This window comes from Xanthobacter sp. ZOL 2024, from assembly GCF_052932325.1.
In genome coordinates, this window is sequence record NZ_CM128808.1 from 3,573,955 (window position 1) to 3,685,943 (window position 111,989).

The 111,989-nt window shown below is 66.0% G+C and carries 106 protein-coding genes, 1 tRNA gene, 2 pseudogenes, 1 riboswitch and 1 other annotated feature (1 of these 111 running past the window's edge); of the genes and pseudogenes, 61 read left to right on the forward strand and 48 right to left on the reverse strand.

What is annotated here, in order from left to right:
- Positions 1–5: 5 nt before the first annotated feature.
- The 11 genes from ACU4E7_RS16275 to ACU4E7_RS16325 form a co-directional block, all read right to left on the reverse strand.
- Complete coding sequence (locus ACU4E7_RS16275; RefSeq protein WP_447019464.1) at positions 6–1,250, reverse strand: ammonium transporter; 1,245 nt, start codon at positions 1,248–1,250, stop codon at positions 6–8.
- A 103-nt stretch (positions 1,251–1,353) separates the two neighbouring features.
- On the reverse strand, positions 1,354–2,373 hold the full coding sequence (yut, locus tag ACU4E7_RS16280; RefSeq protein WP_447019465.1) for an urea transporter: 1,020 nt from the start codon (positions 2,371–2,373) through the stop codon (positions 1,354–1,356).
- A 14-nt stretch (positions 2,374–2,387) separates the two neighbouring features.
- Positions 2,388–3,326 carry an urease accessory protein UreD gene (locus ACU4E7_RS16285; RefSeq protein WP_447019466.1) on the reverse strand — a complete coding sequence of 313 codons (939 nt, stop codon included), beginning with the start codon at positions 3,324–3,326 and terminating at the stop codon, positions 2,388–2,390.
- Positions 3,327–3,330: 4 nt separating this feature from the next.
- Positions 3,331–3,981: an urease accessory protein UreG gene (gene ureG / locus ACU4E7_RS16290; protein ID WP_447019467.1), complete on the reverse strand. Its 651-nt coding sequence runs from the start codon at positions 3,979–3,981 to the stop codon at positions 3,331–3,333.
- A 25-nt stretch (positions 3,982–4,006) separates the two neighbouring features.
- Positions 4,007–4,729 carry an urease accessory protein UreF gene (locus ACU4E7_RS16295; RefSeq protein ID WP_447019468.1) on the reverse strand — a complete coding sequence of 241 codons (723 nt, stop codon included), beginning with the start codon at positions 4,727–4,729 and terminating at the stop codon, positions 4,007–4,009.
- 11 nt (positions 4,730–4,740) lie between these two features.
- On the reverse strand, positions 4,741–5,445 hold the full coding sequence (gene ureE, locus ACU4E7_RS16300; protein ID WP_447019469.1) for an urease accessory protein UreE: 705 nt from the start codon (positions 5,443–5,445) through the stop codon (positions 4,741–4,743).
- A 26-nt stretch (positions 5,446–5,471) separates the two neighbouring features.
- Positions 5,472–5,855 carry a fluoride efflux transporter CrcB gene (gene crcB, locus ACU4E7_RS16305; protein WP_238121380.1) on the reverse strand — a complete coding sequence of 128 codons (384 nt, stop codon included), beginning with the start codon at positions 5,853–5,855 and terminating at the stop codon, positions 5,472–5,474.
- Positions 5,856–5,867: 12 nt separating this feature from the next.
- Positions 5,868–6,251: a fluoride efflux transporter FluC gene (locus ACU4E7_RS16310; RefSeq protein WP_238121381.1), complete on the reverse strand. Its 384-nt coding sequence runs from the start codon at positions 6,249–6,251 to the stop codon at positions 5,868–5,870.
- An 83-nt stretch (positions 6,252–6,334) separates the two neighbouring features.
- Positions 6,335–8,053, reverse strand: a complete 1,719-nt coding sequence (locus tag ACU4E7_RS16315) for an urease subunit alpha (RefSeq protein ID WP_447019470.1) — start codon at positions 8,051–8,053, stop codon at positions 6,335–6,337.
- 34 nt (positions 8,054–8,087) lie between these two features.
- Positions 8,088–8,498, reverse strand: a complete 411-nt coding sequence (locus ACU4E7_RS16320) for an urease subunit beta (RefSeq protein ID WP_238121383.1) — start codon at positions 8,496–8,498, stop codon at positions 8,088–8,090.
- A gap of 20 nt (positions 8,499–8,518) precedes the next feature.
- Positions 8,519–8,821 (reverse strand): urease subunit gamma, encoded by a 303-nt coding sequence (locus ACU4E7_RS16325; RefSeq protein WP_447021652.1) that lies wholly within the window; start codon positions 8,819–8,821, stop codon positions 8,519–8,521.
- 822 nt (positions 8,822–9,643) lie between these two features.
- Between ACU4E7_RS16325 and ACU4E7_RS16330 the strand changes: the two genes are divergently transcribed.
- Entirely contained in the window at positions 9,644–10,966 is a 1,323-nt protein-coding gene (locus ACU4E7_RS16330; RefSeq protein WP_447019471.1) for an RsmB/NOP family class I SAM-dependent RNA methyltransferase, read from the forward strand.
- A gap of 68 nt (positions 10,967–11,034) precedes the next feature.
- Here ACU4E7_RS16330 and ACU4E7_RS16335 read toward each other — a convergent pair whose 3' ends face one another.
- The 4 genes from ACU4E7_RS16335 to ACU4E7_RS16350 form a co-directional block, all read right to left on the reverse strand.
- A complete protein-coding gene (locus ACU4E7_RS16335) occupies positions 11,035–13,104 on the reverse strand; it encodes a YgiQ family radical SAM protein (protein ID WP_238121386.1) in 2,070 nt (689 codons plus the stop codon).
- A 140-nt stretch (positions 13,105–13,244) separates the two neighbouring features.
- Positions 13,245–16,724 (reverse strand): TonB-dependent receptor domain-containing protein, encoded by a 3,480-nt coding sequence (locus ACU4E7_RS16340; RefSeq protein WP_447019472.1) that lies wholly within the window; start codon positions 16,722–16,724, stop codon positions 13,245–13,247.
- Positions 16,725–16,908: 184 nt separating this feature from the next.
- Complete coding sequence (locus ACU4E7_RS16345) at positions 16,909–17,850, reverse strand: FecR family protein (RefSeq protein WP_238121388.1); 942 nt, start codon at positions 17,848–17,850, stop codon at positions 16,909–16,911.
- A gap of 100 nt (positions 17,851–17,950) precedes the next feature.
- Entirely contained in the window at positions 17,951–18,451 is a 501-nt protein-coding gene (locus ACU4E7_RS16350; RefSeq protein WP_238121389.1) for an RNA polymerase sigma factor, read from the reverse strand.
- A gap of 602 nt (positions 18,452–19,053) precedes the next feature.
- Between ACU4E7_RS16350 and ACU4E7_RS16355 the strand changes: the two genes are divergently transcribed.
- Both ACU4E7_RS16355 and ACU4E7_RS16360 read left to right on the forward strand, forming a co-directional pair.
- On the forward strand, positions 19,054–20,364 hold the full coding sequence (locus tag ACU4E7_RS16355; RefSeq protein WP_447019473.1) for a tyrosine-type recombinase/integrase: 1,311 nt from the start codon (positions 19,054–19,056) through the stop codon (positions 20,362–20,364).
- A 50-nt stretch (positions 20,365–20,414) separates the two neighbouring features.
- Positions 20,415–22,991 (forward strand): hypothetical protein, encoded by a 2,577-nt coding sequence (locus tag ACU4E7_RS16360; protein ID WP_447019474.1) that lies wholly within the window; start codon positions 20,415–20,417, stop codon positions 22,989–22,991.
- Positions 22,992–23,097: 106 nt separating this feature from the next.
- Here the strand turns inward: ACU4E7_RS16360 and ACU4E7_RS16365 are convergent, their stop codons facing one another.
- Together ACU4E7_RS16365 and ACU4E7_RS16370 are read right to left on the reverse strand one after the other, a co-directional pair.
- On the reverse strand, positions 23,098–23,655 hold the full coding sequence (locus ACU4E7_RS16365) for a GNAT family N-acetyltransferase (protein WP_447019475.1): 558 nt from the start codon (positions 23,653–23,655) through the stop codon (positions 23,098–23,100).
- Positions 23,655–23,966, reverse strand: a complete 312-nt coding sequence (locus ACU4E7_RS16370) for a type II toxin-antitoxin system TacA family antitoxin (protein ID WP_394040427.1) — start codon at positions 23,964–23,966, stop codon at positions 23,655–23,657. The genes ACU4E7_RS16365 and ACU4E7_RS16370 overlap by 1 nt, the downstream gene beginning before the upstream one ends.
- A 332-nt stretch (positions 23,967–24,298) precedes the next feature.
- Here ACU4E7_RS16370 and ACU4E7_RS16375 point away from each other — a divergent pair, with 332 nt between their 5' ends.
- Positions 24,299–26,491, forward strand: coding sequence for a ParB/RepB/Spo0J family partition protein (locus ACU4E7_RS16375; protein WP_447019476.1), 2,193 nt, complete (start codon positions 24,299–24,301; stop codon positions 26,489–26,491).
- 192 nt (positions 26,492–26,683) lie between these two features.
- On the opposite strand, the gene ACU4E7_RS16380 is transcribed toward ACU4E7_RS16375, so the two are convergent.
- A complete protein-coding gene (locus ACU4E7_RS16380) occupies positions 26,684–27,121 on the reverse strand; it encodes a hypothetical protein (RefSeq protein WP_447019477.1) in 438 nt (145 codons plus the stop codon).
- Between the two features lie 170 nt (positions 27,122–27,291).
- Between ACU4E7_RS16380 and ACU4E7_RS16385 the strand changes: the two genes are divergently transcribed.
- The gene (locus tag ACU4E7_RS16385) at positions 27,292–27,486 is read left to right on the forward strand and encodes a helix-turn-helix domain-containing protein (protein ID WP_394111400.1); all 195 of its coding nucleotides are present in this window, start codon (positions 27,292–27,294) and stop codon (positions 27,484–27,486) included.
- 851 nt (positions 27,487–28,337) lie between these two features.
- Positions 28,338–28,649, forward strand: coding sequence for a DUF736 domain-containing protein (locus tag ACU4E7_RS16390; RefSeq protein WP_447019478.1), 312 nt, complete (start codon positions 28,338–28,340; stop codon positions 28,647–28,649).
- A gap of 108 nt (positions 28,650–28,757) precedes the next feature.
- On the opposite strand, the gene ACU4E7_RS16395 is transcribed toward ACU4E7_RS16390, so the two are convergent.
- Positions 28,758–29,042, reverse strand: coding sequence for a type II toxin-antitoxin system RelE family toxin (locus tag ACU4E7_RS16395; RefSeq protein WP_447019479.1), 285 nt, complete (start codon positions 29,040–29,042; stop codon positions 28,758–28,760).
- The gene (locus ACU4E7_RS16400) at positions 29,032–29,277 is read right to left on the reverse strand and encodes a type II toxin-antitoxin system Phd/YefM family antitoxin (RefSeq protein ID WP_447019480.1); all 246 of its coding nucleotides are present in this window, start codon (positions 29,275–29,277) and stop codon (positions 29,032–29,034) included. The genes ACU4E7_RS16395 and ACU4E7_RS16400 overlap by 11 nt, the downstream gene beginning before the upstream one ends.
- Before the next feature lie 447 nt (positions 29,278–29,724).
- Here ACU4E7_RS16400 and ACU4E7_RS16405 point away from each other — a divergent pair, with 447 nt between their 5' ends.
- The 26 genes from ACU4E7_RS16405 (at position 29,725) to ACU4E7_RS16530 (ending at position 52,631) form a co-directional block, all read left to right on the forward strand.
- A complete protein-coding gene (locus tag ACU4E7_RS16405) occupies positions 29,725–30,921 on the forward strand; it encodes a DUF932 domain-containing protein (protein ID WP_447019481.1) in 1,197 nt (398 codons plus the stop codon).
- Between the two features lie 317 nt (positions 30,922–31,238).
- The gene (locus ACU4E7_RS16410; RefSeq protein WP_366522853.1) at positions 31,239–31,454 is read left to right on the forward strand and encodes a transcriptional regulator domain-containing protein; all 216 of its coding nucleotides are present in this window, start codon (positions 31,239–31,241) and stop codon (positions 31,452–31,454) included.
- A complete protein-coding gene (locus tag ACU4E7_RS16415; RefSeq protein ID WP_447019482.1) occupies positions 31,375–32,016 on the forward strand; it encodes a DUF2285 domain-containing protein in 642 nt (213 codons plus the stop codon). Before ACU4E7_RS16410 ends, ACU4E7_RS16415 begins: the two co-directional genes overlap by 80 nt.
- A gap of 115 nt (positions 32,017–32,131) precedes the next feature.
- A complete protein-coding gene (locus ACU4E7_RS16420) occupies positions 32,132–32,362 on the forward strand; it encodes a helix-turn-helix transcriptional regulator (RefSeq protein WP_183856692.1) in 231 nt (76 codons plus the stop codon).
- 9 nt (positions 32,363–32,371) lie between these two features.
- Entirely contained in the window at positions 32,372–33,235 is an 864-nt protein-coding gene (locus ACU4E7_RS16425) for a replication initiator protein A (protein WP_447019483.1), read from the forward strand.
- 337 nt (positions 33,236–33,572) lie between these two features.
- Positions 33,573–34,208, forward strand: coding sequence for a ParA family partition ATPase (gene parA / locus ACU4E7_RS16430; RefSeq protein WP_447019484.1), 636 nt, complete (start codon positions 33,573–33,575; stop codon positions 34,206–34,208).
- On the forward strand, positions 34,205–34,480 hold the full coding sequence (locus tag ACU4E7_RS16435; RefSeq protein WP_447019485.1) for a ribbon-helix-helix protein: 276 nt from the start codon (positions 34,205–34,207) through the stop codon (positions 34,478–34,480). Before parA ends, ACU4E7_RS16435 begins: the two co-directional genes overlap by 4 nt.
- Positions 34,477–34,947: a DUF2840 domain-containing protein gene (locus ACU4E7_RS16440; RefSeq protein WP_447019486.1), complete on the forward strand. Its 471-nt coding sequence runs from the start codon at positions 34,477–34,479 to the stop codon at positions 34,945–34,947. The genes ACU4E7_RS16435 and ACU4E7_RS16440 overlap by 4 nt, the downstream gene beginning before the upstream one ends.
- Positions 34,944–35,495, forward strand: a complete 552-nt coding sequence (locus ACU4E7_RS16445) for a S26 family signal peptidase (RefSeq protein ID WP_183856703.1) — start codon at positions 34,944–34,946, stop codon at positions 35,493–35,495. The genes ACU4E7_RS16440 and ACU4E7_RS16445 overlap by 4 nt, the downstream gene beginning before the upstream one ends.
- A gap of 33 nt (positions 35,496–35,528) precedes the next feature.
- Positions 35,529–35,858 (forward strand): DUF736 domain-containing protein, encoded by a 330-nt coding sequence (locus tag ACU4E7_RS16450; protein ID WP_110372405.1) that lies wholly within the window; start codon positions 35,529–35,531, stop codon positions 35,856–35,858.
- Positions 35,845–36,807, forward strand: a complete 963-nt coding sequence (locus ACU4E7_RS16455; protein WP_281810078.1) for a lytic transglycosylase domain-containing protein — start codon at positions 35,845–35,847, stop codon at positions 36,805–36,807. Before ACU4E7_RS16450 ends, ACU4E7_RS16455 begins: the two co-directional genes overlap by 14 nt.
- Before the next feature lie 221 nt (positions 36,808–37,028).
- Positions 37,029–38,993, forward strand: coding sequence for a DUF3363 domain-containing protein (locus ACU4E7_RS16460; RefSeq protein WP_447019487.1), 1,965 nt, complete (start codon positions 37,029–37,031; stop codon positions 38,991–38,993).
- Positions 38,994–39,169: 176 nt separating this feature from the next.
- Positions 39,170–39,844 carry a hypothetical protein gene (locus ACU4E7_RS16465; protein ID WP_447019488.1) on the forward strand — a complete coding sequence of 225 codons (675 nt, stop codon included), beginning with the start codon at positions 39,170–39,172 and terminating at the stop codon, positions 39,842–39,844.
- 515 nt (positions 39,845–40,359) lie between these two features.
- Positions 40,360–42,366 (forward strand): conjugal transfer protein TraG, encoded by a 2,007-nt coding sequence (locus ACU4E7_RS16470; protein ID WP_447019489.1) that lies wholly within the window; start codon positions 40,360–40,362, stop codon positions 42,364–42,366.
- Complete coding sequence (locus tag ACU4E7_RS16475; protein WP_447019490.1) at positions 42,363–42,866, forward strand: CopG family transcriptional regulator; 504 nt, start codon at positions 42,363–42,365, stop codon at positions 42,864–42,866. Before ACU4E7_RS16470 ends, ACU4E7_RS16475 begins: the two co-directional genes overlap by 4 nt.
- Positions 42,856–43,824, forward strand: coding sequence for a P-type conjugative transfer ATPase TrbB (trbB, locus tag ACU4E7_RS16480; RefSeq protein WP_447019491.1), 969 nt, complete (start codon positions 42,856–42,858; stop codon positions 43,822–43,824). The genes ACU4E7_RS16475 and trbB overlap by 11 nt, the downstream gene beginning before the upstream one ends.
- A 182-nt stretch (positions 43,825–44,006) precedes the next feature.
- Positions 44,007–44,279, forward strand: coding sequence for a TrbC/VirB2 family protein (locus ACU4E7_RS16485; RefSeq protein WP_447021653.1), 273 nt, complete (start codon positions 44,007–44,009; stop codon positions 44,277–44,279).
- Positions 44,279–44,542, forward strand: coding sequence for a VirB3 family type IV secretion system protein (locus ACU4E7_RS16490; RefSeq protein WP_447019492.1), 264 nt, complete (start codon positions 44,279–44,281; stop codon positions 44,540–44,542). Before ACU4E7_RS16485 ends, ACU4E7_RS16490 begins: the two co-directional genes overlap by 1 nt.
- A 4-nt stretch (positions 44,543–44,546) precedes the next feature.
- Complete coding sequence (gene trbE / locus ACU4E7_RS16495) at positions 44,547–46,979, forward strand: conjugal transfer protein TrbE (protein WP_447019493.1); 2,433 nt, start codon at positions 44,547–44,549, stop codon at positions 46,977–46,979.
- Complete coding sequence (trbJ, locus tag ACU4E7_RS16500) at positions 46,976–47,704, forward strand: P-type conjugative transfer protein TrbJ (protein WP_447019494.1); 729 nt, start codon at positions 46,976–46,978, stop codon at positions 47,702–47,704. The genes trbE and trbJ overlap by 4 nt, the downstream gene beginning before the upstream one ends.
- 10 nt (positions 47,705–47,714) lie before the next feature.
- Entirely contained in the window at positions 47,715–48,038 is a 324-nt protein-coding gene (locus tag ACU4E7_RS16505; protein WP_447019495.1) for a hypothetical protein, read from the forward strand.
- Between the two features lie 6 nt (positions 48,039–48,044).
- Complete coding sequence (trbL, locus tag ACU4E7_RS16510; protein ID WP_447019496.1) at positions 48,045–49,394, forward strand: P-type conjugative transfer protein TrbL; 1,350 nt, start codon at positions 48,045–48,047, stop codon at positions 49,392–49,394.
- A 3-nt stretch (positions 49,395–49,397) separates the two neighbouring features.
- Positions 49,398–50,093 carry a conjugal transfer protein TrbF gene (trbF, locus tag ACU4E7_RS16515; RefSeq protein WP_447019497.1) on the forward strand — a complete coding sequence of 232 codons (696 nt, stop codon included), beginning with the start codon at positions 49,398–49,400 and terminating at the stop codon, positions 50,091–50,093.
- Positions 50,094–50,107: 14 nt separating this feature from the next.
- The gene (gene trbG, locus ACU4E7_RS16520) at positions 50,108–51,100 is read left to right on the forward strand and encodes a P-type conjugative transfer protein TrbG (protein WP_447019498.1); all 993 of its coding nucleotides are present in this window, start codon (positions 50,108–50,110) and stop codon (positions 51,098–51,100) included.
- Positions 51,097–52,371: a TrbI/VirB10 family protein gene (locus ACU4E7_RS16525; RefSeq protein ID WP_447019499.1), complete on the forward strand. Its 1,275-nt coding sequence runs from the start codon at positions 51,097–51,099 to the stop codon at positions 52,369–52,371. The genes trbG and ACU4E7_RS16525 overlap by 4 nt, the downstream gene beginning before the upstream one ends.
- Complete coding sequence (locus ACU4E7_RS16530; protein WP_447019500.1) at positions 52,368–52,631, forward strand: DUF2274 domain-containing protein; 264 nt, start codon at positions 52,368–52,370, stop codon at positions 52,629–52,631. Before ACU4E7_RS16525 ends, ACU4E7_RS16530 begins: the two co-directional genes overlap by 4 nt.
- Here ACU4E7_RS16530 and ACU4E7_RS16535 read toward each other — a convergent pair.
- The 7 genes from ACU4E7_RS16535 to ACU4E7_RS16565 all read right to left on the reverse strand — a co-directional run bounded on the left by ACU4E7_RS16535 (position 52,593) and on the right by ACU4E7_RS16565 (position 58,215).
- A complete protein-coding gene (locus tag ACU4E7_RS16535; RefSeq protein ID WP_447019501.1) occupies positions 52,593–53,480 on the reverse strand; it encodes a LysR family transcriptional regulator in 888 nt (295 codons plus the stop codon). The genes ACU4E7_RS16530 and ACU4E7_RS16535 overlap by 39 nt on opposite strands.
- A 137-nt stretch (positions 53,481–53,617) precedes the next feature.
- Positions 53,618–54,382 (reverse strand): arsenical resistance protein ArsH, encoded by a 765-nt coding sequence (gene arsH, locus ACU4E7_RS16540; RefSeq protein WP_447021654.1) that lies wholly within the window; start codon positions 54,380–54,382, stop codon positions 53,618–53,620.
- A 550-nt stretch (positions 54,383–54,932) separates the two neighbouring features.
- On the reverse strand, positions 54,933–56,120 hold the full coding sequence (locus ACU4E7_RS16545; RefSeq protein ID WP_447019502.1) for a thiolase family protein: 1,188 nt from the start codon (positions 56,118–56,120) through the stop codon (positions 54,933–54,935).
- 66 nt (positions 56,121–56,186) lie between these two features.
- Positions 56,187–56,591 carry an OsmC family protein gene (locus ACU4E7_RS16550; RefSeq protein WP_447019503.1) on the reverse strand — a complete coding sequence of 135 codons (405 nt, stop codon included), beginning with the start codon at positions 56,589–56,591 and terminating at the stop codon, positions 56,187–56,189.
- Between the two features lie 7 nt (positions 56,592–56,598).
- Positions 56,599–56,835 (reverse strand): thioredoxin family protein, encoded by a 237-nt coding sequence (locus tag ACU4E7_RS16555; RefSeq protein ID WP_012115395.1) that lies wholly within the window; start codon positions 56,833–56,835, stop codon positions 56,599–56,601.
- 19 nt (positions 56,836–56,854) lie between these two features.
- Positions 56,855–57,919, reverse strand: a complete 1,065-nt coding sequence (locus ACU4E7_RS16560) for a permease (RefSeq protein ID WP_447019504.1) — start codon at positions 57,917–57,919, stop codon at positions 56,855–56,857.
- Positions 57,916–58,215, reverse strand: coding sequence for an ArsR/SmtB family transcription factor (locus ACU4E7_RS16565; RefSeq protein WP_447019505.1), 300 nt, complete (start codon positions 58,213–58,215; stop codon positions 57,916–57,918). Before ACU4E7_RS16565 ends, ACU4E7_RS16560 begins: the two co-directional genes overlap by 4 nt.
- A 776-nt stretch (positions 58,216–58,991) precedes the next feature.
- Here ACU4E7_RS16565 and ACU4E7_RS16570 point away from each other — a divergent pair.
- The 9 genes from ACU4E7_RS16570 (at position 58,992) to ACU4E7_RS16610 (ending at position 70,292) form a co-directional block, all read left to right on the forward strand.
- Complete coding sequence (locus ACU4E7_RS16570; RefSeq protein WP_447019506.1) at positions 58,992–61,694, forward strand: HAD-IC family P-type ATPase; 2,703 nt, start codon at positions 58,992–58,994, stop codon at positions 61,692–61,694.
- On the forward strand, positions 61,691–62,524 hold the full coding sequence (locus ACU4E7_RS16575; RefSeq protein WP_447019507.1) for a universal stress protein: 834 nt from the start codon (positions 61,691–61,693) through the stop codon (positions 62,522–62,524). Before ACU4E7_RS16570 ends, ACU4E7_RS16575 begins: the two co-directional genes overlap by 4 nt.
- A gap of 137 nt (positions 62,525–62,661) precedes the next feature.
- Positions 62,662–65,517 carry a monovalent cation/H+ antiporter subunit A gene (locus ACU4E7_RS16580; RefSeq protein WP_447019508.1) on the forward strand — a complete coding sequence of 952 codons (2,856 nt, stop codon included), beginning with the start codon at positions 62,662–62,664 and terminating at the stop codon, positions 65,515–65,517.
- A 4-nt stretch (positions 65,518–65,521) separates the two neighbouring features.
- Entirely contained in the window at positions 65,522–65,875 is a 354-nt protein-coding gene (locus ACU4E7_RS16585; protein ID WP_447019509.1) for a Na+/H+ antiporter subunit C, read from the forward strand.
- Positions 65,872–67,404 carry a monovalent cation/H+ antiporter subunit D gene (locus ACU4E7_RS16590; protein ID WP_447019510.1) on the forward strand — a complete coding sequence of 511 codons (1,533 nt, stop codon included), beginning with the start codon at positions 65,872–65,874 and terminating at the stop codon, positions 67,402–67,404. The genes ACU4E7_RS16585 and ACU4E7_RS16590 overlap by 4 nt, the downstream gene beginning before the upstream one ends.
- A 1-nt stretch (position 67,405) precedes the next feature.
- A complete protein-coding gene (locus tag ACU4E7_RS16595) occupies positions 67,406–67,897 on the forward strand; it encodes a Na+/H+ antiporter subunit E (RefSeq protein ID WP_447019511.1) in 492 nt (163 codons plus the stop codon).
- Positions 67,894–68,163: a K+/H+ antiporter subunit F gene (locus ACU4E7_RS16600; protein WP_393990304.1), complete on the forward strand. Its 270-nt coding sequence runs from the start codon at positions 67,894–67,896 to the stop codon at positions 68,161–68,163. The genes ACU4E7_RS16595 and ACU4E7_RS16600 overlap by 4 nt, the downstream gene beginning before the upstream one ends.
- Positions 68,164–68,172: 9 nt before the next feature.
- The gene (locus tag ACU4E7_RS16605; protein WP_447019512.1) at positions 68,173–68,541 is read left to right on the forward strand and encodes a Na+/H+ antiporter subunit G; all 369 of its coding nucleotides are present in this window, start codon (positions 68,173–68,175) and stop codon (positions 68,539–68,541) included.
- A 74-nt stretch (positions 68,542–68,615) separates the two neighbouring features.
- Positions 68,616–70,292: a Na/Pi cotransporter family protein gene (locus tag ACU4E7_RS16610; RefSeq protein ID WP_447019513.1), complete on the forward strand. Its 1,677-nt coding sequence runs from the start codon at positions 68,616–68,618 to the stop codon at positions 70,290–70,292.
- Here ACU4E7_RS16610 and ACU4E7_RS16615 read toward each other — a convergent pair.
- The 3 genes and pseudogenes from ACU4E7_RS16615 to ACU4E7_RS16625 all read right to left on the reverse strand — a co-directional run bounded on the left by ACU4E7_RS16615 (position 70,279) and on the right by ACU4E7_RS16625 (position 72,201).
- Positions 70,279–70,882: pseudogene (locus tag ACU4E7_RS16615) on the reverse strand (NADPH-dependent F420 reductase). The gene ACU4E7_RS16610 and the pseudogene ACU4E7_RS16615 sit on opposite strands and share 14 nt — an antisense overlap.
- Before the next feature lie 31 nt (positions 70,883–70,913).
- Positions 70,914–71,663, reverse strand: a complete 750-nt coding sequence (locus ACU4E7_RS16620) for a 3-oxoacyl-ACP reductase family protein (RefSeq protein WP_447019514.1) — start codon at positions 71,661–71,663, stop codon at positions 70,914–70,916.
- Positions 71,664–71,733: 70 nt separating this feature from the next.
- A complete protein-coding gene (locus ACU4E7_RS16625) occupies positions 71,734–72,201 on the reverse strand; it encodes an ester cyclase (RefSeq protein ID WP_447019515.1) in 468 nt (155 codons plus the stop codon).
- 168 nt (positions 72,202–72,369) lie between these two features.
- Between ACU4E7_RS16625 and ACU4E7_RS16630 the strand changes: the two genes are divergently transcribed.
- Complete coding sequence (locus ACU4E7_RS16630; protein ID WP_447019516.1) at positions 72,370–73,299, forward strand: LysR substrate-binding domain-containing protein; 930 nt, start codon at positions 72,370–72,372, stop codon at positions 73,297–73,299.
- 104 nt (positions 73,300–73,403) lie between these two features.
- Here the strand turns inward: ACU4E7_RS16630 and ACU4E7_RS16635 are convergent, their stop codons facing one another.
- Positions 73,404–74,885: a SulP family inorganic anion transporter gene (locus ACU4E7_RS16635; protein WP_447019517.1), complete on the reverse strand. Its 1,482-nt coding sequence runs from the start codon at positions 74,883–74,885 to the stop codon at positions 73,404–73,406.
- A gap of 62 nt (positions 74,886–74,947) precedes the next feature.
- Positions 74,948–75,003 (reverse strand) — a sequence feature (sul1 is cis-regulatory element that is thought to sense ions involved in sulfur or methionine metabolism; They are found in Alphaproteobacteria).
- Between the two features lie 134 nt (positions 75,004–75,137).
- Between ACU4E7_RS16635 and ACU4E7_RS16640 the strand changes: the two are divergent.
- From ACU4E7_RS16640 to ACU4E7_RS16650, 3 genes and pseudogenes are all read left to right on the forward strand, one after another.
- Positions 75,138–75,356, forward strand: a pseudogene (locus ACU4E7_RS16640) (efflux RND transporter permease subunit); the annotation flags it as partial.
- Positions 75,357–75,366: 10 nt separating this feature from the next.
- Positions 75,367–75,495 (forward strand): hypothetical protein, encoded by a 129-nt coding sequence (locus ACU4E7_RS16645; protein ID WP_447019518.1) that lies wholly within the window; start codon positions 75,367–75,369, stop codon positions 75,493–75,495.
- Positions 75,496–75,562: 67 nt separating this feature from the next.
- The gene (locus ACU4E7_RS16650; protein ID WP_447019519.1) at positions 75,563–76,039 is read left to right on the forward strand and encodes a DUF411 domain-containing protein; all 477 of its coding nucleotides are present in this window, start codon (positions 75,563–75,565) and stop codon (positions 76,037–76,039) included.
- A gap of 268 nt (positions 76,040–76,307) precedes the next feature.
- Here the strand turns inward: ACU4E7_RS16650 and ACU4E7_RS16655 are convergent.
- Positions 76,308–76,382 (reverse strand) — tRNA-Gly (locus ACU4E7_RS16655).
- 352 nt (positions 76,383–76,734) lie between these two features.
- Between ACU4E7_RS16655 and ettA the strand changes: the two genes are divergently transcribed.
- Positions 76,735–78,390, forward strand: coding sequence for an energy-dependent translational throttle protein EttA (gene ettA / locus ACU4E7_RS16660; RefSeq protein ID WP_447019520.1), 1,656 nt, complete (start codon positions 76,735–76,737; stop codon positions 78,388–78,390).
- A 91-nt stretch (positions 78,391–78,481) separates the two neighbouring features.
- Here the strand turns inward: ettA and ACU4E7_RS16665 are convergent, their stop codons facing one another.
- Positions 78,482–79,414 carry a homoserine O-succinyltransferase gene (locus ACU4E7_RS16665; RefSeq protein WP_447019521.1) on the reverse strand — a complete coding sequence of 311 codons (933 nt, stop codon included), beginning with the start codon at positions 79,412–79,414 and terminating at the stop codon, positions 78,482–78,484.
- 38 nt (positions 79,415–79,452) lie between these two features.
- Positions 79,453–79,569: riboswitch (SAM-I-IV-variant riboswitch) on the reverse strand.
- Positions 79,570–79,736: 167 nt separating this feature from the next.
- On the opposite strand from ACU4E7_RS16665, the gene tam reads away from it, so the two are divergent.
- Positions 79,737–80,513 carry a trans-aconitate 2-methyltransferase gene (gene tam / locus ACU4E7_RS16670; protein ID WP_447019522.1) on the forward strand — a complete coding sequence of 259 codons (777 nt, stop codon included), beginning with the start codon at positions 79,737–79,739 and terminating at the stop codon, positions 80,511–80,513.
- Positions 80,514–80,573: 60 nt separating this feature from the next.
- Here the strand turns inward: tam and ACU4E7_RS16675 are convergent, their stop codons facing one another.
- From ACU4E7_RS16675 to ACU4E7_RS16695, 5 genes are all read right to left on the reverse strand, one after another.
- Entirely contained in the window at positions 80,574–81,356 is a 783-nt protein-coding gene (locus ACU4E7_RS16675) for a MetQ/NlpA family ABC transporter substrate-binding protein (protein ID WP_447019523.1), read from the reverse strand.
- Positions 81,357–81,431: 75 nt separating this feature from the next.
- Positions 81,432–82,118 carry a methionine ABC transporter permease gene (locus tag ACU4E7_RS16680; protein ID WP_447019524.1) on the reverse strand — a complete coding sequence of 229 codons (687 nt, stop codon included), beginning with the start codon at positions 82,116–82,118 and terminating at the stop codon, positions 81,432–81,434.
- Entirely contained in the window at positions 82,111–83,199 is a 1,089-nt protein-coding gene (locus tag ACU4E7_RS16685; RefSeq protein WP_238122821.1) for a methionine ABC transporter ATP-binding protein, read from the reverse strand. The genes ACU4E7_RS16680 and ACU4E7_RS16685 overlap by 8 nt, the downstream gene beginning before the upstream one ends.
- Positions 83,200–83,543: 344 nt before the next feature.
- Entirely contained in the window at positions 83,544–84,515 is a 972-nt protein-coding gene (gene dmeF / locus ACU4E7_RS16690; protein ID WP_447019525.1) for a CDF family Co(II)/Ni(II) efflux transporter DmeF, read from the reverse strand.
- 53 nt (positions 84,516–84,568) lie between these two features.
- A complete protein-coding gene (locus ACU4E7_RS16695) occupies positions 84,569–84,850 on the reverse strand; it encodes a metal/formaldehyde-sensitive transcriptional repressor (protein WP_238122819.1) in 282 nt (93 codons plus the stop codon).
- A 250-nt stretch (positions 84,851–85,100) separates the two neighbouring features.
- Between ACU4E7_RS16695 and aliB the strand changes: the two genes are divergently transcribed.
- The 3 genes from aliB (at position 85,101) to badI (ending at position 88,829) form a co-directional block, all read left to right on the forward strand.
- Positions 85,101–86,276 carry a cyclohexanecarboxyl-CoA dehydrogenase gene (gene aliB, locus ACU4E7_RS16700; protein WP_447019526.1) on the forward strand — a complete coding sequence of 392 codons (1,176 nt, stop codon included), beginning with the start codon at positions 85,101–85,103 and terminating at the stop codon, positions 86,274–86,276.
- Between the two features lie 69 nt (positions 86,277–86,345).
- Positions 86,346–87,980 carry an AMP-binding protein gene (locus ACU4E7_RS16705; RefSeq protein ID WP_447019527.1) on the forward strand — a complete coding sequence of 545 codons (1,635 nt, stop codon included), beginning with the start codon at positions 86,346–86,348 and terminating at the stop codon, positions 87,978–87,980.
- Positions 87,981–88,031: 51 nt separating this feature from the next.
- Positions 88,032–88,829 carry a 2-ketocyclohexanecarboxyl-CoA hydrolase gene (gene badI, locus ACU4E7_RS16710; protein ID WP_447019528.1) on the forward strand — a complete coding sequence of 266 codons (798 nt, stop codon included), beginning with the start codon at positions 88,032–88,034 and terminating at the stop codon, positions 88,827–88,829.
- A gap of 58 nt (positions 88,830–88,887) precedes the next feature.
- Here the strand turns inward: badI and ACU4E7_RS16715 are convergent, their stop codons facing one another.
- Positions 88,888–89,391 (reverse strand): MarR family winged helix-turn-helix transcriptional regulator, encoded by a 504-nt coding sequence (locus ACU4E7_RS16715; protein ID WP_238122815.1) that lies wholly within the window; start codon positions 89,389–89,391, stop codon positions 88,888–88,890.
- A gap of 155 nt (positions 89,392–89,546) precedes the next feature.
- Between ACU4E7_RS16715 and ACU4E7_RS16720 the strand changes: the two genes are divergently transcribed.
- Complete coding sequence (locus tag ACU4E7_RS16720; RefSeq protein WP_447019529.1) at positions 89,547–90,314, forward strand: glucose 1-dehydrogenase; 768 nt, start codon at positions 89,547–89,549, stop codon at positions 90,312–90,314.
- 66 nt (positions 90,315–90,380) lie between these two features.
- On the opposite strand, the gene ACU4E7_RS16725 is transcribed toward ACU4E7_RS16720, so the two are convergent.
- Positions 90,381–90,623, reverse strand: coding sequence for a hypothetical protein (locus ACU4E7_RS16725; RefSeq protein ID WP_238122813.1), 243 nt, complete (start codon positions 90,621–90,623; stop codon positions 90,381–90,383).
- A 236-nt stretch (positions 90,624–90,859) separates the two neighbouring features.
- On the opposite strand from ACU4E7_RS16725, the gene ACU4E7_RS16730 reads away from it, so the two are divergent.
- The 5 genes from ACU4E7_RS16730 (at position 90,860) to ACU4E7_RS16750 (ending at position 96,817) form a co-directional block, all read left to right on the forward strand.
- Positions 90,860–91,366, forward strand: a complete 507-nt coding sequence (locus ACU4E7_RS16730; RefSeq protein WP_447019530.1) for a MarR family winged helix-turn-helix transcriptional regulator — start codon at positions 90,860–90,862, stop codon at positions 91,364–91,366.
- A gap of 40 nt (positions 91,367–91,406) precedes the next feature.
- Positions 91,407–92,513 carry an HlyD family secretion protein gene (locus tag ACU4E7_RS16735; protein ID WP_447019531.1) on the forward strand — a complete coding sequence of 369 codons (1,107 nt, stop codon included), beginning with the start codon at positions 91,407–91,409 and terminating at the stop codon, positions 92,511–92,513.
- A gap of 221 nt (positions 92,514–92,734) precedes the next feature.
- Positions 92,735–94,237 (forward strand): DHA2 family efflux MFS transporter permease subunit, encoded by a 1,503-nt coding sequence (locus ACU4E7_RS16740; protein ID WP_238122852.1) that lies wholly within the window; start codon positions 92,735–92,737, stop codon positions 94,235–94,237.
- A gap of 132 nt (positions 94,238–94,369) precedes the next feature.
- Entirely contained in the window at positions 94,370–95,077 is a 708-nt protein-coding gene (locus ACU4E7_RS16745) for an SIMPL domain-containing protein (protein ID WP_447019532.1), read from the forward strand.
- Positions 95,078–95,191: 114 nt separating this feature from the next.
- On the forward strand, positions 95,192–96,817 hold the full coding sequence (locus tag ACU4E7_RS16750; RefSeq protein ID WP_447019533.1) for an NUDIX hydrolase: 1,626 nt from the start codon (positions 95,192–95,194) through the stop codon (positions 96,815–96,817).
- Between the two features lie 36 nt (positions 96,818–96,853).
- On the opposite strand, the gene ACU4E7_RS16755 is transcribed toward ACU4E7_RS16750, so the two are convergent.
- Positions 96,854–97,651 (reverse strand): DUF2189 domain-containing protein, encoded by a 798-nt coding sequence (locus ACU4E7_RS16755; protein WP_447019534.1) that lies wholly within the window; start codon positions 97,649–97,651, stop codon positions 96,854–96,856.
- Positions 97,652–97,837: 186 nt separating this feature from the next.
- On the opposite strand from ACU4E7_RS16755, the gene ACU4E7_RS16760 reads away from it, so the two are divergent.
- A complete protein-coding gene (locus ACU4E7_RS16760) occupies positions 97,838–98,566 on the forward strand; it encodes a FecR domain-containing protein (RefSeq protein WP_447019535.1) in 729 nt (242 codons plus the stop codon).
- Positions 98,567–98,571: 5 nt separating this feature from the next.
- On the opposite strand, the gene glsA is transcribed toward ACU4E7_RS16760, so the two are convergent.
- The 5 genes from glsA to ACU4E7_RS16785 form a co-directional block, all read right to left on the reverse strand.
- Positions 98,572–100,404, reverse strand: a complete 1,833-nt coding sequence (glsA, locus tag ACU4E7_RS16765) for a glutaminase A (protein ID WP_447019536.1) — start codon at positions 100,402–100,404, stop codon at positions 98,572–98,574.
- 122 nt (positions 100,405–100,526) lie between these two features.
- Complete coding sequence (locus ACU4E7_RS16770) at positions 100,527–102,752, reverse strand: TonB-dependent receptor (protein WP_447019537.1); 2,226 nt, start codon at positions 102,750–102,752, stop codon at positions 100,527–100,529.
- A 153-nt stretch (positions 102,753–102,905) separates the two neighbouring features.
- A complete protein-coding gene (locus ACU4E7_RS16775; RefSeq protein WP_447019538.1) occupies positions 102,906–103,274 on the reverse strand; it encodes a DUF2946 family protein in 369 nt (122 codons plus the stop codon).
- A gap of 93 nt (positions 103,275–103,367) precedes the next feature.
- Positions 103,368–104,693: an ATP-binding protein gene (locus ACU4E7_RS16780; protein ID WP_238122804.1), complete on the reverse strand. Its 1,326-nt coding sequence runs from the start codon at positions 104,691–104,693 to the stop codon at positions 103,368–103,370.
- Entirely contained in the window at positions 104,690–105,352 is a 663-nt protein-coding gene (locus ACU4E7_RS16785) for a response regulator (RefSeq protein WP_447019539.1), read from the reverse strand. Before ACU4E7_RS16785 ends, ACU4E7_RS16780 begins: the two co-directional genes overlap by 4 nt.
- A 210-nt stretch (positions 105,353–105,562) precedes the next feature.
- Here ACU4E7_RS16785 and dsbD point away from each other — a divergent pair, with 210 nt between their 5' ends.
- From dsbD to ACU4E7_RS16805, 4 genes are read left to right on the forward strand one after another with little or no spacing between them, the layout of a single operon-like run.
- Positions 105,563–107,350 carry a protein-disulfide reductase DsbD gene (gene dsbD, locus ACU4E7_RS16790; RefSeq protein WP_447019540.1) on the forward strand — a complete coding sequence of 596 codons (1,788 nt, stop codon included), beginning with the start codon at positions 105,563–105,565 and terminating at the stop codon, positions 107,348–107,350.
- A 24-nt stretch (positions 107,351–107,374) separates the two neighbouring features.
- A complete protein-coding gene (locus tag ACU4E7_RS16795; protein ID WP_447019541.1) occupies positions 107,375–108,019 on the forward strand; it encodes a DsbA family protein in 645 nt (214 codons plus the stop codon).
- 6 nt (positions 108,020–108,025) lie between these two features.
- Complete coding sequence (locus ACU4E7_RS16800; protein WP_337927144.1) at positions 108,026–108,733, forward strand: L,D-transpeptidase; 708 nt, start codon at positions 108,026–108,028, stop codon at positions 108,731–108,733.
- Between the two features lie 56 nt (positions 108,734–108,789).
- Positions 108,790–110,343, forward strand: a complete 1,554-nt coding sequence (locus ACU4E7_RS16805) for an AMP-binding protein (protein ID WP_447019542.1) — start codon at positions 108,790–108,792, stop codon at positions 110,341–110,343.
- Positions 110,344–110,350: 7 nt separating this feature from the next.
- Here ACU4E7_RS16805 and ACU4E7_RS16810 read toward each other — a convergent pair whose 3' ends face one another.
- Both ACU4E7_RS16810 and ACU4E7_RS16815 read right to left on the reverse strand, forming a co-directional pair.
- Positions 110,351–111,175, reverse strand: a complete 825-nt coding sequence (locus tag ACU4E7_RS16810) for a triphosphoribosyl-dephospho-CoA synthase (RefSeq protein WP_447019543.1) — start codon at positions 111,173–111,175, stop codon at positions 110,351–110,353.
- A 34-nt stretch (positions 111,176–111,209) separates the two neighbouring features.
- A protein-coding gene (locus tag ACU4E7_RS16815; RefSeq protein ID WP_447019544.1) for an ATP-grasp domain-containing protein crosses the window boundary here: on the reverse strand, positions 111,210–111,989 show its 3' portion. It continues 357 nt past the right edge of the window; 780 of the gene's 1,137 nt are visible here — the last part of the coding sequence; its start codon lies beyond the right edge, outside the window; its stop codon occupies positions 111,210–111,212.

Here is a 111,989-nt window from a genome sequence, read left to right on the forward strand (position 1 = left end):
GGTGGTCATTCCGGCAGCTTGCGGTCCATATCCCACAGGCTGTAGGCGCTTTCGCCCACCAGGGTCTGGTCGAGCCCGGCTTCCTGCACCGCATCGGACACCCGCAGCTTGCCGGTGAGGTCGAGCAGCGTCAGCAGGATGGTGGTGACCACCCAGGCGTAGAAGGCGACGATGGCCACCGCCAGCACCTGCATCAGCAGCTGGTGGCCGCTGGCCTGGACGCCGTTGATATGGGAGCTGGCCGCCACGCCGATGAGGATGGCGCCGGTGATGCCGCCCACGCCATGGGCCCGCCACACCTCAAGGGTGTCGTCGATCTTGAGCCACTTCTGCACATACTTGGCGTAATAGCAGACGGTGGCACCAGCGGCGCCGATGCAGAGCGCCGCCATGGGCTCCACATAGCCCGACGCGGGGGTGATGGTGGCGAGACCGGCCACGGCGCCCACCAGCACGCCGGAGAACGAGGCCCGTCCGGTCTCACGCCATTCCCAGAACATCCACACCAGCATGGCGATGGAGCCGGCCAGCATGGTGTTGGTGAAGGCATAGGCGGCCAGCGCGTCGGCGGCATAGGCGCCGCCTGCGTTGAAGCCGAACCAGCCGAACCACAGCAGGCCGGCGCCCAGCGCCACCAGCGGCAAGGAGGCGGGTTCCGCTGCCCCTGAGCCCGGGGCGGTCTTGCGCTTGCCGAGATAGCGCGCGGTGGCCAGAGCCGAGAAGCCGGCCGAGGCGTGGATGACGATGCCGCCGGCGAAATCCACCACGCCGAGCTGCGCCAGGAAGCCGCCGCCCCACACCCAGTGGGCCGCCGGCAGATAGATCAGCACCGTCCACAGGGCGATGAAGATGAGATAGGCGCCGAACCGGAACCGACCCACGAAGGCGCCGGTCATGAGCGCCGGGGTGATGATGGCGAACATCATCTGATAGGCGAACACGGTGATGAACGGCACGCTGGGCCCATAGGTGGGGTTGGGCGTGACGCCCACGTGATACATGCCGAAATAGGGGCGGATGTCGCCGATGACACCGCCCAGGAGGCTCGGGCCGAACACCAGGCTGAAACCGCCAAAGACCCAGATCAAGCCGACCACGCCCATGCACACGAAGTTCTGGATCATGATCGACAGCATGTCGCGCTGCTTCACCAGGCCGCCGTAGAACAGCGCCAGCGCCGGCGTCATCATGCAGACCAGCGCCGTGCACACCAGCACGAACGCGGTATCACCCGCATTTATTCCCTGCATCTTCGTCCCCCTTCGATCTCACTTCAGCCCAGCTCGAAGATTAAACGCAGTTGGCGGCAGCGCCCGTTGAGGGAGCACCGCCGCCATCCCTGCCGTCCGCGGTTCAGTTGGCCGCGGCTTTCCCCGTCGCCGCGTCAGCCGCGGGTGCCACCAGATGGCCCTTCACTGCCGCATGCGGATGGGGCGCGAAGGCCTTCTTCGGCGCAATGAACAAGTACATGGTGAGCACATAGGGCGCCGTGAACGACGGCAGGCCCGCCGGCAGCATCATGACATCGAAGGCCCCCTGGATGAACACGGTGGTGATGGTCGCCAGGAGAGCATAAAGGGCGACCCGCAGCGAGGGCTTGAGGAAGATCACGCCCACCGCCATTGCCGTCAGCACCGGGCTGAAGCCATAGAGGCCGGCCTGCACCGTGGCCGTATCGGCGCCCATGAGAATGGACACCACCATTGCAACGGCGGAACCCGCAGCCGCGGCGATGCCGGCCGGGATCGAGGCGATGAAGATGCCGAGCAGAATGAGGGCTCCGCTATACTCACTGCCCAGCAGGTAGACCTGGCCGATATTGCGGAAGAAGATCTGCACCAGCTCCAGCGGGGCGGGAATGCTCACCAGGCCCTGCACATAGTCGGTGGCGAGTTTCGGCGCGTCGCCGGAAACGCTCAGGCCGCCGAAAGAGTAGGCTCCGGCCACCATCAGCCAGCCGGTCAGCACGAACGGGCCGGTCGATCCGGGAATGCCCCAGGCCTTGGTCAGGGTGGCGCTGAAGGCTGCGGTGATCACCGTGCTGGCGGCCGCACCCACCACAACATAGACCCACAGCTGCGGCGAGGCGGTGATGAAAGTGGGCAGGGCGGCGCCGACCAGGATGCCGTTGAAGCCATAGAGGCCCGAGCTCACCGAGGTGTCGTCGGCATCCAGCAGCATGGCGGTGAGGGTCGCCACCACGACGCCGACGGCAGCGCCGATGGTGGTCGCCCACACGCCCGATTGGTAGGAGGCGACGGCGATCGCCGCGAAGAAGAGCACTCCGGTAATGGAGTTTTCCATGAAGAAGACCTGGCTGGTGCCGCGGAGGCACAGGACCAGGAAATTCGGTTTACTCTCGGTCGTGGCCATGCTGTCCCCCCGTGTCAGCGCCAGATGAATTCAGTCGGCAACGTGCGGCCGCGCGCTTCCTCGCGGACGATCCGCCAGAAGCGTCGCACCTCGTGGCGCACGTCGTAGCTTTCCACGCCCACTGCTCGCAGCATCAGCCCCGCCTCGTTGGGCAGCCGCGAGACGCCGCTCATGACGCGGATCTCCCCCTCCACCGGCAGGTGCGGGGTGAAGCGCTCGCGGATCCGCGCGCACACCGGCGCGGGCGCCAGGCACATGATGTTGGCGAAGGCATCGAACCCGCGCATCACCGCGGTGAAGTCGATGGTGGGGTCGCCTTTCTCGATCAGCACCTTTTCCGTGAACAGCTGCCGCCCGTCGGGGCGGCGCACGCTGGCCATCACCGACAGCAGGTCCAGGCCGAACCGCTCATCCACGTGATGATGCTTGCGCCCGGTCATCATCATCTCGCCGTAGAGCACGGTGGCGTCGGGCGCGACCACCAGCTCGGTTTCGTTGATGAAGCGTGAGCCCCGGTAGGGAATGGTGAAGTCTGGCAGGTATTCGAGATAGGCGCCGGCCTCGACGTTCACCGTCTGGTGCTGGGACGCATAATTGGCATCCATGCGGTGGATGCGGTTGGCGCCCTGCGAGGTCACATAGGCGCAGGCCCCGGGCCCCACCGAGATGTCGATCTTGTAGCGATCGCCCTGGAGAATGCCGCCGCCCACCGAGATGATGGAGCAGATCGGCAGTTCCGGCATGGCCTCGTCCCAGTACAGCGCCTGCTGCACCAGCAGGGGGGCCACACGATAAAGATCGTGGAGCACCGACTTGCCATGGCGCATGGAAAAGCCGAGCCGCAGCTCGCCCACCTTGCCAGGCCCGGCCGCGCGCATCTGCGCGGGCTGGTCCTGATAGCCTTGCACTTCCCGCGCGAGGTCGAGGCGCCTCAGTTGCGCATCAAGGCCCATGGAGCTACTCGGCCGCCGAGCTGGTGGGGGTCGACGGCTTCACGTCGAACAGCGCCATGTCCATGATGAGCGCGATCAGCTCGTCGATGCCCTCGCCGGTCTTGCAATTGGTGAACACGAACGGCTTCTTGCCGCGCATCAGCTTGGAATCCCGGTCCATCACCTCCAGGCTCGCGCCCACATAGGGGGCGAGGTCCTTCTTGTTGATGACGAGGATGTCGGACTGGCACACGCCCGCCCCGTTCTTGCGCGGGATCTTGTCGCCTGCGGCCACGTCGATCACATAGATATAGAAGTCTGCGAGGGCCGGGCTGAAGGTCAAAGTGAGGTTGTCACCGCCGGACTCGATGAAGATCACATCGCTGTCGGGGTATTTTTCCTCGAGCTCCTCGACGGCGGCGATGTTCATGGACGGATCTTCACGCACCGCCGTATGCGGGCAGGCGCCAGTTTCCACGCCGACGATCTTTTCTTCCACCAGAATGCCATTGAGCGTGCGGCGCACCTGCTTGGCGTCCTCGGTGGTCACCACGTCATTGGTGATGATGAGCGGCTTGATGCCCATCTTGATGAGGCGCGGGGTGATGGTCTCGATGACTGCCGTCTTGCCGGAGCCGACGGGCCCGCCGATGCCGATACGGGTGATCTTCTTCATTGTTCGTTCCTTTCCGGGGCGGCCATTAGTTCATGAACAGGCGTACGTGAGCGCTGGTGTGGTGCGCCACCAGGATGTCGAAGACCGGTGCGAACACTGACATTTCCTCAAGGGCGAGGTCGCGGACGGCATTATAGTCCTCCTCCACCCGTCCCTGCACGGTGAAGAGGATGCGCTGGGTTTCCATATGGTCGATCCGCATCAGCCGCAGCGCCGCGCTCAAGACCATGGATGCCACCGCATATTGGTGCATCACAAAGCACTCGATCTCATCGGCCCCCATCTCCCTCAAGGCAATGGCCTGGCCGATGGGAAAGCACCCGGGAGCGCTTCCGCCCTTGATGTCGCCGAGCCAGCGGTCGAGCAGGGGCAAGGGGGCGAGCTTCAGCGCCAGTTCGGCGAACTTGCGGCCCATGCGGGAGAGCATCAGCTGCTGTTCTTCGCCCACCCGGCGGCACCATAGGGCCTGATCGGCTGCGCGGATGGCTTCATAGTCGCCGGTGCCGGCGGCCCGATGGGCATGCAGCAGCGCCACGCCGTCCATGCGCGCCGCCTGGTGCACCACCAGTTCAACGAACTGGAGCAGCTCGGCCGGGTTGTTCACCACCTGCATCTGCAGGGCCGACTCCAGGCCGTTGGAAAAGGCGAAGGAGCCGATGGGCAAGGTCGAGTCCGAGAACTGCAGCAGGCGCGCCAGATGCACCATGCTGCGATGAGGGTCGGGCGCGGCGCCGTCGTCGTTCGCCATGGCAGGACCGCTCAATGCTCGTGCCGGTGCGCTGAGCCGTGGCCATGGGAATGACCATGCTCATGCGGGTGATCATGGTCATGGTGGTGATCATGATCATGGCTATGCCCGTGCTCATGCCCGTGCTCATGCCCGTGCTCGTGCCCGTGGCCGCGGTCAGCGATGTCGTGATGATGGTGGGGGGTGGCATCGGCGCCGGCGAACAGCAGGCGGTTCTCGCGTGCGTCGAGCTTGGCGGCCACTTCGGCGCCCGGAGCGAAGCGGGTCGTCACATGGGCGAAGGCGTGGGTGCGCATCACGGAGGCCATCACCTTCTGGTCGACCGAGAGGGGCACATAGACCGTGGTGCCCTTGATGACCGCGGGCCAATGCTGGTTGCCAAGGCCGTGGCCCAGCTCGAAGCAGGTGCGCAGGATCTCCACCGGGGAGAGCTGCTCGATGCTCTCCAGTTCAATCACCAGCACATCCTTGAGGGCGACCCGCGCCACCACGATGGTGTTGCTGGCCTCGTCGGCATAGAGCACGTCGCCGTCGTGAAGATGTTCGTTGCGGGGCAAGGAGATAGCGAGCTCGATGCCGCCCTCGCTGGCCTTGCGCAGGCGGTTCTTGGGGGCTTCCCACTGCTCCAGGATCAGCGGGTCCACCTTGGCGCTGGCGGCGCGGGTGCTCCAGTGGGGATCGCTCAGGTTGCCGAGCATTTTTTCAACGAGGATCATGCGGGTCTCCCAATGGGCGTGTTCGGTCACGCGCGCCGCAGGCGCGTCGCGGCATGGATGCCGAGGAGGGTTGCGATGTAGCCGAAGACGAGGCTGAGGATGATGTAGAGGAGGCTGAGGCCGAGCCGAGCCGGCTCCACCATCTCGGAATAGGCACCGAAGACGAAGGTGGAGAAGGTGGACATGCCGCCGGTGAAGCCGGTGCCCAGCAGCAGGGTGAATTCGTTCGACACCCCGCCGATGCGGTGCAGCGAGAAGGTGAAGCCCAGGAGCAGGCAGGCGAGCACGTTGGCGCTGAAGATATCCATCGGGAAGCTGCCGCCGTGCTGGGGCAGCAGGAGCATGAAGAACTCGCGCGTGGCCGCGCCGAGTGCACCACCAACGAACACGAAAACCGCTTGCGCCCACATGATGCCGCCTCCTCACGCGCGCGCCAGGGCCACGCCGGCGGCGGCTGCCGCCAGGCCGAGGACCGTGGATGAGACAAGATAGAGCAACGCCAGGCCGTGCCGGTGCGCGGCCGACATCTGGGTGGTGTCGAGCAGCATGGTGCTGAAGGTGGTGTAGCCGCCGAGCAGGCCGGTGAGCACCAGCGACGACATCACGTCGCCGAAGCGATGTTCCCAGCTGACGCCGAGCGCCGTCGACAGATAGGCGATGACGAAGGCGCCGCTCACGTTGATGAAGAAGGTGCCAAACTTGAAGCGGGAGACGATCCATCCGTCGATGAGCCGCCCGATCTGCCAGCGCAAGAGCGAGCCGATGCCGCCTCCCAGACAGACCCACATGACATCGATCGCGCGCATTTCACCTTCCGCCCGAAGCGGGAACGCAGGAATGGGGCAGGGAAGGGCTGGGGGAGGCGGCGCCTCTCCCAGCCCGTGATGGCCTAGCTGAAGAAATAGAGCTGGCTGAGCGGGATGCTCGTGGCCGGCTCGATGGTGGCGTGCTCCCCATCGACGGTGACCGCGAAGGTCTCCGGGTTGACCTCGATGGCCGGCAGACAGCTGTTGCGCACCATGGAGGTCTTGCTGAGGGTCCGGGTTCCATACACCGGCACCACATTGGACTTCAGCTCGTAGCGCTGGACGATGCCGGCGTCGATGGCGGCATGGGAGGTGAAGGTGACACGCGTCTTCGGCAGCGCCGAACCCAGCGTGCCGAACATGGGCCGATAGCGCACCGGCTGCGGCGTGGGCAGCGAGGCGTTGGGATCACCCATCAGCGACCAGGAGATCATGCCGCCCTTGATCACCATCTTGGGCTTGGCGCCGAAGAAGGCGGGCTCCCACAGGACCAGGTCGGCCATCTTGCCGACTTCCACCGAGCCGATCACCTGGGCGACGCCCTGGGCGATGGCCGGGTTGATGGTCACCTTGGAGACGAACCGCAGCACGCGCGCGTTGTCGTTGCCGGAGGTGTCGCCGGTATAGGCGCCGCGCCGCTGCTTCATCAGGTGCGCGGTCTGGATGGTGCGCATCCAGTTCTCGCCCACCCGGCCCATGGCCTGGCTGTCGCTCGACAGGATGGAGATGGCGCCCATGTCGTGCAGCACGTTCTCCGCGGCGATGGTCTCGGCACGGACACGGCTTTCGGCGAAGGCCACATCGGTGGGGATCTTCGGGCTGAGATTGTGACAGATCATCGTCATGTCGAACAATTCAGCCTGCGAGTTCACCCCGTACGGCAGCGTCGGGTTGGTGGAGCTCGGCAGCACGTTGGAGACGCCGGCCACGCGGATGATGTCCGGGGCATGGCCGCCGCCGGCGCCTTCCGTGTGGTAGGTGTGGATGGTGCGGCCCTCGAAGGCGGCGATGGTGCTCTCGACGAAGCCGGCCTCGTTGAGCGTGTCGGTGTGGATGCACACCTGCACGTCATATTCGTCGGCTACGGTGAGCGCCGTGCGGATGGCCTGCGGGGTGCTGCCCCAGTCCTCGTGGATTTTCAGGCCCATGGCGCCGGCGCGGATCTGCTCCTCGATGGGCGCGATGCCCGAGCAGTTGCCCTTGCCGAGCACGCCGGCATTCACCGGCCAGGCATCGAACGAGCGGAGCATCATCTCCACGTTCCAGGTGCCGGGGGTGATGGTGGTGCCGTTGGTGCCGTCGGAGGGGCCGATGCCGCCGCCGAACAGGGTGGTCACGCCGTTGCTCAGCGCCGCTTCCGCCTGCTGGGGCGAGATGAAGTGCACGTGGGCGTCAATGCCGCCGGCGGTGAGAATGAGGTGCTCGCCGGAAATGGCGTCGGTGCCCGCGCCGATGGCGAGGCCGGGGGTGACGCCGGGCATGGTGGCCGGGTTGCCCGCCTTGCCGATGCCGCAGATGAGGCCGTTCTTGATGCCCACATCGGCCTTGATGATGCCGGTCACGCCGTCGACGATCGTCACGTTGGTGATGACGAGGTCGGGAGCGCCCGCGATGTTGGTGAGCTCGTTGTCGAAGCCCATGCCGTCGCGCAGCGTCTTGCCGCCGCCATAGACGGCTTCTTCGCCGTAGACGCGCAGGTCCTTCTCAATCTCGATGAAGAGATCGGTGTCACCCAGGCGGATCTTGTCGCCCGTGGTCGGACCGTAGAGGTCCGAATACTGCTGCCGTGAGATCTTGACCATCTCAGCACTTCCTTCCGTGTATCAGGGCGGCGGATCAGGCCTTGTTCTTGAAGCCGTAGCGGGTGACGCGCTCCATGGCGTCGGTCAGGCGGGGGCGGTAGTCCGCATAATTCTCGTCGCCCACCCAGCCGTTCACGAGGCCGTTGAAGCCCACCACGCGCTGCTTGCCCTGGAAGGGCACGAGGACGACCTCCTTCTCGTCGCCGGGCTCGAAGCGCAGCGCGGTGGTCGCCGGAATGTTCAGGCGCTTGCCGAAGGCCTGCTCGCGGTCGAACTCGAGCGCGGCATTGACCTCGAAGAAATGGAAATGCGAACCCACCTGGATCGGACGATCGCCGGTGTTGCGCACCTTCAAGGTCGTCGTCGGATATCCGGCGTTGAGCTCGATGTCGTCGGAAGCCAGGACCAGTCCCCCGACTGGAACCTTCTTGCTGTCGTCAGCCATGGCGGAACCTTTCCTCGGATTCACTTGATGGGATCGTGGACGGTGACCAGCCGGCTGCCATCGGTGAAGACGGCTTCGACCTGCACATAGGGGATCATCTCGATCACCCCGTCCATCACGTCGTCATGGGCCACGGCCTTGCGGGCGAGCTCCATGACTTCTTCCACCGTCTTGCCCGCGCGCGCGCCATCCAGTGCGGCAGCGGCGATGAGCGACACGGTCTCCGGGTGGTTCAGCTTCAGGCCCTGCTCGCGTCGACGCTGCGCGACCTGTGCCATCATGTAAATCATCAACTTGTCGATTTCGCGTGGGGTGAAATGCATCTGCATTCTCCTTTCGTGAAGAGGAAGTATTCTTTATTTCTACAGACCCGGCCGCCTCCCGCGACTGGCTTCTCTAGTTCGCCGATCGGAATGGCATGGCACCGCCCGGCCGCGCGATGGCGCCGCCCGTCGGCTGGATTCGATGGTCCGCGGTGATCCCGGGCGCCGTCGCCTCGGATCATAGACCTCTACAGCCCGACCGGTGACGTGGCGATGTCGCAGAAGGCGGATGGACCCGCCATGCGGTGCTGCCGTCCCCAACCTTTGTGCGTTAATACAATCTAAGATTGATAACGTGCCAAACCGCGTCTTGTAACGCGCAAGCGAGGCGCGCGCATGTCCGTGCCGCTGGAATGTGACAAACTGTTGTCGCAATGAGAGTTCCGCGAATGCCGATGTCCCACTCAAGGGGGCGAGAGGCGCGGGGCGGTACGTCGCGTGGCGGCGGCTCATATCACTGCAACTCCGTACAACGCCCCAACTGGGGAACCGCGGTGACACGCCGACGGCGAAGTCCGGCAGGCGCCGACTCTTCGCTCGCCTTATGAAGGTAGTTTAATGCGGCAGGGCTGGTCCGCAATATCCTAAATGAGAGAGTACCCTTGAAGTTGTAAGGGGTTCGGGCGGGATGGGGTCAGCGCTGCTGCCAGACGTGGGCGCGCGGTGCTGCGCCCGGAAGAGGTGGAGCCGGTGCGCGGCCTCCGCCGCCGGCGCGGCGATCGCGCCGAGGGCTGCGGCGGGTGCGCAGGCGCCGCTGCCGGCGCTAGGAATCCACAGGCAACGGATCTATGGTGCGGCGCCTTTCCAGCCGATCGTTGTTCCGTGACCCCAGCCGCCCTTCTGCAAGCGACCCTTGATCTGTTGCATGACGTCGAGAACGTCGCCCGCCCTGCCGATGCCGTCGTCTCGGCCTGGTTTCGGACCCATCGCGACCTGAGCGACGAGGACCGGGGCCGCATCTCCGATCTTCTCTATGCGCTGCTGCGCCATCGCGCGCGGCTGGGCTGGTGGTTGGCGCGCCACGGCCGCGCCGACACGCCGCGCCAGCGGCTGCTCGCCTGGCTGGTGCTGGATGGGCGCAAGACGGCCGATCAGTTGCGTGGCCTGTTCACCGGCGGGACCTTCGCCCCCAGCGTCCTCACCGATCACGAGCGGGCGCTGGCGATCAAGCTGCAGGGCGGCTCCATCAATCACCCGTCCATGGCGGACGAGGTGCGCTATGAGTGCCCGGCCTGGGCCGTCGCGCCCCTGTGCGAGCGTTTCGGCGAGGACTTCGCCGCGGAAATGGCGGCCCTGCTGACGCCGCCGCCGCTCGATCTGCGGGTCAATCCGGTCAAGGCCACCCGGGCCGAGATGCTGGAAGCGCTGCGGCATCTGGGCCTGCAGCCCGAGGCGTCTCACCTGGCGCCCTATGGCATCCGCCTCGATGCCCGCCTGTCGCTGGCTCGCCTGCCCATGCTGCATGCCGGAGCGGTGGAGATTCAGGACGAGGGCTCGCAGCTGGTCGCCATGCTGGTGGACGCGCGACCGGGAGAGCGGGTGGTGGACTTCTGCGCCGGCGCGGGGGGCAAGACCCTCGCCATTGCCGCGCAGATGGCCAACAAGGGCCACGTCATCGCCTGCGACGTGCTGGAGAGCCGGCTGAAACGCGCGGCCGAGCGGTTCCGGCGGGCCGGCCTCCACAATATCGAAACCCGGCTCCTCGCCAGCGAAACCGACCGCTGGGTGAAGCGCCACAAGGGCACGTTCGACCGGGTGCTGGTGGACGCCCCGTGCAGCGGCACCGGCACCTGGCGGCGCAATCCCGATGCCCGTTGGCGCGAGGAAGGACAGGGCCTCGACAATCTGCTGGCGCTGCAGGGCCGCATTCTGGCCAGCGCGGCGCGGCTGGTGAAGCCCGGCGGGCGGCTGGTCTACGCCACCTGCTCGCTGCTGCCTGCGGAGAACGAGGCGCAGGTGGCGGCCTTCCTTGCCGCGCATCCCGCCTTCCATGCGGTTCCGCTGGCCGATGCCGCGCCGCACCTGACCTGCTCGGCGCATCCGGACTATCTGTCCCTGACCCCGGCGCGCCACGGCACCGATGGCTTCTTCGCCGCCGTGCTGGAGCGCGCGGCGGCGCCGGCCGAGGCGCCGGCAACCCCCTAGACGCGGGTCGCCCGGGCCGCGCCTCACCCTTCACCTCCCGGTGCCCGACCGCTGGATGCGCCGTCGGATCAGGCCTTCGGCAGGCGCACGCCCTTGGTGGTGAAGCGTTGGGTGCCGGCAGGGCGACGCACGGGACGCGCCGGTCCGCTCCGCTTGGCGCCGGTCCCAGCGCCGGCACTTTTGCCGGTGCCCGGAGGCTGGTGGGCCGGCACCAGCTGGTCGGGCCGGGGGCCGATGAGATCGGCCCGGCCCATGGTCCGCAGCGCCTCGCGCAGCAGCGGCCAGTTTTCCGGATCGTGATAGCGCAGGAACGCCTTGTGCAGGCGCCGCTGCCGCAGGCCCTTCACCGTCACGACCTTGTCGCTGCCGCCATGCCGCACCGCCCGCAGCGGGTTGATGCCGGTGTGGTACATGGCCGTCGCCGTCGCCATGGGGGAGGGCAGGAAGGTCTGCACCTGATCGGCGCGATAGCGGTTCTTCTTGAGCCACAAGGCGAGGTTCATCATGTCCTCGTCGGTGGTGCCCGGATGCGCGGCGATGAAATAGGGAATGAGATAGTATTTCTTGCCGGCCTGCTTCACCGCCGCGTCGAACATCTCCTTGAAGCGGTCATAGGTGCCGATGCCCGGCTTCATCATCTTGTCGAGCGGCCCGCGCTCGGTATGTTCCGGCGCAATCTTCAGGTAGCCGCCCACATGGTGGGTGACCAGCTCCTTGATATATTCGGGACTCTTCACGGCGAGGTCATAGCGCACGCCGGAAGCCACCATCACCCGCTTCACCCCCTCCACCTCGCGCACCTTGCGATAGAGGCGGATCAGGTCATCATGGGAGGTGTTGAGGTTCTCGCAGACATCCGGGAAGACGCAGGAGGGCCGCCGGCAGGCCTTCTCGATCTTCGGATCCTTGCAGGCCATGCGGTACATGTTGGCGGTGGGGCCGCCGATGTCGGAGATGACGCCGGTGAAGCCCGGGGTCTTGTCGCGGATCAGCTCGATCTCGCGCAGGATCGAGGCTTCCGAACGGTTCTGGATGATGCGCCCCTCGTGCTCGGTGATGGAGCAGAAGGTGCAGCCGCCGAAGCAGCCACGCATGATGGTGACCGAGAACTTGATCATGTCCCAGGCCGGGATCTTCGCATCGCCATAGGCCGGATGCGGCGCGCGGGCATAGGGCAGATCGTAGACGCTATCCATCTCCTCCGAGGCGAGCGGGATGGGCGGCGGGTTCAGCCACAGGTCGCGGTCGCCATGGCGCTGCACCAGCGGGCGGGCGTTGCCGGGATTGCTCTCCCGGTGCAGCACGCGGGAGGCGCGGGCGTAGGCCTCCGGATCACTTTCCACCTGCTCGAAGGCCGGCAGGCGGATCACCGTATCACCGGGACGGCGGGCGGCGCCCTCGTCGGCATCGTCGAGGTCGTCGGCGTGCAGTTCCGTGTAGGTCTCTGGCACCCGGCGGAACAAGGCCACGCCGCGGATGGAATTAAGATCGCGCGGCGCCTCGCCAGCGGCGATCCGGTTCGCCACCTCGATGATGGCGCGCTCGGCGTTGCCGTAGACCAGGAGGTCCGCCTTGGAATCCGCCAGGATGGAGCGGCGGACCTTATCGGACCAGTAATCGTAATGGGCGATGCGGCGCAGGGAGGATTCGATGCCGCCCAGGATGATCGGCACATCCTTGAACGCCTCGCGGCAGCGCTGGGTGTAGACGATCACCGAGCGATCCGGCCGCCGCCCGCCTTCGCCGCCGGGGGTATAGGCATCGTCGTGGCGCAGCCGGCGGTCCGCCGTGTAGCGGTTGACCATGGAATCGAGATTGCCGCCGGTGACGCCGAAGAACAGCCGCGGCTTGCCCAGCACCTTGAACGGCTCCGCCGACTGCCAGTCGGGCTGGGCGATGATGCCCACCCGGAAGCCTTGGGCCTCCAGCAGCCGGCCGATGATGGCCATGCCGAAGCTGGGGTGATCCACATAAGCATCGCCGGTCACCACGATGATGTCGCAGGCGTCCCAGCCCAGCGCGTCCATTTCGGCGCGGCTCATGGGCAGGAACGGCGCCGCCTGGCCCGTGCGCGGCCGGAGGCAGGGCAGGGACGGGACGGTGTTTTCGGCGATTTGTGCTGTGGCTTGGGGCTGCATGGGCCCACGCATAAGGCCCCACTGTGGCGAATTCAACTCACGCTCTCGCGGGCGACGCGAGGAGCGATGCCCCCGGCCGGGCGGGTGACGCTCGGCCGGGGGGAAATGCAGGGCCCTGCGCCTCTGCGGGGGACGCGCCTCTAGAACCTGTAGTTCATCCCGAGCTTGAGGATCGAGAGGTCGAGCTCGCTCCGCAGGCGCCGGCCCACCACGTCGGGATAGGTGGCGGGCGCGGTGGCGGAGGTGTGCATCACACCGGCGCGGGCGCCGGGGAAGAGCATCTCGCTCTCGCCGAAGCCGGCGAACAGGTAGTCCGCCTTCAGCGACCAGCCGCCGCCCATGGCGTATTCGGCGCCGCCCCCCAGGGCGTAGCCCGTGCGGCTGGCGGAGGCGTGCTCGGTGAAGGCGGCCTCGGAGGTGGAGACGGCGGTGTAAAGGCTGGTCACGATGGCCCGGTACTGGGTGCGCTGCTGCTGCTGCTGCAGGAAGGCGGCACCGCCGGTGGCATAGACCATCAGCCGGTCGTTCACCGCATAGCCCAGGCGTGCGCGCAGGGTGGCGAGCCAGTCGATCTGGCCGGTCTGCACCGCCTCCACCGCCCGCATGCGATACATGTTGTTGGAGCAGCGGCAATCAATGCCCTCGGTGGCATAGGTGACCTCGGTGCCGGAAATCTCCGGCTTGGCGAGGTCCGCCTCGATGCCCACCACCACGCGGTTGGCGAACTGGTGGTTCCACCCCGCCTGCACGCCGAAGGAGAAGCCCCGGGCATCGGTGTTCGGCGCCTCGTCTGCCGGATAGCCGCTGGCGGTGCCGTCCAGCGTGGTCATGCTGCCGCCGAAGCCGACGAAGTCGTAGCCCATGTGCGCGCCGGCATAGAAGCCCGACCAGTCGGCCACCCGGGCGACGTGCCCGGTCTTGGTAAACAGGGGTGGCAGCAGCGGCTGGTTGAAGTCCGATCCGCCGAACTTGCCGGTGGCGCCGATCCGGAAGGTCCGCCCCGGCCCGGGCTGAACCACCAGGCTCAGCGGGTCCACGTAATAGGTGTCGGTGAGGTTCTCGATATTGGCCCATAGGGTGATGGTGTCGGAGACCTTCAGTTCGGCGAAGGTGTCCACCAGCCAGTAGGGATTCCAGTCCACCAGGGCGATCAGCGTCTGGGCGCCGCTCACCGGCGTGCCGTGGTCGGCGGCGCGGGGCCCCGTATAGGAGACGCGGCCGCCGATGGTGAGGGCATCGTTGAGGAACTTCTGGGAGGCGGTGAGCGACACCATGTATTGCGGGGGGATCTGGTTGGTGGCGTAATCCCCGGACAATGTGGCGTTGCCGCAGGTGTCGGCGGTGGGGCAGAACTCCACGTCGAGATAATAGTTCGCCGCCAGATCCAGGTTGAAGCCGTTGTTCTCATACCGCCCGGAAAACTCGAGGCCCGAGAATTTCGCGCGATCGATATTGAAGATCTGCAGGCCGGTATAGCTGTATCCGGCCGGGGCGGTGAAGCGGCTCATCTGGCGGGCGACGTAATTCTTGATGTCCCAGTTGAAATAGCCAAACTTGAACATGGCCTTGTCGCCGGCCGCCAGAACACCGTCCTTGATGACATTGATGCCGAGGTCCCAGTTGCTGGCTCGCTCGGGCTCCAGGGCGTCGTTGACGATGAGCGCGTAGGTCGCCAGCGTCTCGGTCAGGCTGGGCATGCGCAGGGCGTTGGAATAGTTCACATAGAGCTGCGTTCCGGTGAACGGCTCCACGGTCACACCCACGGAGGGGCTGAAGCCGCCGTCGCTGCGGGTGGGCTGCGGGTTGGCGTTCAATGCGTTGCTGGGGGCGCTCAGATCCTCGGACCAGTATTGGGAATAGCGTAGGCCCGCGTTCAGCGTCAGCCACGACAGCGGCTTATAGGATAGCTTGCCGAATGCCGCCGCCTCCTGGCGATTTCCGTCGCGGCCGGCGATGCCGTTGAGGAGGTCGGTGTAGGCCGTCGGCGCGGTCTCCTCGCTCAGGAACGAGCCGCCGAAGGTCAGGTGCAGCTTACCGTAGCCGCCCAGCGACAGGTCGGACTGGTTGTTCGCGTCCGCACCCCACATGCGGGTGCTGCTGCCGACCCGATAGTCGAAGGGCAGGCCGTAGTCTTCCGGCTTGGCGGAGACGCCGCCGCGGATCGGCGTGCGCTGCTCGAGGTTGGTGTACCAGAGATTGGCGCGCAGGTTGATCAGGTCGTTGTCATCGGGATTCCAGCCATAGCGCGCGGTTCCCGAATCCAGCCTGATGCCGGAGGTCTGCGCCTGCTGGGTGGCCTGGCTGGTCTCGGAGGCGAAGCGCGAGGCCAGCACGTCACCGGCTTCACTGCGATAACCGATATAGCCGAGCTGCAGGCTCTGGCCGTTGTCGTCGCGAATGGTGCCCTTGGCGATGAACGATTGGGTGTCGAGCTGGGTGTTGAGGACCTGCTCGCCGGCACGATAGCTGGTGAGCCCGTTGTTGACGAAATAGTTGGTATAGGTGCCGCTGAAGGTGGGCGGCAGACAGTATCCACTTGAATAGCAGAACAGCTTCGGGCCGGTGCCAACGGGTGCGGCGGAGGCGCCATTGGTGCCGGCGAAATAATTGCCCTGCTTGCGGTGGGCATAGCCCGCGAACAGGTCAAAATGCTCTTCTTTCCAGCCGGCCGCGACGCTGAATGATCCACTGGTGGGCTCAAGCGCGCCCGGCCGGTTCATGCCGTCCGCCGTGGCGATGGGCAGGAGATCCGGGTTGCCCACCGTGGGCTGCTGCCACAGATAGCCCCCGAGATTGCCGGCGATGGGCGCCGCCGTATTGGTGCCGAAGCCGCCTTTGACCACGATGCCGAATGTCTCGCCGGGCTTCACCACGTCGGCGGCTCCCAGCGTGCGCATGGAGACGGTGCCGGCGATGCCGCTGGAGGAGGCATCCGCCCCCTTCACGATGTCGATGCCGGCGAGCAGGTCGGGGTCCACATAGCTGCGGTTGGAAACACCCTGATAGCCCTGATAGATATTGAGCCCGTTCTCCGAGCCGTCCACGGTCACCGCCACGCGGCCCATGCCCTGCATGCCGCGAATGTTCACGTCGATGGCGCCCGCGCCATTGCGGGCTTCGGCGGACATGACGCCCGGGGTGCCGCGAAAGATGTCGGCCGGGCTCGAGCCGCGAAACCGTTCGATGCTCTGTCCGGAGATGTAATCCACTGGACCGGGGGTCTCGAACGGCACAAGCGTGCGGGACACGGCGCCCGCCGCCACTTCCAGGGTGTCGAGGGCGATGGCGCCGTCCGCCGCGGCGGCTGGGCCGCCCGCCGCGCTGCCGGGCGCGGAGATCTGCACCGTCGTGGCATTGGGGAAGGTGAAGGACAGTCCGGATCCGCGCAGCAGCCGCGCGATGGCCTGCTCACGGGACATGGTGCCCGAAAGGCCGGGTGACGTTTTTCCGGAGGTGACCGTCGCGAGATAGGTCACCTGCAGTCCCGCCTGCCGTCCGAACAGCGCCAGCGCCTGGTCCAGCGGCCCCGCGGGCACGGAAAAAGCCACCTGTGTGGCACCTTGGGCGAGCACCGGGCGCGGCTGCACCGCGGCGCCCAGCGCAAGCGTGGTTCCCATCATCCACATCGCAGCCAAAGTGCGGCCATTCCGATGGCGCGCCGCGCGCGTCCCGGCAAAAGTCTTCATGTTGAAACGGCTCCAAACTGCTCGTCTGGAGGGCCTGAAGCGCAGCTGTCTGTGCTTTCGGCCTCCTGAAGACTGTTACAGATCAGAGCATCTGTTTTTCTCTTTGGGTCAGCACTTTTTAGAAATACGAAACTACAGTGAGAAAGGATGCGATCTGCCGTACGCGGGCGCCGGTGGGCTGCACGGCTGCTTCCAGCGCCCGGACCGGATCATTGAGATCGAAGATGCCGCTGATGCGCTCCTGGCCGATGAACGGGTCGGCCACCAGCACGCGCCCGGGGATCCATCGGGCGATGCGGGCGATGAGCGCCGTCGCCACCTCGCGCTGGGCGATCACCAGGTTGTCGCGCCACGCCGCGATCTGGCTCACGTCGCGCGTGCCCCGTTCCGGCCCGCTGCCGTCCGGGCCGAACGACATCCATTCCCCGGCCGTCAACTGATCGGCCGGTGCGGCAGCCGTCGACACGGCGAGCGTGCCCCGATCCACCGCGACACTGAAAATGCTGGCTTCCAGGCCCGCCTCGAACGCCGTTTCGCGGGCGCTGGCCGTCACCGCTCCCGCCGCAACGCGGAACGGGCGTTCGGTGTCGCGCGCGACGTCGAAGAAGGCCATGCCGGAGAGGAGCTCCACGCCCCGGCGCTCCGGCGAGAAGGCGAAGGCGAGGGCGCTGTCGGGACCGAGGGTGGCGGTGGTGCCGTCGGGCAGCGCCACCTTGCGCGTCTCCGCTGTTCCGGTGGCGACATCCGCTCGGGCGCGCGCGATCATGCCGGGCACAATGAGGCTTCCGGTGGCTCCGGCGCCTGCGGCGAGCAGTCCGCCCACCACCAGGTTGCGGCGGGACAGGCCCGAGCGTGCGCGTTGCGCTGCCCGCCGCTGCTCCGCAAGGATCTTCCCGCTCGCCCCATGGATCCGCGCCACCCGCGTCCAGGCTTGCTCATGGGCGGCGCTGCGAGCACGCCAGAGGCGGATCACGTCGTCCACCACCGGGTTGTCGGGATCGTTCTGCAGCCGGATGACGAGCGCGATGGCCTCGTCGGTCAGCCGATCCGCCTCGCTCATAAGCTCTCCCCCGGCCACGGGCTGGCTGTCCGCCTGCATGCGGTTCCGGCCCCCGTTGTGTTTACAATCGGGCGGCCACTTTTTTCACAGCGCCGGCGCGTCATGGCGCGTCCACGCGGGTCAGCAGGTGACGGTAGGCCTCGTGCACCAGCCCCCAGGTTCGCGAGACGGAAAGGCCCAGCGCATCGGCCACCTCCGCCAGGGTGCGCCCGTCGAGCCGGTGCATCTCGAACGCCAGCCGCGTGCGCTCGGGCAGTTCGTCGAGGGCGCGCCGGGTCTGCAGCAGACATTGGCGGGAATAGACCACCCGCTCCGGTGAGGGGGCGGGATCGGCGATCCGCTGAACCTCCTCTCCGGAAAGGTCGGTGAAGGCCACCAGGCGTTCCCGCCGACGCTGGTTGATGCTGAGGTTGCGGGAGACCTGATAGAGATAGGCGCGCGGATTGTGGTTGGCCTCCGCCTCCCCCGGCGGGGTGGCGAGCACGCGCAGGAAGGTATCCTGGGTGATGTCGGCAGCCGTCTCTGCGCTGTGGCCGCGCCGCCGCAGGAAGCGTTCCAGCTCCCGGGCGTGGCGGACGAACAGCTTGTGCAGATCCCACATCGGCGGCTCCGTGCGGCCCGGCGCGCCGCCGTGGCGCGCCCATTCCGCTCCCGCGGTCCGAGCGATGGCGCCGGCGATCCGGATCGCGCTGCGATCCGGCCCGGCTGCCGTCGGGGCCACGTCTGACGGCATCGGCCTGGCGCAGTGCCGTTCACAGTGCGCGGCCGGCTTCACCGTCCGTCGCCACGTCCGATCCGTCAGTCGCCAGCCTATAGGGGGAATGGAAATCTGCTGCAACAGCAATGATTTATATGGATTCCAAGCTGCCCGGCCCATCGCCAGTGCCGCTTGCCCTCTCGCGCAAGCCGCGTCCACCGAACGACCGGTCCAGCGCGCCAGAACGCCATTGACGCCCGTTCGGGCGCCATTTCGATCTTCGATTGTCTTGAGAGAAACTGGAGCGGGCGAAGGGATTCGAACCCTCGACCCCAACCTTGGCAAGGTTGTGAGATGGCTTTGACCGAGTTTTCCCGAGTTGGCGCTCATCGTAAATAGTGATTGTAAATCAATCGATTGTTGATATTCGGATGTTCGCCGTGGTATGGCTTTCCCCATCACGGTGGACACCATGTGGACACCATTTCCGAACGATGTCCACATGGATGGCTGAGATGGATCGATCATCGAGCGTTCTATTGACCAAACGGGCGGTCGACGCCGCCCAGCCTCGTGGTGCGCGATATCACGTGTGCGACAGCAAGCTGGCGGGGTTCGCGCTTCGGGTAGAGGCAAGCGGGACGAAGACATTCGTCGTGCGTTATCGGGCCGATGATGGAGGGCGCTCCGCTCCTCGTCGCTTTGTGACCGTCGGACGTTATGGGACGCTGACCGTTGACGAAGCGAGAAAGCAGGCCAAGACGCTTCTTGGTGCCGCGGCGAAGGGAGACGACCCAGCAAGCGAGCGAGGCAAGAAACGGCGCGAAATCACGATGGCCAAGCTCATCGATCTCTATGAGGAAGAGGGCTGCTTTATCCAACGGGGCCAGCGCCAGGGCGAGCCGATGAAGGAGAGGACAAAGGCCTACACTCTCGCTCGACTTCGGCATCATGTAGTGCCCTTGCTCGGCCACAAGCGAGTGTCGGAAATTGGAACTGGCGAAATCGAGAGATTCGTCCGCGACGTGGGGGCGGGCAAGACTGCGCGGGACGAGAAAACTGGGCCTCGCAAGCGCATCATCGTTCGCGGCGGTGATGGCGCTGCCCGAAAGGTTGTGCGGGATCTGTCGGCCGTCTTCAGCTTTGCGAATCGCCGCGGCATCATGACCGTGAACCCGGTGGAGAAGGCCTCCGTCCGGAAGACCGACAACCGGCGGGAACGTTTCCTGACGCTGGACGAGGTAACTAAACTTGGGGCCGCTTTTGATGCCCTGGAGGCCGAGGGAGCAAATCCGAAGGCTATCGCGATTGCTCGCCTGTGGGCGCTCACCGGGTGCCGCCGGGATGAGATCGCTGGCCTGCGTTGGTCAGAGGTCGATTTCGAGCGGGGCTTGCTGATCCTTGCCGACAGTAAGACGGGCAAATCCATTCGCCCCCTTGGTGCTGCAGCCATCGCATTCCTTCACGCGGTCGATCGTGACCCAGAGGCCTCCTTCGTATTTCCAGCCGAACTCGGCGATAGTCACTACCAGGGTACAAAGCGGCTGTGGCCGAAGGTGATCCAGAAGGCGACATTGCCCGGCGTAACGCCCCACACATTGCGGCATACCGTGGGGTCGACCGCGGTCTCCTCGGGCGAGGCACTGGCGCTAACGGGGGCAATCCTCGGTCACGCGAACCTGCGCTCAACAGCGATTTATGCTCACGTTCAGAACGATCCTTCCAAGAGAGCTGCCGATCGGGTGACCAAGAAAATTGCCAACGCATTGGCCGGAAAACTGAGAGATATACGACAGCGAGGCGATGCCGCTAGATAACGTCCGCGCTATAGGTATCTTATTCCGGTCAAGAATTCACGGAACGTGCGATGGCTCGCGAACTAAGAGGATGGGCGCGGCCGCGTCCAATTCGAATCGCCTTTCTTATTCAAGAAAGTGAATACGCTGCCGTCGCTTTGGACGCGATCTTCGCCGATTGTTATAGTCGTTGGGGTGGACGATTCTGTCTTGTCGTCCCTTGTATCGATGGGCGGATTTCACAAGCCTACTGGCCATGGCTTGAGACCTTCGATCCCGACCTGATCTACTCGTATGTGTCGCTCAGCCGCGAGGACATTATTGAGCTTCACGAGCGACTTTGCCCGGCGAAATATACCTTTCATGGAACCGGCGGGGACCACCCCGATGATCCGTCCAGCTATCGTCCTTCCTATGAATCCAAACCGCTTTCCTCACTTTCAACCATTTTCCAGTCTGCGCGATATACTCGCGTGCGCGGCGAAGGTGCTGCCGTCCAGATTATTGATAGCTGGCACACGGAAAGCGCGACGCGTTTCCTGACTGACAATTTCGGAACTTACCGGAGCAGCCAGGGCAGCGGCATGTTTCCATCCGATGCAACTGGAATAGCAAGCCTTCTGACGATTGTTTCACCCGAGGCGCAGGCTGATCGTCACCGGGGCGTTCCGCGCGACCTCAATGCGATCCCAAACGAGATGGCAGCGTTTGTCGCCTTTGCTAAGGGACAGGCAACAAGCCTGTCGATGGCGTCGCAGCTTTTCGCACCGAAACTCGAGATTCAAGCAGGCCGGTGGAGTGGGACCTTCAATCTAGTTGTCGGAGACAGCTTTCCGGATCGCGTAATGTTCTGGAACGCGCGCCTGTTCATTCCATCTTGGTTGGACAGCGATCTGTGTTGCTTCCGCATCACGCCTGAGCAGGCGGAGGACAACGATTTCGTTCAAGTGCTCGTTAGTCTCATCAACCGCCGCAATCACGTGAATCGTGGCTCTGGGGGCCAGCCGCAACTCGTGATCAGATCATGCTCGCTTGACCCCGGGCACCTCGACGCCATCCGACAAAGGCTAGCTACGGCTCGGCTATGGGGCGCGGTCCAGGCAGAGGCGATTGCCGGTCCAGATGCTCTTGTGCCTACCGATGAGGCACTTTCCAAAGCGCGGGAAGGCAATCGCTTTGGTGACGGCCTATTTCCTCGCGCCGATTGGATGGAATTTGTGTGGACCAGACCCACGGCCCGCCCACTTGCCACAACGCCAGATCATCTTGTCGACGCGCCGCCGCGTCAGGTTTTCGCCCAAGGCTATTGGGGCACGGACTATCTCTTCGAATATGATGGTCCTGGGCCTCGTTTTGGCGGCAACAATCGTTGGATCCTACCCCGCCGTTGGCGAATGGCTCAGGCTTTTCAGGTCAGGTTGGCGAACACGCCTCCCCATGCACTAATGCCCCCGCGGCGCAGTCGGGGCGGCGCGCTTGCAGTCTTTCACAACGCTGACCATCCGATTGATACGATCACTGTCCCTATTACCGACGGCGCGTTCTATTTTGCGCTGACGCAGGACGGTCGTTGGGCTGCACAAGCTGAAGAGTACGGGCAGATCGAGCCTCCATCCAAAGTGGATTGGGCCAATCCATCAAACGAAGCCCGCTATCTTGCCGGGGTGTTGGGCATGGCCGGAGGGCTCCTGCCCGCGAGCAGTTTTCTCTTGCATCCATTTCTTCGAGGTTTCTTTGCGCGCCTGGGCGGCACACCGGGATTGCAGCCCGACAAGGTTAAGCCAACGGTCGATCGACTCCGGAAACTCGCCCCTCGGCTTCCCGCCTTCGATCTGCGCGGAGAGACGGAGCGGGAGGCCCTTGGAACACTGATTGTGAAAGCGGCGAAATCGCTCAAAAATCCACTGCATTTCGTAAAATACGAAGATATGAAACGCGGATGGAAGGAACACCGTGCAGCTTATCAAGCGGCTCATCTGCAGTCGGGAGAACCCGATCCCAGCGTCGATTGGGACAAGCTCGAAGAGGATTCACTCGACGCGTCCCTTATCGCTATGCGGCGTCGCCAGATGGTCTTTCAGGGGCATCAATGGACCTGCTCCAACTGTCATCATCGCAACTGGGTTGATCTGGGCGGCCTCGCGCCAGAACTCAGTTGCGAGGTCTGCAAGACCGTCGTTCAGGCGCCCGTTGCCATCGATTGGCTGTTCCGTCCAAACGAGTTTTTGATCGAGAGCCTCCGCGATCATAGTGTTTTATCACTGGTGTGGGTGCTGACCGTTCTTCTGGAACGATCGCGCTCGTCGTTCATTTATACCGGACCAACATGGTTCGGTTTTCGCCCCGACTCCGAAAAGCCTGACGCTGAAGCCGATCTACTGGTTTTGAGCGACGGACAAGCAATCCTGTGCGAAGTCAAGTCAAGCTGGCACAGCCTTCGCGGTTCCGATATTCGCGACCTCGTCAACTTGGCGAAGCGGCTCCGGCCGGATCTAGCGCTTCTTGCGGTCATGGAATCCGGAATTGGGCTTCAAGCGGAACTCACGACGGCCAAAGCTGATTTGGAAGAGGTGGGAGTTGGCTTTGAATTACTGATACCTCATGCCGAAGCGCATCGCGATGATCTTTACCTGCCATCTCCGGATTAGCCGTCTGATGGTCCGCGCAAATTCCTTATGGATGTTTGCTTTCTCGAAGCCGCCGAGGTCGTCATCGGCACGATCGGGTCGGTGTCTCTCAATCGGCGCTTGTTCGTCACGCTTCCGAAAATAGTCCCCGTACTATCTCGATCGGCATCAGCATGGTCCGTTCGCCGAGCGGGGAGAGAATAAATCCATGCCGCTGGTAAAAGCTCACGGCCGCATCGTCGATCGCGTGAGCCACGATGGCTCGAACGCCGGCGATCTCGGAAGCGGCCAGGCAGCGCCGTAGCGCATCTGCGAGCAGATCGGTGCCAAGCCCCATTCCCTGGTATGCTTGATCGACTGCCAGACGACCGATCAGCAGCAAGGGAATTTGCTCCGGCATACCCCGGCGCAGCTTGGCGCTCGGCAGGGCGATCCGCTCTTCCATGGCGGTCGAGATGGCATAATAGCCGGCGACGCGCTTCGGGGTGTCCCTGTCGCAAACCACATAGGTCCGCGCCGACATCCCTTCGCTGGCAAGGGCTCGATCCCGCAGCCAGTCATCGAGAGACGGATGCCTGCCGTTTCGGAACGCCCCGACGTCGTGATCGCCGGTCAGCCGTTCCGGAGGACGAACGCGTAGTCCTTGGGGCCGCTGTTGGCTTCCCTCTCCTTTGCCGGCAGGCATCAACGCTCCCAGACGGGCTTGCGCTTCATCCGCGTACGAAGTTCCTCGGCCGGCTTGGCCGGAGCATCGAGCAGCGCGAGGAAGGCCACATGCGCCGCATCATCAAGAAAGAAGCTGCGCTGGTCGAGAATGGCTTCCTCCGCTTCCCGACGGGCGCTGTCCAGCATGAATTCCGACAGCTTCTGTCCGCGCAAGCTCGCGGCCCGACTTAGGATCGCCTTCGTCCCCGCCGAGGCGCGGATCTGGATGAGATCATCTTTCCGAGCAGCATCACGTTTGCGGCCACTCTCCGAGCGGGCTGATTGCACCATCGGAACGCTCCCGTTTCAGGAGCCGGATATTGAAGATTTGCCATTACAATGTCAATACATTTCATCCCGATTCCAATCCCACAGCCTGACACGGGGAGCGAGGAGACTTTCCCCTCGCTCCCCCGCCAACGCCGCCTGCGGCAGAGCGGGGCCGCCCGCTCGCAAGGCGGCGCACAGCAATCACCATCTGAACGAAACCGATCCGTCTCGCTCGCAGCCCAGCCCAGCTCCGCTCGCCGGCATTGGCCCCCCTCACTCCCGCGCGCTCACGCGCCCCCGGAAGGCATGTCGAGGGACACGCCTTCGGCATTGACGGAGAAAGGATCGGAACAATGGCCAGGACATCAAAGAAGGCGAAGGCTGTCACCGAGACGATGGCGGATCAGGTTGCGGACGCGGAAATCCGTAGCGTCGGGGAGGCGGCGACGGAAATCGTCGGTGCGCTGCCCGCACCGGAGGCGGAGGCCGTGGCAGTAGCCGCGAGCGGCGCGACGGTTTTCATTCCGCTCAACAAATTGAAGAAGTCGCCCCGCAATGCGCGGAAGACCCCGCACTGCGAAGCGACCATCGAAGCGCTGGCCGCCAGCATCGCCGTCAAGGGCATGCTGCAAAACCTTGTGGTGGAGCCCGAGCTTGATGCGGCGGCCGAGCCCACCGGCAATTATTTCGTGACGGTCGGAGAAGGCCGCAGGCTCGCCCAGCTTCTCCGCGTGAAGCGCAAGGAGATCAGGAAGACCGAAACGGTGCGCTGCGTCATCGACACGGCGAACGACCCGCACGAGATCAGCCTTGACGAGAACGTCACCCGCGAGGCGATGCACCCGGCCGACCAGTTCGAGGCGTTCCGCGAACTGGCGGAAAATCGCGGATGGGGAGCGGAGGACATCGCCGCCCGCTTCGGCGTGACGGCGCATGTGGTGCGCCAGCGCCTGCGGCTCGGCGCTGTCAACCCCAAGCTGATGCAGGTGTACCGCGACGGCGGCTTGAGCCTCGACCAGTTGATGGCCTTCGCCATCACCGATGATCATGCCCGGCAGGAGCAGGTTTTTGCGAACCTCTCTTACAACCGCGAGCCGTGGATCATCCGCCGTGACCTCACCAAGGCACACATTCCGGCGACGGATCGCCGGGCAATCTTCATCGGCCCGGAGGCCTACGCCGAGGCGGGCGGCACCATCCTGCGCGACCTGTTCACGGAGGATCGTGGCGGCTTCTACGAGGACTCCGCGCTGCTGGACCGGCTCGTCACCGGGAAGCTGGAGCGGATCGCCGCCGAGGTTCAGGCGGAAGGCTGGAAGTGGGTCTCGGTCCACATCGACTATCCCCATGCCCACGGCCTGCGGCGTGCCTATCCGCAGCCGATGGAGCTTTCCGACGAAGATGCCGCCGCCTATGCCGCTGTGCAGGAGGAATACAACCGGCTGTCGGAGGAATGGGACGGCGCAGAGGAGCTTCCCCCGGAGGCGGACGAGCGGTTCGGAGCGCTTGAGGCGGACATGGAGCGTATCGACTCGCTGCGGCACACCTATGACCCGGATGACATCGCGCGCGGAGGCGTGTTGGTCGTGTTGTCGCATGACGGCACTGCCCGCATCGAGCGCGGCTTCATCCACCCCGAGGACGAGAACGGGGGGCCGGAAGAAGCCTCAGAGGGCGTTCGCGTCAACGACGACGGTGGGATCATCGAGGACGGCGCACATGACGAGGACGGGAACCATGTTTCCGCGCTCGACGCCGAGGACGAGGACGCCGGGGATGCGGGCAAGCCGCTGTCCGACCTTCTCGTGCGGGACCTGACAGCGCACCGCACGCTCGGCCTGCGCCTCGCTCTCGGCGAGCAGCCGGACATGGCCTTGATCGCCGTCACCCATGCTCTCGCGGCACAGACCTTCTATCACGGAACGGAAGCCGCCTGCCTCGAAATCCGGCCGACGAGCAGCACCCTCGCCGGGCACGCGGACGGCATCGAGGACACCGCTCCGGCGAAGGCGCTGGTGGATCGGCATGCAGGCTGGGCATCCGACATGCCGCGCGACGTGGCGGACCTGTGGGGCTTCATCGCTGGGCTGGATCAGGCGAGCGTCATGGCGCTGTTCGCGCATTGCGCCTCGCTGGCCGTCAACGCGGTGAAGCAGCCCTGGGAGCGCAAGCCCCGAGCCCACGAGACGGCGGACAGGTTGGCGACGGCGCTCGCCCTCGACATGACGGCGCATTGGATACCCACCACGCGGACCTATTTCGGCCGCGTGACCAAGGCGCACATCGTCGCCGCTGTGCGGGAAGCCGCCAGCGACGACGCTGCCGACCGGATCGCCGGCATGAAGAAGCAGCCCATGGCGGAAGCCGCCGAGCAGCTTGTCGTTGCCACCGGATGGCTTCCCGTGCTCCTGCGCACCGAACGGCCCGCATGGCTGGATGAACCGGAAGCGGACGCCGGAACGGTCATGGAGGCGCCGACCGCAGCCGGTCCCGACGATACCGGCACGGTCGAGGACGGCACAGCCTTCAACCACGCCGCCGAGTGAGCCCCACGGCCGGAGCCGCTTCGGCGGTTCCGGCCAGTCTCTCGACAGCACCGAGAATTTTCCGGCCGCGCCGGTACGGCGCGGCCGGAGACCTCGACTGCACGAAAGCAGGAACCATGACCATGAGGAGCTATATCGAGCAGCGGTCGCAATGATGATCGCTCCGTTTCCTGAAATCCGCTTTTGCGGATTTCAGGCGGCTTTGACGATGCCGACCACAACGCCCGCCACAGCACCAGCTTCGTCGGAAAACGGCAGATAGAGCCGGACCACACGCACAGACCCACCCAAAAGCTGCGCCTGGTCTTCCATCATCAGCGTGCGCCCGGATGCGAGAACGACGGCCGCCTCATTATCCGCATCCGCACTCGACGGCGTGAGCCGGCCGACCAGCTCACCCGCCAAAGCAACTCCATAGAGCCGGTCAACATCCTTGCCGCTGCGTTCGATCCTCAGCGTCTCATCCGATTCGGCTGGGCGTCGGATCACCACGATCACGTCATCCAGATCGGCCAGGCGCTCGGTGATGTTCCCGGCCAGCGGCATGGCCGCGCCTTCACCGCGCGCAAGCCAGACGCGATAAAGCCGGCCTAGCGCTGGATGTCGGTCCGCCAACAATCGAGAATCCATGCTCGGATCCGCCGTGCCTAAGTCAACCAGATTTTCTGGTTATCTGTATTTCGGTTTAATTGATCTGCCGGTTTCGTCAATGACCGGCAGGGCATATGCAAAAAACGCTTCGCTCGCCAAGGCATATGCGTCTGGTTCAGCTCATCGTCGACAAACGCCGGGAAGCTGGCATGAGCCAGTCCGATCTGGCCGAAGCGCTCGGCCGATACCAGTCCGTCGTTGCCGCCATCGAATCCGGCGGCCGTCGCATCGACGTCGTCGAGTTCCTTGAGCTTGCCGAAACGATCGGCTTCGATCCTCATGACGTCATCCGCGAAGTATCTGCAATTGCGTCGAAGCACAAAGCGAAGCGTAAGACGTTATGATCGAACATCGGTGCAATTATCCCAACGCTGACAGATACTCACCCCCTTTATGTCTGAGATACTAGGCGTCGCCCTTCGGGCCGGGCTCTACGCGCCTCCTGCGGTGGCTTCCGAAGCCCCTTGTGGGTCTTCGCCTCCGGTAACGATCCCTGACGCGAGGGACAGCGGCGGCAGGCATTCCCACGATAACGCCCTCCGCTTTTGAGAGGCTTCCCTGTGGCAGCCGGCGTCACTCGGCAAATCGTGACGATGGAACGGGATGAGGGAGATCCTGCCCCCCGATGCCGGTCTCGACCATGTCCGCATTGCATCGAACGGATCGGGAAAGCCCGCATTGTCCGGGCGCTTGTGGAGGCGAAGCAGCCACGGCCCCACGCGGAAGCAATGTCGTTTCTTGCACACCGCCCCGAACTCGGTGGCGGGCAAGGAGCGGAGAGGGGTCAGCCCATTCTCATTGTCGCCGGCCGATCGCCAGGGTGAATCGATCACTTCGCCTCGCCGGTGAGGCTGAGGGCCTGTCCCGCCCTCTCGGAGAAGCCCTTGGCGGGGGCGGTGAAAGCATCGTTCCGATTGCGGCTATCGGGCGGTTCCTCCTGTCCGCCTGTCTCAAGCCACGTCCATCTCGTCCTCGATAGGCAGGGGTCTGACCGAAGACCGGCGACGCGGGCGTCACCTCGATCTTGAACCCGCAACACGCCGCCTGCGGCTTTTTCCCGCCGCCGGCCAGGGCCGGCTTTGCACCGCGAAGCGAAAAAGTCCTCGCCGGATGTTGCGGGCCGATCGTCCCCGGTCTGCCGACCCCCATCGAGGCCGCGATGGGCGCGGCCAGGTCAGCAGAAGGAACCACCGCAATGGCCACCATCGGCACTTTCACCGCCACCGCCAAGGGCTTCAAGGGCTCGGTCAAGACCCTCAGCCTCAACGTCAAGGCGGTCGAGTTCGTCCCCGCCGAAGGCGACAACGAGAAGGGGCCGGACTTCCGCATCTTCTCCGGTGCCACTGAGTTCGGAGCGGCGTGGAAGAAGACTTCGCGCGAGGGCCGCGACTACCACTCCGTCAAGCTGGACGATCCGTCATTCCCGGCTCCGATCTATGCGAGCCTGGTCGAGACGGAGACTGAGGGTGAGTTTGCACTCATCTGGTCCCGCCGCGCCGCCGAGTGAGGCCGGCCGCCACAGGGGGAGCCCCGCGCAAGCGGGGCTTCGCCATGTTCATGTCCGCCGCCGCCCGAAGGAGATACGGCGAGCCGTACTCCCTTTGCCCAAAGCGTCCTAACGGCGCTTCTTCGCTGCCTCATAGACCTCGGAACGCTCGCGCTTCCCCACGGCAACGACGACCACCGTGACCCTTTCATCCTCGACGCGATAGACCAGCCGATAACCGGCCGAGCGCAGCTTGATCTTGTAATGATCCGGCATGCCGCGCAGCGCGTCGGCGTGCACATGCGGTTGGCTCATGCGCTCCGCCAGCTTCTTCTTGAACTGCTCGCGCAGCGTCGCGCCGAGCTTGTCCCATTCCTTGCGCGCGGAGGGCAGGAATTCCAGCCTATAGGTCATCGAGGTTGACCGGCACACCCTTCTCGTTCGCGCGCGCCTTGGCGATCTCGACGAGCGCCTGATCGTCGAGCGCGTCCATCATCGCCTCATAGGTATCGGCCGGCACCATATAGGCCATGATCCGGTTGTGGTTCAGGATCGCGACCGCGCTGCCCCGCGCGCCGTCGACGATGGCGGTTGGGTTCTTCTTCAGGTCGGAGACGCTGACGGCGATTTCGGCTTCCACGCGCTGCATGGCCTCGTCCTCGAATAACGGCATCGAAATCAGGTCCGATTTCGATATTGAATTTCGATCTATATAACCCGTCTCCGCGACGATTGCGAGAGGCGCACGGCCATCGGCCGGGGCTGACGAAGGTTCCCACAGCCTGCATCGCGTATGGCGAGCTGCGCTCCCTTTGTTCTGATCGGCCGCGGCCGGAGCCTTGCCGATCCTCGGGGGAGCCAAGGGGTCTTACCCCTTTCTCCCCTCAAGCGCTGCCTGCGCGATGGCAGGGCCGCCGGCTCGCAGGACGGACGAAGACTGTCATCCTGCCGGTCGTTGTCACACCGGCCCGCTCGGCCCGGCAGCCCTGCCATGCTCGCCGGCACTTGTCCCCTCCCGTCCCCGCGCGCTCACGCGCCCCCGGAAGGCATGTCGGGGGACATGCCTTCGGCATTTACGGGAAAAGGAGCAACGACCATGAACATCATCAGCACCAGCCAGCATGGCCAGCCCGTTGAAAGCGGCTTCCGCGTGGACATCTCGCGTGGCGAGCGGATCGGCCGCGTATCGTCGGAATGGTTCTCGCGCCCCGACGACGAGCGCTTCCTGTCGCTTACCGAGCTTTACGACGCCGTGAAGGCCCGCGCGGATCGGGCGAAGGCCCGCACCGTGGAAAGCAGCGCCGTGCGCGTGGAGGCGAGCCGGGAGGATGCCGAGCGGCTTTCGCTCATCGTCCCCGGACAGGATGCGCCCATTGCCCCGACCCATTGGAGCTTCGGGCAGTTGTGCAGCCTTGTGGGCGCGCCCGCGACCTATATGCGCCAGCTTCCCGCGCCGCTCGCCGGCATCAACCTGCAGCATGGTTTGCTGTCGCACCGCGCCGAGCTTGTGAAGACGTTGGAAACGGATGACGGCCGCGTTGAGCTTCGCGCCGTGACCGGCCCCGATTATGGCCGCATCTGGGATCACGAGCTTGTCGGCGCCGTGATGAAGATCGCCGGTAATGGCATCGGCGATACCATGTGGAAGGTGCCCGGCGTGCTGGATTGGGCGACCATGACGCACAATCCCTTTGTAGACGTGACCAAGGACACGACGACGCTTTACGCCAGCGACCGCGACGTGTTTCTGTTTTTGGTGGACGACACCCACCCCATCGAAGCTGGACGCCTGCCGAACGGGGAGCCGGATTTGTATTTCCGGGGCTTCTATTGCTGGAATAGTGAAGTCGGATCGAAGACCCTAGGCATCGCCTCTTTTTATCTCCGCGCGGTTTGCATGAACCGCAACCTTTGGGGCGTGGAAGGCTTCGAGGAAATCAGCATCCGGCACAGCAAGTTCGCGGCGCAGCGCTTCGCCCATGAGGCGGCGCCGGCGCTGACCAGTTTCGCCCATTCCTCGCCCGCGCCTTTCGTCGCCGGCATCCGGGCGGCGCGCGAGCGTATCGTCGCCCGTACCGATGAAGAGCGCGAGACCTTCCTGCGCAAGCGTGGTTTCAGCAAGGCCGAGACCGGCAAGATCATCGAGACGGTGTTGCAGGAAGAAGGCAGGCCGCCCGAAAGCATCTTCGATTTCGTGCAGGGCATGACCGCCCATGCCCGCGTCAAGGCGCATCAGGATAGCCGCCTTGAACTGGAAGCGAAAGCAAAGACCCTGCTGGAAAAAGCCGCATAGCCGCAGATGCCGCGCGGTCGGTCCATCGACCGTGCGGCTTTCCGTATCCGGAATTTTCCGCCGATCCGTAAATCCGGGTCGGCGGCGCAGCCGCGCCTCGACAGCACGGCCGCGGCTCGCCGGGCTCCGCCCGGCTCGCAAAGTCATAGCTGGAACGGCCTCAACTATCCGAACAAAGGCCGCCTGCAATCAGCCTCTCCCGACGATGCACGACACCTTAACTTTAGCCGCCTCATTTTGGGGGACACTGCGCGTTCTCTTGAAACCAGAAGCTTTCCGAAACACACGGAGGAAACATGCCCCACACGCAAGACTGGATGGCCAACGCTGCCTACCTCTACATCCTCTTTCTCGACCGTCCGGCGGTTGCCTGGGAGCACCTGCGGCGCAATCCTGGCTATCGGAACGACTGGCGCCGCTTTGGCACGAAGCGGCGTCCATCGTTGAGCGCACATGCGCAGAATTGGGGGTTACGATTTCTTCGAGAACCCCAAACACGACGCGCGCGACGCGCTGCCGTTCTGGCGGCCTGATCCGGACATCGCGCTGCCGATCGTGCCGGACGAAGACCCGGAGACTGTCGCACCGGTCTTCGACCTCTGGACCTTTCCCGGCCGCAAGGCGATCGGCCATGACGGCGGCCGCCTCGCGCTGAAGCTCACCCGGCGCGGCCGCTCCTGGCATGTCCATATCGCCGGCACGCTTGACGCCACCATGCCCTTCACCTTCGCGATCGCACCGGACGACCGGGCCGATGCCCGCTTGCGCGAGGCCAAGGAGCTGCTGGCCGTAATCGCCACCCGCCCAGCCGGACTTGCCGGTCGGCGCGGCTCGCCCGAGCCGATCATCACCATGCAGTCCTTGCAGGCCCTCGACGGTCATCTTGCCGGAGCCAGCGAGCGCGAGATCGCCATCGCAATCTTCGGCGCACGCATCGTGAAGGAGAAATGGCATGGTGATAGCGAGCTGCGCGCCAGGGTCCGCTATCTCGTCCACCGTGGCCGCGCCCTCATGAACGGCGGCTATCGCCGTTTCCTCTGGGGTGCGACCGCGCGTCGGGCCGGCGAGTATCCCATGCCCGCCGCCGCCCCGTGAGGGAGAAAGCCGACCGGCCAGGATTCTCCATACGCAGCAGGACAGGCTTTCCCCAAGCTGCCTCCCAACCGCTGGACCGGGCTTCGCTCGGCCAGCCTGAGACGGAGGCAGCTTCATGGATCGTCCCGAATCCAAACCGGCCAGCCGCTACCTCACCAATGAGGAAGCGGCCGCCTATCTCAAGCTCTCGCCGCACACGCTGAACAAGAAGCGCGTCATTGGCGGCGGGCCAAAGTTCCGCAAGCTCGGCTCCCGCGTCGTCTACGCGATCGACGACCTCGAAACCTGGATCGAGGCGCGCGCTTGCAACACCACCTCAGATCCCCGCTACGCCCAAGCCCGCTGACGGCAACGCATGGCGGCGCGCAGACACATATCCGAGCGCGACCAGCTCGAACTGTTCCGATCGCGCCCCGGCGACATGGCGACCCGCGACTCGCAGGATCTCATGGCCTATCCCTTCTTCTCCCTCGCCAAGTCGAAGCGCGTCCAGCCGATTAAATTCGAGGCCGGCGGCGTCCGCATCCATGTCGAGGCCCCGGCCGAATTCGGCCTGGCCACCATATGGGACGCCGACATCCTGATCTGGGCCGCTTCGCAGATCGTCGACGCTCGTGACCTCGGCCTGCGCACCTCGCGGCTGATGGCGACGACACCCTATGAAATCCTGACCTTTATCGGCCGCGGCACCTCCGTCCGCGACTATCAGCGCCTCAAGGCCGCGCTCGACCGCCTGCAAGCCACCACCGTTGCCACGTCGATCCGCCAGCCCTCCGAGAGGCGCCGGCATCGCTTTTCCTGGATCAACGAATGGAAGGAAAGGCTCGACGCCAAAGGCCGACCGCTCGGCATCGAGCTGATCGTGCCGGACTGGTTCTACGAAGGCGTTCTCAACAACGCCCTGGTCCTGACGATCGACCGCAACTATTTCGATCTGTTCGGTGGCATCGAACGCTGGCTGTACCGGCTGGTGCGCAAGCATGGCGGCCGCCAGCCCGGCGGCTGGAGCTTCGATTTTCATCATCTCCATGCCAAGTCAGGCAGCCTCTCGCGCTTCTCGAACTTCGCCTGCGATTTGCGCGACATCGTGCGCCGCCAGCCCTTGCCTGGCTATCGGCTGCGCATCGACCGGCTCGACAACGGCCGCGAACTGCTCGTCTTCGCGCCGGCCACACCGCTTCTGTCCGCTCGTTCAAGGGAGGCTGTGGAAAGGCTGTGAATAGTCTCGTGCTATCGAAGGCAATCGGACTCGTGCTATCGGGGGCACGGTTATCGTGCTATCAAAGGCGTGAATGCGCGTTAAGCAATTGCGGCGCTTTGCGAAAATTATCCCCTAACTTCTCTAATATGGAATCTAACTCTCTTTATTTATCTGGCGACATTGTTGATAACTATGACCAATATAAACTGAGAAAAGACGATTATGTCTTAAGTTATACGAATAAGTACGCTTATAAACAATCCCATACGATCGTCGCGCAGCCTATCGCGCCAGCATGCCCCCAAGGGCGACGGATACCCGGACATGACGACCGTGCCAGCCTGGAGGGCGCGTCATGATCGTGGCGCTCCTCAACCAGAAGGGCGGCGTCGGCAAGACGACGCTCGCCACCCATCTCGCCGGTGAGCTGGCGGCCGCTGGCGCGCGTGTCGCCGTCGTCGACGCCGATCCGCAAGGCTCGGCGCTTGACTGGTCGCAGCGGCGCGCGGAAAGCGGCCTGCCGCGCCTGTTCAGCGTTCTCGGGCTACCCCGCGAGACGCTGCATGCGGAAGTTCCTGACATCGCCCGCGGCGCTGATCACGTCGTCATCGACGGCCCGCCACGCGTAACCGCGCTGGCGCGTTCCTCGATCCTCGCCGCCGACCTGGTGCTGATCCCGGTCCAGCCGTCGCCCTATGACGTCTGGGCGAGTGTCGAGATCGTAGCGCTGATCGGCGAGGCGCGACTGTTCAAGCCGCAGCTCCGCGCCGCCTTCGTCGTCAACCGCCGCATCGTCGGCACCATCATCGGCCGCGACGTGCGCGCCGCGTTGCCGGAGGGCTTGCCCGCGCTCGCCGCCGACATTGGCCAGCGCGTCGTCTTCGCCGAGAGCGTCGCCACTGGCCGTCTGGCCAGCGAGCTGGAGCCCGCCGGCGCGGCCGCACAGGAGATCACCGCACTCGCTGCCGAGATCATGGGAGGCAGCTCATGAGCGGCAAGCGCGTCACCTTCGGCGCGAAACCCGCCGCACCCACAGTCGATGCCTGGGTGCAGCAGGGCAACGGCGTCGAGTTGGCCGTTCAGGCAACACCGCCGACTTCGGCAGCGAAGGCCGAGATCTACACCGCGCGCCTTACCATCGACGTGACGCCGGAACTGCGCGGCCGCGTCAAGGTCGCCGCCTTCAGGCAAGGCGTCACGGTCGCCGAGATGATCCGCGCGCTGCTCGAAACGCGCTTTCCTGAGGGCGGAGCAGACGCATGACCACGCGCCGCTGCACGAGCGTCCTGGCTGTCTTCGAGCGCGACCGCATCAATGTCCGGCTGCGCTTCGGCAAGCCGGTGTGCGAGCGTCAGATCGATCGTCGCAGACGCCTCGCGATGTTCACTCCGGGCAGCACATTCGCGCTATTGCGCTGGGAGGCGAACGCTTATGGCACGAGCCTCTCCCATCTCGCCATCATGCGCGCGGTTGCGCCGGGTGAAACGTGCTGCATGTGGCCTTATGTGCGTCCCGGCGCGAAAATACTGCTCTTCGTCGCCGGATGGGGTCAGGTCGAGAGCGCCTTGAAGGCGATCGACACCGTCGAAGCCCTCGGCGTCGCCCCCACTGACGCCGCGCCGGAATATTGGCAGCAGGTCCACAACAGGCTGTGGGTGCATGAGACACCGCGCACCTATTCGCAAGAACAGCATGACGCCTGGCTCCGTCGCCGGGAGCTGTTGTCATGACGGCACGTGGCCTCTTCTTGATGATGACAGCCAGCGGTGTGCTGCTGATCGCAGCACCCGTCTGGTCGGGGCACGCGCCGCGCTTCATCTGGAATGCGTCGGCAAGTGTGCCGGTCGGCCTCTATCGCGTCGAGCCGGCAGACCGGATCGCGGTCACGGACCTTGCCATTGTCATGCCGCCGGAACCGCTCGCCGGTTTCCTCGATGCCCGCGGCTATCTTCCGCGCGGCGTGCCGCTCTTGAAGCGCGTGCTCGCGCTCGCAGGCCAAACCGTCTGCCGTGAGGGCTTCGACATTATCGCTTACGGCTGGCGCTACGGGGCGGCTCGTGAGCGTGACAGTCGTGGCCGACCACTGCCTGTCTGGCAGGGCTGCCGCGTCGTCCCGAGCGACGCCGCTTTCCTCATGAACTGGGATGCGCCGGACTCATTCGACAGTCGGTATTTTGGCCCGCTTCCCCTCTCTTCCATCGTCGGTCGCGCGGTTCCGATCTGGACCAACGACGGCGACATTGATCCGGCTTCAGAGCCGGTTCCCGACGAGCCATAGGCGGCTCGTGTCCGACCCCAGAAGGAGTGTGCCATGCCGCAGATCGGGACTTTCAAGAAGACGAAGGACGGCTTCACCGGCCGTATCCGGACGCTGACGCTCGACGCCGAGCTGGTCATCAGGTCGGCTGAAAATGCGGACGCCGAAAATGCGCCGCACTATCGCATCTTCACCACCGACGATATCGAAACCGGTGCTGGTTGGAAGCGCACCGGCGAGAGAGCCGGAGACTACCTGTCGCTCGCCATAGACGATCCGTCCTTCACCCAGCCGCTCCGCGCTCACCTGTTCCAGTCGGAAATCGACAACGCGACTTGGAACCTGCTCTGGACACGCCCATCGAAGCGTGATGAGCGGACCTGATGTCATGTGTGGGTCGCGCGAACTGGGATTGACCCTTATCCCTCTGATCGATGGGAAACGGGATCATCCCTCCGACCCGATCGCTGGCCAGACAGCCACCGCGCGCAGTGAAGGTCAGGGGCGGTCGCTTTGCGGCCGGCAACGCCTCGCCCTTGACCGGAGCGAGGACGGTGGCAGGCTGTCGGCGCTCGGACAAGGAGCATGGTGCAAAACGTCGTCGCGCTCGCCTCTACGGCGCGTCATGCAAGCGATCATCACCTGTACGCTGATGATGATTTCCGGCGCCGTGGCCCGAGCGGAACCTGCGTCCTCACCGCCGCCTGGGAAAGCGCCCACGAACCATCAACTATCGGCCGATCCGTGGGCTGCACAGATCGCCGAAGTGGCACAACGTTTCGACATTCCGGAGCAGTGGATACGCTCCGTCATGGGTGTCGAAAGTGACGGCGAAACCCGCGTGGTGTCAGCGAAAGGTGCGATCGGCCTGATGCAGATCATGCCCGCCACCTGGGAGGCGATGCGCAGCCGATACGGGCTCGGCGACGATCCCTTCGATCCGTATGACAATATCACCGCTGGTGCTGCCTATCTGCGCGAGATGTACGATCGCTACGGGGCGCCGGGATTCCTCGCCGCTTACAATGCGGGGCCAGCGCGCTATGAGGAACACAAACTCCTCGGTGTGCCGCTTCCTGATGAGACGCGTGCTTATCTCGACAAGCTCGCATCGATCATCGGCAGCCCGACTCCGAGCCTCTTCGCGGGTTCGGAGACGCACACAAACCGCGGTCCGGAAGCACCACTGTTCGCGGTCGACGCGCGCAAGAAATCTACCGTCGGTGCACTCCCCTCTCGACCATCTGCTGGCGCGCTCTTTGTGACCGTCAAGCCACGCGTCGAATACGTCGAACCAAACGACAGCGACAGCTCCGACGTGCAGCAGAAGTGATCCCATAGCCACGATGAAGCACGGATTCGGAGCGCTGAAGGCGCAGGGCAAGATAAAAGGGGACGGCACGCGCCTGTCCCGAAGTTCTTGTCTGCACGTCGGTTGGGGCGGCACGCGGCGGATGAGCCCGCGTGCCTATAGAATCATCAAGCCATTGTTTATGCGTGAGCTTTCGCGTGCTTCGTCGCATGGGCTTGTACAGGATTGGCGGGACCGCCATCATGCCAGATCGTGACGACAACCGCTTCCGGCCAAGGGTCTCGCCACCAAAATCGCGTGGTCGAGCAAGGACGCCGAAGTTCACCGCACGCGTTCTTAAGGCCGTTTCCCATTCCGGTTCGACAAGCGGCCGGTCGTTCAGTTCCGGGCAGGTGCGTTCCGGCGCCCGTCTCGGCCGCGGCCACGTCGCCGCGAAGTTCGCTGGTCAGTCCCTGCGCGGCAGTTCTCGCCGCGTGGTCATCAAGACCCGCTTGGTCAAGTTGGAGAAGGCCGGTACGCGCTCGACCATCACCCATCTGCGCTATATCGAGCGCGACGGCGTGACCAGGGACGGCGGCAAGGCCCACGCCTATGGCCCCGGCACGGATAAGGTCGATACCACCGCTTTCGAACAGCGCGGCCGCGAGGACCGACATCAGTTCCGCTTCATTGTCTCGCCAGAAGATGCGGTCGATCTTGGCGATCTGAAAGCCTTCACTCGCGATCTCATGGGCCGCATGGAAGCCGATCTAGGAACCAACCTCGATTGGGTGGCGGTCGATCACTGGAACACCGACAATCCTCACACTCATATCGTGCTGCGCGGTCGCCAGGACGCCGGATCGGATCTGGTTATCGCCCGTGACTACATCGCCGACGGCATGCGCAACCGCGCCCGTGAACTGGCAACCGAATGGCTCGGTCCTCGCACTGAGATGGAAATCCGCAATTCCATGTTGCGCGAGGTCGAACAGGAGCGCTGGGCCGGCATCGATCGGATGATCCAGCATGAGGCGGAAGCGGGTGTCATCGACCTGCTTGGCGAGCCCGCCGACGCTCAGGCTCGCTTCCGACGCACGGTGATGATCGGTCGGCTCCAGCGGCTCGTCGAGATGGGCCTTGCCGACCGCACTGGCGGTTACATCTGGGCGCTGCACGACGACGCGGAAACCGCGTTGCGTGGCATGGGCGAGCGCGGCGACATCATCCGTACCATGCAGCGCGTCATGTCCGGCGAGAAGCGTGAGCTGCTCGTGCTCGACGCGATGTCATCACAAACGCCCGTCATCGGTCGCATCGTCGACAAGGGATTGGCTGACGAACTCCATGATCGCGCCTATCTCGTTGTCGACGGGATCGATGGCCGGGCACACTATGTTCCGCTTTCGGTGAGCGCCGATCTCGAGGCTCTTCCGATCGGCGGCATCGTCGAGACGCGCGCGGTAGTGGAACGCGGGGCGGACAGGACCATCGCCAGCCTCGCTGTTGACGGCGTCTACCGCGCCGAACACCATCTTGTGGTGGAGCGCGCCGAAGCCAAGCCAGGACACGATCCGGAGAGCTTCGTCGCCGCACACGTCCGTCGACTCGAAGCCCTTCGCCGGGTCGGGATTGTCGACCGTATGGAAGATGGCGTCTGGCGCGTGCCGGCCGACCTCGCCGAGCGCGGTAAAGCTCATGATGCCCGCGGCCTTGGTGGTGTCGACGTCGAGCTTCGATCGCATCTGCCGCTTGATCGCCAGACGCGTGCGATTGGTGCGACTTGGCTCGACCGGCAACGCTTTGGCGACACCTCCTCACTCGCGCAGACCGGATTCGGCGCCAGCGTTCGAGAGGCCATGCGCGAGCGGGAGAACTTCCTCGTCGATCAGGGCCTAGCCGAGCGGCGTGGGCAGCGTGTGTTGCTCGTCCGGAATCTGCTCGCCACGCTGCGAGATCGGGAAGTCGAAACCGCTGCCAGAAAGATCGTCGAGGAGACCGGCCTGCATCATCGCGCCGTGCGCGACGGAGAACACGTAGCCGGCATCTATCGCCGCTCCATCATGCTCGCCAGTGGCCGCTTTGCCATGCTGGACGACGGCGTGGGATTCAGCCTCGTGCCGTGGCGTCCGGTGCTGGAAAAGCGCCTTGGCCAGACGGTCGGTGGGGTTGTTCGTGGCAATAGCGTCTCCTGGGAGTTCGGGCGGCACAAGGGACTGGGAATTTGACGTCAACCTTGACGCCGAGCCACGCGACGACCATCTTCGACGTGGGCTTGCCACCTTCGACCTTTCGCCGGGTCAAACGGCCTAAATATTGATCCTCATGCCACCTCTCATCGATCCTTGCGGATTGGGCTGGCTGTGTAATCGGCGAACTGCTCGAGCCCGCAACCGAGGACTTGATGATGAGATTGGAAATCACCGCAAACGATGTCGAGGACATGAAGGCAGAGCTGCGTGCAACTCTGCCGGAGGTGAAATCGTCGCATAGGATCGAGGCTCTTGCTCGGGGCCTCGGGTGGAACACCAATGCCGCCATGAGGGCGAGCCTCGCGAATGGCTCAGCCGAGGTTTCCACCAACGAAGGAGCCTTCCTGGGCTATCTCCAAGAGCACGGTTTCGATTCCGAACATGGACGGATCGCACGCACTTTGGCCAAGGTCGGCATTCGACGTGCGATGGCGCTGGAACCGCTCCTCACTCAATTCGGCTACAATGTTTATCGCGGCCGTTCAAAGACCCCTGAGGAGCGCCGGGCCGAGTTCATGGCAGACCGAGCGTCAATGCTGGGCGATCACGCCGCCGATGAGTTCATCCAAGCATGCCGTTTTCTATCGCAATTCAGCAAACGTAAGACGATCAACCGCAAATCTTCTAGTTATGGTCTGAAACATCAGGCTGAACGTTTCGGGGATTCGCGGCATTCGCGTGGTTATGTCGCGAATGGAATGCTGATCGCAGCCGCCTTAACCCTTGGCTTCAAGGTCCAGCAGATCGATCCAGATTCTCCAAATGCGTGGTTCAACATCAGCTCCAAGATGACGAACGACGGAGCAAAGCTGGCGTTGGCTGCCTAGCCAAGCGCGGGATTGAGAACAGCTCAACTTTATCGTCATTGGCGCTTTCAATTCTTACCGAAAGTGCCAATGACATCGCTCAGAAGCGCGGGACCGTGATCGATCGCATGAGCCAATGCGAAGTCGGGAATGTCGACATGGCTTCTAAGCTAAGCGGAGTATATACCCGCTTGCATCACCCATTTTGGTGCGTTGCACCAATCGTTATCGGGGTAGACGCCTTCCGCGTATACTAAAAGTAGAATGCGGGTACTGTATTGCGCCGCTGTATGCTGTTTGTCTCTGGCGCGTCTTGGTGCTCAAGATATTTCTAGCGGTTTACGTGACTCATTGCCGCAATACCAAATTGCCATCAGTAGTAAGAAATGGTAAGGAGTGATGTCGGATCGTACTTAGATCATAGTTGCCGCTGTTACGCGCAAGAATGGTCTTTGACTTAACCCCTTCAAGCAACAAGCCTTATGCCTTGTCGGTCGTTCGCACGGCCGAAAACTGCGGCTGTTGCAGGAGCGGGAATGACACCGACGAAGGTGTTGATCGGTCAGATGCTGGTGGTGTTCGGCATCGCGCTTGCCGGCACCTGGGCCGCCACGCAGTGGGTGGCCTTTGAGCTCGGCTTCCAGCGACGCCTTGGAGAACCCTGGTTCCTAATCGACAACTTACCAGTCTACTACCCTTGGCGGTTGTTCGAGTGGTGGTATGTTTACGATGCCTATGCTCCAGACGTTTTCCAAACGGGGGGTACGGTCGCTGGCGGCAGCGGCGTCATTGCCGCTCTGTCCGCCATCATCGGTTCCGTCTGGCGCGCCCGGCAATCGAAGCTCGTCACCACCTATGGCTCCGCCCGCTGGGCCGATAAGACTGACATCGCGGCGGCGGGCCTGACGAAGCCCGCCGGCGTCTTTCTCGGGCTCATGGCCAGCACCTATCTGCGCCATGCCGGCCCCGAACACATCATGGCGTTTGCGCCGACGAGAAGCGGCAAGGGCGTTGGGCTCGTTGTGCCGACGCTGCTGTCATGGCCGCACTCTGCTGTCATCCATGACATCAAGGGGGAAAACTGGACGCTGACCGCCGGCTGGCGCGCGCAGTTCTCCCATTGCCTCCTGTTCAATCCGACCGACCCGAGGAGCGCCGCCTATAATCCTCTTTTGGAAGTCCGTAGAGGCGTCCATGAGGTCCGCGACGTCCAGAACATTGCGGACATATTGGTGGATCCCGAAGGCGCGTTGGAGCGGCGCAATCACTGGGAAAAGACCAGCCATTCGCTTCTAGTCGGCGCCATCTTGCATGTCCTCTACGCCGAAGAGGACAAAACGCTCCGCGGTGTGGCCAACTTTCTCTCCGATCCGGCCCACCCCTTCGAGAAGGCCTTGTGGTCCATGATGACCACGGCGCATCTCGGGGAGCCTGGCCCGCATCCAGTCGTTGCCAGCGCTGCGCGCGAGGTGTTGAACAAGAGCGAGAACGAGCGCTCCGGTGTGCTCTCGACCGCCATGTCGTTCCTCGGCCTCTATCGCGATCCGACGGTCGCGACCGTCACATCGTGCTGCGATTGGCGCATCGCCGACCTGATCGCCGCTGATCATCCGGTCTCGCTTTATCTGGTCGTGCCGCCTTCGGACATTTCGCGCACCAAACCGCTCATTCGCTTGATCCTCAACCAGATCGGCCGTCGGCTGACAGAAAGCCTCGACGGCTCGGACGGTATCGCCCGCAAGCACAAGCTGCTTCTCATGCTCGACGAGTTTCCGGCGCTCGGCCGGCTGGACTTCTTCGAGAGCGCCTTGGCCTTCATGGCCGGCTATGGCCTGCGATCCTTCCTCATCGCGCAGAGCCTCAACCAAATCGAAAAGGCTTACGGGCCGAACAATTCCATCCTCGACAACTGCCACGTTCGAATCGCCTTCGCGACCAACGACGAACGCACAGCCAAACGCATTTCGGACGCGCTCGGCACGGCGACGGAACTTCGCGCCCAGCGCAACTATGCCGGTCACCGTCTGTCGCCCTGGCTCGGGCACCTCATGGTATCTCGGCAAGAGACGGCCCGCCCGCTCTTGACACCCGGCGAGGTCATGCAGCTTCCCGACACCCAAGAAGTCATCATGGTCTCCGGCCATCCGCCGGCCAAGGCCACCAAGATCCGGTATTTCGCCGACAGCAATTTCACTTCGCGCGTGCTGCCGACACCGGTTCTCTCAGACGATGGATATGCTGATCGGCCGGCAGCGCGAGCGGACGATTGGACCGGCCTTCTGCGGCCGAAATCTTCTATCGCCGCTTCTACGGGCGCACAGGAATCGGCCGTGCCCGTAGAAGGCGGACATCAGCTCGTACCGGAGCTCGACGAGGCCGAAGTCATACGTCTGCATGATGGCCGCAATGACGATCTGTCCGTCCTCGACGACGAGACCGACAACCCCGCCACACGCGACGGTAAGCTCCCCAAACCGGACCGACAGTTCCGGCGCGTGGCGCGTCTGGCCTCGCTCGACCCCGATGACGGGATCGCGCTATGAGCAAAGCCCGTCTCAACATCTTCATCGAGCCCGACCACGCCAAGCGGCTGCGCCAGCTTGCTGCCCTCAAAGGTGAAACGAAATCGGCGATCGTCGCGGCTGCGCTTTCTTCCTATCTCTCTCCCGATGGTGCCGACCGGCGAGAGGCGGCGCTGGCCTCACGCCTCGATCGACTGTCGAACCAGTTCGGCCGCCTGGAACGCGACCAGACCATCCTGATCGAAACCCTGGCGCTATTCATCCGCTACACGTTGTCGGTTTCAGCTCCGCTTCCAGAGGCGCATCAGAAGGCGGCTCGCGCGCAGGGGCGCCTACGCTTCAACCAATTCGTCGACCAACTCGGCCGCCACCTGCAGCGTGGCGGCAGCCTCGTTCGGCAGGTCCATGAAGAAATCTTCCCTGATGAAGGTCGCTTCTTCGGCCTGGCCGATGACAACGAGGATCAGGGGTCCGCTGGATCGGAAGACCACGATGCCGAGGCGGCGCCGCATGATGGATAGGCCGCGCTCCCCGTCCCGGATCGTCAGCGATCGCCAGGTCCGCATGCTGCGCAGCGCCATGGGGCCTGCGATCATCGCCGCGCTCGACGATCCGGACGTCGTGGAAGTCATGCTCAATCCTGACGGAAAGCTTTGGATCGACAGGCTCGGCTCGGGCCGCGAGCCCACGGGCGCCATCCTCTCCCCGGAGGATGCCGCCCGCATCATCAAGGTCGTGGCGAACCATGTCGGTCTCGAGGTCAACCGCGAGCATCCGATTCTCTCCGCCGAGTTGCCGGAAACGGGTGAAAGGTTCGAAGGCGTCTTGCCGCCCATCGCCGTCGCGCCGATCTTCGCCATCCGCAAGCGCGCCGCCGGCGTCATCCCGCTGGCCCGATATGTGGCCAACGGCATCATGACCGAGGTGCAGGCGGAGTTTCTAAAGAGTTCTGTCCTCGATCGGCGGAACATCATCATTGCTGGTGGAACGTCGACGGGAAAGACCACCCTCGCCAACGCCCTGCTCCAGGAGATCGCGGCAACCGGCGATCGCGTCCTGGTGCTCGAAGACACGATCGAGCTGCAATGTGTAGCCGACGATCATGTGGCTCTCCGGACAAAGGCCAATACCGTCTCCACCGCCGATCTGGTGCGTTCCACCTTGCGGCTTCGTCCGGACCGCATCGTTGTTGGCGAGGTGCGCGGCGCTGAAGCACTGGATCTCCTGAAGGCGTGGGGAACCGGACACCCCGGCGGCATCGCGACATTGCATGCAGGCTCGGCGCGAGGAGCACTCACCCGGCTGGAGCAGCTCATACAAGAAGTCGTCGTCACCGTGCCGCGCGCGCTGATCGCGGAGGTCGTGGACATCATCGTCTTCATTGCCGGGCGCGGTAGCAAACGCCGTGTCGAGGACATCATCCGCGTCACGGGCCTCGACGGCGATGCCTACGCAATAGAGCACTTCACAGGAGATTAGGGATGCCGCCCATCACGTCCGTATTCACGCTTTTCCTGAATGCGGGAACAAACCAGAAACGTAAATCAGCAAGTGCGGATTCGTGCGTTTCCGTAAATCCGGAGACACGCCTTTCAGCAAATCCACTTTCGAGCATTGCAGGAAACCTTCGAAACCGGATCTCCGGAACGGCGGCTTTGCTGATGTCCGCCTTTCTGGCTTCCCCAGCTTACGCCGCTGGTTCGTCCATGCCATGGGAAGCGCCCCTGCAATCCATCCTTGAATCGATCGAGGGGCCGGTCGCCAAGATCATCGCCGTAATCATCATCATCGTGACCGGGCTCACCTTGGCGTTCGGCGATGCCGGCGGCGGCTTCCGCAAGCTGGTCCAGATCGTCTTCGGCCTCTCCATCGCTTTCGCCGCCAGTTCCTTCTTCCTCAGCTTCTTCAGCTTTGGCGGCGGGGCGCTGGTCTAATGGTGGTCCAGGCCGACGGCTTCGAAGTGCCGCTGCACCGCTCACTGACAGAGCCCGTCCTGCTGGGCGGCGCCCCGCGATCGGTAGCGATCCTCAACGGGACACTCGCCGCCGCCATCGGCATCGGCCTGCATCTGTGGATTGGCGGCATCGTGCTCTGGATGGCGGGCCATGCGCTCGCCGTCTGGGGGGCGAAGGCCGATCCCCAGTTCATGGAGGTCTTCGCCCGCCACCTGAAGCACCGCGCGTTTCTGGAGGCGTGAGTTCATGATGAACCTTGCCGAATATCGCAAGCGCCCCGCGAGCCTCGCGGATTATCTGCCTTGGGCCGGGCTAGTCGCATCAGGCATCGTGCTCAACAAGGATGGTGCGTTCCAACGCACCGCGCAGTTTCGTGGCCCCGACCTCGACAGCGCAACGGAAAGCGAGCTGGTGGCGACCACTGCCCGGCTCAACAACGCGCTGAAGCGCCTCGGCTCCGGCTGGGCGCTGTTCGTCGACGCTGAACGGCGCATCGCCGCCGGATATCCCATCTCGGAATTTCCCGACGCGGTGTCGTGGCTCGTAGAGGAAGAGCGGCGCGCGGCGTTCGAGGAAGCAGGCACACATTTCGAGAGCGCCTACTGCATCACACTCGCCTTCCTGCCGCCGTCCGAAAGCAAGGCCCGCGCCGGCCAGCTCCTCTACGAGAGCACCGAGCGGCGCACCGTGAATTGGCGCGACCATCTCGCAGCCTTCATTTCCGAGACCGACCGCTTTCTCTCCTTGCTCGACGGCGTCATGCCGGAGATCCGCTGGTTCTCCGACGAGGAGACGCTGACTTACCTTCACGCCTGCATCTCCACGCAGAGGCACCCTGTCGCCGTTCCCCAGGTGCCGTTCCATCTCGATGCGCTGTTGCCTGACTGCGATTTCACCGGTGGATTGGCGCCGATGCTGGGGGACCAGCATGTGCGTGTGCTGACCATTCGCGGCTTTCCGCCCTCGACCTGGCCCGGCGTCCTTGACGACCTCAACCGTCTCGGCTTCGCCTATCGTTGGTCCACCCGTTTCCTGTCGCTCGATAAGGCGGAAGCCGAACGCGAGCTGACCAAGGTGCGGCGGCAATGGTTCGCGAAGCGCAAGGGTATCGTCACGCTGCTGCGCGAAACGATCTTCCAGCAGGAAGTTTCGCTGGTCGATTCAGACGCCGCCAACAAATCCGCCGATGCGGACGAAGCATTGCAGGAGCTAGGCTCAGATGCCGTGGCCTATGGCTATGTCACGGCCACCGTTACGGTCATGGATAAAAGCGCGGACCTCGCTGACGAGAAGCTGAAGGCCGTCGAGCGGATCATCCAGGGGCGTGGCTTCGTCACCATTCCGGAGACGCTGAACGCGACGGAGGCATGGCTATCCTCGATCCCTGGACATGCCTACGCCAATGTTCGACAGCCGCTGATCTCGACTCTGAACCTCTCACACATGATGCCGGTCTCGGCGGTTTGGGCCGGCCCCGAGAAGAACGGCCATCTCGATGCTCCGCCGCTGATCGTTACCCGCACGGCCGGCGGCACGCCGTTCCGGCTCGTCACTCATGTCGACGATGTCGGCCACACCCTGATCGTCGGCCCTACCGGTGCCGGCAAATCCGTGCTGCTGGCGATGCTGGCGCTCCAATTCCGCCGCTATGCCGGCTCGCGCATCTTTATCTTCGATAAGGGTGGCTCGGCTCGCGCCACCGTCTTGGGCCTCGGCGGCGAGTATTACGATCTCGGATCCTCCGACGCCATTGCCTTTCAGCCACTCGCCCGCATTGAGGATGAAGACAGCCGCTCGTGGGCGGCCGATTGGATCGCCGGCCTGCTCGGGCATGAACACGTCGAAATCGTGCCCGATGTGAAGGACGCCGTCTGGTCGGCACTGACCAGCCTTGCATCCGCCCCACGTGAAGAGCGAACGCTCACCGGCTTTTCCACGCTGTTGCAATCGAACCGGCTCCGCCAGGCGCTGCAACCCTACACCCTGTCGGGGCCACATGGCCGGCTGCTGGACGCCGATGCCGATCGGCTTGGCTTCGGCGACGTGCAGGGCTTCGAAATGGAGGAACTGATGCACACGGCGAGCGCCGTGACGCCGGTCCTCACCTATCTTTTTCATCGTCTCGATGAGCGTTTCGACGGATCGCCCACGCTGCTCGTGCTCGATGAGGCTTGGGTATTTCTCGACGATCCCATCTTCGCTGCGCGCATCCGTGAATGGTTGAAGGTGCTGCGCAAAAAGAACGTCGCCGTCGTCTTCGCCACCCAGTCGCTTGCCGACATCCAGCGTTCTGCCATCGCGCCAGCCATCGTCGAGAGCTGCCCGAGCCGGATCTTCCTGCCGTCGCCGCAGGCGAGCGAACCGCAGCTCCGCACGATCTATGAAGGATTTGGCCTCAACAGCCGCCAGATCGATATCATCACGCGGGCTCAGCCGAAGCGGGATTACTACTACCAATCCCGTCTCGGCAATCGGCTGTTCGACCTCGATCTCGGACCTGTGGCGCTCGCCTTCGCCGGTGCCAGCCGCCCCGAGGATCATCGCCAGATGGACGATGTCCTCGTGTCCCATGGGCGCGATGCCTTTGCCGCAGCATGGCTCGACGTGCGCGGGCTCGATTGGGCAGCCGACCTCATCCGCCAATTCCCGCTTCCGCAAAATCAGGAGACCGCATCATGAGGACACCACTTTGCCTTGCCGGTGCCTGCGCGCTCGGCATCGCTCTCGCGCCGCCGGTCGCGGCGCAGATCGTCTTCGATCCGAACAACTACAGCCAGAATGTGCTGTCGGCGGTTCGAGCCCTGGACCAGGTCAACAACCAGATCAAGAGCCTGCAAAACGAAACTCAGTCGCTCCTCAATCAAACAAAGAACCTGACGAGCCTCGATTTCTCCGCACTAAACGATCTGAAACAGTCCGTCGCCAAGACGGAGCGCCTTATCAGCGAGGCCGAGGGCTTGAGCTTCGACATATCGGCGATGGAACGGCAATTCCAGCAGCTCTACCCGAAGGAATACGCGGCGTCCGCATCGAGCGATCAGATCCTCGCCGATGTGCGAAAGCGCTGGGAGCAGTCTCGATCCGCTCTGGAAACGGCCATGAAGATGCAGGCGCAGGTCTCCGAAAACCTCGCCTCCGATGAGGCTACTCTCGGCGATCTCGTCACTCGCAGCCAGTCGGCAACGGGGAATCTCGACGCGACGCAGGCGACCAACCAGCTCCTTGCCCTTCAGGCTAAGCAAGCTATCGACGCCTCCCGGCTCAAGCTCTCTCAGGACCGCGCCGTCGCCGCGGAGCAGGCCCGTGCCGTCGCGGAGGAGGAGCGGGCACGTGAGGTTCGCCGCCGATTCATGGGTGATGGCAGCAGCTATACGCCGGCACCCGTCCGGTTGTTCCGCGATTGAGGGACCCGCCATGCTCAGACAAATCATCCGTCTCTCTGTCGTGGCCGCGATTGCCATCGGCGCCGGGCTTCTCGTCCAATCCGCGCGGGCGGCCGACACGGTGGACAGCCTCGCCGCCGATCCGCAACGGCTCCGTGAGGTGCAAAAGCTTTGCAAAGACGACTGGGCTGGGACAGGCGACGAACTGTGCACCATGGCCAGCAAAGCGCAGCGCCGCCGCTTCATGGGTTCTGGCAAAACGCCGTACACGCCACATCCGGTCGATCTGTTCCCGTCACTGAAGAAGAGCGGAACTCCGGAGAAAACCGACCCCGTCGCTCCGGACGCGGAGTGATTGTCCATGGACGATCTCTCCGTCATCGACCGTTTCACCGACACCTTCTCGCAATATATCGATAGCGGGTTTGGCCTGCTTCACGGTGAGATCGCTTACCTTTCGGCGACGCTCATCGCCATCGATATAACGCTCGCCGGCCTGTTCTGGGCATTCGGAGCCGGCAATGACGAGATTCTGGCGAAGCTCATCAAGAAGGTCCTCTATGTCGGAGCCTTCGCCTACATCATTACAAACTTCAATTCGCTGGCCGGCATCATCTTCAGATCCTTCGCCGGGCTAGGCCTGACCGCCTCTGGCTCCGGCCTGTCCCAGGACGATTTCCTGCGTCCCGGAAAGCTCGCCTCTGTCGGCATGGACGCCGGCCGGCCGATCCTCGCACAGATAGGCGACCTGTCCGGCTTCACCTCCGTCTTCTCCAACATCGACACCATCGCCGTTCTGTTCCTCGCCTGGCTCGTGGTCATCGTCAGTTTCTTCGTGCTCGCGGTGCAGCTCTTTGTGACGTTGCTGGAGTTCAAGTTGACTACGTTGGCCGGCTTCGTGCTGGTGCCCTTCGCATTTTGGAACAAGACCGCCTTCCTGGCCGAACGCGTGCTCGGCAATGTCGTGTCGTCCGGGATCAAGATCCTGGTCCTTGCCGTAATCGTTGGTATCGGCAACGGCCTCTTCGCCGAATTTCGCGCCTCGGCGGGAGCAGAGCCGTCCATCGATCACGCGCTGGCGATCATGCTGGCGTCGCTCGCCATGCTTGGGCTGGGCATCTTCGGCCCGTCGATCGCGACGGGTCTCGTCTCCGGAGCCCCGCAGCTCGGCGCGGGTGCAGTCGCCGGTACCGCGCTCGCCGCCGGCGGCATGGCGGTCGCGGCAGGCGCCGGAGCTGTCGGCGCGGCACGGCTTGGCGGGGCCGCTATCGGTTCCGGCGTTAAGGCGGCATCCACCATGTCGGGCGGCGCGCGCGCCGCCTTCGAGCTTGGTGCAGCGACGTCCGGTGCGTCTGGCATGGGAGCGGTCGGAGCTGGTCTTGCCGGCGTGGCGCAAGCGGGTGGTGGCGCCGTCATACAAGCGGGTCGCAGTGTCGCGTCTCGCGTCGCGGGCACGGTCGGCGCCCGTGCTTCCGCTGGCGCCCGTGGCGCTTGGACGGCCACCGGCGGCAAGCCCGTGGGAGCGATGGGTGGGGCTGGAAACGATGCGTCGTTCGCCGGTGCCGGCGGTGCTCCCGCATGGGCCAATCGCGTGAGAAATGGACCGAGCGGCTCGCACGTCTCCCACGGTGCCACCACCGCAGCCCATGCTTTGCGCTCCGGCGATCATGGTGGCTCCGGCGCCAATCCATCTCTGCGACAAGAGGATTGAACGATGCGGTTCAAACGCGCCGATGTGCGCTATTCACAAACGTCGGAACCCTCAACGCCCTATCAGGCCGCCGGCCAACTCTGGGACGAACGCCTCGGGTCCGCCCGCATTCAGGCCCGAAATTGGCGGCTCATGTCCTTCGGCTGTCTGACGCTTGCCGTAGGCATGGCCGGCGGTCTGCTGTGGCAGGCGGGCCGCTCCACCGTCACGCCCTATGTGGTCGAAGTCGATCAGCTCGGCCAAGTAAAGGCCGTTGGCCCGGCCGTGGAGGCCTATCGGCCGACCGACGCCCAGATTGCCTACGCGCTCGCGCGCTTCATACAGAACGTGCGCGCACTGCCTACCGATCCCATCGTGGTGCGGCAGAACTGGCTCGAGGCTTACGACTTCACCACCGATCGCGGCAGCGCCGGGTTGAATGACTATGCGCGTGCCAACGATCCGTTCGGCAAGGTCGGCAAAATGTCGGTCGCCGTCGAGGTCACCAGCGTCGTGCGCGCATCCGACAGCTCCTTCCAGATCCGCTGGATCGAGCGGCGCTATGAAAACAATCAGCTTGCCGGCACGGATCGCTGGACCGGCATCCTCACCATCATCATGCAACCACCGCGCACCGAGGACCGGCTGCGTAAGAATCCTCTCGGCATTTTCGTCAACGGCATCAACTGGAGCCGTGAACTCGGCGCCGGCGGGTCGTGAAGGAGAAAAGGATCATGACCCGCATGCTGCCATTCCGCATTCTCCTCCTCTCGTCCGTCACGTTGCTGGCGGGTTGCGCCGGGAAAACACCGCCGCCGGAAATCTCCCTGGATGAACCCTACGAGGCGAGCCGGATCGTCGAGCCGGCTGGTCCCGTCGAAATAGTCGAGCTGCCGAAACCATTGCCGCTGCCTGGCCAGTTAAAGCCGATGCCGGTCAAGGGCGGAACAGTTGAACCTGCCGATCCGAAGCTACGCGTCACGACGGCCAATGATGCAGCCCGCGTGCAGCCGACCCGCACCGGCTATGTCAATGCAACGCAGGTCTGGCCCTACATGGCTGGCGCGCTCTATCAGGTTTATGCGGCGCCTGAAAAAGTAACGGACATAGCCCTGCAGAGCGGCGAAGAGCTGATCTCCGTCTCGGCCGGCGACACCGTGCGATGGGTGATCGGCGACACGACCAGCGGTGGGGGCGGAAGCCAGCAGACCCACATCTTGGTGAAACCCACGCGGCCGGATCTGAAGACCAATCTGGTGGTTAACACCAACCGCCGGACCTACCTCCTCGAACTCACATCGACGCCCCAGACCTGGATGGCGTCGGTCTCCTGGGACTATCCACACGACCGTCTTCTCGCGCTGCAACGTCAGAATGATCGTGCGGGGACTGCCACGCCGGTCGCAAATGCCGTTGCACTCGAGCGAGTCCAGTTCCGCTATGAGATCACGGGCGATAATCCATCGTGGCGGCCGACCCGCGTCTTCGATGACGGTGAGAAGGTCTATATCCAGTTTCCCGCCGGTATCGCCCAGGGCGAGTTGCCAACCCTGTTCGTTGTCGGCCCCACCGGGGAGAACCAGCTCGTCAACTACCGCGCGAAGCCACCTTATTACATCGTCGATCGCCTGTTCGGTGCGGCCGAGCTTCGTCTTGGAGGCGAGAAGCAGCAGATCGTGCGCATCTCGCGCACCGACGGCAACCGGCGGGGGATCTTCGGGCTATGACCGTGCCACCCAAATCCCCACCCCCCGATCTCGCCATTCGCGCCAAGCCGCGTCCGGTAACCCGTCTCAATCGCTTGACCTTGGTGGTGCTCGCCGGCGCCGTCTCCGCCGCAGTGCTTGGCGCGATGATTTGGGCATTGCAAGGCCGGGAGAGATCAGCTCGGACCGGCGAGGAGCTCTACAATACCGACCGCGTCAACCCGGCGGAGGGGCTGCAAACGTTGCCGCGCGACTATACGCAGGTTCAACCACCGAAGCTCGGTGCCCCCTTGCCCGGCGAGCTCGGAGGACCTGTCGTGCGCACCGAGCGGGAGGCAGGCATTCCGCCCATGCCAGAGCGGCCGAGTTTCAGGGCCGATCCGGAAGAGGATGCCAAACGCGCGGCGCGACTTCGTGCCCAGCAGGAAGCGGAAGCCGCAGCGAAGGCAGCCGTGTTCTTTCAGACCACACGCCCGAAGCAGGAGGTATCGGCAACCGCGCCCGCCTCGCCGGAGCCAAACCGGCTCGATCTCACCGCCATACGCGCTGCCGGTGCGGAAACTGCCGTTGCTCCGCCCGCCGATGAAATGACCACGCAGAACATGCAGGATCGCAAGCAGGCGTTCGCAAGCCGAGAGGCCGACCAGAAGATTTACGGATCTGGAACTCTCCAGACGCCGCACTCGCCCTATCAAGTGATGGCCGGCACCATCATTCCAGTCGCCTTGGTGACGGGGATCAATTCCGATCTGCCGGGCCAGATCATCGGCACCGTCACCGAGAATGTCTATGACACGGCGACGGGCAGGCATCTCTTGATCCCCCAGGGCGCCCGCCTGATGGGCCAATACGATTCCGGCGTCGCCTTCGGCCAGAGCCGTGTGCTCCTGGTCTGGAATCGCCTCGTCATGCCGGACGGCTCCTCCATCGTGCTGGATCGTCTCTCCGGCGTCGATACGGCCGGCTATTCGGGCCTTGAAGATGAGGTGGACAATCACTGGTTCCGCCTGATCGGAAGCGCGGTCCTCTCCTCGCTGCTCGGCATCGGCGCCGAACTGGCAGCGCCTCAAAATCAGGGGACGAACGGCGATCAGGTCATCATCGCGACGCGCGACGGCGCCCAGGACACCATCAACGATGTCGGCCAGCAGATCACACGGCGCAATCTCAATATTCAGCCGACCTTGAAGGTGCGACCGGGCTTTCCGGTCCGCGTCATCGTCAATAAGGATCTCGTCTTGCGACCCTATCGCGCCGCCCCGATGACGGCTGACATCAGGAGGGATGATTGACCAGAAAGCTTAGCCTCGGACCGGTGCCGAAAGCCGAAACCGTCAAACTCACCATCACCATAACGGTGCAACTTCGGGCCGACCTCGACCGATATGCCGCTCTTCATTCCGAGCTTCATGGCACGGTTGTCGATGCGGCGACATTGGCTCCGCTCATGCTCGAAACCTTCATCGCTCGTGACAAGGGATTCCGCGCCGCACGGCCTGGCCGTACAGGCTCTTTAAGTAATCGTCCGAGCTCGCTCGATGAAACGAGATAGTGGCTCGTTGAGTGTCCCCTCACGCACCATCAGCCAAGTCTTCAGATCGGTGGGCGCATCGCTCAGGGGCCGGAGGGCAATGCCATTCACCTCGATCGCCTCGAGTTGAGCGGCGGTCGCTATTCCGATGCCATAGCCCGCAAGAACCAGCGTAACCAACACCGGAAGCGTCGTGGTGCGACTAACAATATTGGGGGTCGAGCTTGCGGTTCGAACAAGCTGTTCGATCTCGGATTGCTGGCTAAGACCCGTATCGGGCCGACTTAGAATGAGAGGCTCTTTAACAATCCCAGACAGTTTGATCCGCTTCTTTCCGGCCAGAGGATGACCACTCGGCATCAAAGCGATCGGCGGGTCTCGCCAGACTGCTTCGGACAAAATCCCCTTGCCGTATCCGCTCTCAGGCGTGAGCGCCGCATCAAGAAAGCCGCTTCGCAAGCCTTCGATATTCTGCGTCACTGACGCTTCATGGATATATACGACGACTTGCGGACCTTCATGTGTTACTTCGAATATCAGTCGTGCGAGGCGTGCCAATGGTACACCGTCGCAAATGCCGATGTGCAAATGGCTGATTGTGTCTCCCGTCGCTGCTGCCGTGCGAACGTCTGTGCGTGCTTCGTCGGCGGATGCGAGGAGCGCACGCGCATGGACGAGAAGACGTTCACCGGCTGGCGTCAGCTTCGTGGATCGCCGTGTACGTTCGAATAATATTACGCCAAGGCGCCGTTCGAGAGTCTTGATTGATCGGGACAATGGGGATTGCTCGATGCCGGCGCGTTGTGCGCCACGTGTAAAATGGAGCTCTTCTGCGACCGCCACGAAATGCCGAAGATGACGAAGCTCCATTCTCGCTCCTATTGACATGACAATGATTATTAACACTTTATCTGACTAATATGATTACGATAATTATTATATACACGTGCGCACATGCATTAAAATTACGTCCGCGGAATATGAATGTAAATAATATATCAAATATTTTACGGTGTAGAATTTCCGAAGTGATGTGGCTCGGTGATTGCGGTCAAATTGACGGGCGGCTCCATCTTCTCCGCGGCCTCCCGTCTTTCGCTGTACCGGCTCGTGAGATACGAGCTGCGATCCCTCGTCAGAAGCGTGAACTTCATCAGTTCCTCCATCACATCGACCACGCGGCTATAGTAAGTTGATGGCTTCATGCGCCCCGCCTCGTCGAATTCCTGGTAGGCATTCGCCACCGACGATTGGTTGGGGATCGTCACTATGCGCATCCAGCGTCCGAGTACGCGCAGCGCGTTGATGGCATTGAACGATTGCGACCCGCCACTGACCTGCATCACCACCAGAATCTTGCCTTGGGTGGGACGCACGGCTCCAATTTCAACGGAAATCCAGTCGATCTGGCTTTTGAACACGCCAGTGATCGTCCCGTGCCGTTCTGGGCTGCGCTGGACCTGCCCTTCCGACCAAGCTGAGAGCGCCCGTAATTCCTGCACCTTCGGATGGTCTGCCGGAACGCTGTCCGGCAACGGCAGCTCGCGTGGGTCGAAAATCCGTGTTTCAGCTCCCATGCGAGTGAGAAGCCGTTCCGCTTCTTCGGTGCGGAGGCGGCTGTAGGACCGCTCCCTCAGCAAGCCATACAAAAGCAGGATGCGCGGCGGATGGACGGAGGCCTGTCGCACGTCCAGCTTTGCGAGATCCGGAAGATCGAGGTGATCCGCATCAAGTGCGAGAAAGGTAGGATCGGCAGCGACGTCATGCGACATGCGTAAATTCCAGTAGTCAATGTTGGAATGGGCCATCCGGCCCGAGAGGATGGCCGCGGCCCAGGACCCGGCAGCGAGGACAAGGGCCCCGGCGATGGCGGCCAGAAGCACTGCATCGTAGGATCCCGTCTGCGCCCAGAGGATCGCGGCACCGACAGGCGCCAGAGCCCTGGCGATGGTGCCGGGAGCAGCAAGGGCCCCGTTGACGGCGCCGTAGGCATCGCGTGTCAACAACTCCGGCACTGCGAGGCCGCGGACGATAGTCATGATGCCATTGGCGGCGCCATAGAGCGCTGCGACGAAGGCGATGACGGCGAAGCTCGGTGGCAGCATGTCGAGAGCGAGGAGCGCCACGGGAAAGGCCAGCACCACGCAGCAACCGATCAGGTGTACAGACGCTCGCGGTGCGAATGCCCAGATGGCGATGCGGCCCGCGACCTGAGCCGGACCGATAATGCCGCGGAACCGGCTGGTGGCACGATGACCGCTTTTAATGGCGCGCGCGGGATTGCGGCCAAAGCCGGTAGCCCGCGCGCGCATCACCCGTCAGTCAGGGCAGGGTTTCGATGGCGAGCGCGATGCCCTGGCCGCCGCCGATGCACAGGGTAACGATGCCACGCCTCAATCCGTCGCGCCGCATCGAATGGATGAGCCGCGTGGTCAGGATCGCCCCGCTCGCGCCGATGGGATGGCCATGGGCGATGGCCCCGCCTTCCACATTGACGATCTCTTCGGCAAGGCCGAGCTCGCGGGTGACGGCGAGGGCGATCGCCGCGAAGGCCTCGTTGATTTCCACCCGCTCAACGTCCGCGATCGTCCAGCCCGCACGCCCCAGCGCCTGCCGCACCGCCGGCACCGGACCGATGCCGAACATGCCCGGCTCCACCGCGCCGACGCCGAAGGCGACGAGCCGCGCCACCGGCTCAAGGCCGTTCGTTGCAGCAAAATCGCGTTCGGCAAGGATCATCGCCGCGGCGCCGGTATTGAGCCCGGGCGCGTTTCCAGCGGTGATGGTGCCGTCCTTGCGGAAAGCCGGCTTCAGCTTGGCAAGGGATTCGGTCGTGGTGTCCGGCCGATTGTGCTCGTCGCGGGCGAAGATCTCCGGCCCCTTGCGGCCCTTGATCTCGACGCCGACGATCTCGGCATCGAATTTTCCGGCGGCCTGCGCCTCGGAAAAGCGCTGTTGCGAGCGCGCCGCCCAACGGTCCTGATCCTCGCGGGAGACGCCGTATTTCGTCACGAGGTCTTCGGTGTGCCAACCGGAATGCTCGCCCGAGAAGGCGTCGTTCAGGCCGTCGCGCAGCATGGAATCATAGATCTGCGCATCGCCCATGCGATAGCCCCAACGCCCGCCGCTCATAAGGTAGGGCGCGCCATCCATGTTCTCCATGCCGCCGGCGATCGCCGCATCGGCGAAGCCCAGCCAGATCTCCTGGGCGACCGAGGCAACGGCCTGGGCTCCGGAGCCGCAGACCCGGTTCACGGTCATGGCCGGCACCTCCACCGGCACGCCGCCATGGACGGCTGCCTGGCGGGCAGGGTTCATCTTGTTTCCGGCCTGAACCACATTGCCCATGATCAGGCTCGATAGCTTGGCTGCATCAAGGCCCGAGCGACGGAGCGTCTCGCGCACGACCGTCGCACCCAGCTCGGTCGCGGGAACCGCCTTCAGAGCGCCATTATAAGTGCCGATCGCCGTGCGCACCGGTGCGCAGATGACCACGTCTCGTTTCGTCATGGATTGGCCTTTCATGGACAATGACTGATGGCATGTGCACTGGCGTGGCCAGCGCACGGATGACGCTCAAGCCTTCCTTCGGATCGTCCCGTCCAATCGGGTCGCTTCCGCCACGGTGTTCGAAATCGTGCCGTACTTGCGGACGTTGGTCGGGAGCAAAGCCAGGCGCTGCTCCGTCTCGTCCGTATCGATGATCAGTTCGTAATCCACCGAGACGATCTTCGGCGGCGCGTCCTGCCGAACGGCGTGGAGCGTGACATCCACCCCGCGCAACTCGAAATTCAGCATCGGGGTCACCCGCTCGATGCCCTTGATCATGCATGCAGCGATAGCGGCGAGAAACAGTTCCGCCGGGTTGAACGCATCGGCGCGCCCGCCAATGTCGGTGTCGAGGGTGATCTCGGCCTCTTTCGTGCGGGCGAGGCTGCCATGTGCGTCGATGCGCGCCGCGCGAACCTTGTATTCCAGCATGCGGCGCTCACGCCGCGAGCCAGCGGGCGACGTCGTCCGGCTTCGGCAGACCACCCGCATGCACCACCTTGCCGTCGATGACGATGCCGGGGGTCGAGGCGATGCCGTAGCCGGCGATCAGCGCATAGTCGGTGACCTTCTCCACCGTCACGTCGAGCCCGAGCTTGGCCGCCTCGTCCCGCACCATCTGCGCTGTTGCCTCGCAGCGGGAGCAGCCGGGGCCGAGCACTTTCACGTCTTTCATGGTTTTTGCCTTTCTTGTTTTAAGAAAACAGCGCGTTGAACAGGAAGCCCACGGCCAGGATGCCGGTGCCGACCACGCCCACGAACACGGCGATCAGCTTCAGGCTCAGCACTTTGCGCAGGATGATCATTTCCGGCAGCGACAAGGCGATCACCGCCATCATGAAGGCGAGCACGGTGCCCAGCGCCGCCCCCTTGGCCAGCAGGGCCTCCACCACCGGGATGATGCCCGCGGCGTTGGAATACATGGGAATGCCCAGCAGAACCGCGGCGGGAACCGACCACCACGCATCCCGCCCCATGATGGAGGCGAGCAGGTCCGCCGGCACGTAGCCGTGGATGAGGGCGCCCGCGGCGATGCCGGCGATGATCCACATCCAGACCTTGCCGACGATGTCGCGCACCGCGTCGAGGCCGGCCCTGATGCGATCCACCAACGACATGCCGTTCTGCGGCAGCTCGACCGGAGCGGCGCGCACGTTGCGCACCCAGTCTTCCAGCCAGCCCTCCAGATGCAGCCGCCCGATGACCCAGCCGGCGACGATGGCAATGGAGAGGCCGAAGGCCAGATAGGTGAGCGCCACCTTCCAGCCGACCAGCGCGAACAGGAGGCCCAGCGCCACTTCGTTGACCATGGGCGCGGCGATGAGGAAGGAGAACGTCACGCCGAGAGGCACCCCGGCGGAGACGAAGCCGACGAACAGCGGCACCGCCGAGCAGGAGCAGAAGGGCGTGACGATGCCGAGGCCGGCCGCCGCGATATTGCCGAGCCCCTCGCGCTTTCCCGCCAGCAGCGCACGGGTGCGCTCGGCGGAGAAGAAGCTGCGCACCACGCCCATGGCGAACACCACCAGCGTCAGCAGCATCAGCACCTTGGGCGTGTCGTAGATGAAGAACGCGACCGCTTCGGCGAGATGGCTGCCGGGCTCCACCGGCAGGCGGGCGACCAGCCATTGGGAGAACAGCGCGAGTTGGGCATAGACCACGAACCAGAGGGCGATCGCCGCGACGGTCGCCGCCGCCCAGGCCAGAGGCGATGCCTCCCGCGGCGGCTTGCGCCCGGTCAATGACAGGTCGGCACTCATGCGGCTCTCCTGTTGGATGACGCGTCCAGGCTGGTGAGGACAGCGTCGACGATTGCGGCCTGCTCGGTCGGCAATTCGGGATTGCGACGGTAGCGCACCCATTGGGCGTCCCGCCGGTCGACCACCACGCCGGCCTGCTTTAGTACCGCCATATGGCGCGACATGCGGGACTGGGTGACACCGAGGACGCGCACGAGCTCGCAGACGCAATGCTCGCGCCCGTCCCACAGGAGGCGGACCGCCGCGAGGCGGGTGGGCTCGGCCAGGGCCGACAGAAGGGTGAGCGCGGACTGCATGGGATCTATTTACGCTCATGCGCATATGCGTGCAAGCGCATATTATTTTCTGACATGCCCTTCGTGGCGCGACGTAGGGACGGTCGCGCAACTCGGCGGCAGCTTCGCCAGCGGGTTCGGAACCCTGCACGGACCGAATCCGGGGAAGGTCTGGTATGACGCCGAGATCGAAACAATCGAGAGCGACGGGGTGCGCCTCGTCAGTCTCCCCATGTCCGCAATCCGCGAACCCTCGGAAGCACCGCTGGCCAAACTGGTGAAGACGCTTGGTGCGCGGAGCGTCCCCCGTTGATCCACGGCGAGAGCGGGGGCGGATCGATAGGGTCTGGCCGCGGCGCTCTATGAACTCACCGTCAACGGCAAGTCGGCCAATAAGGCTGACCTGCAGCTCTCTTTCCGATTTGGGCATCTTTCCTGGTTGCCGAGCCGTTCCGGTGCCGTGGACCGCACCTTCTAGTAGGCGGCTGCCCATCGGGAAGATTGAAAATCGCGGTATTTTCCCGCCGATTTCGATACCTTCAATTTGAAGTCGCTCGCGCGACTGCGCTGAGCCGCGATGCGCAACTGATCCCACCTTTCTGCGCCGCTGTGTCCTGTTGTGATCAGACGCTAAGTTGCCGTAACGGTATGTGCGGTGGTTCTGGCAAGGAATAGCTCGCTTGGAAACGAAGGGCGCTGTAGCAGCCGATTCTCATGGACAAGGTCTCGTCGCCGAGCAAGGAACAACGGGCGTCCTTGGGGGTGGGGAGGCAGCGGAGCCGACAGCATGGCACGCCATGGATGCGGAGATTGCCCTGCAGCGCCTCTCGTCCAGCCAGCATGGGCTTCCGACTGAGGAGGCAGCGCTCAGGCTCTCGACCCACGGCCCCAACCGGCTTCCCACAGCGCGTCGGCAGAGCGCCTTCGCGCGCTTTCTCCGGCAGTTTCACAACGTCCTCATCTACGTCCTGCTCGCCGCTGCGGCGGCGACGCTTCTGCTCGGCCATCTCTCTGACAGCCTGGTGATCGCCGGCGTCGTGCTGGTGAACGCGGTCGTAGGCTTCATTCAGGAAGGACGGGCCGAGCGGTCCATCGATGCCATCCGGGCCATGATGGACCCACGTGCCAGCATCATGCGGGCTGGCCACCGGGTGAGCGTCGCTGCGGAAGACGTCGTTCCCGGTGACATCGTGCTACTTGAGGCGGGGGAGAGGGTGCCCGCCGACCTGCGGCTACTGCGGGCGCGCAATCTCACCATCGACGAGGCCGTGCTGACGGGCGAATCGGTGGCAGCAAGCAAGCAGATCGAGCCGGTTCCCGCCGATGTCGCCCTCGGCGATCGCACGTCCATGGCCCATTCGGGATCGCTCGTCGCCGCGGGCCATGGCCTCGGTGTCGTCGTCGCGACCGGCCGCGACACCCAGATCGGCCGCATCAGCACGATGATAGGCGGCGTGGAAGGCCTTTCCACGCCGCTCATGCGGGCCATGGACCGGTTCGCCCGGCAGGTCTCCGCGGCCATTCTCGGCATATCCGCCCTGGTGTTCGCCATCGCCGTCCTGTGGCGGGACTACACCCCGGACAGTGCGCTGATGGTGGTGGTCGGGCTCGCCGTGGCCGCCATTCCCGAGGGCCTTCCGGCGGTCATGACCATCACGCTCGCGGTGGGCGTGCGCCGCATGGCGCGGCGTAACGCCATCATACGCCGGCTCCCAGCGGTGGAGACGCTCGGGGCCGTCTCGGTGATCTGCTCGGACAAGACCGGCACGCTGACCCGCAACGAGATGACGGTGCGCAGCCTCTACACCGCGGATGGCGCGGTGGCGGTGGCGGGCGTCGGCTATTTCGCGCAAGGCGATTTCAAACGCGATGGGGTGTGCTTCGATCCCGCCGCCGATCCGGTCCTCGCCGAGATGCTGCGGGCCGCCGTGCTGTGCAACGACGCGCAACTCACCATTCGCGACGACGCATCAACCGTCGATGGGGACCCGATGGAAGGCGCTCTTCTGGTTCTTGCGGTGAAGGGCGGGCTCGATCCTGCCCGTGCGTATGCCGACCATCCGAGACGTGACGAGATTCCCTTCGACGCCCGCCATCGCTACATGGCGAGCCTCAACGAGACGGACGGCGGGCCGATCGTCTACATCAAGGGCGCGCCGGAGCGCATTCTCGACATGTGCACCGACGTGGCCGCCGCGGCGGGGCCCCGGCCGCTGGACCGGGCGACCTGGGACGCGGCTACGCGGCGTGCTGCCGCCGAGGGGCAGCGTGTCATCGTACTCGCCTGCCGACATGCGGCGGAAGCCGAGGATCACCTGTCGCCGGAACGTGTGGAGGAGGGACTGACCCTCCTCGGGCTCGTCGGCCTCATCGATCCGGCCCGGCCGGAGGCGGAGGCGGCGGTGCGGGAATGCCGGGCGGCTGGCATCGCCCTCAAGATGATCACTGGCGACCATGCGGAGACTGCCCGCGCTATCGCTGCCCAGCTCGCGCTGGCGGATGATCCCAAGGTGATCACCGGCGCCGAGCTCGACCAGATGGACGACGACACGCTGCGGGCCACTGCCGCCGTGACGACGGTGTTCGCCCGTACGTCGCCCGAGCACAAGCTGCGCCTCGTCAGCGCCCTTCAGGCGGATGGGTCGGTCGTCGCCATGACCGGCGACGGTGTCAACGACGCGCCGGCCCTCAAGCGGGCCGATATCGGCGTCGCCATGGGCGGCAAGGGCACGGAGGCGGCCAAGGAAGCCAGCGAAATGGTTCTGGCGGACGACAATTTCGCAACCATCGTCGCCGCCGTGCGTGAAGGCCGGACGGTCTATGACAATCTCACCAAGGTGCTCGCCTGGACCTTGCCCACCAATGGGGGCGAAGCCCTCACCATCGTCTTCGCGGTGCTGTTCGGCCTGGCGCTGCCGGTGACGCCGATTCAGATCTTGTGGGTCAACATGGTCACCGCCGTGGCCCTGGGCCTCACCCTGGCATTCGAGCCCACGGAGCCCGGTACTATGCGGCGCTCGCCACGTCCGGCGCGAGCCCCGCTCCTGTCCGGCAGGCTCGTATGGCAGATCGCATTCGTTTCGGTGCTGATGGCGGCGGGCGCCCTCGGCGTTCATGCGATCGCCGAAGCCTGGGGACGGGATGCCGAGACGGCCCGCACCATGGCAGTGAACACGCTCGTCGCCATGGAGGTGTTCTATCTTTTCTCCGTCCGCTTCATCCACGGCACATCCTTGACCTTTCAGGGACTGCTGGGGACGCCGGCCGTGCTGCTCGGATTGGTCGGCGTGATCGCCGCCCAAATCGCCTTCACCTTCCTGGCGCCAATGCAGGTCATCTTCGCGACGCGGCCGCTCGGCATTTCCGACCTGGGTGTCACTGTCGGCGCCGGAGTGGTGCTGCTGCTTGTGGTAGAGATGGAAAAGCGCCTGTTCAGACTTCGCAGCCATGTCCGTCGCCCCTCAGTCCACAAAAGCGGTCCACGGAGGAAATCAGAATGATGAAGAGCGCATTGCTCCTGCTCGGCGAGGGCCCGTCCAGCGTCGCCGCCAGTGCTTACGCCCGACGGCTCGCCAAGAGCAAGACGGCGCACCTGACCGGTCTTGCGGGTATCGACCTCACCTTCATCGAAGCGCCCATGCCCGGGACCATCGGCGGGGCGGCTTATCACGCGCAGATGGAAACCGGTCTCAAGGCCGAAGCGGAGAAAACGCGCCAGCGGCTCGAGGAAACCTTCCGTCGAGACTGCGTTGCCGATGGGCTCGCACTCGCAAGCCTCAGTTTTGCGGGCGACCCCTTTGAGCAGATCACTGCCGCCAGCGCCACCTGCGACCTCGTGATTGCCGGCCACGACGTCACTTTTCGAGGCGTGAAGTCGGAGAGCAACTCGCAGACGCTGGCACAGCTCCTGTCCGCAACGCCGCGGCCTGTCCTCGTCTGCCCGGATACCTTCCGATCCGAAGGCGACGTGATGATCGCCTATGACGGGAGCCTGCCGGCCATGCGGGCGCTGCAGCTTTTCGCCCTCTGCGGCGGGTGGGCGAACCGGCATGTCCATGTCTTGAGCGTGGACACGCAGATGGAGACGGCCGATCGGCTCGCCCGCGATGCGGCCGCCTATCTGCGGCTCCACGGCTATGACGTAACCCTTTATCCTATCGGTTCGTTCGAGGCGCCATCCGAGGTGATCCAGGCCTATGCGGCACGCAGCGACATCGAAGTGCTGGTGATGGGGGCCTATGGCCATCGCGGACTGAAGGAGTTCTTCTTCGGCTCCACCACCCAGAGCATCATCGGAGAGCCCAAGTCCTGCATCTTCATCTATCACTAGCGAAGCAGCCTCACCTTCGGCGCATGCACTGGGGCAATCATCGGGAGCGCTCCGACCACATAGGGTCGCCACATTCCATCGGGGCTCGACGGGCCTCATCCACCTGACCAATGCCAGACGCGACGAGGCCCCCGACTGTGACCCTGCTTCTCGTAATCCTCATTCCCTTCGTCGGCGCCCTGATTCCCCCGCTGGTGATCCGCTCCGGGCGCAACACCTGCGCGGCGGCGACGGGCGGCGTCACGTTGCTCGCCCTCGCCCTGCTCCTGTCCTACGCGCCGGACGTGTTCTCCGGCGGCGTCCCCAAGGCGGGCGTGGACTGGGTTCCCGCTTTGGGCCTCTCCCTGTCGGTATTCGCGGACGGGCTCGGCTTCTTCTTCGCGGCCATGATCCTCGTCATCGGCCTGCTGGTGATCGTCTATGCGCGCTTCTATCTGTCGCGCGAGGATCCCATGGGCCGCTTCTTCGCCTACCTGCTGCTGTTCCAGGGGGCGATGGTGGGCGTGGTCCTGTCGGACAATGTCATCGCCCTGCTGGTATTCTGGGAGCTGACGAGCCTCACCTCGTTCCTGCTCATCGGCTTCTGGACCAAGCGCGCGGACGCCCGGCAGGGGGCGCGCATGGCGCTGGTGATCACCGGCGGGGGCGGGCTGGCGCTCATCGCCGGCCTGCTGCTGGTGGCGCAGGCGGCGGACTCCTACCAGCTCACGGAAATTCTCGCCCGCGGTGAGATGGTGCGCGCCTCGCCGCTCTATCTGCCGGCGCTGCTTCTGGTCCTGGTCGGCGCCTTCACCAAGTCCGCCCAGTTCCCGTTCCATTTCTGGCTGCCCCACGCCATGGCGGCGCCGACCCCGGTGTCGGCCTATCTCCACTCCGCCACCATGGTGAAGGCGGGGGTGTTCCTGCTGGCGCGGCTGTGGCCGGTGCTGGCGGGCACCGAGGCCTGGTTCCTCATCGTCGCGCCGGTGGGGCTCGTCACCATGTTCATGGGCGCCGCCATCGCCTTGTTCCGGAGCGACCTGAAGGGGTTGCTCGCCTATTCGACGGTGAGCCACCTCGGCCTCATGACCATGCTGCTCGGCCTCGGCACGCCCATGGCGGCAGTGGCGGCGGTGTTCCACATCATCAACCACGCCACCTTCAAGGCCGCCTTGTTCATGAGCGCCGGCATCGTCGACCACGAGGCCGGCACCCGCGACATCCGCCGCCTCGGCGGCCTCATGACGCTGATGCCCATCACCGGGACGCTGGCGCTCCTCGCCGCCGCCTCCATGGCCGGCGTGCCTTTGTTCAACGGCTTCCTCTCCAAGGAGATGATGCTGGAGGAGGCGGCGCACACCTCCTATCTGGGCCTCGACTTCCTCTTTCCCGCGCTGGCAACGCTGGCGGCCGTCTTCTCGGTGGCCTATTCGGCCCGCTTCGCCATCGGCACCTTCCTCGGGCCGGCGCGGCACGATTATCCCCACCACCCCCACGACCCGCCGCTGGGCATGTGGCTGCCCGTGGCGGTGCTGGTGGTGCCGGTGATCGCCATCGGCCTGTTTCCCGATCCCGTGGCCGGGCCGCTGGTGGCACTGACCGCGGGTGCGGTGATCGGCGGGCCCGTGCCGGACTATCACCTCGCCTTGTGGCACGGCATCACCCCGGCCCTCGTCATGAGCATCATCGCCTTTGCCGGCGGCGCGGCGCTCATCCTCGCCTTCCGCGGGGCGGACGGCGTGCGCGCCCGCCTGCCGCGCCTCGATGCCAAGGCCATGTTCGAGGTCGCCGCCGGCGCCCTCGTGGTGGCCTGCCGGCGCAGCCTCACCGCCCTCCACAACGGCGCGCTGCCGCGCTACATGGGCGTGACGGTGGCGACGCTGGTTGTCGTCGGCGGCTACGGCTTCTTCAGCGCGACGCACGGCGCCGGCACCCGGCCGCTGCTGCCGGTGAGCGCGCCCGCCGCGACCGCCTTTCTCGCCCTCCTCCTGGCGAGCGGCGCGGTGCTGGTGTTCCATGGCGAGCGGCTGACGGCGCTGATCCTCACCGGCGTGGTGGGGGTGGTGGTGGCGCTGGCCTTCCTGCAATTCTCCGCCCCCGATCTTGCGCTGACGCAGATCTCGGTGGACGTGGTGACCACGATCCTCATGCTGCTCGCCCTCAACCTGCTGCCCAAGGCGACGCCGCCGGAGGAACGGCGAGCCGTACGCTGGCGCGACGGCGCCGTCGCCAGCCTCGCCGGGCTGGGCGTCGCGGGCCTCGCCTATGCTGTGATGACGCGCAACGGCACCTCCATCGCCGATTATTATCTCGCCCAATCCAAGCCCGGCGGGGGCGGCACCAATGTGGTGAACGTGATCCTGGTGGACTTCCGCGGCTATGACACATTTGCCGAGATCATCGTGCTCGGCATCGCCGCGCTCGCCATCTACGCCCTGCTCGATCCAGCGCTGAAGGGCGCGGCGGTGCGGCGCATCAAGGCGATGCTGCCGCGGGAGGAATCGCGGGACGCCCACCCGCTTCTCCTCGTGGTGGCGACGCGCGTCCTCCTGCCCCTGTCGCTGGTGGTGGGGGCCTACATCTTCCTGCGCGGGCACAACCAGCCCGGCGGCGGCTTCGTCGCCGGGCTCGTCGTGGCCATCGCGCTGATCATGCAATACATCGCCTCAGGCTACGCCTGGGCGGCGGAGCGCATGAAGGTCGACGCCCAGTCCATGATCGGCGCCGGCGTCGCCATCGCCGGGCTCACCGGCATCGCCGCCTTTGCCTTCGGCCGGCCATTCCTGACCTCGACATTCGGCTATCTGCACTGGCCCGTGGTGGGCACGTTCGAAGTGGCCTCCGCCATCGCCTTCGACCTCGGCGTGTTCCTTACCGTGGTGGGCGTGATGGTGCTGTCGCTGGCGCAGCTCTCCCGCGTGGCGCGGCGCATCGATCCGGCGCCGGAAAGCGCGGAGCCGATGGACGTCAAGCTCGAAGGCGCCGCGTCCGGCGCCGCCGGCAGGGAGGGCTGAGCCAATGGAGCTTCTCGTCGCCGCCGCCATCGGCGTCCTCACCATGGTCGGCATCTACCTGCTGCTGCGCGCCCACACCTTCCCGGTGATCCTGGGCCTGACCTTCCTGTCCTATGCGGTCAACGTGTTCCTGTTCGCCATGGGCCGGCTCACCATCGACCGCCCGCCGGTGATCTCGCCCGATGCTTCGGGCTACACCGATCCCCTGCCCCAGGCGCTGGTGCTCACCGCCATCGTCATTTCCTTCGGCATGACCGCGCTCATCGTGGTGCTGGCGCTGCGCGGCTATCTGGAGACCGGCTCCGACCGCAGCACGCTCGACGCCCCGCGCCGGACCGACGTGGGAGACGGGGCATGAGCGCGCCGCTCGACCAGATGACGATCCTGCCGGTGATCCTGCCGGCCATGGCGGCCGCCTTCCTGGTCCTCGCCTTGCGCCATCACCTCGCCGGCCAGCGCATCGCCTCCATCGGCGTCACGCTTCTCCTGGTGGGGATCGCGGCGTTCCTCCTCGCCCAGGCGTCGGACGGCACGGTCCGCGCCTACCGGCTCGGCGACTGGCCGGCGCCGTACGGCATCACCCTGGTGCTGGACCGGCTCTCAGCCGCCCTCCTGCTGCTCACCGCCGTGCTCGCCCTGGGGGTGGTGCTCTATGCGGCGGGCGGCGTGGACGGGCGGGGGCGTCATTTCCATCCCTTGTTCCAGTTCCAGCTCATGGGCATCAACGGCGCCTTCCTCACCGGCGACGTGTTCAACCTGTTCGTCTTCTTCGAGGTGATGCTGATCGCCTCCTACGGGCTGATGCTGCACGGCGGCGGGCCGGGCCGGCTGAAGGCGGGCTTCCAGTACGTGGCCATCAACCTTCTGGCCTCGGTCGTCTTCCTGGTGGGCGTGGGCCTGATCTACGCCGCCACCGGCACCCTCAACATGGCCGACCTCGCCGTGAAGATACCCCAGGTGGCCGAGGCCGACGCCGCGCTGCTGAAGGCGGGGGCGCTGCTGCTGTTCCTCGTCTTCGCCACCAAGGCGGCGCTGGTGCCCCTGCACTGGTGGCTTCCGGCCACTTATGCCGGCACCTCCGCGCCCGCCGCCGCCTTGTTCATGATCATGACCAAGGTGGGCGCCTACGCCATCATCCGCGTCTACGGCCTCGTCTTCGGCGCCGATGCGGGACCGCTGGCGCTGGTGGCGGCGCCCTTCGTCCTTCCGGCGGCCCTCGTGACGCTGGTGGTCGGCGCGGCCGGCCTGGTGGGAAGCCGCACCCTGCGGGATCTCGCCGCCTTCGCGGTCATCGCCTCCATGGGCACGCTGCTGGTCGCGATCGGCCTGTTCGACGCCGCAGGGCTCGCCGCGGGGCTTTATTATCTCGTCCATTCGACCCTCGCCGGCGCGGCGCTTTTCCTCATCGCCGGGCTGGTGCAGGAGCAGCGCAGGTCGGCGGGCGACCGGCTGGTCCTGGCGCCCGCCATGGCTGGCGAGACGCTGCTGGGCGGCCTGTTCTTCCTCGCCGCGATCGCTTTGGTGGGGCTGCCGCCGCTCTCCGGTTTCCTCGGCAAGATCATGATCCTGAAAGCGGTGCAGGCGTCAGTCATCTGGCCCTGGATCTGGGGGCTCATCCTGGCCGCGAGCCTCGTCATGACCTTCGGCTTCGCCCGGGCGGGATCGGTGCTGTTCTGGGGAAGCGGGCCGGTCTCGGGCGAGCGGACGCCGCTGCCGGTCGTGCCGCTGTGCGCGGTGGTGGCGCTGCTGGCCCTGACGCTTTGCTGGACGCTGGCGGCCGGACCGGCGACCGACGCACTCCAGATCACCGCGCAACAGGCCCTCGACCGCTCCGCTTATACCGGTGCGGTGCTCGGGCCGAAGCCACGCCTGGCGGGGGGAGACTGACATGCACGCGCGCTTCGTGCCCCATCCCCTGCTCACGGTGTTCCTCACGCTCGTCTTCGTCTTCCTCATGAACGAGGTGACGCCCGGCGTGGTGGTGCTGGGGGCGATCCTCGGCCTCGCCATTCCGCTGCTCACCGCGCCCTTCTGGCCCGGCCGGCCGCGGCTGAAGGCGCCCGTCACGGTGGCGGGATTCATGCTCGTGGTGCTGTGGGACATCGTGGTCTCGAACATCGAGGTGGCGAAACTCATCCTGTTCCGGCGAGGCGAGAGCCTGCGCACCCGGTACCTGAGCGTGCCCCTCGACCTTAAGACGCCCGAGGCCATCGCCATGCTCGCCGGGACCATCACCATGACGCCCGGGACCGTGAGCGCCGATTTGTCCGCCGATGGCAAGGCCCTCCTGGTGCATTGCCTCGACACCGGCGACCCGGAGGCGACGGTCGCCGCCATCAAGTCGCGCTACGAGCGCCGGCTGAAGAGGATCTTCGAATGATCGCCGCCGCCATCGCCATCGCGGGGGGCGCCATCTGCCTCGCCATCGCGCTCACGCTCTATCGCCTCGCGGTCGGTCCCGACGCCACCGACCGCGTGCTGGCCCTCGACACGCTGGTGATCGAGACCATCGCCCTCATCGTGCTCGGCGGCATCGCCTTCGGCACGGCCATGTATTTCGAGGCGGCGCTGCTGTTCGCCATGGTGGGATTCGTGACCACGGTGGCCTTCTGCAAGTTCCTGCTGCGCGGCAACGTGATCGAATAGGAGGAGTGGATGCACTGGATCGTCGAGGCGCTCGTCGCCGCGCTCATTCTCGTCGGCGCGTTCTTCCTGCTTGTAGGTGCCCTGGGGCTCGCCCGGCTGCCGGATATGATGCGCCGCCTGCACGGTCCCACCAAGGCGACAACGCTTGGCATCGGCGCGCTGCTGATCGCCTCCATGGTCTATTTTGCGTCCCAGCGGGGGAGCTTCTCCATTCACGAGCTCCTCATCACGCTGTTCCTGTTCCTCACCGCGCCGGTAAGCGCCCACATGCTGGCGAAGGCCCACATCCTGCGGTCGGGCGCGGGGCGCGACCTGCCGCCGACAGGCCGGGACGCGGGATGGGCAACACTGGACGACGGCAAGCCGGATCGGACATGATGCTTCGCGGGCTTGACGAGCCGCGGCTCCGAGCCGCTTGACGTGGTCACCCGAAAGAATGGCTCGAGGGTCCGGTGAACGCGACGGTCCTTGCTTCCCTGCTCGGTGGTCTGGGGCTGTTCCTACTCGGCATGGGTCTGATGACCGACGGGCTGAGGATCGCGGCCGGCGGGACGCTCAAATCTATTCTGGACACCTGGGCACAGAACGCGATCCGCGGCTTTCTCGCGGGCTTCCTCATCACCGCCGTCGTCCAATCGTCGAGCGCAGTGGTTGTCGCCACCATCGGCTTTGTGAATGCCGGCCTTCTCTCCCTTGCACAGGCGATCTGGGTGGTAATCGGCACCAATGTCGGCACCACGATGACCGGCTGGCTCGTGGCCCTTGTCGGCATCAAGGTGGATGTGGGCACCCTCGCGCTGCCCCTGATCGGCATCGGCATGCTGGTGCGGCTCCTCGCGGGCGGGCGGGTCCGGCCGGCAAGCCTCGGGCAGGCGGTTGCCGGATTCGGCGCCTTCTTCCTCGGCATCGGCATCTTCCAGGACGGCTTCTCTGGCCTGGCACCGGGCCTTTTGGAACTCGACTTTGGGCCCACGACATGGCTGACGGCTCTGGGCTTCGTCGGACTCGGCATGCTTCTGACGGTGCTCACTCAGTCCTCCAGTGCCGCAATTGCGATCATCCTGACCGCCAGCACAACGGGCAGCGTACCGCTGGTCCTCGCGGGCGCGGCGGTTGTGGGGACGAACATCGGTACCACCTCCACCGCCGTCCTTGCCGCGGTCGCCGCTACACCCGCGGCACGGCGGGTGGCCACGGCCCATATCCTCTTCAACGTGATCACCGGCACCGTGGCGCTCATCCTGCTCTCCCCTTTGCTCGTGGTGAGCCGGAGCATCGCGGGCCTCCTGGACGCGGAAGGCAGCCTTCCGACGGTGCTCGCGGTCTTCCACACCACCTTCAACCTGCTTGGCTCGGTGTTGATCTGGCTGGTCAGGGGACCGTTCGTGCGGCTCCTGGCTTCCCTTTACGTTTCGCCGGCAGAGCAGGCCGCAAGGCCCGCCTATCTCGACCCGACGCTCACCTCCGTCCCCGCCCTTGCACTCAGCGGGCTGGTTCTGGAGTTGCAGCGAACGACGGACATGGCATTCCGCTCTGCCCGCCAGCGCGTGGCAACACCTCCATCAGATCCCGCCCTCCCGCTGAACGAGGAAGTGGTCATCGGGCATCTCGCCCGGCAGATCCGCACCTTCATCGGCAGGCTCGGGGCCAGCCCACTGCCCGACACGGTGGTCTCGGCCTTGCCCGATCTCATTCGGGCCGTTCAGCACGTGGAAGATCTCATTGCCGCCGGCCGGGGCGTCCACAAGGTCTTGTTGCCCGAAGCCATCGCCACAGGCGATGCATGGCACAGCTTGCTACAGGCGACCCGGCACAGCCTCACCTTGTATAACCGCAGCATAGCGGACGAGGCCGCGACAGGAAGGCTCGGCGAGCAGGCCCGCCGCGCGGAGGCGGCTTATCAGAACGTGAAAGCGGAGCTCCTGCATGCTGCAGCCGTGGGCGAGATGCCGGTCGAGGCAATGGAAGACGCGCTCACAAATGCCCAGGCCCTGCGGCGATGTGCCGACATTGCATTCAAGATCCAGCGTCGTCTTCGCCCTTGGAGCGAGGAGAAAGTCGATGGTGACGACGAACAGGGCCTCCCAGGTCCGCAGCAGGCCAGCTGTGGACGCGTCAATGGAACCTGACGAGGTTGAGCGCCGGCAGTTGTCCGCCGGGGAACTGGACGAGGCGGGGCGCCGATGGCGAGCGGTCCGAGGTCGATGCCGAAGAAGCCCAGCCGGTCGATCAAGGCGCCCACCTCCGCCTTGGCGGCCGCGTCGTCGCCCGAATGGAATAGCACCCGCCGGCCGCCCTCCGCGCGCGGATCGCCGGCAATCAGGTGCGGCGGGAGGTGGTTGAACGCCTTCACCACCCGCGCACCCGGCACCAGGCCGGCGAACACCTCCGAGGACGCTCGCCCGTTGAGGTCGGCCGGCTTGAACAGGGGGCCTTCTATGGGATTGTTGGCGTCGATGACGATCCGTCCGCCGAAATCGGGCAGGCCGGCCAGCGCCGCCGGCAGCTTCGACCCGTTGACCGCGACCAGGACCATGTCCCTGGCGGCTGCCTCCTCGCGGGTGCCGGCCGCGATCATCGGCCCGAGGGCGGCGACGATCTCCCTCAGGCTCTCCGGGCCGCGGCTGTTGGCGAGGGTGGCGCGGATGCCGTTCCGGGCCAGCGCGGTGGCGAAGGCCTGGCCGATGTTGCCGGCGCCGATGATGCCGATGCTGGGCATGACTTTGATCCTTATCCTGTAGGAGCGATGTTCAGGCGGTGAGGCCGCCGTCGGCGACGATGTCGGCGCCGGTGACGAAGGCGGCTTCGGGGCTGGCGAGGAAGGCGACCACGCTTGCGATCTCATGGGGCTGGCCGTAGCGGCCGATGGCCATGTTCGGGCCGACGATGGCGGCGACGGGGCCGTCGGCCGGGTTCATGTCGGTGTCGGTGGGGCCGGGATGGACCGTGTTGACGGTGATGCCCTTCGGCCCGAGGTCGCGCACCAGGCTGCGGTTGAAGCCGGTGATCGCGCCCTTGGTCAGCGTGTAGAGCGAGGCGGTGGGGAAGGCCGCATAGCGCGTCATGGACGAGCCGATATGGATGATGCGCCCGCCCGCCGTCATGTGGCGCACCGCCTCCTGGGTGGCGACGAACCCGCCGGTGACGTTGACGGCGATCATCCGCTCATAGGTCTCGAACGGGATGTCCTCGATGGGCCCGCCGAGGCCGAGGCCGGCATTGTTCACGAGGATGTCGATGGCGCCGAACGCCTCGATGGTCCTGGCCACTGCGGCCCGCACGGCCTCGGGCTTGCCGGCATCGGCTGCGATGGCCATGGCCCGGCCGCCGGCCGCCTCGATCCCGGCGACGACTTCGGCCGCCTTGTCGGGCGAGGTGGCGTAGGTAATGGCGACGGCGGCGCCATCGGCGGCGAGGCGCCGGGCGATGGCCGCGCCGATGGAACGCGAGCCGCCGGTGACGAGGGCCACCTTGCCGGCGAGGGGGAGGGGGTTCGACATGGTTCCAGTCCTTTCAGGAGGGTGAAGAGAGGCCGGCTGCGGATGGGCCGCGTCGGGAGCGTGAAAGGGGTCAGTGGTCGCCACGGATCTGCGCCAGCAGCCCGGCGCTGTCGGCGACGGTCCAGTGATCGGTGATCCGCCCGTTTCGGACCCGCATGATGTCCATGACGGAGAAGCGGGTGGCGCGGCCGGTGGGCGCCAGCCCCAGGAACGGGCCGAGATGGGTGCCGTGATAGGTCTTGTAGGTGGAGACGAGATCGCCCTCAGCGACCTGGAGATGGACCTCGGCGTGCCAATCCGGAAAGGCGGCGCGGAAGGTCCGGTAAATCTGCCGCGTGCCGTCGCGATCCGGCGGAAAGCCGCCGAACGGCGTGTGGTCCACATAGTTTGGGGCGAACAGGGCGTCGAACAGATCAAAGTCGCCGTCGCGCTGCACGCCGTCCAGCAGGTGGCGGATGACGGCCTTATTGGCGGCGCGGTTGTCGTTCGCCTCTGCCGCCGCCGGGATCGGAAAAAGGCGTGCCGGCGAACCCCGCAACGAAGGCGCGGCGGCCGAGCCGGGCGGAGCCAACGGTGGGATTGCGCATGGAGAGCGGCATGGTCTTCACTCCGGCTCGGGTTTCGATGGAGCGAAGATGGGGGATTTATTCCCTCGCGATTAGCGGGTATCCATTTGAGCTATCTTCAATGAATCATTGAAAATGGCATGGAGACGCTGGCCAATCTGGAGAGCTTCGTGAGGAGCGCCGAGCACGGCAGCTTCTCCGAGGCAGCGCGGCGCCTCGCCCTCACGCCCGCCGCCGTCAGCCGCAACGTCGCCATGCTGGAGCGCAATCTGGGTGTCCGGCTGTTCCAGCGCTCGACGCGCAAGCTGGCGCTGACCGAGGCGGGCGAGCGCTTCCTCCTGTCCATCGGCGACACGCTCGGCACGCTCCAGGCGGCGATCGCCGACGCCTCGTCCGGCGCATCGGAGCCGGCCGGCGTGCTGAAGGTGAGCCTGAGCCCCACCTTCGGTGCCACCCACATCCTGCCGCTTCTGCCCGAATTCCTGGCCCGCTACCCGCGCATCCGGCCGGAATGGCATTTCGAGAACCGGCAGGTGGACCTCGTCGCCGAGGGCTACGACGTGGCGATCGGCGGTGGCTTCGATCTGTCTCCGGGCGTCGTCGGGCGCAGCCTTGCCCCCGCCCACATCATTGCGGTGGCGTCGCCGGCCTACATGGCCGGGCATGTGCCACCGGTCGATCCGGCGGGCCTTGCCACCCTCGACGGCATCGTCATGCGCTCATTGCGCACCGGCCGCATCCGGCACTGGACCCTGCGCGATGTCGCCGGCACCGAGATGGCGGCGATGCTGTCCGAACGCATCGTCGTGAACGATCCGGCCGCCATGCGCGAGGCGGCGCGTCTCGGGCTCGGCGTGGCGCTGCTCGCCGTTCCGGACGTGCTGCCGGAGCTCGAAGGCGGCGGGCTCGTCCGCCTGCTGCCGCGCTGGTATGCCGACGTGGGCGCGATCTCGCTCTATTTCGCCTCGCGCACCCTGCTTGCTGCGAAGACCCGGGCCTTCGTCGACCATGTCACCGAGGCCTCCCGCAAGCAGAAGCTGGCGCAGCGGTTCGCAGGCAGTCTCGGATAGATGAGCGGGCCTCCGGCGCTACCGGCTGCCGGGCTGCGCGCCTGTCCGCAGGTGGCGCCTCCTCCGGTCACGGAGGGGGGTGTCCTGCTGTGCTCCAGGCCCCTCTAATGAAGGCGCGCCGTCACGGGCTCGTCCTTGTCGTGGCGGGCGAAGCGGTCGACCATGGTGGCGCTGGCCTCATTGAGGCCGTGGACGGTGACCTCGGCGCCGGACTTGCGCAGCTTCAGCACCGCCTTGTCGAGGGCGTCGACGGCGGTGATGTCCCAGAAATGGGCGTGGCTGACATCGATCACCACCGCGCGGGCGGGGGCATCGAAGTCGAAACCGCGCAGGAACACCTCCGCCGAGGCGAAGAAGATCTGGCCCGTCACGGTGTAGGTCACGCTCCCTGACACCTCGTCTTCCCGCATTGTCACATGGACCAGGCGCGCCACCTTGCCGGCAAAGAAGACGCCGGACAACAGCACGCCGACCAAGACGCCGATGGCGAGGTTGTGCGTCGCCACCACTGTGACGACGGTGGCCAGCATTACCGCCGAGGAGGAGCGCGGGTTGCCGCGCAGGTCCAGGATCGAGCGCCAGGAGAAGGTGCCGATGGACACCATGATCATCACCGCCACCAGCGCCGCCATGGGGATGATGCGCACGAGGTCGTCCAGCACCAGGATGAGGAACAAAAGGAACGACCCGGCCACGAAGGTGGAGAGCCGCCCGCGCCCGCCGGAGGTCACGTTGATGACCGACTGGCCGATCATGGCGCATCCGCCCATGCCGCCGATGAGCGCCGAGGCGATGTTGCCCGTGCCCTGCCCGATGCACTCCTGGCTCTTGTTGCTCAGGGTGTCGGTCATGTCGTCGACGATCTGGGCGGTGAGCAGGGATTCCAGCAGGCCTACGGCGGCGAGCGTCAGCGAGTAGGGCAGGATGATCTGCAGCGTCTCCAGCGTCAGCGGCACGTGCGGCAGGGCGAAGACCGGCAGGCTGGAGGGCAGCTCGCCGAGGTCGCCGACCGTGCGCAGATCCATCCCGCTCCACCAGGCGAAGAGGGTGAGTGCGGCGATGGCCATCAGCGGCGACGGCACGGCTTTGGTCAGGCGCGGGAACAGGTAGATGATGGCGAGCCCCACCGCGATCATCGGATAGGTCTGGAGCGGCACGCCGATCAGCTCCGGCACCTGCGCCATGAAGATGAGGATGGCCAGTGCATTGACGAAACCGGTGATGACCGAACGCGAGACGAAGCGCATCACCCGCCCGAGCTTCAGCAGACCGGCGACGATCTGGATCATCCCCATGAGGATGGTGGCGGCGAACAGATATTGCAGGCCGTGGTCGCGCACGAGGCTCACCATCACCACCGCGGTGGCGGCGGTGGCCGCGGAGATCATGCCGGGCCGCCCGCCCACCACGGCGGAGACGCAGGCGATGGCGAAGGAGGCGAACAGCCCCACCTTGGGATCGACGCCGGCAATCACCGAGAAGCCGATGGCCTCCGGGATGAGGGCGAGGGCGACGACGATGCCGGCGAGCACGTCGGCGCGGATATGGGAGGTCCAGTCGCGGAGATAGCGGGAAGAACGGGTCATGGGATGAGGCTTCGCAATAAGTGAGCGTCCGCCGAAACGGCGGCGAGGATGCGCTGACTATGCGTGGTCCGGCGGATCGGCGGCCGGAAGAGCCACCCGGGCTTGCACCGGGTCCTGATGAATGAAGTTGAATTAGATCAAATCACGTTGCAGCGCAACATGAGCGCGGGCACCGCTGGCCCCGTGCGCCGGATCATTCAAGCGAACGAGGTCGTGGCGACGCGGCTCCTACCACCATCGCGTTGACGGAACATCGCGGCGATCCTGTGGAGCGCCGGCACCGGCTCGGAGGTGATGCAGCGCATCGCGGTGCCGATGATCGGCAGCATGGTGTCCTCGACCATACTGACGCTGGCCGTGATCCCGGCAGTCTACGGCCTGATCAAGGGTTGGCGATTGCCGCGGAGTGCGGCGGGCGCCGAGACTGAGCCCGAGCCCGAGCCGGCAGACCTCAAGGGCGCTGCCGAATGAGGAGGTTCAGATGATGCTCGGAATGATGGGAGCCATGGGGTGGGGCATGGGGTGGGGCATGGGCCTCACCGGCCAGGCCGGTCTGGTCGTCCTGGTGCTGGTGATCGCCGTAATCGTGAAAGACGTCTTCTTCCGATGAGGTGGGTCATGCGCAACTTCGATTGGAAGTCGGAGGCGAGGAAACAGCCAACGAAAGGAGAAGCGCCATGACAACCAAGCTATTCGCAACACGGCGGGAGCTGATGATCGGGGCCACACAGGCGACCGCTATGCTCGTGCTGTCGCGATCCTCATGGCCGGCTGAGATACTGCCCAAGATGACCGTGCCCCGCGATCCGAACTGTGGTTGTTATGGCGGTTGGGTTGCCCATGTGAAGGCAGCCGGATTTCCGGTTGAGGTGATCGAGGCACCCGACGTCGCGCCCCTCAAGACCAGGCTCGGCGTGCCCGATGCCCTGATCTCCTGCCATACGGCGGAAGTTGGTAGCTATGTCGTCGAGGGGCATGTTCCGGCCAGCGAGATCAAGCGGCTTCTCCTTGACCAGCCTAGCCGCTGCCGGCATGCCGCCGGCTCGCCGGGGATAGAGGTTTCGGGTAAGCCGCCCGAGGTCTATCAGGTCGTGCTTTTCGGGCCGGGTAGTCAGCACGTGTTCGCACGCTATCGCGGGTCGCAGGCGCTCTGATTTCGCTTGTTGGAGGCGCGCGAGAGGATGACGCCGATGTCAGCTAGGCAAACCCCGATGTCGAGCGGATGCCAGCCGATGGCCCACGCTTTCGACTGCTTCCAGTCTCAGATTCCAGCCGGCCCCCACTCGTGATCCGAAGGATGGCGTTGAATGAGCACGGCGCTCACGTAGCGTTCGGTGGACACCATGTGGACACCACACCAGAACAACAAAAGGGCCGCTCAAGGCGGCCATCTTGTATCTTCTTGATTTTCTTTGGGAAATTTGGAGCGGGCGATGGGATTCGAACCCACGACCCCAACCTTGGCAAGGTTGTGCTCTACCCCTGAGCTACACCCGCATCCAATGCGCAGCGTCGTGGTTCGTCGCCGGCGGTGCGTTCATATGGCAGGTGCGGACGCTGAATGCAAGAGTGTTGGCCGGCAAACCGCTCATGGCTGTGGATGGGTGGCGGTGGAGGTGATGTAAGTATTTGAAATATAGTAAAAATAGCTCGTTCGCCGAGCTCCGGTCCGGCCGTGTGGGCCGGCGGGTGGCGGTGGGAGGGCGCGACCGTGGCATCGGCGACGCGCTCATGTCATGTCGCGGTCCCGCGAACCGCCGCGCGCCGCTTGCCGCGCCGCTTGCCGCGCCGGTGGCGCACCGCTAGAACGGCGGCAACTTCCGCGAACACCGTATGGAGCCGGCGCCTTATGGCCTCCTATCAATATGCCTATCACATGCACGGTCTCACCAAGGCCTATCCGGGTGGCAAGAAGGTCCTGGATAATGTGCACCTCTCCTTCTACCCCGATGCCAAGATCGGCGTGCTCGGCGTCAACGGCGCCGGTAAGTCGACGCTGCTGCGCATCATGGCCGGCATCGATACCGACTATTCCGGCGAGGCCAAGCCCGCCGAGGGCGTGCGCGTGGGCTATCTGCCCCAGGAGCCGCAGCTCGATCCGACCAAGACCGTGCGCGAGAACGTGATGGACGGCGTGGCCAAGCAGAAGGCCATTCTCGACCGCTACAACGAGCTCGCCATGAATTATTCGGACGAGACCGCCGATGAGATGACCCAGCTGCAGGACGAGATCGAGGCCCAGGGCCTGTGGGATCTCGAGTCCAAGGTGGAGCAGGCCATGACCGCGCTCGGCTGCCCGCCGGACGACTGGGAGGTGACCAAGCTCTCGGGCGGCGAGCGGCGCCGCATCGCCCTGTGCCGCCTGCTGCTGGAGCAGCCCGAGGTGCTGCTGCTCGACGAGCCCACCAACCATCTGGACGCCGAGACGGTGAACTGGCTGGAAGGGCATCTGCGCTCCTACCCCGGCGCTATCCTCATCGTCACCCACGATCGCTACTTCCTCGATAATGTGACGGGCTGGATCCTGGAGCTCGATCGCGGCCGGGGCATTCCCTACGAGGGCAATTATTCCTCCTGGCTCGGTCAGAAGCAGAAGCGCCTGCAGCAGGAGGGCCGCGAGGACGAGGCCCGCCAGCGGGCCCTCGCCCGCGAGCAGGAATGGATCGGCGCCTCGCCCAAGGCCCGCCAGGCCAAGAACAAGGCGCGTATCCAGCGCTATGAGGAACTGGTGGAGAAGGCCTCCGCGCGGCAGCCGTCGGCGACCCAGATCGTCATTCCGGTGGCCGAGCGGCTCGGCCAGAACGTCATCGCCTTCGACCATCTCAACAAGGCGTTCGGCGACAAGCTGCTGATCGACGATCTGTCGTTCAAGCTGCCGCCCGGCGGCATCGTCGGCGTCATCGGGCCCAACGGCGCGGGCAAGACCACCTTGTTTCGCATGATCACCGGACAGGAGAAGCCGGACGGCGGCTCCATCGAGATCGGTGAATCGGTGAAGCTCGGCTATGTGGACCAGAGCCGCGATGCGCTCGACGACAAGAAGACCGTCTGGGAGGAGATTTCCGACGGCAACGAGGTGATCTACGTCGGCAAGAAGGAGATCCCCTCACGCGCCTATTGCGCTGCCTTCAACTTCAAGGGCGGCGACCAGCAGAAGAAGGTGGGCATGCTCTCCGGCGGTGAGCGCAACCGGGTGCATCTGGCCAAGGTGCTGCAGCGGGGCGGCAACGTGCTGCTGCTCGACGAGCCCACCAACGACCTCGACATGGACACCCTGCGGGCCCTGGAAGAGGCGCTGGAAGATTACGCCGGCTGCGCCGTGATCATCTCCCATGATCGCTTCTTCCTGGACCGCATCGCCACCCACATGCTGGCCTTCGAGGGCGACAGCCACGTGGAATGGTTCGAGGGCAACTTCGCCGATTACGAGGAAGACAAGAAGCGCCGCCTCGGCCTCGACAGCACGATCCCCAAGCGGATCCAGTACAAGAAGTTCTCGCGATAGACAGAGCAGAGAGGGGCGAAAGCCCCTCTTTTCTTTTGTTCAGCGCGTGTGCACCCGCGTGCCGTTCTTCCGCCGGGCCTGTGTTATGTCCTCAGGCTGCGGCCGTCTCCTTGCCGATCCGTTCCAGATCGAACGGCGTCGTCTGGTACATCTCGTTGATCCAGTTGGCGAACAAGAGGTGGGCGTGGCCGCGCCAGCGGTTTTCCGGCGGGGTCGCCGGGTCGTTGCCGGGGAAATAATAAGCGGGCAGGGGCGTCTGCGGGGCCTTGGCGGCATCGCGGGCGTATTCGTCGGCCAGGGTGCGGGTGTCGTATTCCAGGTGGTTGAACATGTGCAGGGCCCGATGGCGCGGATCATCGAGCAGGCACAGGCCCACCTCCGGGCTTTCCGCCAGCACGGTCAGGCCGCTATGGGCCGGAATGTCCGCCGTGCGGGCCTCCGCCCAGCGGGAGACCGGCACCCGGAAGGTGTCGGGAAAGCCGCGCAGGAAGGGCGAGGTGGGGGCGAGCACCCGGTGGCGATAGAGGCCGAAGGCCTTCTGCGCCAGGGCATGCTTGGGCATGGCGTGGAAATAAGAAACTGCCGCCAGCGCCGCCCAGCATAGGTTCAAGGTGCGGTGCACATGGGTCTGGGTCCAGTCGAACACCCGGCTCAGCTCATCCCAATAGGTGACTTCGGAGAACGGCAGGTGCTCCACCGGCGCGCCGGTGATGACGATGCCGTCGAACCGCTGCGCGCGCACCTCCTCCCACGGCCGGTAGAAGGCCGCCATGTGGTCTTCGGAGGTGTTGCGGGAGACGTGATCGGTGATGCGCACCAGGGTCAGCTCCACCTGCAGGGGCGTGGCGCCCAGAAGCCGGGCGATCTGCACCTCGGTGGCGATCTTGTTGGGCATCAGGTTGAGCAGGCCGATGCGCAGGGGGCGGATGTCCTGGCGGATGGCGTCGCCTTCGCCCATCACCATCACGCCTTCCGCTTCCAGCGTGGTGCGGGCGGGCAGGCGATCGGGGATCTTGATGGGCATGGCGTCGGTCCTCATGGATCGGGACTGACGCTTGGTGGCTGGGTCCGCTTGGTTGCCGGCTCGGCCACATCCTCCCCCGGAAGCTCCGAAGGAGTACCACCTTGCCCGGATCGGCAGGTTGGTGTTGGGCGTCGCCCCAACTCTTGATGTCGAAAGCGTCTCTACCTCCGACCGCGGCGGTTGGCAATGGCACCACCGGGATGACACGCCGCGCGCCGGCGAACCCGAGCCTGTACACCGAACCTGGAGCGGGGCTTGCGCGCCCCCCATCCCCTTGGGTTACGGCTGGTATATGCTGGCGCGGCCACCGCAGGAGACACCCATGGCCGATTGGAATGCCCGCCAGTATCTGAAGTTCGAGGACCAGCGCACCCGTCCGGCCCGCGATCTCCTGGCCCAGGTGCCGCTGGCGGATGCCGCTTTCGTGGTGGATCTCGGCTGCGGTCCCGGCAATTCCACCGAGCTTTTGGCGGAGCGCTTCCCCAAGGCCGAACTTCTCGGGCTCGATACCTCCCCCGCCATGCTGGAGGCAGCCCGCAAGCGGCTGCCCAAAGCGCGGTTTGAGCCGGCCGATGCCTCCACCTTCACGCTGGAGCGGCCGGCGGACCTCATCTTCGCCAATGCCGTGCTGCAATGGGTGCCGGACCACGAGACCGTGCTGCCGCGCCTGCTCTCCCTTTTGGCCCCCGGCGGGGTGCTGGCGGTGCAGATGCCGGACAATCTGGAAGAGCCCTCCCACGCCGCCATGCGCGAAACCGCCATGAGTGGCCCCTGGGCGGAGAAGCTGGCGCCGGCGCTGAGCGCCCGCGCCGTTCTGCCGACGCCCCGCGCCTATTATGACCTGCTGCTTCAGGGCGCCGGGCGCATCGACATCTGGCACACCATCTACAACCACCCGCTGGAGAATGCGGCGGCCATCGTGGAATGGGTGAAGGCGACCGGCCTGCGCCCCTTCATCGACCCGCTGGAGGCCGACGAGCGGGCGGCGTTTCTGGAGGCCTATCAGGCCCGCCTCGAAGAACCGTATCCGCCGCAGCAGGATGGCAAGGTGCTGCTGGCCTTCCCGCGGCTGTTCCTGGTCGCCCAGCGGCCGGGCTGAACGAAAAGGGCGCGGCGCCTTGCGGCGGCCGCGCCCTCACTCTCATCGCAAAACGCGGGCTCACCAGGCGGGCAGCACCGAGCCCTTGAAGGTCTCCTCGATAAAGGCCTTCACCTCGGGAGAATTGTAGCTCTCCACCAGGGTCTTCACCCAGGGCTTGTCCTTGTCCTCGGTGCGCACCGCGATGATGTTCACATAAGGGCCCTTGGGATCTTCCCGCAGAATGGGGTCCTTCACCGGGTCGAGGCCCGCTTCCTTGGCATAATTGGTGTTGATGCCGGCGGCATCCACATCCGGCAAGGAGCGGGGCAACTGGGCGGCGTCGATCTCCACGAACTTGATCTTCTTCGGATTGTCGATGACATCCACCACCGAGGCCTTCACGCCCACATTGGGGGTGAGCTTGATGAGCCCCTTGTCGGCCAGCAGCAGCAGCACCCGGCCGCCATTGGTGGGATCGTTGGGAATGGCGATGGTGGCGCCGGCCGGCAGGTCCTCGATGCTCTTGTACTTCTTGGAATAGACGCCGATGGGGAAGTTCACGGTCAAGGCGACGGGGGTGAGCTTATAGCCGCGATCGGCCACCTGGTTGTCGAGATAGGGCTTGTGCTGGAAGGAGTTGGCCTGGATCTCCCCGGCCGCGAGGGCGGCGTTCGGCACCACATAGTCGGAGAATTCGACAATGGAGATGTCGAGCCCCTTCTTGGCGGCCTCCTTCTTCACCGCCTCCAGGATCTGGGCGTGGGGGCCGGGGGTGACGGCCACCTTGATGGTTTCGGCGCGGGCGGCGCCGGTGGCGGCAAGGCCCAGCGCGGCGGCGAGGGCGAGGGTGGCGAACTTCATGGATCGGTCTCCAATCAGATGAAAGAGGGGCCGGGCGGGGATGCCGCCCCGGCGGGAAGGGAGGAGGAGGGGGCCTTAGCCCCGGTGGCGCTTATCCAGGCGGCGGGCGATGCCATCGCCCAGGCTCTGCACCCCCTGCACCAGCAGGATGAGCACGATGACCACCGCCGCCATCACGTCCGGCATGAAGCGCTGGTAGCCGAAGCGGATGCCGAGATCACCGAGGCCGCCGCCGCCCACCGCGCCCACCATGGCCGAGTAGCCGAGCAGCGACACCACTGCGAGGGTGAGGGCCAGGGTGATGGAGGGCAGGGCCTCCGGCAGCAGCACCTTGCGGACGATCTGCAGCGGGCTCGCCCCCATGGCGCGGGCGGCCTCCACCAGCCCCTGGTCCACCTCGCGGATGGACCCCTCGATGAGGCGGGCGATGAACGGCGCCGCCGCCACCGTCAGCGGCACGATGGCCGCATTGGTGCCGATGGAAGTGCCGGCGATGAGCCGGGTGAAGGGAATGATGGCCACCACCAGGATAATGAACGGGGTGGAGCGGGCGGCGTTCACCACCAGCCCCAGCACGCTGTTGAGCCAGGGGGCGGCGAACAGCTCGCCGGAGCGGCTGGTGGCCAGGAACACCCCCAGCGGCAGGCCGATGAGGGTGCCGATGAGGCCGGAGGCGGCGACCATATAGAGGGTCTGCCTGGTGGCTTCGATGAGCAGGTCGACGATGGCGGGGGGCAGCAGGCCGAAGGAGAGATCAAACATAGCCGAGCACCTCGGAAGAGAGGTTCAGGCGCGCCACGGCGCTGGTGACGGCGGAAAGGGTGGCGGCATCGCCCGGCACCGACACGACAATGACGCCGAACGGTGCGCCGGCGATCTCGTCCACCTGCGCCTGGATGATGTTGATGTCCACGGAGAGCAGCCGGGACACCCGCGAGAGCACGGGATCGGTGGCGTGGTCGCCGGTGAAGACGATGCGGACGACGGCTTCGCTGCCCGGCTCCGGCTCGCTCTTCAGCCGGTCGGCCACATAGGGTGGCAGGCTGGCGCTGGTGAGGTCGGCGAGGAAGGTGCGGGTGGTCGAATGCCGGGGGTGGGCGAACACCTCATAGGTGGTGCCGCGCTCGACGATGCGTCCGCCGTCAATCACCGCCACCTGGTCGGCCACGTTCTTGATCACCGCCATCTCGTGGGTGATGAGAAGCACGGTGAGCTTCAGCTCGGCATTCACCTTGCGCAGCAGGGCGAGGATCTGCTGGGTGGTCTCCGGGTCGAGGGCGGAGGTGGCCTCGTCGGAGAGCAGCACCCGGGGGCGGGTGGCGAGGGCGCGGGCGATGCCCACCCGCTGCTTCTGCCCACCGGATAGCTCGGCCGGGTAGCGATCCCGCTTATCGGCAAGGCCCACCAGATCGAGAAGCGGTTCCACCCGCGCCTTGATCTCCCGCGCCGGCACCCCGGCAATCTCCAGTGGCAGCGCCACATTGTCATAGGCGGTGCGGCGGGCCAGCAAATTGAAGTGCTGGAAGATCATGCCGATGGACCGGCGCGCCCCGCGCAGGGCTTTTTCGTCGAGGGCGGTGATGTCGACCCCATCCACCACCACCCGGCCCGAGGTGGGCTTCTCCAGCCCGTTGACGAGGCGGATCAAGGTGGATTTGCCCGCGCCCGAGCGGCCGATGACGCCGAGAATGGCGCCTTCCGGCACGGCCAGGGAAATATCGGAAAGGGCGGTAACGGGGGTCGCGCCACGGCGGGCGCCATAAGTCTTCTCGACCTTGTCGAACAGGATGACCGGCGCGGCGGATGCGGCATCCGGCGCGGCGGGCGATAAAGGGGTGTTCACGGAAGACTCCGGGTCGGGGCCCGCGGCGCGTTCGTCAGAGCGAATGGGGAAAGGGGAAGGTCTCGTCATGGACGTCGCGCTCGGCCGCAAGGGGCAAGGGAAGAGGCTGCCGGAGCGCAATTGAGCCAAAGCGAGAGCTTGGCTGTGCGCCGGGCAGGCGTTTCACTGAAACGAGCGACACATCGACATGGTGGGCCCCAGGGTTCTGGCGCGGGACGCGGGCTGAGTTGCCGGCACTATCGTTCTTTTTATCGAACGCGTCAAGCCGAATGCTGACAAAATAGGTCGGCTTTCCGCGCGGGGGAATGCCCCGGCGGTCGCCGTCCACTGTCCTGCGTGGCGGATCAGGCCGGCCGGGCCTCGATGGTGAGGTGCATCACCTCGTCCACCGGCGCCAGCCGCTGGCGGATGGTTGGGGCATCTGCGCCGGCGACGCTGATGATGGCGGCGCGGGCCTGCGGCCCCACCCGCCACACGTGGAGATCGAGCAGGGTGGCGTCGCCCGGCCCCTCGACGGCGGCGCGGATCTCCTGCGCCACGTGGTCGTCGGTGCTGTCCAGCAGCACGGCGGCGGTGTCGCGCATCAGCGTCCAGGACCAGCGGCCGATGACCACGCCGCCGACGATGCCCATCAGGGGATCACACCACACCCAACCCAGATAGCGCCCGGCCACCAAGGCGATGATGGCGAGGACCGAGGTCAGGGCATCGGCCAGCACATGGAAATAGGCCGAGCGCAGGTTGTTGTCCTCATCATGGGCGGCATCGTGTTCGTGATGGTGCGCCGCGTGGTGCCCTTCATGATGGTGGTCATGGTGATGATGGCCGTGGTGATGGTGGCCATGGTGCCCGCCGGAGAGGAGCAGGGCGCTGACGAGGTTCACGCCAAGGCCGATGACGGCAACGATGATGGCATCGCCGAACGCCACATCCACCGGCGCCAGCAGGCGGCCGACGGATTCCACCGCGATGCCGACCGCCACCAGCCCCAGCACCAGAGCGGAAGCGAAGCCGGCGAGATCACCGATTTTGCCGGTGCCGAACGAGAAGCGCGGATCCTCCGCATGGCGCCGGGCATAGACATAAGCGAGGGCAGCGACGCCCAGCGCGCCGGCATGGGTGGCCATGTGGAAGCCGTCGGCCAGCAGCGCCATGGAGCCGGTGAGCACGCCGGCGATGATCTCGCCCACCATCATCACCGCGGTGAGCGCCACCACCCACACGGTGCGCCGCGTGTTCTCCGCATGGTTCGCACCGAGAAAAACGTGGCTGTGAGCCGAGGCCGAGGCGGGCGCCGGGGACGGAGACTGTGACATGATCTGTTGTCCTCCTGAACTCCGCCGGCTGGGTGTGTCCCGGCTTGGGCTTCTCACTTGGCGTAGCGCCGCATCACCGCCGCCAGCTCGTCCGCGCCCTGGGCCCGCTCGGTGTCGGAAAGGCCGGGGCGGGCCACGTGCTCGCGCAGGTGAGCTTCGAAAATCTCGTCCATGAGGCCGTTCACCGCGCCGCGCACGCCGGCCACCTGGTGCAGCACATCGGCGCATTCGGCGCCCGACGAGAGGGCCCGGGCGATGGCCTCCATCTGCCCGGAGATCCGCTTCACGCGCATCAGCAGGGCGGCATTGTCCTTGGGGTCGCGGGTATGTGCCATGGGATAGGGGGGTATCCTATTTCCACGACCGGAGCAAGCGCCGCCGGCTGCGGTGTCGGTGCACGCTTGGGTCCGCCGTAGCCTTTGTCGCGCGGTATTTTGGTGTGGCCTCCAGTGCATTTATATAGCAATGTATTGACATTTATGGACGCTGGCGATAGCGTCCAAATTATAACAATAGATTGCTATAAATTGGCGTGACGCGGGGTGTCTCCGGTGGCGCGCCGCAGGTGGAGGAGGCAGGGAGGTCATGGCGTTTCAGGCAATGCCGCAGGCGGAAGGGTGGGGGCTTTCGGCCGATCAGGTCGGCTTTCGCGACACCACCCGGCGGTTCGCCGCCGAGGTGCTCGCGCCAGGCTACCGGGCCCGGGAGAAGGCCGGTGAAGTGCCGCTGGAGCTGCGCCGGCAGATGGGGGCGCTGGGCCTGATCGGGGTGGAGTTTCCCGCCGAATTCGGCGGCCTCGGCGCCGATCACGTCACCGCCGGCGTGGTGCTGGAAGCCATCGCCGAAGGGGATTTCAACGTCGGCTATATCCAGCTGCTGTCCTCGCTCTGCGGCGCCATCGTCGCCCGCCACGCGGCGCCGGAGATCGCCGCCGAAGTGCTGCCACAGGTGGTGGCCGGCGAGGCGCTGATCGCCCTGGCGCTCACCGAGCCGCAGGGCGGCTCCGACGCTGCCGCCCTGGCGCTCAAGGCAACCCGCGATGGCGACGCCTATGTGCTGGATGGCGAGAAGACCTCCATTTCCATGGCCGACCAGGCCCAATGGGCGGTGGTGTTCGCCCGCACCGGAACGCCCGCCGAGCGGGCCCATGGGGTCTCCGCTTTCCTGGTGGACATGGGCGCGCCCGGCATCAGCCGCACCCGGTTCAATGATTTGGGCGAACATGCCATCGGCCGCGGCTCCATCTTCTTCGACCGCGTACGGGTGCCGGCCAGCCATCGCCTGGGGGCGGAAGGCTCGGGCTTCGTGCAGGTGATGCAGGGCTTCGACTTCTCGCGTGCCCTCATCGGCCTGCAATGCCTCGCGGTGGCGCGGGTCTCGCTGGCGGAGACCTGGGCCTATGTGAAGGAGCGCAAGACCTTCGGCAAGCCGCTGGCGGACAATCAGGGCGTCACCTTCCCGCTCGCCGAGGCGGAAACCATGGTCGAGGCGGCGCGGGGCCTGTGCTACCGCACGCTGGCCGCCAAGGATGCCGGCGTGCCTCACACCAAGGAGGCCGCCATGTGCAAATGGTGGGCCCCCAAGCTCGCCTTCGAGGTGGTGCAGACCTGCCTGCTGCTGCACGGCCATGCGGGCTATTCCACCGAGTTGCCCTTCGAGCAGCGCCTGCGCGACGTGCTGGGCCTGCAGATCGGCGATGGCACCGCGCAGATCATGAAGATGATCATCGCCCGCGAGGCCCTGAAGGCGGTCGCGGCCTGAGCGGAAGACGGCACCAAGCCGCACCGGAGGAAACCACCCCATGCTGAACAGCTCGAAGAGGGCGACCCCATGAGTTTCGATCTGCTGCCGGCGACCCGCCGAGCCGCCATGACCGTGGCAGGCTGGTGGCGGGACGAGACCCTGCTCGACCATTTCCGCCGCCATCGTGCCGCCACCCCCGACAAGCTGGCGCTGGTGGCCACCCGCACCGAGGTCGGCGGCAGCACGCGCCTCACTTATGCGGAGCTCGATGCGCTGTCCGATCGGCTGGCGGTGGGCCTCATGCGCCACGGGGTGGGGGAGGGGGACGTGGTGTCGTTCCAGCTGCCCAATTGGTGGCAGTTCACAGCGCTCCACCTCGCCTGCCTGAAGCTCGGCGCCATCTCCAACCCCCTGATGGTGATCTTCCGCGAGCGGGAACTCGGCTTCATGCTGGGGCTCGCCGAGACCAAGGTGTTCGTGGTGCCGGCGAAGTTCCGCAATGTGGACCACGCGGCGCTGGCGGCGGCGGTGCGGCCCAGCCTGCCGCGGCTCGCCCATGTGGCGGTGGTGGATGGTGCCGGCGCCGAGGCCTTCGACGCCCTGCTGGTGACGGACATCACCCCGGCCGAACAGGCCGCTCTGGTGGCGAACCGGCTCGCGCCTGATGCGGTCATCGAGCTGCTCTACACCTCCGGCACCACCGGCGAGCCCAAGGGGGTGACCCACACCTCCAACACCATGCTTTCCAATCTGCTGCCGTTCGCCGAACGGCTGCATCTCGGCGCCGCCGACGTGGTGCACATGCCCTCGCCCATGGCCCACCAATTGGGCTTCATGTATGGCCTGGTGCTGCCGCTGATGCTGGGCGCGACGGCGGTGCTGCAGGATATTTTCGTCGCTGAGACCATGGCCCGGCAGATCACCGGCGAGGGCGCCACCTTCACCATGGGGGCGACGCCGTTCCTGAACGATCTGGCCGATTTTTGCCTCGCCACCGATACCCGCACGCCCTCCCTCAAGGTGTTCGTCTCGGCCGGCGCGCCGATCCCGCGGCCGCTGGTGGCCAAGGCGCGCGAGGCCCTCGGCGCCGCCATCATCTCAGCTTGGGGCATGTCGGAGAATGGCGCGGTCACCACCGCCCGCATCGAGGATCCCGAGGAGAAGGTGACGGGAACCGATGGCTGCCCGCTGCCCGGCATGGACGTGCGGGTGGTGGACCTGTCGGGGCAGCCGGTGCCCGCCGGCGAAGAGGGCATGCTGCAGGTGCGCGGCTGCTCCAATTTCATTGGCTATCTGAAGCGCCCGGGCCTTGCCCAGGTGGATCGGGACGGCTGGTTCGACACCGGCGACATCGCCCGCATGGATGTCGATGGCTACATCCGCATCGCGGGCCGCTCCAAGGACATCATCATTCGCGGCGGTGAGAACATCCCGGTGGTGGAGGTGGAGAACCTCCTGTTCAAGCATCCGGCGGTCTCGGCGGTGGCCATCGTCGGCTATCCCGATGCACGGCTGGGGGAACGGGCCTGCGCCTTCGTGATCCCGCGGGCGGGGCAGAGCCTCAGCTTCGAGGAGATGGTGGCCTATCTGAAGACGCAGAAGATGGCCATGCAATATATCCCCGAGCGGCTGGAGGTGGTGGATGTTCTGCCTCAGACTCCTTCAGGGAAAATCCAGAAATTCCGGCTGCGCGAGATGGCACGAAGCGCCGCATCGGCGTGAAAGCCGAACAGCACGTAGTCAAAGAAATCCGTGATTTAAGGGAGAGACGTCGTGAGCTACGAGGATATTCTATACGAGGTGCGCCAGGAAGGCGTCGCCCGCATCACCATCAACCGCCCGGACAAGTACAATGCCTTTCGCGGCCAGACCGTGGAAGAGCTCATCCTCGCCTTCCAGACCGCCGGCTGGGATCGGTCCATCAGCGTGATCGTGCTCACCGGCGCCGGGGACAAGGCCTTCTGCACGGGAGGCGACCAGAGCGCCCATGATGGCCAGTATGACGGGCGCGGCACCATCGGCCTGCCCATCGACGAACTGCAGAGCCTGATCCGCGATGTGCCCAAGCCCGTCATCGCCCGGGTGAACGGCTTCGCCATCGGCGGCGGCAATGTGCTCGCCACCATCTGCGATCTCACCATCGCGTCCGAGAAGGCCCAGCTGGGGCAGGTGGGGCCGAAGGTCGGTTCGGTGGATCCGGGCTTCGGCACCGCTTATCTCGCCCGCGTGGTGGGAGAGAAAAAGGCGCGGGAGATCTGGTATCTGAACAAGCGCTACACCGCCCAGGAGGCCCTCGCCATGGGGCTGGTCAATGCGGTGGTGCCCCATGAGGAACTCGATGCGGAGGTGGACCGCTGGTGCGCCGAGCTGCTGGAGCGCAGCCCCACCGCCATCGCCCTCGCCAAGCGCTCGTTCAATGCGGATACGGAGAGCATCCGCGGCATCTCCTCCCTGGGGATGGCGGCGCTCAGCCTCTATTACGACACCGACGAATCCAAGGAAGGCGGCATTGCCTTCCGCGAGAAGCGCAAGCCCGATTTCCGCCGCCACGTGGTGAAGCCGAAAGGCTGATCCGGCGGTCCCGGCCAGCCGGGCGGCACACGAGAGCGCTGCCCGGCCCCTTCAAGTCTCACACCGCGTTGAGGCCGCCTTTCAGGCGATCGAGCAGATGAACCAGCTGCACCTGCTCGTTTTCGGTCAGCGGCGCCAGGGCCCGGCCATAGAAGGTCTCGATGGGACCGCGCATGGCCAGCCAGGCATCGTTGCCATCGTCGGTCAGGCGGATCAGGCGGCTGCGGCCGTCCTCCGGATCCTTGATGCGCTCGACCCAGGAGCGCGCCTCCAGGCGATCCAGCACCGCGGTGAGGTTCTGCCGGCTGAGCAGCAGGAACTCGATGAGCTCCTTCACGCTCATGCCCTTGATGCGGACGAGGGGGCGGGCCAGCGCACCCAGCACCGCCCACTGCTGGGTGGTCGCCCCGAAATCACCCATGTACCGGGTGCCGTTCTTATGCAGCAGGTTGGAGCACTGATAGAGCCGGAAGAACAGCCGGTTGGCCACCTCGAACCGCTCGGCCTCGTAGGACTGCTGGTGGTGCGGAATCTCGCCGGGCGGAATGGCGGGCGGGGACATGGTGTTCAGGGCTCCTGGATGAATGGTGCAGTCATGCTGTCTAATTATATCAATATATTGATATAATCAAGGGTGCCGCTCCAGGGGGCACCGCCGGGTCCCGCCGTCCGCTGCGTCTGCCGTCCCAGTAACATTCAAGACATGTGAGGATCGACGTGAACGACTTTACCGACAAGACCATCGTCATCACCGGCGGGGGCGGCGGCATCGGCGGCGCCACCGCGCGTCGCTTCGCGGCCCAGGGCGGGCGCGTCGCGGTGTGCGATCGCGACCCGGAAGCCGCCGCCCGCGTGGCGCAGGAGATCACCGCGGCCGGTGGCATTGCGCGTGCCTATGGGTGCGACATCACCGACCGCGCCAGCGTCGAGCGGGCCATGGCGGCCGTCGAGGCGGACCTCGGTCCCATCGCGGTGCTCGTCAATAACGCCGGCTGGGATGTATTCAAGCCCTTCCTGCAGACCTCCCCCGAAGATTGGCAGCGGCTGATCACCATCAACCTGGTGGGGGCGCTTCACATGCACCATGTGGTGCTGCCGCTGATGGTGGCCCGCAAGGCCGGCCGCGTGGTGAACATCGCGTCGGATGCGGCGCGCGTCGGCTCCAGCGGCGAGGCGGTCTATGCCGCCTGCAAGGCCGGCCTGGTGGCGCTCTCCAAGACCCTGGCCCGCGAGCACGCCCGTGATGGCATCACCTTCAACGTGGTGTGCCCGGGGCCGACGCAGACCGCCTTGTTCGAGGACTATAAGAAGGGCGCAGGCAATGCGGACAAGCTGGCGGAGGCGTTCCGCCGCTCCATCCCGCTCGGCCGCATCGGTGAGCCCGAGGATCTGCCGGGCGCGATCACCTTCTTCGCCTCGGATGCGGCCGGTTATATCACCGGCCAGGTGCTGTCGGTGTCCGGCGGCCTGAGCATGGTGGGATGAGCAATAGCGCGCGCCGCACCGCGCGGCGCGCGTCTGGAACACGCATCTGGAATCCCGCGCCGGGTCTCAGCACCCGGCGTCGTCGGCTCCACCGCGTGACGGCGGCAGCCAGGGCGCCGGCGCGCCACCGGGCGGCATGTCGAGCAGGGGATCGGGCGCAGGCGCGTGATAGGACACGCGCAGGCCATGCTCTGGAATGTCGCGGATGACCCAGATGCCCCCATCGGCATGCTGGATGCGCAGGGTATCTTGCGTTTCGGTGGCCACCTGGCCCCACTCCAGGTCGAGGGCGAGGCCTCGCCAGATCATCCGAAATCCCGACACGTGCCACGCTCCCTTTGCGCCGGCTCCCCACGGGCGCAGTCAAGCACCATCACCGGCGGGGCGAAACCCCGGAACACTGCGGACGGGCGATACCGGGGCGCCCGGCGGGTTCACGCACTTGTAACTGATCGGCTCACTTATGGTATTGCGCATAATGATAACGCACGTTATCAAAGCGCCACGACAGCGGAGCCGCAAGGCCCGCGCAGAGAATTGCCAGCATGAGCAGGCCGGAACCCGCCGAGGCGCCGCACAGCGACATCCTCACCCTGGTCCACGAAGTAGCGCACCTGATGCGGGTGCGCTTCGATCAATATGCGCGTCAGCACGACATGACGCGGGCCCAGTGGGTCATCCTGATCCGCCTGCAGCGGTCTCCGGGACTGACCCAGAAGGAGCTCGCGGTTCTGCTGGAAGTGGAACCCATGACCGTGGCGCGCCTGGTGGACCGTCTGGAGGCCAGTGGCCACGTGCAGCGCCGCCCCGACCCCGATGACCGGCGGGTGTGGCGGCTGCACCTGACGGACGCCGCCCTGCCGCTGCTCGACGAGATCGACGCGGCGCGGCGGGAGATGTGGGGCGTGCTGGTGGGCGATCGGGTGGCGCCGGAGGCGTTGGCACAGGTGGAAGATACCCTGCGGTTGATGAAGGCCAATCTGTGCAGCGAGGCTCGCACCTGTGTGGCGAAGGCCGCCGCGGAAACCCAGAAAGACCCTTCCGATGCTTGACCGTGCGAAAGCCGAACCGGGCGCGGCCCCTTCCGCGCCCATGGATGACACGAACGTGGTTCATGCGGCGGTGGCCGATGCCCCGCAGCTGCCATCGCCCCGGCGGCGTAGCCTGCGGGTGCCGCTGATGGCCGGCGGCGTTCTCGTGGTGGTGCTGGGCGCTGGCGTCGCCTGGTTCACCGGCGGCCGCTACGTCTCTACGGATGACGCTTACGTGCGGGCCGCCAAGCTCATGGTTTCCACCGACGTTTCCGGTCTCGTGACTGAGGTGGACGTGCACGAGGGGCAGGCGGTGACAAAGGGCGAGGTGCTGTTCCGCGTCGATCCGCGGGCGTTCCAGATTGCCCTCGACAATGCCAAGGCCAACCTGGAAGAGATCGCCCTCGGCATCCGCGCCATGAAGGCGGACTACCAGCGGATGCTGAGCGACATCGCCGCCCAGGAGAATATCGTCGCCAATGACCAGGCGACGTTCGACCGTTATGACGTGCTGGTGAAGGCCAACACGGCCATCTCCAAGGCCACCTTCGATCAGGGGCGCTTCGCCCTGGCCGCCGACGAGCGCAAGCTCGATGGCCTGCGCCATCAGGCCGAGGTGCAGCTCGCCAAGCTCGGCGGCAATGCCGAGGTGGTGGTGGAGCAGCATCCGCAATATCTGCAGGCCAAGGCTGTGGTGGACGAGGCGCAGCGCCAGCTGGACCACACCACCGTGCGCGCGCCCTTCTCCGGCATCGCCACCGCGGTGGATACGCTGCAGCCCGGTCTCTATCTGGTGGCCCAGACCGCCGCCCTCACCAACCAGGGCGCCGTGGGGCTCGTCTCCACCGATGACGTGTGGATCGACGCCAACATCAAGGAAACGGACCTCACCCATGTGAAGGCCGGTGATCCGGTGAACGTGACGGTGGACGCCTATCCCGGCACCGTGTGGCACGGAGTGGTGGACAGCATTTCGCCCGCCTCCGGCTCCGAATTCTCCATTCTCCCGGCCCAGAACGCCTCGGGAAACTGGGTCAAGGTGGTGCAGCGGATTCCCGTGCGCATCAAGGTCGACCGCAAGCCCGGTGACCCGCGCCTGCGCGCCGGCATGAGCGTTGTGGTCGACATCGATACGGGCCACGCCCGCAAGCTCGCCGAGCTGTTCTGACGTCCCCTCCATTCCGGCCCCGCGCGGGCGGGAATGGACCCTGCCAGGTGGGCGCGGGCGCCCCGACCTCCAAGTCCGCGCCCACCTGCTTTTTCTCGGGTTTCCACACGGCTGAATCGGACGCCGTGCGCCTTGCTAAGGCTTGAGCCATGTCACGACCGCACATCGGTGCGCTTTCCGGCTCCGCACCGGCCAGCGAGAGCAACCTCACCTTGAACCGGATGCTGGTGACGGTGTGCGCCATGCTGGCGACGCTGATGCAGGCGCTCGATTCCACCATCGCCAACGTGGCGCTGCCCTATATGCAGGGCTCGCTGTCCGCCACGTCCGACCAGATTACCTGGGTGCTTACCTCCTATATCGTCGCGGCCGCCATCATGACGGCGCCAGTGGGCTGGCTGACCGCCCGGTTCGGCCGCAAGTCGGTGTTCGTGGTGAGCCTGGTGGGCTTCACCGTGGCGTCCATGCTATGCGGCGTTGCGCAATCCCTGACGCAGATGGTCGCGTTCCGGCTGCTGCAGGGGGTGTTCGGCGCCGCCCTGGTGCCGCTGTCGCAAGCCACCATGCTGGATCTCTATCCCGCCGAGCAGCGCGGCCAGGCCATGGCGGTGTGGGGCATGGGCGTGATGCTGGGGCCCATCCTCGGCCCCACCCTCGGCGGTTGGCTGACGGATGCCTATGACTGGCGCTGGGTGTTCTTCGTGAACCTGCCGTTCGGTGTGGTCGCCACTTTGGGTCTCCTGTTCCTGCTGTCCGACAGCAAGAAAGACTCCACCCTGAAGTTCGACTGGATCGGCTTTGCCGCGCTCAGTCTCGGCATCGGCGCGCTGCAGATGATGCTGGATCGCGGCGAGCAGAAGGATTGGTTTTCCTCCACCGAGATCCTGACTGAGACGGTGCTGGCGGGGCTCGGTTTCTACCTGTTCGTGGTGCACATGCTCACGGCGCGCAAGCCGTTCATCACGCCGGCCATCTTCCGCGATCGCAATCTGGTGTCGGGCCTCGTGGTGATGTTCGCGGTGGGCTCGGTGCTGCTGGCCACCTCGGCGCTGCTGGCACCCTATCTGCAGCGGCTTGGCGGCTATCCGGTGGCGACCGCGGGCCTGCTGATGGCGCCGCGCGGGTTCGGCACCATGCTGGCCATGCTGGTGGCGGGCCGTCTCATCTCCCGGATGGATCCACGCATCATCATGTTCGTGGGGCTGATGGCCATCGCCTGGTCGCTCAATGCCATGACCGGCTGGACCCCGGCGGTGACGCGGTTCGAGCTCATCACCAACAGCCTGGTGCAGGGGGCGGGGCTCGGCCTGGTGTTCACGCCGCTGTCGGTGCTCACCTTCGCCACCCTGGCGCCGGAGATGCGGGCGGAGGGCACGGCCCTGTTCAGCCTGTCGCGCAACATCGGCTCGGCCATCGGCATTTCCGTGACCTCGTTCCTGCTGTCGCAGAACACCCAAATCATGCATGCGGAACTGGCGAGCTTCATCACGCCGTTCAACCACATGATCCAGTCGGGCGGCGCCTACCAATATTGGAACACGGTGACGCCTTCGACCCTTGCGGTGCTGAACGGAGAGATCACCCGGCAGGCCTCGGTCATCGCCTATGTGGACGATTTCAAGTTCATGATGCTGGTGACCCTGCCCACCGCATTCCTGCTGCTGCTCATGCGCCGGCCCAAGGCGGCGGGTGCCGCGCAGGAGGAGGCTGCGGTCATCGACTGACGTGTCGCCGCCCACGAAACCGCGGCGAGGCGCGCTTCGCATTCATTGTCCGCGCCGCCCTAATGGCGCCGCGTTCGCCGGCTGGTGTCGGGGCGCCTGCCGCTGCGGCGGGTGCAGTTGATCGAGAGGCTCATGATGCCATTTCCCGTCCGCGCCGCTCTGGCGTTCGCCGTGCTCAGCCTGTCCGCGCCGGCGGCAGTCGCCGCCACCATCACGGTGGTGGGGGAAGCCAGGGTGGCGGCAGAACCCGATTCCGCCCTCGTCAGTTCCGGCGTGGTCACCCAGGGCAAGACCGCGGCGGATGCGCTGGCGGCCAATTCGAAGGCGGTGTCAGCGCTGATCGAGGCGCTCAAGGGGGCGGGCGTTGCCCCGCGCGACCTCGCCACCTCCAATTTCTCGCTGCAGCCGCAATACGCCATGCCGCAGCCCAATTCCCGCGAGGCGCCCCGGCTGGTGGGCTTCGAGGTCACCAACAGCGTGCGGGTGAAGGTGGCGCAGCTGGACCAGCTGGGGAAGCTCCTCGACCAGATGGTGCAGGCGGGTGCCAACCAGACTTCCGGCCTGGTCTTCACCTTGTCCGGTCGGGCGCAGCTGGAACAGCAAGCGCGCACCGCCGCCGTCAAGGACGCCATGGCCCAAGCGGAGGCGGTCGCCGCCGCGGCGGGGCTCAAGCTGGTGCGAATCGTCTCGGTGACGCCGGAAAGCAACAGCTCGGTGCCCATGCTGCGCGCGCCCATGATGATGAAGGCCGAGGCGGCGCGGATGGCGGTGCCGGTGGAAGCCGGCGAGGTGGAAGTGCAGGCCCGCGCCACGCTGGTCTATGACGCGGAACCGCGGTGAGCGCCGCATCGGGCTTTTCTAAAGGGACGGCTGTGTTATTGCAGCAGTATTGAAGGTCTCCTCCGGCGTCCGCGTCCGCGCACGCCGGAGGAGGGATCTGAGGCCGGTGGTTTTATGGCTGTTGCAGGCAACGGGCACCCGGGGCGGCGGGTGCAATATGCGGCGTTGCCCTATCGCGTGCGGCGCGACGGGGAGGTGCAGCTGCGCCTCATCACCTCGCGGGAGACCCGGCGTTGGGTCATTCCCAAGGGCTGGCCCATGAAGGGTCTGTCTCCCTCGAAGGCGGCCGCCCGCGAGGCCTATGAGGAAGCCGGCCTGGTGGGCATCGTCGGGCGCGAAGCGCTCGGCATGTATACCTATGAGAAGAACCTCGGCCTGCGCTCGGTGCTGTGCGATGTGATGGTGTTTCCGCTCAAGGTGAAGCGCCATCTTCACAAGTGGCCGGAGCGCTCGCAGCGGGTGGGCTTCTGGTTCTCCATCGACAGTGCGGCCGCCGCGGTCCAGGAGGAGGAGTTGAAGCTGCTCATCCTGGCATTTGGCGCGCACATGGCCGCGCGGTGGGCCGCCAAGCACGCCGGCAAGCCGGAAGCTCTGGGCGAGCCGGACAAGGCGGCGCGGGTGGCCCAGGTGAGCGCGGTTCCCGCCGCCGACGTGCTGAAGGGGCCGGCGGTGGCGCCGGCCAAGGACAAGGCGAAGAAATCCGCCAAGAAGAAGCTGGCCAAGAACAAGGGACCGCTTGCGCCGGTGTCCGAGGCGGCACCCGCGCAGGAGGCGCCCAAGGAGGCGCCCAAGGAGGCGCCCAAGGCGGCGAAGAAGGCGGCCAAGAAGGCCGCCGCGCCCGCGCAAGACGAGGGTGCGCCGCCGCCGGGCGAGAAGGCGAAAGGTGCGGCGAAGGGCAAGGCCCCTGTGAAGGCCAAAGCCGCCGCCGTGGCAGAGCTGTCCCCCGGTGCCGCGAACGCTCAGGCCGCGGCCAACGTGCCTGGCGCAAAGGTGGGAACGGCCCGGAGCGCGGCCAGTGGTGCCGAGCCGGGGGCAGGGCGCAAGCTCTCGTCCATTCCGGTGCGTGCGCCTGCCAAGGCGAAACCTCGCGCCGGCGCCAAGGTCAAGGTGACAGGCAAGGGGTCTGGCAAGGGGCCTGGCAAGGGAACCAGCAAGGCAACAGGCAGCGGCGTGGGCGGAAAGACGCCGGGCGCCAAGGTGGCGCGAAACAAGGTGGCCGCAAACAAGGTGACTGGTTCCAAGCCTGCAGGGGGCGCGGCTGTAGGGGGCGCGGCTGCAGCGGGCACGGCTATAGGGGGCAGGGGGGCGCTCGCATCCGCCAGCGGGATCAAGACGAGCACGGTCAAGCCGGGGGTCACCAAGTCTGCCGTCAAGGTCGTGGCCAAGGTCGCGTCGAAGGCCTCGGCCAAGTCGGGTGCCAAAGCCGGGGCGAAACTTGCCCCGCCGGCGACGTCCGCAGTGAAGGTGAAGGCCGGGGGGACGAAGGCCGCCCCGGCCCGTGGCGACGTTTCTGCGGCCCGCGCCGAGACCGGCGCTGCGACGGACAAGAAGGCCGCAAAGGCCAAGGTGCGTGTCACGGCGGGCATGACGGCTGCCAGCGTGCCGGCGCCACCTGCGGTCGGCGACGAGCCGGCACGGGCATCCACCGGCGCCAAGTCGAAGACGCCGGTGAAGCGGGGGGGCAAGCGCGGGCGAAAGGCCCCGCACGCTCCGGCCACCACGCCGAAGCGCGGGGCGTGATCAGGGCCCCGCGTGCGGGGCCCATGTGCGCGGGTCTCAGTCGGCCGGCAGCACGGCGCGGCGGTAGAGATGCCATGTGGCATGGCCCAGCACCGGCAGGGCCACCACCAGCCCCAGGAAGGCGGGCAATGCGGCGATCACCAGGGTCACCACCACGATCAGCCCCCAGGCGATCATCGGTCCCGGGCTGGCGAGGACGCTCTGGACGCTGGTGATGATGGCCGTCACCACATCCACATCCCGATCCATCAGCAGGGGGAAGGAGATCACCGAGATCGAGAACACCGCCAGGGCCAGCGCGGCCCCCACCACATGGCCCACCATGAGGAAGGTGAGGCCATCGGTGGTGGTGAACAGCACCCGGATGAAGTCACCAAGGGTGGCGAACGAGGCGAAGCCCAGAAACAGCGCCAGCAGCAGCCGCACCTGGTACATCCAGATGATGAAGGCGAAGATGGAGACGAAGGCCATGGAGCCCAGCTGCCGCTTGCGCTGCTCGAACACGGTGCCGAGCACGCGGGACCAGGTGGGGGTCTCGCCAGCTTCCAGCTCGCGGCTCACCTCATAGACGCCCGCCGCGACGAACGGGCCGATGAGGATGGACCCGGCGAACAACGGATAGGCGAGATAGCTCAGGTCCAGGGCGAAAACGATGGCCAGCAGCGCAAGGCCGCCGAGGGCATAGATGCCGCCGAAGAACAGGCCGAAGACCGGGGCCCGGTTGAAATCGGTCAGGCCGTCCTCCAGGGCCGCCTTCACGTCGGCGAAGGAGATGGCACGTATACGTGGTGCGGCCGGTGTTGAGGTCGCGGTCTTGTCGACGACGTCCGTCATGTTTGCCTCCCGTTGGACTTTCCTTATTTTCTTCTGAGTTTGAGAGGGGGCGGGCACCTTGTAAAGAGGTGCAGCATGTGTGCGCTGCAACGAAAGGTGGCGGGTTACTGCAGAGGCTTGCGGGGGGATGTCTTGCGTGGCGCGCGCGCGCCGAGTTGAGTGAGGGTCTTGTCTTGCCGAGGGGTCATGTCGGACACACAGCGCCAGGGTGAGCGCGCGAGCGCACCGCATCGGCTCGACTCGGATCAGCTCGGATCGGATCGGCTTAACGCGCATCCGCTGATCGCGCGCCGGTGTCTGCTGCTGGCGGGCATCACTGCGGCCGGTCTCGCGGCGGGCCCGGCACGGGCGGCCACCGATCTCATCGCCACCCTGGTGGCCACCGGGCAGGCCGGTGTCGGCACGGTGGAGGCCGTAACCGGCGAGGTGCTGCTGGAGAGGGCGGCGGCCGGCGCACCGGCGGCGGCCGGTACAGCACTTCTTCCCGGCGACAGCATTCGCACGGGAAAGGGCGCGCGGGCGGTGCTGCTGCTGGGCGCGGCCACCCGCCTGCGCCTGGGCGCGGATGCGCGGCTGCGGATCGACCGGTTTGAAGCCGGCGAGGGCGGTGCGTTCACCCTTGTGGAGGGGGCGTTGCTCTACGAGCGGATTGTCCGCGGTGCACAGCCGGAGGTGACGGTGACCGCGCCTTTTGGCAGCGTCATTGTGCGCGGCACCCGGTTCTTCATCGGGCGTATCGATGGCGCTTATGGGGTTCTGGTGCTGCGGGGCTCGGCCCGCGTGAGCGCCGGGGGCGGCATGGTGACCCTCGAACCGGGTGAGGGGACAGAGGTGTTTCCCGCTGAGATCGGCCCGGAGCCGCCACGGCCTTGGAGCGAGGCGCGCATGCGCCACGCTCTGGCTCTGGTGGAATAGAGGCCCTAGCCGGACAGCATCTCGATGCGGGCCGTGGCCATGCGGATGCGCCCGGCCAGCAGCCCGGCCAGGTTGCGGATGATGCGTTCGGAGGCGCGCGGGTGCGCCTCCTGGAACAGCCGGAACTGATCCATGCTGAGCTCCATGCAGCTGGCTGCCGTATCGCTCCAGATGTTGACCGCCCGCGACTGGTCGATGAGCGCCAGCTCGCCGAAGGCCATGCCGGGAATGAGGGTATCGATGCGCATGTTCGAGGCGCTGCGCGCGCTGACGATGCCGCGCAGCAGGAAGAAGATCTTCGAGGGCGGATCACCAAGATCCATGATCTGGACGTCGGCTTCATAGGTGGCGCGGGTGCCGAGGCGCGACAGCTCGGCGATGTCCTCCGCCGTGAGCCCGGCCAGCAGCGCCTGCTTGCCGAGGTCGGCATCCACCGACAGGGGCGCAAAGCCGCCGTGGCGGTAGATGATCTGGTCCTCGGCCCATTCCACGGCGCCCTCATAGGTGGGGAAGATGCGCACGTGCGCGCCCTCCTCCTTCAGCGCCCACACCCGCGGTGCCACCGGCGCGCCATTGGCCACTCCCGCCAGAACCGTCGTGGTGGTGGGTGGCAGCTGGTGCTTCAGCATGCCCAGCAGGAGGTCCATGCCGGCATCGGTGATGGTGGTGACGCGGTGGAGGTTGAGGATGAGGAATTCGGGGATGCTGCGCGGCTCGGACAGGCAGCGGGTCACGTAATCCATGGTGGCGAAGGAAAGTTTGCCAGCCAGCTCCAGCACCCGGATCGCTCCGGATCGGTCCGACAGCAGGCGCTGCTCGTCCGGCTGCCGGCCGGGCTTGGGCGGCACCATGCGAAAATCGTAATCGGCCAGCACCGCCGCGCGCACGTTGCCGCGGCGGGAAAGCATGTGCAGGTCGAAGGTCTCGGCCAGATGCTCGCAGGTGCGGATGCCGCGCACGCTGTTGCCATGGGCGTCGAGGCGGGGCGAGAAGGTGCCGAGGCCGAGCTGGGAGGGCAGGGCGGCGAGGATGCCGCCGCCCACCCCGCTCTTGGCCGGCACGCCGACCCGATAGATCCATTCCCCGGCGAAGTCGTACATGCCGGACGAGATCATCACCGCCAGGGTGCGCGCCACCGCATAGGGGGAAGCGACCGTCTCTCCCGTGACCGGGTTCACCCCGTGGTTGGCGAAAGTGGCGCCCATGATGGCGAGATCGCGGGCGGTGACCAGAAGCGAGCATTGCCGGAAATAGACGTCCAGCACCTCATCGACGCTGCGTTTCAGGCCGCCGTAATTGTGCAGCAGGTAGGCGATGGCGCGGTTGCGGTCGCCGGTGGCGCGCTCCGACTGGAAAACGGCCTCGTCTACGCTGAGGGTGCGACCGGCGAAGCGGCCCAGGGTGGCGGCGATGAGATCGAAGGCCTCCGCCCCGCGCGCATCGGCCAGCAGGCCGGAACAGGCGATGGCGCCCGCATTCACCATGGCATTGAAGGGGCGGTTGTCCGGCCGCAGACGAATGGAATTGAAGGCGTCGCCGCTCGGCTCGACGCCAATGGCGGCCTCCACCGCCTCGGCCCCCAGGGTGTCGAGGGCGAGGGCGAAGACGATGGCCTTGGAGATGGATTGGATGGTGAACGGCACCCCGGTGTCGCCCGCCTCATAGACATGGCCGTCGGTGGTGGCGAGGGCGATGCCGAACTGGTCCGGATCCGCCTTGCCGAGCTCGGGGATATAGCGCGGCACTTCGCCGTCCTGCAGCGGCGCCAGCGCGGCATGGGTCTCGCGCAGGAAATGGAGAAGCGGCGTGGCGAGGGGGGAAATTGCTGCAGTCGGCACCGATGACCCGCTTCCGGCAAGATGGCGAAGCTTCAGACTAAACCGGAGCGGGCGGCGGCGATAGCGCAAGGGACCGGGCACGACGACGGCGCGCCCCGGCGGAACCGGGGCGCGTTGGGGGCTCAGAACTTCACGCTCACCCGGGTGTTGATGGAGCGGCCGGGGCCGGCCACCGCATAGCCCCAGATGGGCGAGGTGCCCATCATGGTGGTCTGGCGGTAATTCACCAGGTTGGCGCCGCCCAGCGGCAGGTCGTACTGCGTGTCGAGAATGTTCTCGATGCCGAACTCCACCTTCACCATCTCCCACTGGTAGGCGGTGCGGAAGTTGAGGAGGGCATAGGCGTCTGTTTCCAGCTCGTTGTGCACCTGGCTCACCAGCGTCTTCGAGCTCACCATCTGCAGTTCCAGGCTGGAACTCCAGCCGCCCAGGGTGTGATCGAGGGCGATGGTGCCGTTGAGCGGCATCATGTGGTAGAGGTTGATGCCATCGGTGCGCTGGCCCTGCACGAAGTTCAGGCTGCCGCGGAAGCTGCCCTGCCCATAGGTATCGTTGTCCCAGATGGCCAGCCGGCCATCGATATTGACGCCGTAGAGCCACGCATCGTGGTTGGCGAACTGCAGATAGACGAAGCTGTTCTGCGCGGTGGCGTTGTTCGACAGGTTCGCAAGGCAGCCGGCGAGCGTGCAGCGGTCCACGTCGATATAGTCCACCACATAGCTGTAATAGGGCGAAACCTTCAGTTGCCAGGCCTTGTTGGCCGGGTCGTTCCAGGTCGCGGTGAAGCTCACGGTGTGGGCGGCCTCGGGGTCGAGGTCGATATTGCCCACATAGCCGTTGCCGTCGCCGAACCAGCCGATCATGCTCATGGCCATGGCGCTGGTGGACCAGGTATAGCGCTCATAAAGGTTGGGCGAGCGGGTCTTGCGGGCGAGGCCCAGCTCATAGAGGCTGGTGGTGTCGGGCTGGTAGCGCAGCAATGCCGTGGCATCGATGTTGAAGTCGGTGCGGGCGTGGTCCTGGGCGTTGAAGGCGGCGGCGTCCGCCCCATACATCATGGAATTGTAGCCCTGCACGTCGCCCGTGTTCATCCACACGATGTCGTTGCGCACACCAAGCACGGCGGTCCATTTGTCGTCGATGTGGCGCTCCCACTCGACGAAGGTGCCCACCCTGAGGCGCTGGCCGTTGTTGATGTTCCAGAAGGTGTCCGGGCCCATCATCATGGAGCCGTCCACCGGCGGCCACCAGTCATCCAGCATGTTGTAATAGGTCTCGTTGCCGACCCGGATGATGTCGTGCGCCGAGACGCCGAACGTCCCCTTCACCGTATAGCCGAGGTCGGTGGAGCGGGTGTCCATGGGCATGTCGGAGCTCTTGTCCGGCTCGATGAAGCCCATGGTGTGGCGAATACGGTTGGCGAACACGCTGGCTTCCACCTTGCCCCAGTCGAACAGGCCCTCGTAACGGCCGTTGGCATAGAGGCTCTTGTTCTCCACCAGATCCATATACTGGTTCACGAAGCCTTCGGACGGGATGAACTGCCCGCCGATCTCCGCCGTGAAGATCTGGTCCTGAACCTTCTTCGAGATGCTCAAAGCATGGTTCTGGGTCTCGTACATGGTGGATTTGATGGTGGTGCCGTTGCCCGACGTGTAGTCGCCGGAACGGGCCCAGCCACCGGTATAGGTGACGCTGGTATCGGCATTGGAGACGGTGGCGCGGGCATCGGTGCCCACCGCATTGCCGTTGCTGCGATAGAAGCCGGAGACCTCCACCGACGTGGTCAGCCCTTCGCCTTGCGTGAAGCGCGGCGGGGCCACCGTGATGTCTGCCTTGGCCCCGGTGAAGTCACCGCCGACGCTCACCGGCGCGGTGCCCTGATAGACCCGCATGCTGGAGATCATGGTGGGGTTCAGGAACGACATGGGCGGGTTCATCTCGTTCGGGCAGGCGGGGCTGAAGATCATGCCGTTGATGGCCACCTGCACCCGGTCCGCCCCCATGCCGTTCACCGCCGGCAGGCTGGAGACGCCACCGGCGCCCCAGGCGGCACCGCCGGGAATGCGGGTGATGAGGCTGGCCGAGTCGCTGCTGAACAAGGTGGCCGTGGCCGCTTCTCCGGTGGTGATCGTCGCCGTGTCAGCGGGGGTGAAAGTGGTGGCGGGTCCGCTGTCGGTGTCGGCGGGCCGGGACACCACGACGGTGGGCAGCGGCTGGGCGTCTTGGGCTTCCTGGGCGCGGGCGGGCACGGCCGGGGCGAGCGCCAGCAGGGAGAGGCCGAGGGTGGGCAGGGATGCGCCGGCGCGCAGCCGCGCCCGGATGCGGGTTTCAGGGTGAGGGGACATGAGAGAGGGATCCGGAGGACAGCCGGGCGTGCCGCTGCGGCGCCGCGCCCGGCGTTCAAGCCGTGATGCAGCTGCGCGCGAGCGGTGGGTGGACCGGCGCAGGGTTCAAATGATCAGGATGAAACAGGCCCGGCACGAAGGCGCGGGCGCAGATCAGGCGCGGACGGGGGGCGCGCGGGGCTGCTGGGGCCGGTAGGGCTGCCCCTGGTCCACCAGATCGCGCACGATGACGCGATAGCGCAGCTCCAGCGCATAGCGGGTGGGCACTGGGCTCTGCGGTGGGGTGGGCAGCAGGGCGAGATCCACCCGCGCGAGGCACAGCGGGCAGTGGATGGCGGCCTTCTGCGGCGCGCTGCCGTCCTGATCCACCGACTGGGCGGCGGTGCACAGGGGAATGCCCTGGGCGATGGCCTCACCGGCGAGGCTGGCGATGATGACGCTGGAGAGCAGCAGCTGGAGCACGAGCAGATAGGCCGTCGCCCATGCGGCAACGCCCGCCTTCCGCCGAATTCGCCCCAACATCCCCGTCATTTTCGCTCCCTGGTAGGAGTCGTTAACACACGGGTGACGAAGAGGGAACCAGCGCGCGATGCCGCCGCGGCGCGGCGCCGGATGTCAGCTCCACACCAGCGCGGCGCGCAGGCCGGGCCGGTCGGCGCGATTGGCGAAGGTGAGGCGAGCGCCGAGCCGGCCCGCCGCCATCTCGGCGATGGTGAGGCCGAGACCGGTCCCCGACGCGCTCTTGTGCCGGCCGCGATAGAAGCGGCGTGTGATGAGCGGCAGCTCAGCCTCGGCGACGCCGGGGCCTTCGTCCTCCACCATGAGCCCGGTGGCCATGCCCTGTGCGTTGGTGACCGGCGCCCAGGTGATGCGGCCCCCAGCGGCCATGTGCTCCACCGCGTTCTCATGGAGATTGCGCAGCACCAGATGCAGCGTCTCCTGGTCCCCCTTCAGCTTGAGGCCGTCGGGCAGCAGGTGCAGGTCCACATTCACCTGCGGCGGCCTGTGGCTGCTCTCGATCACCTCCCGCAGCACCCGCCCCGCATCCACTTCGCTGTCGAGCCTCGGCGCGGGGCTCGCTTCCAGCCGGGAGAGGGCGAGCAGCTGGCGCACCAGCCGGGTGGCCCGGTCCACCGAAACCAGGATCTGCCGCAGCGCGCCCTCGCGGGTGGGGGCATCGTCGGCGGCCAGCGCCACCTGCGCCTGCGTCTTCAGGCCGGCGAGGGGCGTGCGCAGCTCGTGGGCGGCAAAGGCGGTCACTTCCCGCTCGCGGGTGCGGGCCGCCTCCACCTTCGAGAACAGGCCGTTGAGGGCGGTGAGCAGCGGGCGCACCTCCGCCGGCGCGCCATCGGTGGGCACCGGCCGCATGTCCTCGGCATCGCGCCCGGCGATGTCGCCGGCCACGGCCGCCAGCGGCCGCAGGCCGCGGCCGACACCCACCCAGATCAGCAGGCCCAGCAGCGGCAGGATGAGCACCGCCGGTGCCAAGAGCCCCGCCACCAGATCGCGCACCAGGCGATCGCGCAGGCCGATGCGATCGCCCACCGTGACGCGCACCCCCTTGGTGGCATCGACGATGGTGTAGACGCGCCAGGTCTCGCCATTCACCGTGCGATCGGCGAAGCCTTCGGTATCGGCGGCAAGGTCGCTCGATGGCGCGCCGGAGGAGCGCCCCACCAGGCGCCCGTCCATGGACCAGATCTGGCAGGAGAGCTGGCGGGCATAGCCGCCGCTGGCCTCCAGATTGAGGCTCGGCGCATCGGCGAGATTGCCGTTGGAGACCAGGGAATGGACCATGGTGGCCGCCTCGCGCAGGCGGTTGTCCAGTACGTGCTCCAGCTCGGCGCGGCTGCCGAGGCTGATCCAGGCGACCGCGCACAGCCACAGCGCCCCGGTGGCGCCGAGCAGGAGCAGGAAGAGGCGGCGGCGCAGGGAGGTCATTCCGCCACCCGCATGCGATAGCCGAGGCCGCGCACGGTCTCGATGGCTTCGCGGCCCACCTTGTTGCGCAGATTGTGGATGTGCACTTCCACCGCGTTGCTCTCCACTTCTTCCTGCCAGCCGTAGAGCCGTTCCTCGATCTCGGCCTTGGAGCGGATCACGCCCGGCCGCTCCATCAGCGCCGCCAGCACCGCGAATTCGCGGCGCGAGAGCGGCACGGGGGCGTCGCCCACGGTGGCGGTGAAGCTGGCGGGATGCAGGGTGAGGGCGCCGGCCTTTAGCACCGCCTCGGCCCGCCCGGCGCCGCGGCGGGTGATGGCGCGCAGCCGCGCGGTGAGTTCGTCCAGATCGAACGGCTTGCCGAGATAATCGTCGGCGCCGGAATCGAGGCCGCGCACCCGGTCGGTGGTATCGTCGAGGGCGGTCAGCAGCAGCACCGGCGTCGCATCGCCCTGGCTGCGCAGATGGGCGAGCACGTCGAGGCCGGAGCCGTCGGGCAGCATGAGGTCGAGCACCACCGCGTCGAAGCGCCCGGCCTTGAGGGCGGTGCGCGCGTCGGTGCAGCAGTCCACACAGTCCACCGTCGCCCCGGAGAGCCGGAGACCGGATTTCAGGCCATCGGCGAGGACCGGATCGTCCTCCACAACAAGGATGCGCATGCCTCTCCTTATCCCGCGCGACGGCGGCTGCCGATCACGAACGCGCTAGGCGGCCATCCTCCACCCGCAACTTAAGGCTGGCTTAAGGTGGGGCCCCCACTGCGACTTCCGCAAGGAGGCGCCGGCAATATGCGCAGACTCATCCCTTCAGCTCAGGTTCTTGCGTGGCTTGTCGCACTGGTCGCGGGCAGCGCGTGGGCCAGTCTCGCGATGGCGCAGACGCGCGCCGAGCCGCCTGCCGCCGGGTCGGTCTTCTCCGTGGCCGCGACCCGCGGCGCCGGCGGCGACCTGACGGTGATCTGGACCGCCGCGCCCGGCACCTATCTCTATCGCGACAGCCTCGGCGCGCGCGTCGATGGCCATGTGGCGCCGCTGACCCTGCCGCCCGGCACCGAGAAGGACGATCCCAATTTCGGCCGCGTGGACGTCTACCACGGCTATGTGGATGGCACCGTCAGGGATGCGCCCGCCAAGGGTCGGCTGGTGGTGACGTTTCAGGGCTGCGCGGACGAGGGCATCTGCTATCCCCCGCTCGCCCGCGCCATCGATCTGGAAACCCTTGCGGTGAGCGATGTGCCGGCGGATCCGCTGAGCACCCGGGCTGCCGCGCCGGTGGTGGGGGACGCGGCCAGCTCCGCCGCAGCCGAGGTTGCAGCCACCGCCGCATCCGCCGCCGGGCCGGCTGTTGCGCCGGTGGCCGCGCCGGCTTCCGAGGGCTCCACCTGGAGCGATCCGGCGGCACTGTTGCGCGGCGGGCTGGGGCCCATGCTGCTCGCCTTCCTCGGCTTTGGCGTGCTCCTGTCGCTGACGCCCTGCGTGTTTCCCATGATTCCCATCCTCTCGGGCCTGCTCGCCCGCTCCGGTGAAGGGCTGTCGGCACGCCGGGGCGTCGCGCTCTCCACCTCCTACGTGATCGCCATGGCGCTGGCCTATGGCCTGCTGGGGCTGGTGGCGGGCTGGTCGGGCGCGAACCTCCAGGCCGCCCTGCAGACGCCATGGGCCCTTGGCCTTGCTGCGGCGGTGTTCGTGGCGCTGGCCCTCTCCATGTTTGGCCTGTTCGAGCTGCAGGTGCCGCCGGCGCTGGCGGCGCGCCTTGCCGGCGGCCATGCCGGCCCGGGTGGCTCGCTGGCGGGCGCGGCGGTGCTCGGCTTCGGCTCCGCTCTGGTGGTGGGGCCGTGCGTGACCCCGCCGCTCGCGGCGGCGCTGCTTTATGCGGCTGGCAGCGGCGCGGCCCTCACCGGGGCGGCGGCCCTGTTCATGCTGGGTCTCGGCATGGGGCTGCCGCTGATCGCGGTGGGTCTGTTCGGCGCGCGGGTGCTGCCAAAGTCGGGGCCGTGGCTGGCGCGGGTCAAGCAGGTGTTCGGCGTGGTGTTCCTGGTGGTGGCCGCCTCGCTGGTGACGCGCCTGTTGCCGGGGCCGCAGACGTTGGCGCTGTGGGGCGCCCTGGCGTTGGGCCTCGCGGTTTTCCTCGGCGGCTTCGATCACCTGACGGCGGCCAGCGGCTGGCGGCCGCGCCTGGGCAAGGCGGCGGGGTTGGTGAGTGCGGTCTATGGCGTTGCTTTGGTTCTGGGCGCCAGCGGCGGCGCGCAGGATCCGCTGCGGCCGCTGGCCTTCCTGTCGAGCGGCGCCGCTCCCGAAGCCCCTACGACCGAGCTGCGGGTGACCAGCCTCGAGGGGCTGAAAGAGGCGCTCAAGGCCAATGCCGGCGATCGCCCGGCCCTGGTCACCTTCACCGCCGCCTGGTGCACGGTGTGCAAGTCCAATGAGGCGGTGATGGCCGAGCCGGCGGTGCGCCAACAGCTGGCCGGGGTGCCGATCATCGCCGCCGACATCACCACCTATGACGCCGCCGCCAAGGCCTTGATGGAGCGCTATGCCGTTGTGGGCCCGCCCACCGTGGTGCTGCTCGACGCGGCGGGACGGGAAGTCCCCGGCTCGCGCATCACCGGTCCGCTGACGGCGGAGGACCTCACCCGCCGGCTCGGCGCCGGCGCCTGATCCCCATTTCCATCGGAGACGACGATGAAACGCAGAGACTTGCTCGCCTTTGGCCTCGCCGCTCTGGCCATGGGCGCCGCACCGTGGCCAGCCCTGGCCCAGTCCCAGCCCGAGCCGCAATCCCAGCCCATCGATGTGGAGGGCATCCTCAACGATCCGCGGGTGCCCACCGGGGGTAACCCCAAGGGCGATGTCACCATCGTCGCCTTCCTCGATTACAACTGCCCCTACTGCAAGACATCGGCGCCCGATCTGGCGCGCATCGTCAAGGAGGATGGCAAGATCCGGGTCGTCTACAAGGATTGGCCGATCTTGACCGAGGCGTCCGTCTATGGCGCCCAGATGGCCCTCGCCGCCAAGTATCAGGGCAAGTATGACGCGGTGCATCACGCGCTGATGGCCATTCCCGGGCGCCGCATCCCGCAAGAGCAGATGCTGGAGGCGATCAAGGGGGCGGGGGTCGACATGGCGAGGCTCGATGCCGATCTGCAGGCCCATGGCCCTGAGATTGTCGCAGTGCTGAAGGCTAATCTCGCCCAGGCGGACTCGCTCGGCTTGAGGGGCACGCCGACCTATCTGGTGGGGCCGCTGAAGGCCTCCACCCTCGACTATGCGAGCTTCAAGCGCATCGTCGCGGAAGCCCGCCGTCGCCAGGCCGAGGAGCAGTGAGACCGCATGCGGGTATCTTCGATCATGTCGGCCGAACCCCTGGCCCTGTCTCGTCGCCTGTTCCTGGTGAGCCTGCCCCTGGGCCTTGCCGCCTGCACCACCACGGGCACACCGCAGCCGGATACCCGGGCCGGGCTGCCGCCGGGTGTCTCCCCCTCCGATGTGGCCCGTTACGGCGCCGTCGGCGGCGAGCCCTTCACCGTGCCGGCGGTGGATATGGACGAACTGAAGCCGGCCTATATGCGCCGGCTGGTGAAGGACCCCACCGGCGAACAGCCGGGCACGCTGGTGGTGGACCCGCACAGCCGCTACCTCTATCTCGTGCAGGAAGGCGGCATGGCCCTGCGCTATGGGGTCGGTGTCGGTCGCGAGGGGCTGGAATTCAGCGGTCGGGCCAATGTGGCCTACAAGAAGGAATGGCCGCGCTGGACGCCCACCTCCGACATGATCGCCCGTGAGCCGCAGAAATACGCCAAGTGGTCGGGCGGCATGGCCGGCGGCGCCGAAAATCCACTCGGTGCCCGGGCGCTCTACCTGTTCAAGAACGGCAAAGACACACTCTACCGAATCCATGGCACCAACGAGCCCTGGTCCATCGGCGAGGCGGTCTCATCCGGCTGCATCCGCATGATGAATCAGGATGTGATCGACCTCTATCGTCGCGTGCCCAACGGCGCCAAGGTGGTGGTGCTGCCGGTGGCGGCCACATCCTGAGCGCGCGGACATGAAAGGGGTGGCGGCGCAGTGGTCCGGCGGGCCATGATCGCCCCATGAGCCAGCCATCCCTCTCGCCCACCACCCCGCGTCTTTCCGCCGATGCGCCGTTCAACCTCGCGCGCTACTGCCTCGACAGTGGCGCCGACGCGGGCAAGCCCGCCCTCCTGGTGGCGGAAGGCCCCACGGGGCGGATCATCGAGAGCTGGAGCTATGGCGAGCTGCGCCGGGCGGTGGCGCAGGTGGCCGGAGGCTTCGCGAGCCTGGGGCTCGGCAAGGGGGAGCGCGTGCTGCTGCGGGTCGGCAACACCTCCACCTTCCCGCTGCTGTTCTTCGGCGCCATCGCCGCCGGTCTGGCGCCGATTCCCACCTCCACCATGCTCACCAGCCATGAGGTGGACCTCATCCTGGCCGATTCCGGGGCGCTCCTGGTGATCGGCGACGGATCCTGCTCCATGCCGACGGCGCTGCCCGGCGGCGCGGTGCGGGTGCTCCGGGCGGCCGACATCGCCCGGCTATGTGCCGGGCCGGCGGTGGACTTCGCCGATACCGCGGCGGATGACCTGGCCTTTCTCGTCTACACCTCCGGCACCAGCGGCCGGCCCAAGGGCGTGGCCCATGCCCAGCGGGTGGTGCTGGGGCGCATCCCCATGCGCGAAGGCTGGTATGGCATGACAGCCAGTGACCGGCTGTTTCACGCCGGCGCCTTCAACTGGACCTATACGCTGGGAGTGGGCCTCATGGACCCGTGGGCCCTGGGGGCCACCAGCATCGTCCATCTGGGCGAGCGCCCGCCAGAGGCCTGGCCCGACCTTCTGGAGGCCACCGGCGCGACCCTCATGGCGGCGGTGCCCGGTCTTTATCGGCGGATCCTGAAATATGCCGACGTGACGCCCCATCGCTTTCCCACACTGCGCCACGGGCTGACCGCCGGCGAGGCGCTCAAGCCCACCCTCCACCAGGAGTGGCTGCGCGCCAGCGGGCGACCGCTTTATGAGGCGCTGGGCATGAGCGAGATTTCCACTTACGTCTCGTCGAGCCCCACCGTGCCCACCAAGCCCGGCAGCCCGGGCAAGCCCCAGGCGGGCCGGCGCATCGCCATCCTGCCCCTGGATGCCGCGGCCAGCGACGCCGAGCAGCCGCTGCCGTTCGAGGCCACCGGCGTGATCGCCGTGCATCGCTCCGACCCGGGGCTGATGCTGGGCTATTGGGGCCTGCCGCAGGAGACGGCGGCGGCCATGCGGGGCGATTGGTTCGTCACCGGCGACGTGGGGCATTTCGATGCCGATGGCTATCTCTGGTACGACGGGCGGGCCGACGATCAGATGAACGCCTTCGGCTACCGTGTGGCGCCGGAGGAGGTGGAGCGGGCCATCGTCGAGCATCCGGCCGTGTCCGAGGCCGCGGTTCGCGAGACGCGGGCAGGGGAGGTCTCGGTCATCACCGCCTTTCTCGTGCTGCAGGAGGGGGCGGAGGTCAGCGAGGCGGAGCTGGACGCCCACGTGGCGAGCCGGCTCGCCGACTACAAGCGGCCCCGGGCCTGGGTGTTCCTCAAGGAACTGCCCCATACGGGTTCAGGCAAGGTGATGCGCCGCGCCCTCCAGCGCTGAGAGCCCCTCAGGCCGGCGCGCTTAGCGCCGCCGCCAGAATGGCCGCCACGGTCAGGTCGGCGGTGGTGCCCGGGTTGAGGCCACGCGCCTTCAGGCTGGCGTCACTGGCGGCCAGCGCCGCGCGACGCTCAGTGGTCGTCGCGCCGGCCAGCTGGCACCGAAGCGCCTGCGCCTCCTGGCATACCTGCTCGGCGGTTGCGGCGCCGAACTTGCGGGCGATATGGCTGTCGGGCCATCGGGCGAGCAGCGCCAGATAGGCATCCTCGATGGCCGCCGGCGCGAACGGCGTGGCCAGGAGGTGCGGCATCGCCAGCTCGAAAACGTCGGCATAGTCGTTGGTGTATTGCGCGGCGATGCGATCGCGGTGGGCGGCAATGGCCATGGCCGCGCGCAGATCGAGCCGCGCGGGGGCGTGCACATCGGCTTCCGGTGCCGCGCCCAGCCCGCCGGGATTGGCGGAGGCGATGGCGTGGAAGGCCTCCTGCGCATCGGCCTGCGTGAGGTGAGAGAGGACCGCGCGCAGACGGTCGCGCAACGGTGTGGCGCCGGCCTCCAGCGCTGCGGCGACGAGGGGCGCGGTCAACAGGATGATGCCGAGGTTGGTGTTGCAGCCGGCCACCGCCAGGGAGGCATCCACCGCCCGCCGGATCCGTTCGCCCACCGCCAGCCCGGGACGGGCGATGACCGCGGCGGCGGCCTCCGCCGCCCGCTCGAAATGGGACACGTCCATGCCGTGTCCGGCGGCGAACACATGCACGTTGCCGGGCTTCAGGGCCGAAAGCTCGGCCCGGCAGGCGGCCGCGAACAGGCGGGCGACGGCATCCGGCGACACGGACGGGTTTCCTTGATGGCGCGGTGAAAGGGGATCAGGCGGCCGGTTCGGCCACCGGCTGCAGGCCGAGCTGCTCGCGCACGTCGGCCATGACCTCCGCCAGGCGCGCGCGGGCGATTTCCGGCGTCGGCCCGGTGGTGCGCACCGTGCACACCGGCGCGCCGCAGGGGATGGCGGCGCCAGCCGGCGGACGATCGGACACGGTCTCGGGCAGGGCGCAGGCCGGCACCAGCAGGTCGCGCTCCGCATAGAGCACGCAGGCCGCATGTGCTTCGGCCGGGGCCGGCACGGACTCCGGCAGCCGCCCGCCGCACGCGGCGAGGTGCAGGCCCAGCAGTGGCGGCAGCGGGTCCACGTCGAAAATGTCCAGGGTGGCACCGAGCCGGGGATTGACCTCCACCAGGTGCCAGCCGTCCTCGGCCACCACGAAATCCATGGAGATGAGGCCCACCAGGCCGCAGGCGAGGGCGATTTTCTCGGCGCCGGCGCACATGGCCTCGGCAAAGCGCTCCGGAAGCGCCACCGGGCCCACCGCGCCGCCGTAGCGGAACGGGTGCGCGGGATGGTTGTCGCGCCACTGCCGCGAGGCGCCGATGACCCGGGTCTCCCGTCCGTTGGCCAGCATCAGCAGGGAATAGGGTTCGCCGCGCACTTCGCGTTGCAGGTAATAGCCAGCCTCCGGCGGGCTGAGATCCCCCGGGGACCGCCGGCGGATGTGGGCGCCCCCGGCCCCGCCCACCTTCTTTTCTAGAATGGTGACGCCGGCGAACTGGCCGGGCTGCGGCGCCGTGGTGCTGATCTCCGGGAACGGCAC

Excerpts from the sequence above, each read along its gene's own strand:
- ACU4E7_RS16275 (WP_447019464.1), bottom strand. The coding sequence starts at position 1,250 with ATGCAGGGAATAAATGCGGGTGATACCGCGTTCGTGCTGGTGTGCACG.
- yut (WP_447019465.1), bottom strand. The coding sequence starts at position 2,373 with ATGGCCACGACCGAGAGTAAACCGAATTTCCTGGTCCTGTGCCTCCGC.
- ACU4E7_RS16285 (WP_447019466.1), bottom strand. The coding sequence starts at position 3,326 with ATGGGCCTTGATGCGCAACTGAGGCGCCTCGACCTCGCGCGGGAAGTG.
- ureG (WP_447019467.1), bottom strand. The coding sequence starts at position 3,981 with ATGAAGAAGATCACCCGTATCGGCATCGGCGGGCCCGTCGGCTCCGGC.
- ACU4E7_RS16295 (WP_447019468.1), bottom strand. The coding sequence starts at position 4,729 with ATGGCGAACGACGACGGCGCCGCGCCCGACCCTCATCGCAGCATGGTG.
- ureE (WP_447019469.1), bottom strand. The coding sequence starts at position 5,445 with ATGATCCTCGTTGAAAAAATGCTCGGCAACCTGAGCGATCCCCACTGG.
- crcB (WP_238121380.1), bottom strand. The coding sequence starts at position 5,855 with ATGTGGGCGCAAGCGGTTTTCGTGTTCGTTGGTGGTGCACTCGGCGCG.
- ACU4E7_RS16310 (WP_238121381.1), bottom strand. The coding sequence starts at position 6,251 with ATGCGCGCGATCGATGTCATGTGGGTCTGTCTGGGAGGCGGCATCGGC.
- ACU4E7_RS16315 (WP_447019470.1), bottom strand. The coding sequence starts at position 8,053 with ATGGTCAAGATCTCACGGCAGCAGTATTCGGACCTCTACGGTCCGACC.
- ACU4E7_RS16320 (WP_238121383.1), bottom strand. The coding sequence starts at position 8,498 with ATGGCTGACGACAGCAAGAAGGTTCCAGTCGGGGGACTGGTCCTGGCT.
- ACU4E7_RS16325 (WP_447021652.1), bottom strand. The coding sequence starts at position 8,821 with ATGCATTTCACCCCACGCGAAATCGACAAGTTGATGATTTACATGATG.
- ACU4E7_RS16335 (WP_238121386.1), bottom strand. The coding sequence starts at position 13,104 with ATGCAGCCCCAAGCCACAGCACAAATCGCCGAAAACACCGTCCCGTCC.
- ACU4E7_RS16340 (WP_447019472.1), bottom strand. The coding sequence starts at position 16,724 with ATGATGGGAACCACGCTTGCGCTGGGCGCCGCGGTGCAGCCGCGCCCG.
- ACU4E7_RS16345 (WP_238121388.1), bottom strand. The coding sequence starts at position 17,850 with ATGAGCGAGGCGGATCGGCTGACCGACGAGGCCATCGCGCTCGTCATC.
- ACU4E7_RS16350 (WP_238121389.1), bottom strand. The coding sequence starts at position 18,451 with ATGTGGGATCTGCACAAGCTGTTCGTCCGCCACGCCCGGGAGCTGGAA.
- ACU4E7_RS16355 (WP_447019473.1), top strand. The coding sequence starts at position 19,054 with ATGGCTGAGATGGATCGATCATCGAGCGTTCTATTGACCAAACGGGCG.
- ACU4E7_RS16360 (WP_447019474.1), top strand. The coding sequence starts at position 20,415 with ATGGCTCGCGAACTAAGAGGATGGGCGCGGCCGCGTCCAATTCGAATC.
- ACU4E7_RS16365 (WP_447019475.1), bottom strand. The coding sequence starts at position 23,655 with ATGCCTGCCGGCAAAGGAGAGGGAAGCCAACAGCGGCCCCAAGGACTA.
- ACU4E7_RS16370 (WP_394040427.1), bottom strand. The coding sequence starts at position 23,966 with ATGGTGCAATCAGCCCGCTCGGAGAGTGGCCGCAAACGTGATGCTGCT.
- ACU4E7_RS16375 (WP_447019476.1), top strand. The coding sequence starts at position 24,299 with ATGGCCAGGACATCAAAGAAGGCGAAGGCTGTCACCGAGACGATGGCG.
- ACU4E7_RS16380 (WP_447019477.1), bottom strand. The coding sequence starts at position 27,121 with ATGGATTCTCGATTGTTGGCGGACCGACATCCAGCGCTAGGCCGGCTT.
- ACU4E7_RS16385 (WP_394111400.1), top strand. The coding sequence starts at position 27,292 with ATGAGCCAGTCCGATCTGGCCGAAGCGCTCGGCCGATACCAGTCCGTC.
- ACU4E7_RS16390 (WP_447019478.1), top strand. The coding sequence starts at position 28,338 with ATGGCCACCATCGGCACTTTCACCGCCACCGCCAAGGGCTTCAAGGGC.
- ACU4E7_RS16395 (WP_447019479.1), bottom strand. The coding sequence starts at position 29,042 with ATGACCTATAGGCTGGAATTCCTGCCCTCCGCGCGCAAGGAATGGGAC.
- ACU4E7_RS16400 (WP_447019480.1), bottom strand. The coding sequence starts at position 29,277 with ATGCAGCGCGTGGAAGCCGAAATCGCCGTCAGCGTCTCCGACCTGAAG.
- ACU4E7_RS16405 (WP_447019481.1), top strand. The coding sequence starts at position 29,725 with ATGAACATCATCAGCACCAGCCAGCATGGCCAGCCCGTTGAAAGCGGC.
- ACU4E7_RS16410 (WP_366522853.1), top strand. The coding sequence starts at position 31,239 with ATGGCCAACGCTGCCTACCTCTACATCCTCTTTCTCGACCGTCCGGCG.
- ACU4E7_RS16415 (WP_447019482.1), top strand. The coding sequence starts at position 31,375 with ATGCGCAGAATTGGGGGTTACGATTTCTTCGAGAACCCCAAACACGAC.
- ACU4E7_RS16420 (WP_183856692.1), top strand. The coding sequence starts at position 32,132 with ATGGATCGTCCCGAATCCAAACCGGCCAGCCGCTACCTCACCAATGAG.
- ACU4E7_RS16425 (WP_447019483.1), top strand. The coding sequence starts at position 32,372 with ATGGCGGCGCGCAGACACATATCCGAGCGCGACCAGCTCGAACTGTTC.
- parA (WP_447019484.1), top strand. The coding sequence starts at position 33,573 with ATGATCGTGGCGCTCCTCAACCAGAAGGGCGGCGTCGGCAAGACGACG.
- ACU4E7_RS16435 (WP_447019485.1), top strand. The coding sequence starts at position 34,205 with ATGAGCGGCAAGCGCGTCACCTTCGGCGCGAAACCCGCCGCACCCACA.
- ACU4E7_RS16440 (WP_447019486.1), top strand. The coding sequence starts at position 34,477 with ATGACCACGCGCCGCTGCACGAGCGTCCTGGCTGTCTTCGAGCGCGAC.
- ACU4E7_RS16445 (WP_183856703.1), top strand. The coding sequence starts at position 34,944 with ATGACGGCACGTGGCCTCTTCTTGATGATGACAGCCAGCGGTGTGCTG.
- ACU4E7_RS16450 (WP_110372405.1), top strand. The coding sequence starts at position 35,529 with ATGCCGCAGATCGGGACTTTCAAGAAGACGAAGGACGGCTTCACCGGC.
- ACU4E7_RS16455 (WP_281810078.1), top strand. The coding sequence starts at position 35,845 with ATGAGCGGACCTGATGTCATGTGTGGGTCGCGCGAACTGGGATTGACC.
- ACU4E7_RS16460 (WP_447019487.1), top strand. The coding sequence starts at position 37,029 with ATGCCAGATCGTGACGACAACCGCTTCCGGCCAAGGGTCTCGCCACCA.
- ACU4E7_RS16465 (WP_447019488.1), top strand. The coding sequence starts at position 39,170 with ATGATGAGATTGGAAATCACCGCAAACGATGTCGAGGACATGAAGGCA.
- ACU4E7_RS16470 (WP_447019489.1), top strand. The coding sequence starts at position 40,360 with ATGACACCGACGAAGGTGTTGATCGGTCAGATGCTGGTGGTGTTCGGC.
- ACU4E7_RS16475 (WP_447019490.1), top strand. The coding sequence starts at position 42,363 with ATGAGCAAAGCCCGTCTCAACATCTTCATCGAGCCCGACCACGCCAAG.
- trbB (WP_447019491.1), top strand. The coding sequence starts at position 42,856 with ATGATGGATAGGCCGCGCTCCCCGTCCCGGATCGTCAGCGATCGCCAG.
- ACU4E7_RS16485 (WP_447021653.1), top strand. The coding sequence starts at position 44,007 with ATGTCCGCCTTTCTGGCTTCCCCAGCTTACGCCGCTGGTTCGTCCATG.
- ACU4E7_RS16490 (WP_447019492.1), top strand. The coding sequence starts at position 44,279 with ATGGTGGTCCAGGCCGACGGCTTCGAAGTGCCGCTGCACCGCTCACTG.
- trbE (WP_447019493.1), top strand. The coding sequence starts at position 44,547 with ATGATGAACCTTGCCGAATATCGCAAGCGCCCCGCGAGCCTCGCGGAT.
- trbJ (WP_447019494.1), top strand. The coding sequence starts at position 46,976 with ATGAGGACACCACTTTGCCTTGCCGGTGCCTGCGCGCTCGGCATCGCT.
- ACU4E7_RS16505 (WP_447019495.1), top strand. The coding sequence starts at position 47,715 with ATGCTCAGACAAATCATCCGTCTCTCTGTCGTGGCCGCGATTGCCATC.
- trbL (WP_447019496.1), top strand. The coding sequence starts at position 48,045 with ATGGACGATCTCTCCGTCATCGACCGTTTCACCGACACCTTCTCGCAA.
- trbF (WP_447019497.1), top strand. The coding sequence starts at position 49,398 with ATGCGGTTCAAACGCGCCGATGTGCGCTATTCACAAACGTCGGAACCC.
- trbG (WP_447019498.1), top strand. The coding sequence starts at position 50,108 with ATGACCCGCATGCTGCCATTCCGCATTCTCCTCCTCTCGTCCGTCACG.
- ACU4E7_RS16525 (WP_447019499.1), top strand. The coding sequence starts at position 51,097 with ATGACCGTGCCACCCAAATCCCCACCCCCCGATCTCGCCATTCGCGCC.
- ACU4E7_RS16535 (WP_447019501.1), bottom strand. The coding sequence starts at position 53,480 with ATGGAGCTTCGTCATCTTCGGCATTTCGTGGCGGTCGCAGAAGAGCTC.
- arsH (WP_447021654.1), bottom strand. The coding sequence starts at position 54,382 with ATGTCGCATGACGTCGCTGCCGATCCTACCTTTCTCGCACTTGATGCG.
- ACU4E7_RS16545 (WP_447019502.1), bottom strand. The coding sequence starts at position 56,120 with ATGACGAAACGAGACGTGGTCATCTGCGCACCGGTGCGCACGGCGATC.
- ACU4E7_RS16550 (WP_447019503.1), bottom strand. The coding sequence starts at position 56,591 with ATGCTGGAATACAAGGTTCGCGCGGCGCGCATCGACGCACATGGCAGC.
- ACU4E7_RS16555 (WP_012115395.1), bottom strand. The coding sequence starts at position 56,835 with ATGAAAGACGTGAAAGTGCTCGGCCCCGGCTGCTCCCGCTGCGAGGCA.
- ACU4E7_RS16560 (WP_447019504.1), bottom strand. The coding sequence starts at position 57,919 with ATGAGTGCCGACCTGTCATTGACCGGGCGCAAGCCGCCGCGGGAGGCA.
- ACU4E7_RS16565 (WP_447019505.1), bottom strand. The coding sequence starts at position 58,215 with ATGCAGTCCGCGCTCACCCTTCTGTCGGCCCTGGCCGAGCCCACCCGC.
- ACU4E7_RS16570 (WP_447019506.1), top strand. The coding sequence starts at position 58,992 with ATGGATGCGGAGATTGCCCTGCAGCGCCTCTCGTCCAGCCAGCATGGG.
- ACU4E7_RS16575 (WP_447019507.1), top strand. The coding sequence starts at position 61,691 with ATGATGAAGAGCGCATTGCTCCTGCTCGGCGAGGGCCCGTCCAGCGTC.
- ACU4E7_RS16585 (WP_447019509.1), top strand. The coding sequence starts at position 65,522 with ATGGAGCTTCTCGTCGCCGCCGCCATCGGCGTCCTCACCATGGTCGGC.
- ACU4E7_RS16590 (WP_447019510.1), top strand. The coding sequence starts at position 65,872 with ATGAGCGCGCCGCTCGACCAGATGACGATCCTGCCGGTGATCCTGCCG.
- ACU4E7_RS16595 (WP_447019511.1), top strand. The coding sequence starts at position 67,406 with ATGCACGCGCGCTTCGTGCCCCATCCCCTGCTCACGGTGTTCCTCACG.
- ACU4E7_RS16600 (WP_393990304.1), top strand. The coding sequence starts at position 67,894 with ATGATCGCCGCCGCCATCGCCATCGCGGGGGGCGCCATCTGCCTCGCC.
- ACU4E7_RS16605 (WP_447019512.1), top strand. The coding sequence starts at position 68,173 with ATGCACTGGATCGTCGAGGCGCTCGTCGCCGCGCTCATTCTCGTCGGC.
- ACU4E7_RS16620 (WP_447019514.1), bottom strand. The coding sequence starts at position 71,663 with ATGTCGAACCCCCTCCCCCTCGCCGGCAAGGTGGCCCTCGTCACCGGC.
- ACU4E7_RS16630 (WP_447019516.1), top strand. The coding sequence starts at position 72,370 with ATGGAGACGCTGGCCAATCTGGAGAGCTTCGTGAGGAGCGCCGAGCAC.
- ACU4E7_RS16635 (WP_447019517.1), bottom strand. The coding sequence starts at position 74,885 with ATGACCCGTTCTTCCCGCTATCTCCGCGACTGGACCTCCCATATCCGC.
- ACU4E7_RS16645 (WP_447019518.1), top strand. The coding sequence starts at position 75,367 with ATGATGCTCGGAATGATGGGAGCCATGGGGTGGGGCATGGGGTGGGGC.
- ACU4E7_RS16650 (WP_447019519.1), top strand. The coding sequence starts at position 75,563 with ATGACAACCAAGCTATTCGCAACACGGCGGGAGCTGATGATCGGGGCC.
- ettA (WP_447019520.1), top strand. The coding sequence starts at position 76,735 with ATGGCCTCCTATCAATATGCCTATCACATGCACGGTCTCACCAAGGCC.
- ACU4E7_RS16665 (WP_447019521.1), bottom strand. The coding sequence starts at position 79,414 with ATGCCCATCAAGATCCCCGATCGCCTGCCCGCCCGCACCACGCTGGAA.
- tam (WP_447019522.1), top strand. The coding sequence starts at position 79,737 with ATGGCCGATTGGAATGCCCGCCAGTATCTGAAGTTCGAGGACCAGCGC.
- ACU4E7_RS16675 (WP_447019523.1), bottom strand. The coding sequence starts at position 81,356 with ATGAAGTTCGCCACCCTCGCCCTCGCCGCCGCGCTGGGCCTTGCCGCC.
- ACU4E7_RS16680 (WP_447019524.1), bottom strand. The coding sequence starts at position 82,118 with ATGTTTGATCTCTCCTTCGGCCTGCTGCCCCCCGCCATCGTCGACCTG.
- dmeF (WP_447019525.1), bottom strand. The coding sequence starts at position 84,515 with ATGTCACAGTCTCCGTCCCCGGCGCCCGCCTCGGCCTCGGCTCACAGC.
- ACU4E7_RS16695 (WP_238122819.1), bottom strand. The coding sequence starts at position 84,850 with ATGGCACATACCCGCGACCCCAAGGACAATGCCGCCCTGCTGATGCGC.
- aliB (WP_447019526.1), top strand. The coding sequence starts at position 85,101 with ATGGCGTTTCAGGCAATGCCGCAGGCGGAAGGGTGGGGGCTTTCGGCC.
- ACU4E7_RS16705 (WP_447019527.1), top strand. The coding sequence starts at position 86,346 with ATGAGTTTCGATCTGCTGCCGGCGACCCGCCGAGCCGCCATGACCGTG.
- ACU4E7_RS16715 (WP_238122815.1), bottom strand. The coding sequence starts at position 89,391 with ATGTCCCCGCCCGCCATTCCGCCCGGCGAGATTCCGCACCACCAGCAG.
- ACU4E7_RS16725 (WP_238122813.1), bottom strand. The coding sequence starts at position 90,623 with ATGATCTGGCGAGGCCTCGCCCTCGACCTGGAGTGGGGCCAGGTGGCC.
- ACU4E7_RS16730 (WP_447019530.1), top strand. The coding sequence starts at position 90,860 with ATGAGCAGGCCGGAACCCGCCGAGGCGCCGCACAGCGACATCCTCACC.
- ACU4E7_RS16735 (WP_447019531.1), top strand. The coding sequence starts at position 91,407 with ATGGATGACACGAACGTGGTTCATGCGGCGGTGGCCGATGCCCCGCAG.
- ACU4E7_RS16740 (WP_238122852.1), top strand. The coding sequence starts at position 92,735 with ATGCTGGTGACGGTGTGCGCCATGCTGGCGACGCTGATGCAGGCGCTC.
- ACU4E7_RS16745 (WP_447019532.1), top strand. The coding sequence starts at position 94,370 with ATGATGCCATTTCCCGTCCGCGCCGCTCTGGCGTTCGCCGTGCTCAGC.
- ACU4E7_RS16750 (WP_447019533.1), top strand. The coding sequence starts at position 95,192 with ATGGCTGTTGCAGGCAACGGGCACCCGGGGCGGCGGGTGCAATATGCG.
- ACU4E7_RS16755 (WP_447019534.1), bottom strand. The coding sequence starts at position 97,651 with ATGACGGACGTCGTCGACAAGACCGCGACCTCAACACCGGCCGCACCA.
- ACU4E7_RS16760 (WP_447019535.1), top strand. The coding sequence starts at position 97,838 with ATGTCGGACACACAGCGCCAGGGTGAGCGCGCGAGCGCACCGCATCGG.
- ACU4E7_RS16770 (WP_447019537.1), bottom strand. The coding sequence starts at position 102,752 with ATGTCCCCTCACCCTGAAACCCGCATCCGGGCGCGGCTGCGCGCCGGC.
- ACU4E7_RS16775 (WP_447019538.1), bottom strand. The coding sequence starts at position 103,274 with ATGTTGGGGCGAATTCGGCGGAAGGCGGGCGTTGCCGCATGGGCGACG.
- ACU4E7_RS16780 (WP_238122804.1), bottom strand. The coding sequence starts at position 104,693 with ATGACCTCCCTGCGCCGCCGCCTCTTCCTGCTCCTGCTCGGCGCCACC.
- ACU4E7_RS16785 (WP_447019539.1), bottom strand. The coding sequence starts at position 105,352 with ATGCGCATCCTTGTTGTGGAGGACGATCCGGTCCTCGCCGATGGCCTG.
- dsbD (WP_447019540.1), top strand. The coding sequence starts at position 105,563 with ATGGCGCAGACGCGCGCCGAGCCGCCTGCCGCCGGGTCGGTCTTCTCC.
- ACU4E7_RS16795 (WP_447019541.1), top strand. The coding sequence starts at position 107,375 with ATGAAACGCAGAGACTTGCTCGCCTTTGGCCTCGCCGCTCTGGCCATG.
- ACU4E7_RS16800 (WP_337927144.1), top strand. The coding sequence starts at position 108,026 with ATGCGGGTATCTTCGATCATGTCGGCCGAACCCCTGGCCCTGTCTCGT.
- ACU4E7_RS16805 (WP_447019542.1), top strand. The coding sequence starts at position 108,790 with ATGAGCCAGCCATCCCTCTCGCCCACCACCCCGCGTCTTTCCGCCGAT.